The sequence below is a fragment of the Pseudocitrobacter sp. 2023LY-00077 genome, from assembly GCF_055796175.1.
Window position 1 is genome coordinate 57672 of record NZ_JBSPEI010000006.1, and the last position, 115343, is coordinate 173014.

The following is a 115343-nucleotide window of genomic DNA, read 5'->3' on the forward strand; positions in this document are numbered from 1 at the left end:
GCAGTGGCGGGAACGCGCCGAGCAAATCAGCGAGCTCTACGTTCGCAGCACTGGCGGCGATCGCGTGCGCCTGAGCAACCTCGTGACCATCACGCCAACCGTCGGCGCGCCATTCCTGCAACAGTACAACCAGTTTCCATCGGTGTCGGTGAGCGGATCGGCAGCGGCGGGCGTCAGCAGCAGCACCGCCATGACCGCGATGGCGCAGATTCTGGAAGAATCGCTGCCGGAAGGTTACAGCTACGCCTGGAGCGGAATCTCCTATCAGGAGCAGCAGACGGGAAATCAGGCCATCTGGATTGTGCTGGCGGCGGTGGTGATGGCGTGGCTGTTCCTCGTCGCGCAGTACGAAAGCTGGACGCTGCCAGCAAGCGTGATGCTCTCGGTTCTGGTCGCTATCGGTGGTGCGCTCACCTGGTTGTGGATTGCCGGGTACGCCAACGACGTTTATGTGCAGATTGGTCTGGTATTGTTAATCGCCCTGGCGGCGAAAAACGCCATTCTGATCGTCGAGTTTGCCCGTACGCGGCGGGAAGAGGGGATGTCGATTGTGGATGCCGCGCGCGAAGGCGCGTCACGCCGCTTCCGTGCCGTGATGATGACGGCTGTCTCGTTCATTATTGGCGTCACGCCGATGGTGCTGGCGACGGGGGCCGGAGCGCAAAGCCGCCGCATCATTGGTACCACCGTATTCAGCGGCATGCTGGTGGCGACGGTAGTGGGAATTGTGTTTATCCCTGCGCTGTATGTGCTGTTCCAGCGTTTGCGCGAGTGGGCGCACGGGAAGGCGGAGTAGCGTATGAGGCCCGGTCAGCCATGACCGGGCCGTGCGGTTTATTTCCCCACGCGCGCCTGTAGCGCTGCCGGATAACGCTCACCCACGATGCGCACGGTTTCCAGCGCCTGGGTGATTTTTTGCAAATCGGCGGGTGCGAGGACCACTTCTGCTGCCCCCAGGTTTTCCTCCAGACGATGCAGTTTGGTGGTGCCGGGAATCGGCACGATCCACGGTTTTTGCGCCAGCAGCCAGGCGAGGGCGATTTGTGCAGGCGTCACGTTTTGCGCTTTGGACAACTCACCGATAAGCCGCACCAGCTGCTCGTTAGCTTCACGCGCCTCGGCGGCAAAACGCGGCACCTTGCTGCGGAAATCGTCATCGCCGAAGGTGGTATTGGCGGTGATTGCGCCGGTCAAAAAGCCTTTGCCCAACGGGCTAAACGGCACAAAACCAATCCCCAGTTCTTCAAGTAGCGGTAGAATCGCCTGTTCCGGCTCGCGCCACCACATGGAATATTCACTTTGCAGCGCGGCGACAGGCTGCACCGCATGCGCGCGGCGAATCGTCTCGACACCCGCTTCGGACAGACCAAAGTGTTTTACTTTGCCTTCGGCAATCAAATCTTTCACAACGCCAGCGACGTCTTCAATCGGCACTTCCGGGTCAACACGGTGCTGATAGAGCAGGTCGATAACATCGGTTTTCAGCCGTTTGAGCGAACCTTCAACGGCAACGCGGATGTGTTCCGGGCGGCTGTTGAGGATCTGCTGTTTGTTATCGTCGCCAAAGGTGAAGCCGAATTTGGTGGCGATGACCACCTGGTCGCGAAACGGGGCCAACGCTTCGCCCACCACTTCTTCATTAATATACGGGCCGTAAACTTCTGCGGTATCGAAGAAGGTAACGCCGCGTGAGACGGCGGCGCGAATCAGCTCAATCGCCTGTTTACGATCGGTCGCCGGGCCATAGCCGAAGCTGAGCCCCATGCAGCCGAGACCAAGGGCGGAGACTTCCAGCCCTGACTTGCCAAGTATGCGTTTGTTCATGATTGCGCTCCTGAGAGGGAATTTGCTGTGGGAAGAAGCATAGCGCAACGGGATTCATGTGATTAGACAGGGTGAATCGCTAGAGTTTATGAATCTGGATCATAAATCGCGCAATCAGGCATATCGCGCGCGATTGACCCATGACAAGGCAGCGCTGTTCGTCTGCTCCGTATAATCAGGCCTGTTTGCTCACTGATGGTATGAAAAAATGGCTTATCAACTTAACCTTAACTGGCCGGAGTTTCTTGAGAAATACTGGCAGAAAAAACCTGTTGTACTGAAGAAAGCGTTCGCTGACTTTGTTGATCCGATCACGCCGGATGAACTGGCTGGCCTGGCGATGGAACCCGAAGTCGACAGCCGACTGGTAAGCCATGCCAACGGAAAATGGCAGGCAAGCAATGGCCCGTTTGAACATTTCGATGGCTTAGGCGAGACGGGCTGGTCGCTGCTGGCACAGGCGGTGAACCACTGGCACGCGCCATCGGCGGAGCTGGTGCGTCCGTTCCGCGTCCTGCCGGACTGGCGTCTGGACGATTTAATGATCTCCTTCTCTGTACCGGGCGGCGGCGTGGGCCCGCATATCGATCAGTATGATGTGTTTATTATTCAGGGCATGGGCAGCCGTCGCTGGCGCGTGGGCGATAAATTGCCGATGCGTCAGTTCTGCCCGCATCCGGCGCTGCTGCACGTCGATCCGTTTGAGCCGATCATCGATGAAGATCTGGAGCCGGGCGATATTCTCTATATTCCACCGGGATTCCCTCACGACGGTTTCACCCACGAAACGGCGCTGAACTATTCCGTTGGCTTCCGTGGGCCAAACGGGCGCGATCTGATCAGCAGTTTCGCTGATTACGCGCTGGAAAACGATCTCGGCAGCGAACACTACAGCGATCCGGATCTCACCGTACGTGAACACGCTGGCCGCATTGAAGAGTATGAACTTGAGCGCCTGCGCGGAATGATGATCGAGATGATCAGCAAGCCGGACGATTTTAAGCAGTGGTTTGGTAGCTTTGTGACTACGCCGCGTCATGAGCTGGATATCGCCCCGGCAGAACCGCCTTACGAGCCGCAGGAAGTGGTAGACGCGCTGATGGACGGAGAAACGCTGGTGCGTTTGAACGGGCTGCGTGTGCTGAGCGTGAGCGGCAGCGTGTTCGTTAACAGCGAACCGCTGGACGTCAGCGACGCGGCGGCGGCAGATGCGCTCTCCCGCTACACGACGCTTGGCAAGGCTGAGCTGGGCGAGGCGTTAACCAACCCGGTGTTTGCTGAAGAGCTGACGGCGTTGATTAATCAGGGATATTGGTTCTTCGACGAGTAGCGCGCCTTTTCCCCCTCACCCTAACCCTCTCCCTCAAGGGAGAGGGGACTGAATGTGCACAGTTGTTAAGTTCTGCGCCGGTTTTCTCCCTCTCCCTGTGGGAGAGGGGCGGGGTGAGGGCATCAGCGCGTACATTCCCCCCATTTTGCATTTCCCTAACATACGCGGTATAACAACACCTTCATCTGGATGTTTAGATGTCCATACGTTTAGAAGGTTATAATGCAAACAACACAACAACAAGGTGGGCAACTCAAGCGCACCATGAAAACGCGCCACCTGATTATGCTGTCGCTGGGTGGGGTTATTGGCACAGGGCTGTTTTTCAACACGGGTTATATCATTTCGACCACTGGCGCAGCGGGAACATTGCTGGCCTATCTGATTGGCGCGCTGGTCGTCTGGCTGGTGATGCAATGCCTCGGCGAGCTCTCCGTGGCGATGCCGGAAACCGGGGCATTTCATGTTTACGCATCCCGCTATCTCGGCCCGGCAACTGGTTACACCGTCGCCTGGCTTTACTGGCTTACCTGGACGGTCGCGCTGGGTTCCAGCTTCACCGCCGCCGGGTTCTGTATGCAATACTGGTTCCCGCAGGTACCCATCTGGGCCTGGTGTCTGGTGTTCTGCGTGCTGATTTACGGCCTGAACGTTATCTCTACGCGCTTCTTTGCTGAAGGTGAATTCTGGTTCTCGCTGGTCAAAGTCATCACCATCATTGCCTTTATTATCCTGGGCGGCGCGGCTATCTTCGGTTTTATTCCAATGCAGGATGGCTCACCCGCGCCGGGGCTGCATAATCTCACCGCAGAAGGCTGGTTCCCGCACGGCGGATTACCCATCCTGATGACCATGGTGGCGGTAAACTTTGCCTTCTCCGGCACCGAGCTTATCGGCATCGCCGCCGGGGAAACGGAAAATCCGCACAAAGTGATCCCGGTTGCCATTCGCACCACCATTGCCCGCTTAATCATCTTCTTTATCGGTACCGTTTTTGTGCTGGCGGCGCTGATCCCAATGCACCAGGCGGGGGTTGAGAAAAGCCCGTTTGTGCTGGTCTTCGAAAAGGTGGGCATTCCGTATGCGGCAGATATCTTTAATTTTGTCATTCTGACGGCGATCCTTTCAGCAGCGAACTCGGGGCTTTATGCGTCCGGGCGCATGTTGTGGTCGCTTTCCAATGAACGCACGTTGCCGCACTGTTTTTCCCGCGTCAGCAAAAATGGCGTGCCGCTGGTGGCGCTGTCGGTCAGTATGCTGGGTGGGGTGCTGGCGCTCTTTTCCAGCATCATCGCGCCGGATACGGTATTTGTCGCCCTGTCGGCGATTTCTGGTTTTGCCGTGGTGGCGGTGTGGCTCAGCATTTGTGCCTCGCACTTTGTCTTCCGTCGCCGCCATCTGCAACAGGGCCGGGCGCTGAGCGAACTGCAGTACCGCGCGCCGTGGTATCCGCTGGTGCCGGTGCTGGGTTTTATACTTTGCCTGGTTGCCTGCGTGGGCCTGGCATTTGACCCGAGCCAGCGCATCGCGCTCTATTGCGGGTTGCCGTTTGTCGCGCTGTGTTATGGCGCTTATTATCTGACGCGTTCCCGTCAGCCTGTTCAGGAGATCCAACATGTCGCAGAGTAATCCATTAACCGCCATTCTCGACGCAGAGCCGTTTGTATTGCTGGACGGCGCGATGGCCACCGAACTGGAAGGGCGCGGCTGTAATCTGGCGGATAGCCTGTGGTCAGCGAAAGTGTTGATGGAAAACCCAACGCTGATTCGCGATGTGCATCTCGACTATTTCCGCGCCGGGGCGCGGGTGGCGATCACTGCCAGCTATCAGGCGACCCCCGCAGGCTTTGCCGCGCGTGGGCTGGATGAAGCGCAGTCTCGGGCGTTGATTGCCCGCAGCGTGGCGCTGGCCCAGGAGGCACGCGAGTTATATCAGACGGAAAATTCGCAGGCGGGAACGTTGTTGGTGGCCGGCTCGGTTGGGCCGTATGGCGCGTATCTGGCGGATGGTTCGGAATATCGCGGTGATTATCAGCGCAGCGCGGAAGAATTTCAGGCATTCCATCGCCCTCGCGTAGACGCGTTGCTGGAGGCGGGGGCCGATTTGCTGGCCTGCGAAACGCTGCCGTCATTTGCGGAGATTTCGGCGCTGGCGGAACTGCTCACGGCATACCCGACGGCGCGCGCCTGGTTTTCGTTCACCCTGCGCGATGCGCAGCACCTCAGCGACGGCACACCGCTGCGTGATGTCATCGCCACGCTGGCCCGTTACCCGCAGGTGATTGCGGTAGGCATTAACTGTATCGCGCTGGAAAACACTAACGACGCGCTACGCCATCTGCATAGCCTGACGCCGCTGCCACTGGTGGTGTATCCGAACTCCGGCGAGCATTATGACGCGGTGAGTAAAACCTGGCACCACCACGGCGAGGCGTGCGATACCTTAGCGCACCATTTGCCGCAGTGGCAGGCGGCGGGGGCGCGGTTAATTGGCGGCTGCTGCCGCACGACGCCTGCGGATATCGCCGCATTGAAACGCCTTCGTTAGCCCTTGTCGGATGGCGTCGCCGCCATCCGATATTTTCCTTCCCCATATCTTATCTATCTAATCCCACTTTTTTTCTAAAAACGAAAAGGCATTAACAAGACGTTTTAATTCCTTTAACAAAATTCCGCGCCCGGAAATACTGCACCCATAACAAGACACAGAGGGAGCAGACAATGGCTATTTCATCGCGTATTTCACTCTTCGCCGCCGCAGCACTGATCGCATTTCAGGCGCAGGCCGTGGACGTTACCATCGCATACCAGACTTCCGCCGAACCGGCGAAAGTCGCACAGGCGGATGACACCTTCAGCAAACTGAGCGGCGCAAAACCTGACTGGCGCAAGTTCGACAGCGGCGCGAGCATCGTTCGCGCGCTGGCCTCTGGCGATGTTCAGATTGGCAACCTGGGTTCCAGCCCGCTCGCGGTGGCCGCCAGTCAGCAGGTGCCAATTGAAGTGTTCCTGCTCGCCTCGCAGCTCGGTAATTCCGAAGCGCTGGTGGTGAAGAAAAACATCACCAAACCAGAAGATTTAATCGGTAAACGTATTGCCGTGCCGTTTATCTCCACCACTCACTACAGCCTGCTGGCTGCGCTGAAACACTGGGGCATTAAGCCAGGCCAGGTACAAATTCTTAATCTTCAGCCACCGGCGATTATTGCCGCCTGGCAGCGTGGCGATATCGATGGCGCATACGTCTGGGCACCGGCGGTGAATGAGCTGGAAAAAGACGGCACGGTGCTGACCGATTCCGAAAAAGTAGGCCAGTGGGGTTCGCCAACGCTGGATGTATGGGTCGTGCGTAAAGACTTCGCCGAGAAGCATCCTGACGTGGTGCGTGCCTTCGCGAAAAGCGCGATTGATGCCCAGCGCGGCTATATCGACAACCCGGAAGCCTAGCTGAAACAGCCGGATAACATCAGCAAACTGGCGCGCTTAAGCGGAGTGCCGGAAAGCGATGTCCCGGGGCTGGTGAAGGGTAATACCTATCTGACTGCCGACCAGCAGGTGAAGGAGCTGAACGGCCCGGTTAATAAGGCGATTATCGACACCGCCGAGTTCCTTAAAGCGCAGGGTAAAGTGCCGGCGGCGGCGACGGATTACAGCCAGTACGTGACCGATCGCTTTGTGAAATAAGGAGTCTGTGATGCTGCAACTTTCTCATCTTTATGCCGATTACGGCGGCAAACCGGCGCTGGAGGATATCAACCTCACGCTGGACAGCGGTGAACTGCTGGTGGTGCTTGGCCCGTCAGGCTGCGGCAAAACCACGCTGCTGAACCTGATTGCCGGATTTGTACCGTATCAGCAGGGCAGCATCACGCTGGGTGGAAAACGTGTAGAAGGGCCGGGTGCAGAGCGCGGTGTGGTTTTCCAGAACGAAGGGCTGCTGCCGTGGCGCAACGTGCAGGATAACATCGCGCTGGGTCTTCAACTGAACGGAATGGCGAAGACGGAACGGCTGGAAATCGCCCGAGAAATGCTGAAGAAAGTCGGGCTGGAAGGGGCGGAAAAACGCTTTATCTGGCAGCTTTCCGGCGGACAGCGCCAGCGTGTGGGTATCGCCAGGGCGCTGGCCGCGAATCCGCAGCTGTTGTTGCTGGATGAACCGTTCGGGGCGCTGGATGCCTTTACCCGTGAACAAATGCAAACCCTGCTGCTGAAGCTGTGGAATGACACCGGCAAGCAGGTAATGCTGATTACGCACGATATAGAAGAAGCGGTATTTTTGGCGACCGAGCTGGTGCTGCTTTCGCCGGGGCCGGGAAGGGTGATGGAGCGTCTGCCGCTGGAGTTTGCTCGGCGTTATGTCGCCGGGGAGTCCTGCCGCAGCATTAAATCGGACCCGCAGTTTATCGCCATGCGCGAGTACGTTCTGAGTCGCGTATTTGAACAACGGGAGGCCTTCTCATGAGCGTCGTTGCTAATGATAAACCACGCCTGAAAACGGTGAAGTGGCGCTGGCCGCTTTCCCGCCAGATAACCCTAAGCCTGGCGACGCTGCTGGTGCTGTTAACGGTGTGGTGGGGCGTGGCTGCCCTGCAACTTATCAGCCCGCTGTTTCTGCCGCCGCCGGGGCAGGTGCTGCAAAAACTGATAACCATTGCCGGGCCGCAGGGCTTTATGGATGCCACGCTGTGGCAGCACCTTTCGGCGAGCCTGGCCCGTATTCTGGTCGCGTTGCTGGCCGCCGTATTGATTGGCGTTCCTGTGGGGATCGCGATGGGCCTGAACGCCACGGTGCGCGGCATTCTGGATCCGATCATTGAGCTTTACCGCCCGGTGCCGCCGCTGGCCTATCTGCCGTTGATGGTTATCTGGTTCGGTATCGGGGAAACCTCGAAGATCTTGCTGATCTACCTGGCGATTTTCGCGCCCGTTGCGATGTCGGCGCTGGCAGGCGTGAAGAGCGCGCAGCAGGTACGCATTCGGGCTGCGCAGTCGCTGGGTGCCAGCCGCCGTCAGGTGCTGTGGTATGTGATTCTGCCTGGCGCGCTGCCGGAAATCCTCACCGGGTTGCGTATTGGCCTGGGCGTAGGCTGGTCGACGCTGGTCGCGGCTGAACTGATTGCCGCCACGCGCGGGTTAGGTTTTATGGTGCAATCTGCTGGCGAGTTTTTAGCGACCGACGTCGTGCTGGCAGGCATTGCGGTGATTGCGATTATCGCGTTTGTTTTAGAGCTGGGGCTGCGCGCGTTGCAGCGTCGTCTGACGCCCTGGCATGGAGAAGTGCAATGAGTGAACGTCTGACCGTCACCCCGCTGGGGCCTTACATTGGTGCTGAAATTAGCGGCGTTGACTTAACGCGCCCGCTGAACGATAACCAGTTTGAGCAACTTTATCATGCGATGCTGCGCCATCAGGTCATTTTCCTGCGCAATCAGGTGATTACCCCTGAGCTACAGCGTGACCTGGCATTGCGATTTGGCGATCTGCATATTCACCCGGTCTATCCTCATGCGCCAGGCGTAGAGGAAATTATCGTTCTGGATACGCATGACAACAATCCGCCGGATAATGATAACTGGCATACCGATGTGACATTTATCGAAACGCCGCCTGCGGGCGCGATCCTGGCGTCAAAAGAGCTACCCTCCACCGGTGGCGATACGCTGTGGACCAGCGGCATTGCGGCGTGGGAGGCGCTTTCTGAGCCGTTCCGTAAACTGTTAAGCGGCTTGCAGGCGGAGCACGATTTCAAGAAATCATTCCAGGAATACAAATACCGCAAAACCGAAGAAGAGCATCAGCGCTGGCTGGAAGCAGTGGCCAAACACCCGCCGCTGCTGCATCCGGTGGTGCGCACGCATCCGGTAACCGGTAAGCAGGCGTTGTTCGTCAATGAAGGTTTTACGACGCGAATTGTCGATGTCTCTGAGAAAGAGAGCGAGGCGCTGCTGAACTTCTTGTTTGCGCACGTCACGAAACCGGAGTTTCAGGTACGCTGGCGCTGGCAGCCGAACGATGTGGCGATTTGGGATAACCGCGTCACGCAGCACTATGCCAATGCCGATTATTTGCCGCAGCGCCGGATTATGCACCGGGCGACGATTCTGGGGGATAAGCCATTTTACCGTGCTTGATGGGGGATATGTGCGGGCTGATGCCCTCACCCCGGCCCTCTCCCACAGGGAGAGGGAGAAAACCGGTCCCCTCTCCCTGGAGGGAGAGGGTTAGGGTGAGGGTGAAAGCACCCACTAGCGCAGAATTTTCTTCTCAGCCAAATCCAGCGCAAAGTAGCTAAAGATAAGATCCGCGCCCGCGCGCTTAATCGCACCCAGACTTTCCAGCACCACTTTCTCTTCATCAATCGCACCCGCCTGGGCGGCGAATTTGATCATCGCGTACTCACCGCTCACCTGATACGCGCCAATTGGCAGCTCAGTGCGTTCGCGGATATCGCGCAGAATATCCAGATATGGGCCTGCCGGTTTCACCATCAGGCAATCCGCACCCTGTGCTTCATCCAGCAGCGACTCGCGAATCGCTTCGCGGCGGTTCATCGGGTTCATCTGATAGGTTTTACGGTCGCCTTTCAGTGCCGTGCCCGCAGCTTCGCGGAACGGGCCGTAGAATGAGGATGCAAACTTGGTGGAGTAGGACATGATCGCGGTATCGGTAAACCCGGCAGCGTCCAGCGCCTGACGAATTGCCTGTACCTGACCATCCATTGCCGCAGAAGGCGCGATGAAGTCGGCACCCGCCGCCGCAGCGACAACGGCTTGTTTACCCAGATTCAGCAGGGTTGCATCGTTATCCACGCCGTGATCGCACAGCACGCCGCAGTGGCCGTGAGAGGTATATTCACAGAAGCAGGTGTCGGACATGACAATCATATCCGGCACCGCGTCTTTACAGATACGCGACATGCGCGCCACGAGGCCGTCTTCCTTCCAGGCATCGCTGCCGGTCGCGTCGGTGTGGTGTGAAATGCCGAAGGTCATTACCGAGCGGATACCCGCATTCGCAATACGCTCGATTTCGCGGGCGAGATGTTTCTCCGGAATGCGCATCACGCCAGGCATGGCGTCGATGGCCTTGTAGTCGTTGATCTCTTCTTCAACAAAGATCGGCAACACCAGGTCGTTTAAGCTCAGTGTTGTCTCTTCAAACATAGCCCGCAGCGCAGGTGAGCGGCGCAGACGGCGTGGGCGAGTGATTAAATCGGTCATGATTTGCCTGATGTTTGTGGAACATGCATCCATTGTAACCGAATCACCATCGTGATGTTTTACTAAAGTTGTGCTTATAAAGGAGGAGAGCGGCGCAGGGGCGATGAAGAAAGTTTCAGGGAATTCTTAAATTATTGCCAATGATGAATTGAATGACGTTTTAATTGTTTTTATATATAACTATGTTTTTAATTATCGCCTCAACCATAGATGCTGATTTTATTTTTAAGGGTGGTTTGTTTTTTGTATTTATTCTATAAATTTGATAAATGGTTTTTTCAAATTTCGAAGATGAATATTTTATTTTGTTTAGTGGTTTTTTTATGTTTTTATTAGAAAATTGAATTGTTGTTACTTGTTGATATTATTGGATTTATTGTTGTTTTTGGCGAGCGGTTATCACTCAATTAAGTTGTCCGAATACAGACATTAAGTAAAGATTAATTGAACCTTTTATCCTGTGCATCGCATAATTACACCCGCAACAATACTCATATTGCATTGTTAATTGATGGACCAACGAATATACGTCCCTGAGGAGGGATGACAAATGCACTCCTGGAAAAAGAAACTTGTAGTATCACAATTAGCATTGGCTTGCACTTTGGCAATCGCCTCTCAGGCAAATGCTACCGCATATGACACTTTTGGGTTCCATGATGATGCGCTGACTCCGTACAGCGAATTCAATGACTGGACCTCTTTAGATCACGACTATGTTTCCTACAGCGGTTATGTTTATAACAATGCTGCAGAAGGTAATTACGACACCACCTTCAACGGTGATACTGTAAATGGCGTAATCTCTACTTATTATCTGAATCGCGATTACACCGATGCTGCTAATACTCTGAGCCTTTCTAACACAACCGTTCACGGTATGATCACTTCTTACCGTCCGGGCCACTTTGATAATCTCGTCGATGGATTGCCTAGTGCCAACAGCACCTTCTACACCTGGGGTGAAGCAGTTGCACATGATTGGGTTGATGGCGATACCTTCACTCTGAATGTCGCTAATACGACCATCGATGATGATTACGAAGGTCTGTATTATACCGATACTTGGGTTGATGCAGATGGCAAAGCCTACGATAACTTCCCATACGAAGGTAAATACGATACTGCTGGCTTTGGTACCGCAGTTACTCTGAATGTGGAAAGTGATATCAACATCACTGCTAACTCCCACGTTGCGGGTATTACCATGATTCAGGGTGATACTACTCACTCTGATGTAACTTATGATGGCTCTCACCAGTGGGATAACAACATCAAAGTTACTGATTCAACTGTAACTTCTGGTTCATTGACCGACCTCGAAGATGAAGGTCACTTTGGTGATTCCGGTGAGCCGAGCGATTACGGTAGTACTGCTGATGTAGGTATTAATAATGATGCTGCATTAGTCTTCTCTGACAACGCTGGTTCTGACTACCGTATGGTCAACAATGTTGAGTTTGATAACTCCACATTGATGGGCGATGTGTACTTTGACAGCACCTTCAATAACAACTTCGATAAGAATGGCCACCTGGTTGATAACTCTACAACCGTGTATACCAACGCAGGTTGGGCAGATGACGATCAGAACGTTGATCACCTGACGCTGACTCTGGATCACAGCAAATGGGTCGGTGCTGCATGGATCGATTACGAACAAGTTGTTCCTGCTAATTTCTATGATGTTGCAGCAAACAGCCTGACACCGAGCCATTCTTCAACTGATTATTGGGGACGTGTTAACTCAGCTGATACATTCCAAAGCGGCATCTTTGATGTTGTGCTGAATAACGGTTCTGAGTGGGATACGACTAAAAAATCTCGCATTGACAGCCTGACTGTTAATAGCGGTTCTCAGGTGAATGTATCTAGTTCAGAACTAACTTCCGATACCATTGCGCTGAACAACGGTTCTTCCATGAATATCGGTGAAGGTGGTTATGTTGATACCGATCATCTGACCATTAACACATACAGTACCGTTAATCTGGATGCTTCTACCGGTTGGTCTACTGATGCAGCTCTGAACGCTAACACTATCACCGTGACTAATGGTGGTGTACTGGATGTGAATGTTGATCAGTATGATGCTAATCCATTCCATACCAATACGTTGGAATTGACCAGTGGTGATCGTGCTGACAACAACGGCAACGTATACTCTGGTGTATTCGATATCCATAGCAGCGACTATGTGCTGAATGCTGACCTGGTCAACGATCGTACTAACGATACCAGCAAAGCAAACTATGGTTACGGTACTATCGCTATGAACTCTGACGGTCACCTGACTGTTAATGGTAATGGCGATATCAACAACGCTGACGAGATGGATAACAGTGCTGTTGACAACGTAGCTGCTGCAACCGGTAACTACAAAGTTCGTATCGACAACGCTACGGGTAAAGGTTCTATCGCAGACTACAAAGGCAACGAGCTGGTTTATGTCAACGACAAAAACAGCACCGCGACCTTCTCTGCTGCCAACAAAGCTGACCTGGGTGCATACACCTATCAGGCACAGCAAGTGGGCAACACTGTTGTTCTGCAACAGACTGAGCTGACCGATTACGCAAACATGGCGCTGAGCATCCCGTCTGCAAACACCAACATCTGGAACATGCAGCAGGATACCCTGAACAATCGCCTGAACACCTCTCGTCACGGCTTTGAAGACAATGGCGGCGCATGGGTGAGCTACTTCGGTGGCAACTTCAACGGCGACAACGGCACCATCAACTATGACCAGGACGTCAACGGCATCATGGTCGGTGTTGATAGCAAAATCGACGGTAACAACGCTAAATGGATCGTCGGTGCTGCGGCTGCCTTCGCGAAAGGCGACATGAATGACCGTACTGGTCAGGTGGATCAAGACAGCCAGTCTGCCTACGTCTACTCTTCTGCTCGCTTCGCGAACAACATCTTTGTTGATGGCAACTTAAGCTACAGCCGCTTCAACAACGACCTGAGCGCAACCATGAGCAATGGCGACTATGTTGATGGCGACACTACTGCCGATGCATGGGGCTTTGGCTTGAAACTGGGCTACGACTGGAAAATCAACGACGCTGGCTACGTAACTCCGTACGGCGCAATTTCTGGTCTGTTCCAGTCTGGCGATAGCTACAGCCTGAGCAACAGCATGGATGTCGGTGGTCAGGACTACGACAGCCTGCGTTATGAACTGGGCGTTGATGCTGGTTACACCTTCAACTACGGTGACCAGGCTCTGACTCCTTACTTCAAACTGGCTTATGTGTATGACGATTCCAACAACCACAACGACGTCAACGGCGACAGCATTGACAACGGTGTTGAAGGTTCCGCAGTACGCGTAGGCGTGGGCAGCCAGTTCAGCTTCACCAAAAACTTCAGCGCTTACACCGGTGTTAACTACCTCGGCGGCGGCGATGTTGATCAGGATTGGGGCGCAAACGCGGGTGTTAAATACACCTGGTAATGGCTCTTCGGTAAATGGGGAAGGTGACTTCCCTGTTTAACTGAACGTTACTCATGCCCGTCATTACTATGGCGGGCATTTTTACATGGATGGTAGAAAATGCCTGCATTGAGTAAACCACTGAGCGAATTTGTTACTCTTGATAAGCACTTATCTCCTCGCAGTATCCATTTTGATTTACCGGCTGGCGCTATTATCCTGCCGGAAGATAAAAAGACGGAAAACCATACTCTCGTTTTAACGCAAGGCTCGGTCTCTATCCGACGAAACCCCGGCAATATTATGTTCGGAATGTCGCAAAGCCCGGCTATTTTTGGCCTGGTCGGGGCCATCATGAAAATTCAACAGGATTACACGCTCACCACCGAAAGCGATTGTCGCGGGTACTACTTGCCTGTGCAGGACACGCTGCATTGCCTGACGCGCTATCAATTGTGGCGTGAAGCACTCTACTGGGTGACATGGCAGCATCGCATGCTGGAAGTGCGTGATGCGCAGCTTATTGGCTCCAGCAATTATCAACAAATCCGCAGCACGCTGCTGGTGATGGCAAAGTGGAACGATAATCTGCGTGCCAGAGTGGGCGTGATGAAGTTTATCCAGCACAGAACGAATATTTCGCGCTCGGTCATTGCCGAAGTCCTCTCGGCTCTGCGTCAGGGAAATTATATCCAGATGGAAAAGGGCAAACTCGTCAGCATCACGCGTTTGCCCTACGACTATTAAGAGCCTGGAACAGCCAGCGGCTGATTGCCGCTCAGTTCCGTAACCAGATTATTGATACCGTCGCTCATATTGACGAATCGGGTAAGTGGAGAACGGGTGACTACAACAAATGCGCCCACGTTTTCCTGCGGAATCATTGCCATATAGGTAATGAAACCACCGCCGCCGCCCGTTTTCTGAATAATCCCTGGGCGACCATTTTTCGGCGACATATAGACCCATCCCAGACCCAGCGCATCTGCTTTGCCTGGCACATCCATACCCACTACTCGGGTGAGCTGATTGCGCTGATAAATCAGCGTCTGCATCCGATCCGCCTGATTACTACGATGATAGAAATCAGAAGAGAGATACTGCTGCATCCAGCGCATCATATCGCCAGGCGTGGAATAAACCCCGCCGCTACCGACGGCAGCCAGCGTATTGTTACACGGACTGGCGCCTTTCTCGGCCACCATCAAACGACGGCACTGATCTGGCGACGGCGTAAAGGTGGTGTCTTTCATGCCCAACGGGCGACTGATTTGCTCTTCAAACAGCTGTGAATAAGGTTTCCCGGCAGCATTGCCCAGCGCATCGGCCAGCAGATCGAAAGCCAGGTTAGAGTAGCTGGCTTGGGTACCGGGCGCGGTTTTCAGCGTCGCGTTATTGAGATAAGACCAGCGTTGTGACTGGGTCGGCCAGACAAACACCGGGCGATGCGCCGCGCCGCCCGGCTGCTCGCGCGGCAGCGCGCTGGTGTGCGTGGCGAGGTTCACCAGGCGAATCGGTGAGCCCTGATAAGTTGGCACATGCGCGCCCGGCGGAGCATATTTGCTTAACGGATCGTCAAGCTTCACCACGCCCTGGTCGAGCAATTTCACCAGCATCTCGCTGGTCATCAGCTTGGTCAGCGACGCAATACGAATCACTGAATCTAACTGTGGATGCACGTTGTTGCCCGGCCGGGTTTCGCCAAAGCTGCGGAATACGCGCTGGTTGCCATCGATAACCACCAGTGCCATCCCCGTAGCGCCGCTGCCGTAGAAGATATGGTTAGCGTAGCGGTCGACAATATCGGAAGCAAAAACGGGATCGGCGATCGGCTGAGCCGCCTGGACCGATGTCAATGACGCCACGCAGAGCGCGGCAGAAAAAAGCAGACTACGTTTCAACGAAGGCATCCATAAATGAAATGGGGGAACAGTGCGTATTTATACTACTTACACCGTGAATCGGCACCTGAGAAAGCGCCATTAAACGCTATCATAGCGGGAAAAACGTAACGGTGAGTAACCGTGGATATGAAACTTTGTATTGAAGACACACTTTTGTGATCCGTCGCGTATGATAGATAAGATGAATATTCCATTTGTGTCGCTGAATACGGTTAAAACGTGAGTCAAACCTTCCTGGAGACCGCGTTACAACTGAAATATCGTTAAGGCGATTTTGCACCTTTTACCGGCGAACTAAGCGCCTGTTTATCGGTCTCATTGTGCGGTTATCTTTCGTTTTTACGTGGTATCCCTTTGGTTGCAGCGCATGCTGCGACAGGACTTGTGTTGTACACAGCAAACGCCAGAACCATAAGAAGTTAGCAGGAGAGCACTATGTTTAAGTCTTTTTTCCCTAAGCCGGGGCCCTTTTTTCTCTCGGCATTTATTTGGGCGTTGATTGCCGTCATTTTCTGGCAAGCGGGTGGAGGAAGCTGGCTGCTGAATCTGGTTCATGCATCGAAGGATGTCCCGATTAGCGCAGCCCGCTTCTGGTCGCTGAACTATCTGGTTTTCTACGCGTTCTACGCCGTTTGCGTCGGGCTTTTCGCGCTCTACTGGTTTGTGCGCAGCCCACATCGCTGGCAATACTGGTCGGTACTGGGTACCGCGCTGATTATTTTCGTCACCTGGTTTTTGGTGGAAGTGGGCGTGGCGGTCAACGCCTGGTATGCCCCATTCTGGGACCTCATCCAGCAGGCGCTTACCTCGCCCAATAAAGTCTCTATCAACCAGCTCTATCACGAAGTCGGTATTTTCCTTGGCATCGCCCTGATTGCGGTCACCGTCGGCGTGCTTAATAACTTCTTTGTCAGCCACTACGTCTTCCGCTGGCGTACAGCGATGAACGAACACTATATGGCGCACTGGGATCACCTGCGTCATATTGAAGGGGCTGCGCAGCGTGTGCAGGAAGACACCATGCGTTTTGCCTCCACGCTTGAAGACATGGGCACCAGCTTTATCAACGCCATCATGACGCTAATTGCCTTCCTGCCGGTGCTGGTTACGCTCTCGGCCCACGTGCCGACGCTACCCATTCTGGGCAGCATTCCCTATGGTCTGGTGATTGCCGCGATCATCTGGTCGCTGATGGGCACCGGGCTGCTGGCGATTGTCGGTATCAAACTGCCAGGTCTGGAATTTAAAAACCAGCGTGTGGAAGCGGCGTACCGTAAAGAGCTGGTCTACGGCGAAGATGACGAAGCCCGCGCCACGCCGCCAACCGTGCGCGAACTGTTCAGCGCCGTGCGTCGCAACTACTTCCGTCTCTATTTCCACTATATGTATTTCAACATTGCCCGTATCCTGTATCTTCAGGTCGATAACGTTTTCGGTTTATTCCTGTTGTTCCCCTCGATTGCGGCTGGTGCAATCACGCTGGGCCTGATGCAGCAGATCCTCAACGTATTCGGTCAGGTGCGCGGTTCGTTCCAGTATCTGATTAGCTCCTGGACGACGCTGGTGGAATTGATGTCCATCTACAAACGTCTGCGCAGCTTCGAGCACCAGTTGGATGACAAAGATCTCCAGGAAGTGACCCACACATTCAGTTAATTTCTACAAGGAAGCACGATGACGCCAGTATCACGTTATGTCTCACTCCCGTTAACGTTGCTGGCGGGGCTGGTATTAAGCGCCTGTACCAGTCAACAGACGCCAACGTTGAAGAAAGGGGAGAAGCCCGTTGACGTGGCGTCGGTGGTGCGGCAAAAAATACCGGCCAGCGTAAAGGACCGGGAAGCCTGGGCGCAGGCGCTGGCAAAAACCTTTGAAAGCCAAAAGCTGGCACCGACAAAAGAGAATATCTGTTCGGTGCTGGCGGTGGCGCAGCAGGAATCCAACTATCAGGCGGACCCGGCGGTGCCAGGGTTGAGTAAAATCGCCTGGCAGGAAATTGACCGCCGTGCCGAGCGTATGCACATACCGACGTTCCTCGTGCATACCGCTCTGAAAATTACCTCGCCTAACGGCAAAAGCTACAGCGAGCGGCTGGATAACGTGAAAACGGAAAAACAGCTGAGCGCGATTTTTGATGACTTTATTAACATCGTACCAATGGGGCAGACGCTGTTTGGCTCGCTGAACCCGGTACATACCGGCGGCCCGATGCAAGTGAGCATTGCCTTTGCCGAGGCGCACACGCGTGGTTACCCGTGGAAAATGGACGGCACCGTACGTCAGGAAGTCTTCAGCCTGCGCGGTGGGCTGTGGTTTGGCACGTACCATCTGCTGAACTATCCGGCCAATTACACGGCCCCAATTTACCGATTCGCAGACTTTAACGCAGGCTGGTATGCCAGCCGTAACGCGGCATTCCAGTATGCGGTCAGTAAAGCGACCGGCGTTAAGCTGGCGCTGGACGGCGATTTAATCCGCTATGATAGCGATGACGCGGGGAAGACCGAGCTGGCGGTGCGCAAACTGGCAGGCAAACTTTCGCTGAGTGATGACGAAATCCATCGCCAGTTGAAGAAGGGTGACAGCCTGGCATTTGAAGAAACCGAGCTCTACAAGGGCGTGTATAAAATAGCGCAGCAGAAAACCGGCAAAACGCTGGTGAAAGAGATGTTACCTGGGATTCAGTTAGAGAGCCCGAAGATCACGCGCAATCTCACCACGGCGTGGTTTGCGAAGCGCGTCGACGATCGTCGGGCGAAGTGTATGGCGAACTAAGATTAGCGCTGGCGACGCCAGCGCATCACGAGCGCCACGAAGCCTAGAATCGCACAGCCGCCCAGGAACGGCACCAGACCAAACAGGGTTCCGACGGCCAGCCCCATTTCTACACGCGGGCGGCCCGTATCCTGCATTTGCATCAAATGCTCGTAAACCCCAGGCGCATGCACCAGCAGGTTTAGCAACTGTGCACCAGCCCAAAAGCAGAGCAGAACGAACACCGCATAGGCGACGTTGCCCGGCGCAGAAGATGCGCTTTTTTTCCCATTCAGGATGAGCTTCGACAAGGCGAAATCTGTCATAAAGACCTCCCGGACTTCATTACATGACCGTGACACTGGCATGAGTGTGACAGCCTTCCTCGCAGGGCAGTATAAGAATTATGGTAATTTCGGTTAAGGATTAGTCCTGGATTACCGGGAGTCGTGCGGCGATCACAAATCTCGAATGTAAACATTTTGCTAACATTAAATAATTGCTGTTCACACCACAGACCCATGACCGGGGATATGCGAAGATGATTTTTTTATCTCCGGAGCCGTTATGAAGCTGCCTACAAAAATTCGCCGTGACTGGCACTACTATGCGTTCGCTATTGGTCTGATTTTTATTCTTAACGGCGTAGTTGGCTTGCTGGGTTTTGAAGCTAAAGGCTGGCAAACCTACGCGGTTGGGATGGTGACGTGGGTGATTAGCTTCTGGCTGGCGGGGTTAATTATTCGCCGCCGCCCGGAGGGCGACGGCGTGGAAGAGGGGGCGAACTAACCCTTTCTTACATTGTCGTTTTGAGGGCGCTATCGGCCTGATGGCGCTCCAGTGCCAGTTCGATTAAACGTGTGATCAGCGAGGTGTAATCCAGCCCGCTCGCCTGCCACAGTTTTGGATACATGCTGATGTTGGTGAAACCCGGTAGCGTATTGATTTCGTTGATCACAACTTCATTCTCCGCCGTCAGGAACACATCGACACGCGCCATCCCGCTGCAACCCAGCGTCTGATACGCCTGCACCGCCACATCGCGGATTTTGTCGTTGATCTCTGCCGGAATCGCCGCCGGAACGACCACTTTCGCGCCATTATCATCAATGTATTTGGTATCGTAGGCGTAAAATTCGCTGTTCAGTACAATTTCGCCACAGGTGCTGGCCTGCGGTTCATCATTGCCCAGCACTGCGCATTCGATCTCGCGGCCTTTAATACCCTGCTCAACCACCACTTTATGGTCAAACTCAAATGCCAGCGCCACGGCCTGTTGATATTGCGCTTCGCTGTTAACCTTGCTGACGCCAACGGAGGAACCCTGATTGGCGGGTTTTACAAACAGCGGCAGGCCCAGCTTCGCTTCCACTTCCGCAAACGAGATACGGTTACGGTTGCTGCGCGTCAGGGTAATAAATGGCGCGATGGCCAGCCCGGCGTCGCGCAACAGGCGCTTGGTGACGTCTTTGTCCATGCAGGCGGCAGAACTCAGCACATCTGAACCCACAAACGGCAGATTCGCCACGCGCAGCATACCCTGAAGGGAGCCATCTTCGCCGAGCGTGCCGTGAACAATCGGGAAAATGACGTCAATGGCGCCCAGCGGTTGGCCGCTTTCTGCGTTGATCAACTGCTGCGAGGTTTTCCCTGGAATTTGCGCCAGCGTCACATCAGAGTGGCGAAGGGCGATTTTTGCCGGGTCCTGCGCATTCAGCAAATAGTTTTGCGCATCATTAATGTGCCACTGACCCTGCTTATCAATGCCCAGCAGTACTACGTCAAAGCGTGTTTTATCAATGGCTTCAACGATATTCTTAGCCGACTGCAGCGACACTTCGTGCTCTGCTGATTTCCCGCCGAAAACAATCCCAACCCGCAACTTCGCCATCTTTAATTCCATCCGTTCCAAACGCAAAACACATAACATACCACGTGATTTCCGGGCTATCTGCCATAATCTTTAACTTTATTGCAGGCAGGAGAGCCGATGAAAATCACGCGCTGGCTGGTATTTGCGGGACTTATCGCTATTGGCTATGGTGGCTATCAGATGCTGCCATCCTGGTACAATCCATTTACGCCATTAATGCTTAACGATCCGCCCGGTCTGGTGACGCGCTGGAAGCTCAAAGCGATAACGGATGCGCAGTGTCAGACGCTGCTGGCCGAGGCAAATCAGCAACATCTTATCAGTACGCAGAGCGTGGCGCCGAGCGGCGGCGCATGTCCGCTCACGGATGTGGTACAGGTGCGTGATTTTGGCACGGTGAAACTCAGCAATCGCTTTCTCGCCAGTTGCCGCCTGGCGCTGAGCAGCGCGTTGTATGTGGAACAGCAGGTGAAGCCACTTTCCCGCCAAATGCTGAACAGTGAAGTGACGCGCATTGACCATCTGGGGAGTTTTGCCTGCCGCAATATTTATCATCGCGCCGACGGCCCGCTGAGCGAACATGCCACGGCAAATGCGCTGGATATCAGCGGCTTTCGTCTGGAGAATGGTAAACAGGTTAGCGTGCTGAAAGACTGGACGCAGCCGCAGACTCAACCGTTCCTGCAAACGCTGCTGGCGATTAGCTGCCAGTATTACGGTAATGGGCTTGGGCCCAGCTACAACGCGGCGCACGCCAATCATTTTCATCTCGGTATGCGCGGCTACGGGCTTTGTCGCTAAGCATAACTCTCTTTTTGCTGGAAATTAAAACGTGAGATCGTTCACAGAAAATAGCAAATCAATGATAAAACCCTAAACTCACCGCGAACGCATCTCTGACAATACCGACTGCCATACAACTTGCTACCCTGTGCACTTGTCCGCATAAGTGAACGAAAACGCGTAGTTATGGAATCCTGGAAGGTAAATCTCATCTCTGTCTGGTTCGGCTGCTTCTTTACCGGCCTCGCCATCAGTCAAATTCTGCCCTTTTTGCCGCTCTACGTGGCGCAGCTGGGCGTCACGTCTCATGAATCACTCTCGATGTGGTCAGGGCTAACGTTCAGTATCACTTTTCTGGTTTCGGCGATTGTCTCGCCCATGTGGGGCAGCCTGGCGGATCGCAAAGGGCGCAAATTGATGCTCCTGCGCGCGTCGTTAGGGATGGCGATTGCCATTTTGCTGCAAGCCTTTGCCACCAACGTCTGGCAGCTGTTTATTCTGCGCGGTGTGATGGGGCTGACGTCGGGGTATATCCCGAACGCGATGGCGCTGGTGGCCTCGCAGGTGCCGCGCGAGCGCAGCGGCTGGGCGTTGAGTACGCTCTCTACCGCGCAGATCAGCGGCGTCATCGGCGGGCCTCTGCTCGGCGGTTTCCTCGCGGATCACATGGGTCTGCGGATGGTCTTTTACATCACCGCGTTTTTGCTGATGATTAGCTTCCTCGTCACCCTGTTTTTAATCAAAGAGGGCGTGCGTCCGCAAATCAGCAAATCAGAGCGGCTGAGCGGGAAGGCGGTATTTGCTTCGCTGCCGTATCCGGGGCTGGTGATCAGCCTGTTTGTCACCACCATGGTGATCCAACTGTGTAACGGATCGATTGGCCCGATTCTGGCGTTGTTTATTAAATCGATGACGCCGGACAGTAACAACATCGCTTTCCTGAGCGGGATGATCGCCGCCGTACCGGGCGTCTCGGCGCTGATCTCCGCGCCACGGCTTGGCAAGCTGGGCGACCGTATCGGTACGGCGCGTATTCTATTGGCGACGCTGTGCTTTGCGGTGGTGCTGTTCTTCGCCATGTCGTTTGTTACCACACCGTTCCAGCTTGGCGTGCTGCGCTTCCTGCTCGGCTTTGCCGATGGCGCGATGCTTCCGGCAGTCCAGACGCTGCTGCTGAAGTACATCAGCGAACGCGTGACCGGGCGAATTTTCGGCTACAACCAGTCGTTTATGTATTTGGGCAATGTTGCCGGGCCGCTGATCGGGGCGTCTGTTTCTGCCATGGCGGGCTTCCGCTGGGTGTTTGTGGCGACAGCGATTATTGTGCTGATTAATATCTGGCAACTGGTGGTGATGCTGCGACGCAGTAAAACCAACCCTCACCCCGGCCCTCTCCCTGAGGGAGAGGGTGAAAAACAGCGTCATATGTAAGCCCAGGCACGGCCAGTTCCTTCTCCCTTGAGGGAGAGGGTTAGGGTTAGGGGGAAAAATGCGACTCCCTCACCCTCATTTCACATAAATGTTCCCTCGATCACAAAACGATCATTTTCCCCACAAGCGATCTTCTCAAAACAACTGTTACGCGTATACAGTTACGCGTAACAGTTCATGTGCAAGAGGTTTTTTTATGGGTAATTTGTTTGATTTATCGGGTAAACGCGCGCTGGTAACCGGTTCAGCGCAGGGGATTGGCTTGCTGCTGGCTCGCGGCCTGGCCGAACACGGCGCGGAGGTGGTGATTAATGACATCACCCAGCAACGCGCCACGCAGGCGGCGGATGCCCTGACGGCTGAGGGATTCCGCGCAGTGGGTTACGGTTTTGATGTCACTCATGCGCAGGAGGTCGCCAAAGCTATCGACAACATCGAACAGGAGGTGGGCGCAATTGATATTCTGATTAATAACGCCGGTATTCAGCGACGTTATCCCTTCACTGAATTCCCGGAAGCCGAATGGGATAAAGTGATCGACGTTAACCAAAAATCCGTGTTTTTGGTTTCCCAGCAGGTGGCGAAATATATGATGCAGCGCCGACAGGGGAAAATAATTAATATCTGCTCGATGCAAAGCGAACTAGGCCGCAAAACAATTACGCCTTACGCTGCCTCAAAAGGTGCGGTCAAAATGTTAACCCGTGGAATGTGTGTCGAGCTGGCGGAATACAATATTCAGGTTAACGGTATTGCGCCGGGATATTTTGCTACCGACATGACCGCCACGCTGGTTAACGACGAAGCCTTTTCCGCCTGGCTCTACCAGCGTACGCCCGCTGCCCGCTGGGGAAAACCAGAGGAACTGATTGGCGCGGCAGTTTATCTCGCGGCGCCTGCCTCTAATTTTGTAAATGGTCATATTCTGTTTGTCGATGGCGGAATGTTAGCCGCCGTGTAACAACATAAAATAACGATAGATGATGCTCATCGTCTGAGGATTGAGTATGAAAACACTTAGCAAACTGCCAGTACGCCGCTGGTGGTATTTAATGCCGATTATTTTTATTACCTACAGCCTGGCGTATCTCGATCGCGCGAATTATGGTTTTGCCGCCGCCGCCGGAATTGAAAATGATTTAGGGATCACCAAAGGGACCGCATCGTTAATTGGCGCGCTGTTCTTCCTCGGTTATTTCTTTTTCCAGGTGCCGGGCGCAATGTATGCGGTAAAACGCAGCGTGCGGAAAATGATTTTTTTCAGCCTGATATTATGGGGCTTCTGCGCGGCAGCTACCGGCTTCGTCAGTAATATTCCTACATTGATGGCGATTCGCTTTACCCTGGGTATTGTCGAAGCGGCCGTTATGCCCGCCATGCTTATCTACATCAGCAACTGGTTTACCAAAAGCGAGCGTTCACGCGCCAATACTTTCCTGATTCTCGGCAACCCGGTGACGGTGCTGTGGATGTCGATTGTCTCTGGCTATCTGATTCAGGCCTGGGGCTGGCGTGAAATGTTTATTATCGAAGGCATTCCCGCCGTGTTATGGGCTTTCTGCTGGTGGGTGCTGGTGCGCGATAAACCGTCAGAGGCCACCTGGCTCAGTGAGGAAGAAAAACAGACGCTTCAGCAGGCAATGGACAGCGAACAAACCACCATCAAGCCCGTGCGTAACTACGGTGAAGCGATGCGTTCCCGCAATGTGATTATGCTGTGTGCCGTGCACGCGCTGTGGAGTATCGGCGTCTACGGCTTCATGATGTGGATGCCGTCGATTCTGAAAAATGCGGCGCAAATGGACATTGTCTCCGTTGGCTGGCTGGCCGCAGTGCCTTATCTGGCGGCAATTTGCCTGATGCTGGTGGTTTCATGGCTCTCCGATAAACTGCAAAACCGTAAGCTGTTTATCTGGCCTTTGCTGCTGATTGCGGGCGTCGCGTTCTTCGGGTCGTGGATGTTGGGCACGCAGGCGTTCTGGCTCTCCTATGCGTTGCTGGTAATTGCCGCAGCCTGTATGTACGCACCTTACGGGCCGTTCTTCGCGTTGATACCGGAACTGCTGCCACGCAACGTCTCGGGCGTGTCGATGGGGTTAATCAACAGCTTTGGCGCGTTGGGTGCTTTTATCGGCGCGTGGCTGGTGGGTTATCTCAACGGCATCACCGGCGGGCCTGGCGCGTCTTACACCTTTATGGCGACCGCGCTGTTTGCGTCAGTGGTACTGATGTACTGCGTGCGCGCGCCTGGCGAAACGACACGCGGCGCGCTGCAAACGAACAAGGCCGCCAGCTAAACGGGCTGGATGCAGATCCTGCCCGGCTGTGATAAGGTTCTCTGCGAGCAAAACAGACATTTTGTCGCAGAGAACCTCATGAAAAACAATCGGATGACATTGCAGGATATCGCTAACCTCGCGGGGCTAAATAAGATGACGGTCAGCCGTTATCTGCGCGACCCTAATCAGGTGTCTGCGCGTAGCCGTGAATTGATTTCGAAAATCATGGAAGAGAACAACTACATTCCCAATCGCGCGCCGGAAATTTTGCTCAATGCGCGCAGTAAAACGATCGGCGTTTTGATCCCTTCGTTCCGTAATCAGATCTTCGCCGATGTGCTGGCGGGGATCGAGTCCGTGACCTCTGCGCATCAATACCAAACGCTGATCGCCAACTACGAATACGACCCTTGTCGTGAAGAGCGGGAAGTGCTGAATCTGCTTTCGTATAACATCGATGGCCTGATCCTCACGGGCCGCCAGCATACGGACAGAATGGTGCAGTACCTGCGCGCCAGCGGTATTCCGGTGGCGGAGTTAATGGACGTTTCCGGGCAACCGCTCGATATTCAGGTCGGCTTTGATAATGAAAAAGCCGCCTGGGAGATGACCACCGCGTTTCTCGACAGCGGCAAGCGACAGATCGCCTTCTTTGGCTCAATGGATGACCCGCGCGATCTCAGTCGATATCGCGGCACGCAAAATGCGCTGGCGGCGCACGGCCTGGAGCCCTACCACCTGGCGCCGAAAACCATCTCTTCGGTTTCACTGGGGCGTCAAATGTTTCAGCAAATGCGCCAGCAGCGCCCGGATATTGACGCGGTATTCTGCACCAATGATGACCTGGCGGTCGGCGTGCTGCTGGAGTGCCAGGCGCAGAATATCAGCGTGCCGGGCGAGCTGGCGATCGCCGGTTTCCATGGGCTGGAAATAGGGCGCGCGCGCCTGCAAAAAGTCGCCAGTGTGGTTACGCCGCGCTTCGAGATTGGCCAGGTGGCCAGCGAATTGCTACTCAAACGACTGGCGGGCAAAGATGTGCCGGAAAGCGTGAATGTGGGCTATCAGATTTATTACGGCGATACGCTGTGATAACCTCCGCCGCCGGTAAAACCGCTATTCCGCCCACGCATTCTGGCGCTTCAGTTCCTCATTGACCTTGCCGTTAATCTCCTTCAATAATCCCGAAATATCGCTATTACAGTCGGCGTAAATTTTGTTAAATCCATCTGCCGTTATCTGGCGCACCGGGATCCAGTTCGGAATTTGCGGCATATAGCGTCCATCCTTCGCATAGGTTTCCGCGAATACTGCCCATTTCGGATCGGGATGATAATCCGCGATCGCCAGCTTCTTATTCACCGGCAGTCTGACGACCGGCATGGAGCTACTTTGCACCGCCATGCCAATTTCCTGCCCCTCGGGTGAGATCATAAATTCGAGAAACTTCATTGCTGCCGCTTTGTGCTGGCTGGTTTTCATCAGGAATGCGGTGGTACCTTCCGCCATTGATGTCGTACCACCCGGCCCGGCTGGCGGGGGCACTACTGTGTAAGCCGCTTTGCCCGGATCTTTATCAAACAGGGCGATGTGATACGGGCCAGAGGAGTACATTCCGCTCTGACCGGAACGATAGGACGTATTGGCGTCGGCGGTGGTCTGATTGATTGCGCCCGGTTGCGATAGGCCTTCACAAACCATGCTGCGCATAAATGTCATCGCCGTGACGGCCTCTTTACTGTCGAGCGCGGCTTTAAATTTACCGGGCTGAGTCGCCACCAGATAATTGCCGCCCGCCTGCCAGAGGTAAGAAGAGGAGAACGAACTGGCGTAGCCGCGCGTGGTGGCGAGCGGCATCACAAAGCCGTAGGTGTCGTTTTTCCCGTTGCCATCGGGGTCGTTGAAAGTAAACGCGTGCGCGACTTTTTTCAGCTCATCCCAGGTGGTCGGGGCTTTCATACCGAGTTTATCCAACCAGTCCTGGCGGATAAACAGGGCATAGGTATGTGCTGAGGTGGGGACGCCGTAAAATTTACCATCAGGCAGCTGCGTTGATTTCCAGGCTGCCTCGTAAACATCTGCGCCGTGTTTCAGTTTTTTCGGGTCGATTTCATCGACTATTCCCAGTTGCACCATTTGCCCAACAATAATGGCATCGTTAAATACGACGTCCGGTAATGCATTTCCGGTTGCCGCGCGCGCCAATCGTTGGTCGAAATCAGTTACTGCATTGAAATATTTAATTGAAATGCCGGTCTGTTGTTCGAAACTATCCGCCAGTTTTTGATAAATGACTTTCGAATCATTGCTGGCACGAATCCACACGTTAAGTTCTTCCGCGACGGCAGTGTGTGAAAGTGAAAATAACATAGCCAGGCTCAGTGCTTTGGTACGGTATCGCATAATAAGACTCCTGTTCTGCATTAAAGTAAAACATCGTTTTATATAGTGCGGCGCGATACCGTATAGCGGCAAGTGGGCGTGAAAGGCGGGAAAGTGTGACGCGCATAGGATTATTTCCAGAAAGTGTGATCCTGAATGTTTATTTCGTTTTGATGACAGCCTAAGCGGTACGATTTATTTTATTGTTGATAAAGATATCTTTCATTTTCCATCACGGCTCACGTTTTTCTCCTCATGTCCCTGGAAATCGCAAGCATGATAAAAATGTAAAAATAGTGTCATCTCACTGTCATCTCACTTTTATACAGTCGCTTCGATTTTATTTATTTAGCGTTTTCATGGAGATGAGAATAATGAAATACAGCGCACTCTTTGCCGCTTTATTACCTTTGCTGGGAACCCCTGTTATTCACGCAGAAACCACGACTGCACCCGCGCTTGATAGTCGTGCGGCGCAGGGTGATATCACCGCACCCGGTGGCGCACGTCGCCTGAGTGGCGACCAGTCTGCGGCGCTGCGCGCGTCGATTATTGATAAACCGGCGAAAAACATTATTTTGCTGATTGGCGATGGCATGGGGGATTCCGAAATTACCGCTGCGCGCAACTACGCGCTGGGCGCGGGCGGCTTCTTTAAAGGCATTGATGCGCTGCCGCTGACCGGCCAGTACACCCACTACGCGCTGGATAAGAAAACCGGTAAACCGGACTACGTCACTGATTCCGCCGCCTCTGCCACCGCATGGAGCACCGGCGTGAAAACCTATAACGGCGCGCTGGGCGTGGACATCCATGAGCAGCCACATCAAACGCTGCTTGAGCTGGCAAAATCGGCGGGCCTTGCAACCGGCAACGTCTCTACCGCGGAATTGCAGGACGCGACTCCAGCAGCACAGATTTCTCACGTGACGTCGCGTAAATGCTACGGCCCGAGCGTGACCACGGAAAAATGCCCGACTAACGCGCTGGAAAAAGGCGGCAAAGGCTCCATTACCGAGCAGTTGCTGAACGCGCGTGCTGACGTCACTTTAGGCGGTGGCGCGAAAACCTTTGCTGAGACCGCTACCGCTGGCGAATGGCAGGGCAAAACTCTGCGCGAGCAGGCACAGGCGCGTGGTTATCAGCTGATAAGCGATGCCAGCGGGCTGGCGAGCATAACCGTGGCGAATCAGGACAAACCGCTGCTGGGGCTGTTCTCTGACGGCAACATGCCGGTGCGCTGGGAAGGGCCAAAAGCATCCTATCACGGCAACATTGATAAACCGGTCGTAACCTGTACGCCGAACCCGAAACGTGACGACAGCGTGCCGACGCTGGCGCAGATGACTGACAAGGCCATTACGCTGCTGAGTAGCAACGAAAAAGGTTTCTTCCTCCAGGTGGAAGGCGCGTCGATCGACAAACAGGATCACGCGGCGAATCCGTGCGGGCAAATTGGTGAAACGGTCGATCTGGATGAGGCCGTACAAAAAGCGCTGGCGTTCGCACAGAAAGACGGTAACACACTGGTGATTGTCACCGCTGACCACGCCCACGCCAGTCAGATTGTTGCGCCGGATACCAAAGCGCCAGGCCTGACCCAGGCGTTAAACACCAAAGACGGCGCGGTCATGGTGATGAGCTACGGTAACTCGGAAGAGGAATCTATGGAACATACCGGCACTCAGGTACGCATTGCCGCGTACGGCCCACATGCGGCGAACGTCGTTGGCCTGACCGACCAGACCGATCTTTACTACACCATGAAGTCCGCGCTTGGCCTGTAATATTTCCAGTATTCCCGACGGCTAAATAGCGCCGTCGGCTTGTTTTATTTCCGCCAGCGTTCAGAATTGTAAGGATTGTCTTATATAAGGATGGTGCAATGAAACTCGCAATACTGGGTGCTTTTGTTTTTGGTCTCTGTTTTGTTTCTACCGCAGGCGCGGCAGATCAAACATTAACGCCGCAGCAGCAGCGCATGCGCGACTGTAATGCGCAGGCAACGGCGAAAACGATCAAAGGTGATGAGCGCAAAACCTACATGAGCGCGTGCCTGAAAGGGCAGGATGCAGCGAAAGAGAAAGGCGTGACGCCTCAGCAGCAGAAAATGCGTGAATGTAATGCGAAAGCGACCGAGCAGTCATTAAAAGGCGACGACCGTAAGAAATTTATGAGCGCCTGTCTGAAAAAATCCGCTTAACGCAAACTATTTTATGGCAAGAAAAACGCCCGGCAGATTTTAGCCGGGCGTTTTTATTCAGAGGATCAGGCTTTACTCATTTTCTCTGATTTTTCCATGCAGGCTGCCATGGCTTCGATGACGGCAGAGCGGAATCCTTTTTCTTCCAGTACGCGAACGGCTTCAATAGTCGTGCCGCCCGGTGAGCAAACCATATCTTTCAGTTCGCCCGGATGTTTACCCGTCTCCAGCACCATTTTCGCTGAACCCATCACCGCCTGTGCGGCAAATTTATAGGCCTGCGCGCGCGGCATCCCGCCCACAACGGCCGCATCGGCCATCGCTTCGATAAACATGAACACATACGCCGGTGCGGAACCGCTGACGCCGACGACCGGGTGAATCATCTGCTCGGCGATAATTTCGGCTTCACCAAAGCAGCGGAAAATATTCAGCACATCGGCGGTATCTTCCGGTGTGACCAGCGCGTTTGGCGTAACGGAGGTCATTCCTGCGTTCACCAGCGACGGCGTATTTGGCATCGCACGGACGATTTTACGATCGTGGCCCAGCGCGCGCGCCAGCTGATCGAGCGTGATGCCTGCGGCAATAGAGACCACCAAAGAATCTTTATTAAAGCTGGAAGCGACTTCGCTCAGCACTTTAATCATGATGCCTGGCTTCACGGCACCGAAGACGATGTCCGCCACCTGGGCGACTTCCTGCGCGCTTTCGGCTGCGTTAATACCGAACTGATCGTGCAGGGCGGCCACTTTATCCGGCGATGGGGTATAGACCCAAATCTGGCCCGGCAGCACCTGACCGCTGGCAATCAGGCCGCCAAGAATTGCTTTACCCATATTCCCGCAGCCGATGAAGCCAATCTTCTTGTCCATGATGTCTCCCATTGTGTGTTTTTTTATTAGTGTACCTTTATAGGCGATTTGTCGCGACGAGTAACCTGAACATTTCGCGACAGCACGCGCCGGGCATGTCATCATTACGTACCGTTTTGCCAAATTCAGGAGAGGTAATGACAATTTGGGTTGATGCGGACGCCTGTCCGAACGTCATCAAAGAGGTACTGTTTCGCGCGGCGGATCGTACACAAACGCAGGTGACGCTGGTGGCAAACCAGTATCTGCGCGTGCCCCCATCACGTTTTATTCGGGCGATGGTGGTGCCAAAAGGTTTTGACGTTGCCGATAACGAAATAGTGCGCTTGTGTGAACCTGGCGATCTGGTGATCACTGCCGATATTCCGCTGGCGGCGGAAGTGTTGGAAAAGGGCGCGGCGGCGTTAAACCCGCGCGGCGAGCGTTACAGTCACGCGACGATTCGCGAGCGTTTAACCATGCGTGATTTTATGGACACCATGCGCGCAAGCGGCGTGCAAACCGGCGGCCCGAGCACGTTGAGCCAGCGCGACAGACAACAGTTTGCGGCGGAACTGGATAAATGGCTGCTGGCGGCAAAACATCCTTAATGTGAATTTCGTCACAAAAATGTGTTACCGTTTGCACCGTCTGCTCGCTTGTCAACGAAGCCTGCTTTCGTGTACATTTATCTAAACAATATGTGACACTTTTTCTTTACGCTTTTACACGTACTGTTTTCAGGCATATTTGTGCTTGTCTTACAGAGTCTGGATAGTTCTGTAACTCTATATTTACACTTACTTGTGTACTAGTTTGGTGATATCATTCTTAATTCAGATATGTGTCCCGCATCTTCATCGTTCCAGGGAGAACGCCAGGTCATGACTCAGCCTATTTTTTTGATTGGCGCGCGTGGTTGTGGAAAAACAACTATAGGTCAACGGCTTACCCATGCCTGTGATTTTCACTTTGTGGATACCGATCAAGTATTGCAACAGCGTGCCGGCATGACAGTCGCCGATATTGTGGTGCGAGAAGGCTGGGCCGGTTTTCGTGCCCGCGAGACGCAAACGCTGCAGTCCGTCACCCAACCGGGAACGGTCGTGGCGACGGGAGGGGGCATCATTCTGGCTGAAGTGAATCGCGACTTTATGCGTCAGAATGGCGTGGTGATTTACCTCAATGCGCCGGTTTCCGTCCTGGCGGGCCGCCTTGAAGCCTTCCCGGAAGCATCGCAGCGCCCAACGTTAACGGGGAAACCGATCACTGAAGAAGTGGCTGATATCCTGGCGCAGCGCGATGCTCTCTATCGTCAGACGGCGCACCATATTGTTGATGCATCGGCCTGCCCGGACGATGTTGTCGCTCAAATACTGACCGAACTGCGTCTTGCCCGCGCGTCCTGATCCCGCTATTGCCTATACTTAACGCTCTGACTAGCAAAAAAAGGAAGAGCGGATGCCAACGAACCCCCCGTATCCACGCGAAGCGCGTATTGAAGTTGTTGAGAAAGGACAGCCCGGCCAGACGGTCACCTGGTATCAATTACGCGCAGACCACCCCACACCCGATACGCTGATTAGCGAGCACACCACGAAGCAGGACGCGCTTGACGCCAAACAGCGCTATGAAGACCCTTCCAAAAGCTAACTCCTCGCAATAAGGCCCTATAATTAAAGTGGTTATATCGGGCCTTAATCACACTTTTTACTTATCGCAACTGTTATTAAAAGGTTAAAGTTAAGTTATATCAGGAGCGTGCCGGAATCATCCGGAACCTTTACATTCCGCCTGGTAAATGAGCTGCTACGCTTCTGAACGGTATTTTTTCATCCATCCAGGTGGCTAAGTGGTAAAAAGAGCCGTGTGCAGGCAGTGGTTGTAAAGAAGGTACATAACATGAATACGACGTTGGCGATTCTGACGGTAGGGGTTGTACCCGTCAAAGAAGTGTTGCCACTACTCACTGAGCACATCAGGGAAGATCAGATTACCCATAAGAGTTTGTTAGGGAATCTGAGTCGTGAGGAGGTTATGAAGGAGTATGGGGCGCAACCGGGAGAGGAGACAATCCTGGCGTTGCTTAACGATAATCAACTGGCTGAAGTCTCCCGTTCTAAAATTGAACGCGACCTTCAAGCCATCATTGAAGTGCTGGATAATCAACAGTATGACGTCATTCTGTTGATGAATACCTTTAAACTGCAACATCTGGTGGCGCGTAATGCGATGCTGATCGAGCCCCAGCGGATTATTCCGCCATTAGTGGCGTCTATTGTTGAAGGCCATCAGGTTGGCGTGATCGTGCCCATTGAGGAGATCCTTCGCGCGCAACAGGAGAAGTGGCAGGTTCTGCCCTCTGAACCCTATTACGAACTGGCAAACCCGATTCACGGCACCGATCTTGAACTGGTGACCGCCGGGGGAAAACTCATCGAGCAGGGCGCGGATGTACTGGTGCTGGACTGTTTAGGCTTCCATCAGCATCACCGTGATTTGTTACAAAAAGCGCTGGATGTCCCTGTTTTACTGTCAAATGTGCTGGTCGCCAGGCTGGCGGCAGAATTATTAGTTTAACAATATAAATTCGCGTGACAGGCTTCTGTTCGCACCCCTATATTGAGTGATTAAACACAAGACAATAAGGGCCTGTTTATGCTTCAAAGCAATGAATACTTCGACGGAAAAGTGAAATCGATTGGATTTACCAGCAGCAGCACCGGGCGCGCGAGCGTCGGCGTGATGGCGGAAGGCGAGTACACCTTCGGCACCGCGCAGCCGGAAGAGATGACGGTAGTCAGTGGTGCGCTGAATGTGTTGCTACCGGGTGCAACCGAGTGGCAAGTGTATACCGCTGGTGAAGTGTTCAACGTGCCCGGCAACAGCGAGTTCCATCTGGAAGTGGCGGAACCGACGTCTTATCTTTGTCGTTATCTGTAAGTGTGTCTCCTTCCTGCTGTGGCAGGAAGGAGATGTAAAGCATTAACGCTGCGCTTCCCCGCCAAGCCCTTCCACCAGGCTCTTAATCAGAGCAGCCAGTTCCCCGGTCATCAGGATAAAGTCAGCGTCAAAACGCGCGGCGTAGTCTTCTCTGTCGATATCTTCGTTCTGGTCTCGCAGTTCATCGCTGAACTTCAGACGCTTAATTGAACCGTCGTCGCACATCACAAACTGAATGCGCTGCTGCCAGTCGAGCGCCAGTTTGGTCACCAGCTTACCGGCTTCGATATGCACCGCAATTTCATCACAAACCAGATCCTGTTTCTTCGCGCGGATCACGCCGCCATCTTCGAGGATCGCTTTCAGTTCTGCTTCGTCGAGGATCTGGAAGCTTTGCGCAGCCGAACCGGAACGCACCCATTCGGTCAGCGTCAGTTCGATTGGGTTTTCCATCGTCAGCGGGACAACCGGCAGTGAACCCAGGCTTTTACGCAGCAGGGCGAGGGTGTCTTCCGCTTTTTTAGCGCTGGCGCAGTCAACCATAATCAGATCATTCACGGTGTCGATCCACATCATCGTCTGGCTGAAGCGGCTGAAGGCGCGCGGCAGCAGAGAGTGCAGCACTTCGTCTTTCAGCGAATCTTTCTCGGTTTTTTTCAGCTTACGACCCTGATCGGCTTCCAGCTTGTGGATCTTCGCTTCCAGCGCCTGCTTCACCACCGGAGACGGCAGGATCTTCTCTTCTTTACGGGCGCAAATAATAATCTGACCGTTGGCCGTGTGGGTCAACGCGTCGCTTTGCGACGAGCCCATCGGCGGAACCCAACCGGTTTTCGCCATATCCTGGCTTCCGCACGGGGTGAAAGTCCATTCAGCGAGCTGTTTTTCCATCTCTTCGGCGCGCAAAGAAATGTCGCGGCTGAGACGATAAACCATTAAATTTTTGAACCACAGCATGATATTTCCCACGGCTTTATCGTTAAATTCAGCGGGCATGATAACGAATTGTCTCTATGCTTGCATTGTTAATCGGGGAATTTCAGAAGGAGCGTTCTGTGCGTATTGGGATTGATCTGGGCGGTACAAAAACGGAAGTCATCGCGCTAAGCGACAAGGGAGAGCAGCTGTTCAGGCATCGCTTACCGACGCCGCGCGACTATCGTGAAACGATTGAAAACATTGCTCATTTGGTGGCAATGGCCGAAGAGGCGACCGGGCAAACGGGAACGGTTGGAATAGGTATTCCTGGCTCGATTTCGCCCTACACCGGGGTGGTGAAAAACGCTAACTCCACGTGGCTGAACGGGCAGCCGTTTGATAATGATCTCAGCGAGCGTCTTAGCCGGGAAGTGCGTCTGGCGAACGATGCCAACTGCCTTGCGGTGTCCGAAGCCATTGACGGCGCGGCGGCGGGGGCACAAACGGTGTTTGCGGTAATTATTGGCACCGGTTGCGGGGCAGGCGTGGCGATTAACGGGCGTTCGCACATTGGCGGTAACGGCACGGCGGGCGAGTGGGGACATAATTCGCTGCCGTGGATGGACGATGACGAGCTGCGCTATCGTGCGGAAGTGCCGTGCTACTGCGGGAAACAGGGCTGTATTGAGACCTTTATTTCCGGCACCGGCTTTGCGACGGATTATCATCGGCTTAGTGGTAAACCGCTGAAAGGGCGCGAGATTATGCAACTGGTGGAACAGGGTGATGCGCTGGCGGAACAGGCGTTCAGCCGTTATGAGCAGCGTCTGGCGAAATCGCTGGCGAACGTGGTGAATATTCTCGATCCGGACGTGATTGTGCTGGGGGGCGGGATGAGTAACGTTGATCGCCTGTATAAAACAGTGCCGGAGTTAGTGAAACCGTGGGTGTTTGGCCGCGAGTGCGAAACGCCGATTCGCAAAGCGGTGCACGGTGATTCCAGCGGCGTGCGCGGCGCGGCGTGGTTGTGGCCGTTGTAGGGGACGCGTTCGGGGGAATTGTGCGGCTATTTCCCCCTCACCCTGGCCCTCTCCCTCAAGGGAGAGGGGACCGATTGTGCGCGATGTGGTGTTCTCCCTCTCCCTGTGGGAGAGGGCCGGGGTGAGGGCATCAGCGCGCACATTTCCCCACATTTCCATTTCACTCCACCGCAAACACCTTATCCAGCCTGCTATACCCGAGCCCGTTAATTTTCTTCACTTTTATCTGCACCGGAATGCGCTCTTTCATCGCCTCAACGTGGCTAATCACGCCGATGATTTTGCCGCTGGCGTTGAGCGCATCCAGTGCGTCCAGCGCCGTGTCGAGGGTTTCGCTGTCCAGCGTGCCAAAGCCTTCGTCAAGGAACAGCGAATCGATGCGCGTTTTGTGGCTTACCAGGTCAGAAAGTGCCAGCGCCAGCGCCAGGCTGACGAGGAAACTTTCGCCGCCGGATAGGGTTCGCGTGTCGCGTACCGCGTCCGCCTGCCAGGTATCGACCACTTCCAGTTCCAGCGCTTCGCTGGCTTTACGTTGCAGCAGATAGCGCCCGTGCAGGCGGCTAAGCTGGTCATTCGCCAGCCACACCAGGTTATCCAGCGTCAGCCCCTGGGCAAATTTGCGGAATTTATCGCCCTCTTTGGAGCCAATCAACGCATTCAGGTGCGCCCAGTCTTCTACCTGCGCGCTGGTTTTTTCAATCTCCAGCAGCAGGTTTTGTTGTTGGCGGCGATTCTCTTCATCCTGTTTCAACTGCTGGCGAAGTTCTCCCTGACGCGCGCTGTTTTCCCGCAACTGCTGGGCCATCAGCGCCAGTTGGGTTTGCACCTGTTCAAGTGAGACATCATCGCTAAGCGTTGCCGGGCGTTGGGCCTGATGACGTTGCAGCGCATCTTGTGCCTGAGTATCCAGCGTGCGGCACTGCTGAAGCTTGCTCTCCAGCGACTGTTTAAGTTGCTCCAGGCGCTCGCGCTCAGGCTGTTCCAGCAATGCGGCCTGAAACGCCGCGCGGTCACTGAATTGTGATTCCGCCAACGCCTGGTCGAACTCGCGCTCGGCCTGATCCAGACGCTCTTTTTCCAGCGCTTCCTGCTGCGACAAGGTTTGCCACTGGCTGGCGAGCGAGATGCAATCGTTGTGGATCTGCTGCCATCCTTCCAGCGAAACAGGCGTTGTCTCTTCGATTTCACATGCAGGCAGCGTGTCCAGCAACGGCTGAAGCTGGGCGAGTTTATGCTGCGTTTCACCGTGCTGTGTCTGCTGGCTTTGCCAGAGCCGGTTTTCCTCTTCGCGCGCCGCCAGCCAGGCGTTCTCTTCCCCGGCAAGCGGTGCGGTGAGCGAAAGCGTCGCCAGTTGAGCCTGCAACGCCTCGCGGCGCTGGGTGAGTTCGTTCTGTGCCTGCGCAATCTGCTGCTGGAGGTCGGTTACCTGCTGTTGCAAATTCAGCCGCTGACTGTGCTGATAAAGCTGCTGTTCGTACTCTTCCTGTGCGGCAAGCCACTCACTAATCGCTTCCTCGGCGCGTAGCGTCACGCCTAACGCGGCCGTCACCTCCTGCCATTGAGAGGTAAGCGCTTGCTCCTGCTGAGAAAGAGACTCCAGCTCACTTTCTTCAACCTGCTGTTGCTTTTGCAGGGCATCCTGCTGGCCGCGCAGGGTTGCACCTTCTTCCGCCAGCCGTTTGACGTCGCGCTCCAGTACATCGCGACGCGCCTGATTTACGCCTGGCGTCAGCGCCTGGTATTCCGCAATCGCCGGATGCTCGGTCGCACCGCACAGCGGGCAGGCGCAACCGGGTTGCAGCCTGGCGCGTTCGGCTTGCAGACTGACAATGGTTGCTTCCATGTCGCACAGCGCGCGGACGTCGTTCAGTTGCTGGTTTTGCTCTTTGTAGCGCTGGCGGCGATCGGTCAGCTCAGCGGTCAGTTTTTCCAGCTGCTGGCGGCGGTTGCTCTGTGCTTCTATCAACTGCTGACGCCGTTTTTGCAGCGGCAGGAACCGTGCATGCAGCGTAGTGAGCTGTTGGCGCAACGGGCGCGCGGCGCTGTGCGCGTTAATGGCGTTGGTGGCTTCGGCCAGATTCAGCGTCAGCGTGGAGGCCGGTAACTGGGCTAGCTGTTTTTCCAGCGTACTCAGGCGCTGCTGGTTGTTCTGCAACTGGGTGCTTTCACGCGCCTGTAACGCAAACGCAGCGCGCCAGCCGGTGAGTTCGCTGCCCCAGTGTTTGAAACGATCGTGCTCCTCAAGCCACTGGTTAAGCTGAGTTTGCGTCTGCTGCAACCCGCGCATCTGTTCGATAGCCGTGGCGCGGATGCGGTTACGGCGGGTGGTTGCTTCATGTAAGCGAGCATTTACTTGCAGCGTTTGCTGCTGGGTTCTGGCAAGCGTGATTGCCTGCTCCTGGAGGTGCGCCCAGCGCGGGCGCAGCAGCTCCGCCGGTTGGGCGCGGCGTAACGTTTCCAGCTGGGGCTGCGCTGCTGCCAGGGCCTGATCTGCGGCGGTGAGCGCTTCCCGGGCGGTATGCGTTTCGCGCGTCAGTTCCCTCTGGCGCAGCAACCACTGTTGCTGATGTTGGGCGACCGTCTGCTGCTCCAGTGCGACTTTTTCTTCGAGAGTAAGCGCCTGCAAACTTCCCAGCAGTGACTGTTGCTGTTCTTCACTTAGCAGCACCATTCCGGAGGATTGCGCCTGAAGCTTTTCCAGCTCGGTCCGCGCCTGCTTATGTTTTTCAAATACTTGTGCAGAAATTCGCCCATAAATTTCCGTGCCGGTGAGTTCTTCCAGCAGCTCGGCGCGTTCTTTGGGGCGCGCATTAAGGAACGCGGCGAACTGCCCCTGCGAAAGCAACATCGAACGGGTAAAGCGACCGTAATCCAGCCCGCTCAGCGACGCGATAAGTTCGAGCTTATCTTTGACTTTATCGGCCAGAATTTTACCGTCATCGCGACGCGCCAGCTCAACGCGCGGCGCCTGTAGGTTGCCGTCAGGCTGATTGCGCGCGCGGTTCTGGCTCCAGAATGCACGATAGGCCACGCCCTGTACTTCAAACTCAACTTCCGCCAGACACTCGGCGGTGTCGCGGGTCATCAGATCGTTTTGCGATTGCGATACCGTGTTGAGGCGCGGCGTTTCGTGATACAGCGCGAGACAGATGGCGTCCAGCAGGGTGGTTTTCCCCGCGCCTGTCGGCCCGGTGATGGCAAACAGGCCGTTGCTGGCAAACGGTTCGGCGGTGAAATCGATTTTCCACTCGCCTTTCAGCGAGTTAAGGTTCTTCAGGCGCAGGCTGAGGATTTTCATGGCTGCGGCTCCTCATCAAGCGAGTGAACGGTGAGATCAAATAACGCCTTCAGGCGCGCCTGCTGGGGTTCTTCCAACGTTTCCAGCGCCAGCCGACGCTGGAAAACCTCTTCAACTTCCAGTTCGCTCAGGGTTTCACGCAGGCTGTTGTCCAGAATGTGCTGACGCTGTTCGCGGCTGCGCCGGACCAGCAGCACATCAACGGGTAAATCATCGGTGATGACCTGAATTTTACGCTGAATATCATGCAGATACTCATCGCTGGTGATTTCGATATCCAGCCAGACCGGGGGCTCTGACGGGGCATCGCGATACTGCGCCAACTGGCTGCTGATGCTGTCAAAGTCGCCCTTAATAACCGCCAGTGGTTGCGTGGCCGGGACATCGAGTGGCGTGACGTCCTGGAGCTTACCGTCGACAAAGGTCACCTGGTTAACGCTCTTACTTTTCCCCGTTTCATCGAAGCTGAGCGGGATAGGCGAGCCGCTGTAGCGAATATGCTCGCTGCCGCCAATTTTCTGCGCGCGATGAATATGCCCGAGGGCGATGTAATCGGCGGGCGGGAAGTTTTGCGCCGGAAAGGCATCCAGTGTGCCAATATAGATGTCACGCACGGCATCACTTTTGCTGGCACCGACGGTGGTCAGGTGGCCGCTGGCGATAACCGGCAGCGGGCGATCGCCGCGCAGCGTACAGGCCTGCTGGTATTGTTTCTGATAGTAGTCAGTAATGGTTTCCAGTAAATGCTGCTGTTTTTCCGCACCGGAAAGCCCGGCCTGGCTGACGACGATATCGCGCGGGCGCAGAAACGGCACCGGGCAGAAAACAGCACCAGGCGTGCCGTCGCGGCGATTCAGAATAAAAGGTTCATGCCCGGCGCTGGCAATCACCGTAGTATTCAGGAACGACAGAATATCGCGCGATTCATTCAGCGTGGCGACGGAGTCATGATTGCCGGCAAGCACCACCAGATGACAGCCGGTTTGTTGCAGATTCACCACAAAGCGGTTGTAGAGTTCGCGCGCATAGCTTGGCGGCGAGCCGGTATCAAAGATATCGCCTGCCACAATAATGGCGTCTACCTGTTCGCGTTGCGCGGTCTCCAGTAGCCAGTTCAGAAACGCATCGTGTTCTGCGGCACGGCTTTTACTGTAAAAATTCTGGCCTAAGTGCCAGTCTGAAGTATGAAGAATTCGCATCGTCGTCCCTGTGGGGAAAAAAGCATAGCCGGGATTATACATTCCCCGGCAACAGGATCGACGGGTGTATTCCGCGAGTGTCATATTTCGTAAAGTGCCATCATTTTACGGTCATGTTTTTCATAAAACTGTCATAAATCTGACGCATAATGACGCCGAATGTATACTGATGGCTAAAAAAACAGGGCATAAAATGGCGAGACGCATTCTGGTCGTTGAAGATGAAGCACCCATCCGCGAAATGGTCTGTTTCGTGCTGGAACAAAATGGTTTCCAGCCGATTGAGGCGGAAGATTATGACAGTGCGGTGAATCAGCTCAATGAACCCTGGCCCGATCTTATTCTGCTCGACTGGATGCTACCGGGCGGCTCAGGGCTACAGTTTATCAAACATCTCAAGCGTGAAGCGCTGACCCGTGATATTCCGGTCATGATGCTGACGGCGCGCGGTGAAGAAGAGGATCGCGTACGCGGTCTGGAAACCGGCGCGGATGACTACATTACCAAACCGTTTTCCCCTAAAGAGCTGGTGGCGCGCATCAAAGCGGTCATGCGCCGTATCTCTCCGATGGCGGTGGAAGAGGTGATTGAGATGCAGGGCCTAAGCCTTGATCCCACCTCGCATCGCGTGATGACCGGGGAAAACCCGCTCGATATGGGCCCGACCGAATTTAAGTTGCTGCACTTCTTTATGACGCATCCTGAACGCGTCTATAGCCGTGAGCAACTGTTGAACCATGTCTGGGGCACTAACGTTTATGTGGAAGATCGCACGGTGGATGTGCATATTCGCCGCCTGCGTAAAGCGCTGGAACACAGCGGCCACGATCGTATGGTGCAAACCGTTCGCGGCACGGGCTACCGTTTTTCGGCTCGTTTCTGAATGTTGACAGGAGTGTGACGCGTGCTGGAACGGCTGTCATGGAAAAGACTCGCCTTTGAGCTTTTCTTGTGTTGTCTCCCGGCCCTGATATTAGGGCTGCTCATCGGCCATCTTCCCTGGTTTCTGCTGGCGGCAGTGACCGGGTTGTTGATTTGGCATTTCTGGAATCTTTTACGTCTTTCCTGGTGGTTATGGGTTGATCGCAGCATGACGCCGCCGCCGGGGCGCGGTAGCTGGGAACCCCTGCTGTACGGTCTGAACCAGATGCAGTTGCGTAATAAAAAACGCCGCCGCGAACTGGGGAATCTGATTAAACGCTTTCGTAGCGGCGCAGAATCGCTGCCCGATGCGGTGGTATTGACCACCGAAGAGGGCGCAATCTTCTGGTGTAACGGCCTGGCGCAGCAGCTGCTTGGCCTGCGCTGGCCGGACGACAGCGGGCAAAATATTCTTAACTTGTTGCGTTATCCAGAATTTACGCAGCATCTTAAACAACGCGAGTTTCTTAAACCGCTGCATCTGGTGCTCAATAATGGGCGTCATCTGGAAATCCGTATCATGCCCTATACCGACCGGCAGTTGCTGATGGTGGCGCGCGACGTCACGCAAATGCACCAGTTGGAAGGCGCGCGGCGCAACTTCTTTGCCAACGTCAGTCATGAGCTGCGTACGCCATTGACGGTGTTGCAGGGCTATCTGGAAATGCTTCAGGAGCAGGTACTGGAAGGGGCAACGCGCGAAAAAGCGCTGCATACCATGCGTGAACAGACGCAGCGTATGGAAGGGCTGGTGAAACAGCTGCTGACGCTATCGAAAATTGAAGCTGCGCCGACCCTGGCCCTCAATGAAAAGGTGGATGTGCCGATGATGCTGCGGGTGGTCGAGCGGGAAGCGCAGACCCTCAGTCAGCGTCAGCATGAACTTCATTTTGAGATTGATGACACGCTGAAAGTGCTGGGTAATGAAGAGCAACTGCGCAGTGCGGTGTCGAATCTGGTGTACAACGCGGTGAATCATACGCCTGCTGGCACGAAAATCACCGTGCGCTGGCAGCATGCGCCACACGGTGCGCTGTTTAGCGTGGAGGACAACGGGCCTGGCATCGCGGCGGAACATCTTCCGCGTTTAACCGAGCGTTTTTATCGGGTGGATAAGGCGCGCTCCCGCCAGACCGGCGGCAGCGGATTGGGGCTGGCGATTGTAAAACATGCGTTGAATCATCACGATAGCCGTCTGGATATTGAAAGCCAGCCAGGGAAAGGAACATGCTTCAGCTTCCTGCTACCGGAACGTTTAATTGCCAAATAAAGCGTCTGAACAGGCGCTTGTCACGATGAGTTTCCACAGACCAGCCCCGGCTGGTCTGTTTACTTTGCAGTCAATTTGCCATCGAGTAATTAATGAACAACTGACGCTTTTTTGTTCGCACGATCAGCCATGTGTTTTTCCTATATCTGGTTATTCGTTCCAGGTTTGTCTTTACTATCGGTATAATCGTCTGGTTTTGCGATCCCATATTGCTTTAAAACGTTATAAGCGTTTAAATTGCGCCTAATGCAGTAGGAATCAGACTGTATTTACGTAGCAAATCAAAAAACTATTCTTCCTCACGCTACGAAGGGAGCATATCCCGCTGAGTTTGTTGCTTGTTTCCTCTGAAAGATTCCGTTGGAGCGAGCGCAAAGTTTTTTATTTGTACAACACCACATCCACAGGCAGTAGTTACATATGACCCATCAGTTAAAAACACGCGATATCATCGCTCTGGGCTTTATGACCTTTGCGTTGTTTGTCGGCGCTGGCAACATCATTTTCCCTCCAATGGTCGGTTTGCAGGCGGGTCCGCACGTCTGGATCGCCGCGCTCGGCTTTTTGATTACCGCAGTCGGTCTGCCGGTGTTGACCGTTGTCGCGCTGGCAAAAGTTGGCGGTGGCGTCGATAGCCTGAGCACGCCAATTGGTAAAGTTGCAGGCGTCCTGCTGGCAACAGTTTGTTATCTCGCCGTAGGCCCGCTGTTTGCGACGCCGCGTACCGCGACCGTTTCCTTTGAAATCGGTATTGCCCCGCTGACTGGCGATGGCGCGATGCCGCTGTTTATCTACAGCCTGGTCTATTTTGCGCTGGTGATTCTGGTTTCCCTGTATCCGGGCAAACTGCTGGATACCGTTGGCAACTTCCTGGCACCGATGAAAATTCTGGCGCTGCTGGTACTTTCCGTAGCGGCGGTTATCTGGCCTGCAGGCCCGATCAGCGAAGCGCTCGACGCTTATAAAACCGCACCGTTCTCTAATGGTTTCGTGAATGGTTATCTGACCATGGATACCCTGGGCGCGATGGTGTTTGGTATTGTTATCGTTAACGCGGCACGCTCTCGCGGCGTCACCGAAGCGCGCCTGCTGACTCGCTATACCATCTGGGCGGGCCTGATGGCCGGTGTTGGCCTGACGCTGCTGTACCTGGCGCTGTTCCGTCTGGGTTCCGATAGCGCGCTGCTGGTCGATAAGAGCGCGAACGGCGCGGCGATTCTGCACGCTTATGTGCAGCATACCTTCGGCGGGGCGGGCAGCTTCCTGCTGGCGGCGCTTATCTTTATCGCCTGTCTGGTTACCGCTGTTGGCCTGACCTGTGCTTGTGCGGAGTTCTTCGCGCAGTATCTGCCGCTGTCTTACCGCTCGCTGGTGTTTATTCTGGGTATCTTCTCGATGGCGGTCTCCAACCTGGGGCTGAGCCACCTGATTCAGATCTCCATTCCGGTGCTGACGCTTATCTATCCGCCATGTATCGCACTGGTTGTATTAAGCTTTACCCGCGGTTGGTGGCATAATTCGACCCGCGTAATTGCACCAGCGATGTTTATCAGCCTGATGTTTGGTATCCTTGACGGCATCAAAGCATCGGCCTTCGCTGATGTGTTGCCTGGCTGGACGGCGCGTCTGCCGATGGCGGAGCAAGGCCTGGCCTGGCTGCTGCCGACGGTGATAATGGCGGTTCTGGCGATTATCTGGGACCGTGCCGCAGGCCGACAGGTAACGTCTAACGCGCATTAATTTTCGCGCGATAACAATATGTTCAACCACGGGACTTCGCGTCCCGTGGTTTTTTGTTTTTTGGTAAGAAATGGCATTGGATACAATGGAAAACAACAAGCTGAAGCGCGGGCTAAGTACCCGACACATTCGCTTCATGGCGCTAGGGTCGGCAATTGGTACCGGGCTGTTTTATGGTTCCGCCGACGCAATCAAGATGGCCGGGCCGAGCGTACTGCTGGCCTATATTATCGGCGGCGCGGCGGCGTATATCATCATGCGCGCGCTGGGCGAAATGTCGGTGCACAACCCGGCAGCCAGTTCTTTCTCGCGCTATGCACAGGAAAACCTCGGCCCGCTGGCAGGCTACATCACCGGCTGGACTTACTGCTTTGAAATCCTGATTGTCGCGATCGCCGACGTGACCGCGTTCGGCATCTATATGGGCGTCTGGTTCCCCGATGTGCCGCACTGGATTTGGGTGTTGAGCGTGGTGATGATTATTTGCGCCATCAACCTGATGAGCGTGAAGGTCTTTGGTGAGCTGGAGTTCTGGTTCTCCTTCTTCAAAGTCGCCACCATCATCATCATGATCGCCGCCGGTTTCGGCATTATCATCTGGGGGATTGGCAACGGCGGGCAACCGACCGGCATACATAACCTCTGGAGCAACGGCGGTTTCTTCAGTAACGGCTGGCTCGGCATGGTGATGTCGCTGCAAATGGTGATGTTCGCCTATGGCGGTATCGAAATTATCGGTATTACCGCAGGTGAAGCGAAAGACCCGGAGAAATCCATTCCGCGCGCCATCAACTCGGTACCGATGCGTATTCTGGTGTTCTACGTGGGCACGCTGTTTGTGATTATGTCCATCTACCCGTGGAACCAGGTCGGCACCGACGGTAGCCCGTTCGTGCTGACTTTCCAGCATATGGGCATCACCTTCGCTGCCAGCATCCTGAACTTTGTGGTGCTGACGGCCTCACTTTCAGCGATTAACAGCGATGTGTTCGGCGTGGGGCGTATGCTGCACGGCATGGCCGAGCAGGGCAGCGCGCCGAAAGTGTTTGCTAAAACCTCGCGTCGTGGTATTCCGTGGGTCACCGTGATGGTGATGACCATCGCGCTGCTGTTTGCGGTGTATCTGAACTACATCATGCCGGAAAACGTCTTCCTGGTGATCGCCTCGCTGGCGACCTTCGCCACCGTGTGGGTGTGGATTATGATCCTGCTGTCGCAGGTTGCTTTCCGTCGTCGTCTGTCGCCGGAAGAGGTGAAAGCGCTGAAATTCAAAGTGCCTGGCGGTGTCACTACCACCATCATTGGCCTGATTTTCCTCGTCTTTATTATCGCGCTGATCGGCTATCATCCGGATACACGTATTTCCCTGTATGTGGGTTTTGCGTGGATTGCCCTGTTGCTGGTGGGTTGGGCGATTAAATCGCGCCGTAGCCGTCGTTAACATGCGCAATAGGTTGGCCTGATAAGCGAAGCGCCATCAGGCAAAAAATAGTTAAATCGAAGCCCGATAACTAGACGTTATCGGGCTTTTTTATATTTACTTGGTGAATAAATTACTTTGATCATTGTCAATGGTTCTTATTAGAAGAAGTGTAATGTAATGATTGTTATCATTTAATATAGCGAATAGTCTATCATTGATAATGATAAACAAAAACATGTGTTGTCATTTGGTGATTTTTTTTGAGATTAAATGGAGTTAATCATGAGTAGCTATGGTTTGATGAGTTTGAAAAATATCAAGGCAGATATAGATAGGCTTGTATTCGATATAGCATTTCACTACTTAAATGATATAAAGATACGCTCTGAATTTATGGTGTCAGAAAATATGGTTTCTGATAATTATATAGATGGCTATGTGTCGGGGAGAATAAGTTTCGCGCAGGCGATGGACGGACTAAATAAACAATACCATCGTTTACTCGAGAATCAAAGTCAACTACAAATGGGAAGTATTAAACTTTACGCAATTGCTGAACGTGAAAAAGACAGGCACTCTACACTCACCATTACTCTGAAAAGGGTCGGCTTTGTTAGTGGTGCTATGCAGGTTATTGGTGGCGCAGGTATTTGCAAAGTAAGTCTTGGCGCAGCGTGTAAAGCTTATGGGTTTCCTTTGATGATTCAGGGTACAGAGAATATTTGGGAGAACGGCTACTACTTGGTTTACCATACTGATCCAGAGAAAGTCCCAGTTCGTGAGGCTTACCGCTATGCAGCCAGGCTCCTTGGTGGAGATGACAAAGACGGAGACATCGCATTTTCTGCAGGAGATATTGTTTTATCCGCAGGTTCCTTATCGTCATTTGTCCTGAAAGAAGATTCATGGAGACTATTTCATTTTATTCAAGAGGATTATATTCGTAACTGGAGTAAATTAGGCGCTGCAGGATGGCTTAATGAAATAGTGGGTAACGCTGCAAGTGTGTTCTCCATTAAAAAGTCTATTGGCGAAAATGAAACGAACTGGGAAGAGTTAGATAGGGAATAACATGTACAATAAAGATGATGTGCTCCTTATTGAAAAATTGATTGCGTTAGGTCTGGACATGCTTACAATTCAGCGGTTAATCAATGTTGCAAATGTGAGGGGGATTAGTATCCAAAAAGCATACAGACTAACTGAAGCTAATGTTTTTAATGTCGATTTGATTTTGATAGCCATTGTTGTTTTTTTTGTTGCTTCTGTTGGTCTGGATAACACCAAAGACTTGCTTGCCTTAGCTTTTATTTTTGGGATGGTGTTTATTGTTATTGAAATAATCTGTCGTTTTCATAAGGGGTTCTGGAGAATGTTAAAGTGCTATATTAGGTTGCGTGGAATATAGTGTGATGACAGCAATTTTATGATTTGCCTAACTCGTATTTTTGCAATTGTTAGCTGACTCCGCCCCCAGCCTCCGCCCCCTAAAAAGTACGAAAAGAGGAGTAGAGCCCAAATAGCTTGTGGCAAGGTGGGCTCACTGTTAACTGAGGGGAATTAAATGATGTTGAACGCCTGGCATCTGCCTGTCGCACCCTTTATTAAGTCGCACGACGATCGTTTGTCGATTACCTTGTGGCTGCGCGGAAACGACCTGCCGCAGCGCATCACGATGCGTGCGGAAATTGACAATGAAGAGTGCGTCCTGCCGATGAAACGCCTGAGCAAATCACCGGTACCTGGCGTGACGGCCTGGCGTGGTGAGATACCGCTCGACAGCGGGCAGCCGCGCCGCCGCTATGCTTTTAAGCTCTTGTGGCAAGACCGCCAGCTTTGGTTTGCGCCAAAAGGATTTAGCCGTATTCCGCCCGCGAAGCTTGAGTTGTTTGCGGTCGATCTGCCCGACAGCGGCCCGCAGTGGGTGGCCGATCAGATTTTCTACCAAATCTTTCCTGACCGTTTTGCCCGTAGCGAAACGCGCACGCCGGAACAGGACAATGTTTATTACCACCACGCCGCCGGGCATGACATCATTCTGCGCGATTGGGATGCGCCGCTAACGGCGGATGCCGGTGGTTCGACGTTCTACGGCGGCGACCTGGACGGTATCAGCGAAAAGCTGCCGTATCTGAAAAAACTGGGCGTGACCGGGTTGTACCTGAACCCGGTTTTCACCGCGCCAAGCGTGCATAAATATGACACCCAGGATTATCGCGAAGTGGACCCGCAGTTTGGTGGTAACGCGGCCTTGCTGCGCCTGCGCGAAAATACCCAACGTGAAGGTATGCGCCTGATCCTTGACGGCGTGTTTAACCACAGCGGCGATACGCATGCCTGGTTTGATCGGCAGAATACCGCAAGCAGCGGGGCGTGCCATAATGCGTCGTCGCCGTGGCGCGACTGGTACAGCTTCTCGCCGGAAGGCCGCGCGCTGGACTGGCTGGGCTATCCAAGCCTGCCGAAGCTTGATTATCAGTCCGAATCGCTGGTCAACGAAATCTATCGCGGCGAAGAGAGCATCGTACGCCACTGGCTGAAAGCGCCGTGGAACATGGACGGCTGGCGGCTGGATGTGGTGCATATGCTGGGTGAGGGAGGCGGTGCGCGCAATAACCTGAAGCACGTCGCCGGAATAACCCAGGCGGCGAAAGAGACGCGCCCGGACTCTTACGTTTTCGGCGAGCATTTTGGCGATGCGCGCCAGTGGCTACAGGCCGATACGGAAGACGCGGCGATGAACTATCGCGGCTTTACGCTGCCGGTGTGGGCATTTCTGGCCAATACCGATCTCTCTTACGATCCGCAAAAAATCGATGCGCAAACCTGCATGGTGTGGATGGAAGATTATCGCGCGGGGCTGTCGCATCAGCAGCAGTTACGGATGTTTAATCAGCTTGATAGCCACGATACCGCACGCTTCAAAACGCTGTTGGGCAAGGATGTCGCCCGATTAGGGCTGGGCGTGGTGTGGTTGTTCAGTTGGCCAGGTGTGCCGTGCATCTATTATGGCGATGAAGTCGGCGTGGACGGCGCGAACGACCCGATGTGTCGTAAACCGTTCCCGTGGGATAAAAGCCAGCAGGACGGCGAGCTGCTCGGGCTTTATCAGCGGATGGCGAAGCTGCGTAAAAAGAGTGAAGCGTTGCGACGCGGCGGTTGCCAGGTGCTGTACGCCGAAGATAACGTTGTGGTGTTTGCGCGTGTTCTGAAGAGGGAGCGGGTGCTGATCGCCATTAACCGTGGCGAGGCCTGCGAAGTGGTGCTGGAAGATACGCCGCTGCTGAGCTTTGACTCGCTCACGCAGCGGGAAGGCAGCGGCGAAAATCAGGATGGCGTACTGACGCTTCCTGCGCTGTCGGCCACGGTGTGGTCCGGCGAGTAAATCAGGGGTAAAGCGGGGCGGTCAGATTATGGTTAATCACCGCCTCGCGCCACCAAAGCTGTGCCAGCCCATCATGGCCGTTACGCCAGGCGATATAGGCCACATCTTTTTGCCGACACGATACGACCGATTTTTCCACCAGATCGCCAGAGGCTATCCAGGGGTGAGCGATATGACGCGGCAGGAAACCGCAGCCTATTCCGGCGCGCAGCAGCGTGACTTTAGAGTGAAAATCATCGGTGCGAATCTGTTCCTGTTCATCAATGAGATTGGAACTGATTGGGCGGCACTGTCGGGCGCTATCGCTAATCACCACCGCACGGAAGCGAACTATTGTTTCCGCACTGATGGGCTCCACTTCTTTCGCCAGCGGGTGCGACGGCGCGATGACGAAGACGTTATCCAGCATGCCGAGCATCTGCCATGACCAGGCCGCAGACGTGGGGGGATCGTTAATTGCACCCAGAATAATATCCGCGCCGTTATGCGTTAATTCTTCCCAGGAACCCGCCAGCGTATGATGACTGAAATTCAGGCGAGTTTGCTTATTTTTCGTGTAAAAGTCTTCGATGAGCGGTAACAGTGAGGCGAACGGGAAAGAGTCATCCAGCGCGATTAACAACTCTTTTTCCCAGCCGGAATTCACCTGCACCGCCTGTTTTTCCAGATCGTGCGCGGCGCTGAGCAACACGCGGCCCTTCTCCAGCATCATTCTGCCGGTATCGGTAAACTTTGCGCGATGCCCTGAACGGTCGAGAAGCGTAATTTCGAGTTCGCTTTCCAGTTTCAGCACCATATAGCTGAGTGCGGCAGGGGTTTTATAAAGCGACTCCGCCGCGGCAGCAAAACTTCCGTGTCGGTCAATCGCGTCAAGGATTTGTAAAACGTCCAGATTAATACGCATAACGTTAATTATTTCCCGAATAAAATCTTACCTGTTTTAACAAAAACCATGGCAACTATGCTAGTAATGAAATTTCTGAAATCAATAGTTTGCGTGCTAATTTATGATAACCCGTTCATTTCATAACATAATATTTACCGTCATCGAACCATAAATTTTCTTTAACAACTCGTTAAAAATTCCCCGCTATACTCACTCTGCATTCTGATTCAGTATCCACCTGTCATTTAGTCCTAAAATTTCCACTTAACTTATTGCTTAAGAAGGTGTTTTTTATGTCTATTCGGGAACTGATCGATCCATCTAACTCCACCCTCATTTTTATCGACCATCAACCGCAAATGTCTTTCGGCGTGGCGAATATTGATCGTCAGACGTTGAAAAATAACACCGTCGCGTTGGCGAAAGCCGGGAAAATTTTTAACGTTCCAACCATTTATACCTCCGTTGAAACCAAAAGCTTCAGTGGCTATATCTGGCCGGAACTGCTGGCGGTTCACCCGGAAATTAAACCGATTGAACGCACTTCCATGAACTCCTGGGAAGATGAAGCTTTCGTGAAGGCGGTAAAAGCCACCGGACGTAAAAAGCTGATTATTTCTGCCCTGTGGACTGAGGTTTGTCTGACCTTCCCGGCATTAATGGCGCTGGAAGAAGGTTTTGAAGTTTATGTGGTTACCGATACGTCTGGCGGTACCTCTGTGGATGCGCACGAACGTTCCATCGATCGTATGGTTCAGGCGGGCGCAGTTCCGGTAACCTGGCAGCAGGTGCTGCTGGAGTACCAGCGTGACTGGTCACGTAAAGAAACTTACGACGCAGTGATGGATCTGGTTCGTGAGCACAGCGGCGCCTATGGTATGGGCGTGGATTATGCTTACACCCTGGTTCACGGCGCGCCGGAACGCAAAGCGTAATGACGACGACGGGGGGCGAAACGCTTCCCGTCAGAATGCGACAGCAAGGAAAACCGTCATGACGCAAAAACATGTAACGCTGGTGATTACGCATGCGCTGCGTCCGGAAGATGCGGACCAGTATGAAGCCTGGCTCGGCAAAATCATGCCCGTTGCCGCAGAGTATCCCGGCCATCTTGGCGCTAACGTTATTCGCCCGGCGGACGGGCAGGGTGCCTGGAATATCATCATTCGCTTCGATACCCTGGAGCACCTCTACGCCTGGACGCAGTCCGAAACGCGCAAACAGCTGGTGGATGAAATCACTCCGTTGTTAGCCGAAGGCGATCACACGGAAGTTCGTACCGAAGCGGCGTTCTGGTTTACGCCACCGTCGCCGCACGTGCGTCAGCCAAAACAGTGGAAACAATTTCTCATCACGCTGCTGGTGATCTTTCCCAGCACCAACCTGGTGCCGTGGGTAACCGGCGCGCTGTTCCCCGCCCTGCAGGGCTCCTTGCTGCTTCATTTCATTAACGATGCCTGTGTGGTTGCGCTGGTTGTCTGGCTCTGGATGCCCATCGTGACCCGACTATTCGCCGGATGGCTTAAAAAAGCCTGATCCGGTTTGAGGAGAGTGACATGTCACAAAAAGCCACACTGATCCTGAACCAGGGACGTATTCACACGCTCGACCGTCAGCATCCGCTGGCGGAAGCGGTGGCGATTGCCAACGGTAAAATTCTGGCAACAGGCAGCAACGATCAAATTATGTCGTACGCGGGCGAAGGCACGCAGATTGTCGATCTGAAAGGGCATACGGTGATCCCAGGGCTGAATGACTCGCACCTGCACCTGATTCGTGGCGGCCTGAACTACAACCTTGAGCTGCGCTGGGAAGGTGTACCGTCGCTGGCCGACGCGCTGAGAATGCTGAAAGATCAGGCCGATCGTACGCCGTCGCCGCAGTGGGTGCGCGTGGTGGGGGGCTGGAGCGAATTCCAGTTTGCCGAACGCCGCATGCCAACCATTGAAGAGCTGAATGAAGCCGCGCCGGATACCCCGGTGTTTGTGCTGCATCTGTACGATCGCGCGCTGCTCAACCGCGCGGCGCTGAAAGCCGTGGGTTATACCAAAGAGACGCCAAACCCGGCGGGCGGCGAAATCGTGCGTGATAATAACGGCAACCCAACCGGGATGCTGATCGCCAAACCCAACGCGATGATCCTCTACTCGACGCTGGCGAAAGGGCCAAAACTGCCGCTGGAGATGCAGGTGAACTCGACTCGCCAGTTTATGCGCGAGCTGAACCGCCTTGGGCTGACCAGCGCCATTGATGCCGGCGGCGGCTTCCAGAATTACCCGGAAGATTACGAAATCATCGAAGAGCTGCACGCTAAAGAGCAGATGACGATTCGTATCGCCTATAACCTGTTCACGCAGCGGCCAAAACAGGAACTGGAAGATTTCGAGCGCTGGACGGATATGCTCAAACCGGGCCAGGGCACCGATTTCTATCGCGCAAACGGCGCAGGCGAGATGCTGGTATTCTCGGCGGCTGATTTCGAAGACTTCCTCCAGCCGCGCCCGGATCTGCCGGAAGGGATGGAAGATGAGCTGGAGCGTGTGGTGCGCCATCTGGTGGAACATCGCTGGCCGTTCCGTCTGCACGCCACCTATGACGAATCGATCAGCCGCATGCTGGATGTGTTCGAAAAAGTGAACCGCGACATTCCGTTTAACGGCCTGCACTGGTTCTTTGACCACGCAGAAACCATCACTGAACGTAATATCGAACGTGTTAAAGCGCTGGGCGGCGGGATTGCGGTACAGCACCGCATGGCATTCCAGGGCGAATACTTCATCGAGCGTTACGGCAAAGAAGCGGTGAAACATACCCCGCCGGTCGCCAAAATGCTGGCCGCCGATGTGCCTGTTGGCCTGGGGACGGATGCCACCCGCGTGGCGAGCTACAACCCGTGGACCGCGCTTTACTGGCTGGTTTCTGGCCGCACGGTTGGCGGCATGGCGATGTATGACGATGAAAACCGTCTGCCGCGCGATGTGGCGCTGGAGCTGTGGACCGCAGGCAGCGCGTGGTTCTCCAGCGAGCAGGGTAAAAAAGGCCGCATCGAGAAAGATCAGCTTGCCGACCTGGTGGTGTTGTCGAAAGACTACTTCAGCGTGCCGGAAGAAGAGATCAAAGGCATTGAATCGGTGATGACTATCGTGGATGGCAAAGTGGTGTATGCCGCCGGTCACTTCACTCCGCTGGCGCCGCCTGCGATTCCGGTCGTTCCAGACTGGTCACCGGTGGTGAAAGTGCCGGGCCATTACCGTTCTGCGCCGCCGGTTGCCGGGAAAATGGGCGCCGTAGTGCAGATGCATCAGTGCTGCGGTAGCTGCGGCGTACACGGCCATCAGCATGATATCGCGCGTAAATCGTCGATTCCTGTCTCCGATGAACAGGCATTCTGGGGCGTGCTGGGCTGTTCCTGCTTCGCATTCTGATGCTATCGTTAACCGGATGGGGCCTCCCATCCGGTTTTTTGTTGTTCTCTTCTGAAAATCCCTCCTCGTTGCAAAGATTAATGGCGTAAATGCAACCATTTGTGTCAATCTGCGTTTATCCGTGCTGGCTAAAGGTGGAAACATGGACGAGCTTGTAATCCTTGGCTGTATCGTGCTGTTCTTTGCGCTGGTGGTGGTGCCCATCCTGGCGATTGTTGCTATCAACCGTACTTCCGCAATGCGTTATGAAGTTTCGTTGCTTCGTCGTCGGCTGGAGGAACTGGAGCAACGCGGTGTTAACGTTGCGCCGGAGCCAAAATCTGTCTCGGTGGTTGAACCGGTGATTCCCATCGCCCCCTCTCAACCTGAGCCAGCCAATCCCTGGCAGCCCACAGAAAAAGACGCGCCGGTATCACCGCCCGAGCGCGAGACACCATCGGCATTTGGCGGCGTATTCACTTCATTATTACGCTGGTTTATGCAGGGTAACCCACTGGCTAAACTGGGTATTCTGCTGCTGTTTCTTGGGCTCTCTTTCCTGTTGCGCTATACGGTCGAGCACGCGCTATTTCCGCTGGAGCTGCGTCTTGTGGCGACGGCGCTTTGTGCGGTGGTGCTGTTGGCTATCGGCTGGCGATTGCGGCATAAACAGCGTGTCTATGCGTTGATCCTGCAAGGTGGCGCGACGGGCGTGCTGTATCTCACCGTTTTCGGCGCATTTCGCCTGTGGCAAATGTTGCCGATGACGCTGGCCTTTGCGCTGCTGGTGCTGATTTGTGCGGCAAGCGTTGGCCTGGCGGTGCTGCAAAATGCCCTGAGCCTGGCGATGCTGGCGAGCCTTGGCGGCTACCTTGCGCCAGTGCTTCTCTCTACGGGAAGCGGCAACTACATTGCGCTGTTCTCTTTCTACCTGCTTCTGTCCATTGGCATTCTGGCGATTAGCGCGCGGCAACACTGGCGCGAACTGAATCTGTTAGGGCTGCTTTTCACCTTTGGCGTGGGCGGATTGTGGGGCATGAATGATTATCGCCCTGAATACTGGCTTAACTGCCAGCTGTTCCTGATCGCCAATATCCTGATTTTCGGCGTCCTGAGCGTACTGTTCTCCTGGCGAGCGCAGGAAAAAGGTAAACGTGTGGTTGACGGCGTGTTGCTCTTCGCGCCGCCGCTGATTGGTTTTGGTATGCAGTACGTCATGACCCAACACATGACTTATGGCCCGGCGATCAGCGCGCTGGCGTATGGCGCGTTTTATCTGGCGCTGGCGTGGCTGGTGCTGCGTCGATTCCCATCGGCGGAACGTACCCTGGTGCTGGCCGCGCTGGCGCTGGGCGGCGCATTCACCACGCTTGCTATTCCGCTGGCGCTTTCCGCACGCTGGACGGCGATGGCCTGGGCGCTGGAAGGTGTGGGTGTGCTGTGGTTAGGCATACAGCAACAGCAGCGGCGCATGAGTTTTAGCGGCACCGCGCTATTACTGCTGGCGTTGGGCAGCGGCGTCTGGGCCCTGGCGGATGAAACCACACCGCTCTCCATCATGATGATTTTCGCCGTGCTCAGCCTTAGCTGGCTCACCGCCGCCTGGTTGTGGCGCGCAGAAATAAGACGTCTGAGCCTGGCGCTGTTAATCGGCGGCGTTGCATTCTGGGTGATTGCCCTCGCGGGTGCGGCACAACTCGTCACTACCCAGGACGCGACGACAGGATTTGTCCTGCTCGCGTTGATATCCCTCTCGGCCTGGGCCTGGCGTTTTATGCGCCAGCGTCTGGCATGGGGGGAACTCGGTTTCGCACAGTGGCTGCTCTGGCCCGCCATGCTGTTGATGCTGTGCGAGCAAATTCATCAGCAGCAAATTTTCGCCGCAGGCTGGCACAATCTGGCGTGGGTGATTGCGCTGCCGTCTGCGCTCACGTTGCTTTATCGTGATGACAGTACGGTGCCATCACGCCTTTCGCAGGGGCTGCATCTCGCGTTGTTATGGATGCTGATGCTCGCATTTGGGACCGAACTGCTGTGGTATGTGCAGTCGCTGCCGTGGGGCATGAGCGCCTGGCAAAGCGGCCTGCTGATGGCGGCGGGGGGGATTACCATTCTGCTGATACACGCCGCGCTTCGCCGGGCCTGGTGGCCGTTCTGCCGCTGGCCGGAAATGTATGGCGGCGTGGCGATTGCCCCCGTGGCGGCCCTGCTGCTTGGTTTTCTGGTATTGAGCAACGTGCAAAGCGGCGTGGTCTATCGTCAGCTTTATCTACCGTTGATTAATCCTTTGGAAGAGGGGGCGGCGTTTGCGCTGCTTGGGCTTTATGTGGCGGAACGCGCTGTTCGGCGTCATCTGCCGTCGGCGTGGCGCGCATCCGGCGCGTTGCTGCTTGCCGGGCTGGCTTTCTGGTGGCTGAACGGCATGTTGATGCGCGCGCTGGCGTGGTATGGCGACGTTGCCTGGGATTTCAGCGCGCTCTGGCAATCGCGGCTTATTCAGACGACCTTTGCGCTGTTCTGGATGCTGATAGCGCTCATTATTATGATTCGCGCAACGCGCAACGTCTCACGCAAAATGTGGCTGTGCGGTGCCGCGCTATTAGGCGTGGTAATCATCAAACTGATGCTGGTCGATAGCGCAGGCGGCGGTGGTCTGGCGCGCGCGGTGGCGTTTATTGGTGTGGCGATACTGGTATTGATTGTTGGTTATTTCTCGCCGTTGCCACCCAAAGCAGGAGAGCAAAAATGAAACGGATAAAAGCGATGGTGTGCAGCCTGCTTCTGGCGGGCAGTTCCTCCGCCTTTGCGGCGGAATCCCCGCGTGACTACGCCACGGGAATGACGCTGGAAACGTCTTCGTCATCACCCTGGTATCGCGTGGCGTTACCGCGTGAGGTCTATCAGCACAGCGCCTGGCCAGACTTGCGGGACGTTCGGGTATTTAATCAACAGGGCGAGCGCGTTCCCTTTACGTTAATGACGAAGCCAACGCCGCCTGCCGTCGCGGATTCGGTCGCCCTGCGCCTGTTTCCTTTAGCGGCCTCGCCGATCGCCACGACGGATGCCGGTGCGCCGCAGACGATCCGCCTGAAGGCAGCCAATGGCGTGGAAATTAACCTTCAGGGCGATGAGGCAAAATCGGTGGGTCAGAGCTATTTACTGACCTTACCGGACAGCCGGGAAGCGTCGCTACACCTGACGCAGCTGCGGCTGGACTGGGCGGCATCGAGCACAAGCTGGCAGGGTAAAGCTTCGGTTTACGCCAGCCGGGATCTCAGCCACTGGCAGCGCGTTCAGGAAAATGCGCCGCTGATGGATCTTTCCCGTGACGGCGAACGGTTGAAGATGAACACTGTGGCCGCCGAATTGACGCTGTCGCCCAAAGGCAGACGTTACTTGCTACTGGTTCTTGACCCACAAACGCCCATGCCGGAGTTAAAAGGCGTAATGGCCGTGGCGCAACCGCAAGAGCCGCTTACTGAGCGTATTCAGCTCCCGGCGGCGGTCGCCAAAGCCACATCAACCGAGGCCGTCTGGCAATGGGATCAACCGCAACCGTTAAGCGCGCTTTCCATCACGCTGATGGAAGAAGGGGTATTGCCGGTCGATATCGCCTGGCGAAGCGATGAGAAAAGCGAATGGCGGCCACTGGCAAAAAGCGTGTTGTATAACGTCAACGATCAAGCGCAGGAGGCGTTTCCGCTCTCTGCGAATGTTGTCGAGGCCATTCGTATTACCACGGTGGATGCCCATCTGCCGCAAACGCTGCCGAGGGTAAGCGGCGAGCGTGAGGTTAAAGTGCTGGTCTTTAATGCACAGGGCAAGGGCCCCTATATGCTGGCCTGGGGAAATAAGGCGGCTGAAAACGTCGCGTTGAGTCTGAAGCAGTTGATTCCTGAATCGCTCCCGGCGAGCAAAAACATCGAGACGCTGCCCTGGGCGCAGCCGCTGGAGGCCGTCAAACTGGGCGGTGACGCGCGATTGCAGGCAGTGAGTGCGGGTGAACAGCAGAAACTGTGGGTAGCCCTCGCGGTGTGGGCTGTGCTTATCGTTGGCGTGGGGGCGTTGCTGATGGTGGCGTGGCGAATCTGGCGAGAAGCCCGGCGCTAAAAACAAAAAAGGCTCGCCTGCGCGAGCCTTTTCTTATTCGTCCGCCAATTACAGGCTGGAGACGTTTTCGGTCAGGTATTTTGCAACGCCGTCCGGGGACGCCGCCATACCTTCTTTACCTTTTTCCCACTGCGCCGGGCACACTTCGCCGTGCTCTTCGTGGAATTGCAGTGCGTCAACCATACGCAGCATTTCGTCGATGTTACGACCCAGCGGCAGGTCGTTAACGACCTGGTGGCGAACAACGCCGTTAGCGTCGATCAGGAAAGAACCACGCAGCGCCACGCCCGCGTCCGGGTGTTCGATGCCGTAGGCTTTCTGGATTTCGCGTTTAATGTCAGCAACCATCGCGTATTTCACCGCACCGATGCCGCCTTTATCGACCGGGGTGTTACGCCATGCGTTGTGAACGAATTCGGAGTCAAAGGAAACACCGACCACTTCTACACCGCGTTTCTGGAACTCTTCATAGCGTTTATCGAACGCGATCAGTTCAGACGGGCAGACAAAGGTGAAGTCCATTGGCCAGAAGAACAGCACGCTGGCTTTGCCGTTGGTGTGCTGTTTGAAGTTAAAGTTTTCAACGATTTCGCCGTTACCGAGCACTGCCGCAGCGGTAAAGTCAGGAGCCTGACGAGTAACCAGAACCATGGGTTCTCCTTTGAGTATAGAAAGTAAGTAGTACGCAACGCGGGCCAGTATAGAGAGTGAACCGCAATGACTCAAAGAGGCTACAGCAATCGATATTTAAAGTTCTGCCTATTAATAGACAAATGTTTGACAGGTCAGGGTTAAAGCTCGCGTGCTTTGGCTTGCGCCATCATCTGCGGATAAAACTGCCAGAACTGTTTTTCCAGTTGCGCATAATGCTGGTCTAAATCGTGCCAGGAGTCGCGCAGGGCGTCCAGTTTCGGACGTCGGCTGGCCATGCCGTTAAGCACGCGCTGAATAAATTCCATTTCGCGATAGCGCTCCAGCCAACGTTCTGACCAAAGGTAATCGTTCAGATTCACGAAGCGCGGCGGCGAATCCGGCAGAATCAGCGACACCTGCTCATGGGCGTACTCGACGAACTCCGGCAGCGCCATCTGTGGCGAAAGCTGCGACCAGTGTCGCGAAAGAAAATGGTCCCACATCACATCGAGCGTAATAGGCGCGACGCGCCGCGTTTGCGGGCGGAACCATTCCAGGGCTTCTTTCACCTCAGGCAGGTTATCGGTCATCACGTCGATGCGCCGATGCATGTAAATCCCGTCGACCACCTCGGCCGGGTAGCTGTTATCCGGATTGCCGCGCACAAAATCGGCCAGCAGATTGCCGGACAACGAGCTGTCGGCGAGGTACGCGAGATGCAGGTGAGCTAAAAAATTCATCGATTATTATCTATCCAGAGGGGGATAGGGTTGCAGGGAGAACGCCCCGGCACTAGACTACCCGCCTCATTATTAAGTCCAGAGTCTTAGAGTCATGCGCCTTGCCGATTTTTCCTTTGAATTACCTGAATCCCTGATTGCCCACTATCCACAGCCTGAGCGCAGCGGTTGCCGCTTGCTGTCGCTGGACGGGCCGACAGGCGCGCTGACGCACGGTACTTTCACCGATCTGCTCGATAAGCTCAACCCTGGCGATCTTCTGGTCTTTAATAATACCCGCGTCATTCCTGCGCGTCTGTTCGGTCGCAAGGCCAGCGGCGGCAAGATTGAAGTGCTGGTTGAGCGTATGCTCGATGATAATCGTATTCTGGCACATATTCGCGCCTCTAAAGCGCCGAAGCCGGGTGCGGAACTACTGCTGGGCGATGACGAAAGCATCAATGCGACTATGGTTGCACGTCATGACGCGCTGTTTGAAGTGCAGTTTAACGATGAGCGCCCGGTGTTAGACATTCTTAACAGCATCGGCCACATGCCGCTGCCGCCGTACATCGATCGCCCGGATGAAGACGCCGACCGCGAACTTTATCAAACCGTTTACAGCAGCCGCCCTGGCGCTGTCGCGGCGCCAACGGCCGGCCTGCACTTCGACGACCCACTGCTGGCGAAGCTGCGTGAGAAAGGCATTGATATGGCCTTTGTGACCCTGCACGTGGGCGCAGGGACTTTCCAGCCGGTGCGCGTTGAGAGCATTGAAGAGCACACCATGCACTCCGAATATGCGGAAGTGCCGCAGGACGTGGTTGATGCGGTGCTGGCGGCGAAAGCGCGTGGTAACCGCGTGATTGCGGTCGGCACTACCTCTGTGCGTTCGCTGGAAAGCGCAGCGCAGGCGGCGAAAAACGACCTGATTGAACCGTTCTTCGGCGATACGCAAATCTTTATCTATCCGGGCTATCAGTACAAAGTGATTGATGCGCTGGTGACCAACTTCCACCTGCCGGAATCGACGTTGATTATGCTGGTTTCCGCGTTTGCGGGCTATAAAAACACCCTGCACGCTTATCACGAAGCGGTAAAAGCGGAATATCGCTTTTTTAGTTACGGTGATGCGATGTTTATCACGTACAATCCGCAGGCCATTAACGAACGTCCCTGATTGGGGCGTGTTTTTCCCCCTCTCCCTCAGGGAGAGGGCCGGGGTGAGGGTGAACCTCACCTCGCAACATTAACCATCAGACTGTCTCTCTGATGCAGGAGAATAGCGTGAAATTTGAACTGGACACCACCGACGGACGCGCACGCCGTGGCCGCCTGGTCTTCGATCGTGGCGTAGTGGAAACGCCTGCTTTTATGCCCGTCGGTACCTACGGCACCGTAAAAGGCATGACGCCGGAAGAAGTTGAAGCCACCGGCGCACAGATTATCCTCGGCAACACCTTCCACCTGTGGCTGCGCCCGGGTCAGGAAATCATGAAACTGCACGGCGACCTGCATGACTTCATGCAGTGGAAAGGCCCCATCCTCACTGACTCCGGCGGCTTCCAGGTCTTCAGCCTTGGCGATATTCGTAAGATAACCGAACAGGGCGTACACTTCCGTAACCCGATCAACGGCGATCCTATCTTCCTCGATCCAGAAAAATCGATGGAGATTCAGTACGATCTCGGTTCTGACATCGTGATGATCTTCGACGAATGCACGCCGTATCCGGCGGACTGGGACTATGCTAAACGTTCCATGGAGATGTCTCTGCGCTGGGCCAAACGTAGCCGTGAGCGTTTTGACGGCCTCGGCAATAAAAATGCGCTTTTTGGCATCATTCAGGGCAGTGTTTACGAAGATTTACGAGATATCTCCGTTAAAGGTCTGGTAGATATCGGTTTTGATGGCTACGCTGTCGGCGGCCTGGCAGTAGGCGAACCGAAAGCAGACATGCACCGCATCCTGGAGCACGTCTGCCCGCAAATCCCTGCTGACAAACCGCGTTACCTGATGGGCGTTGGTAAACCAGAGGATCTGGTTGAAGGCGTACGTCGCGGTATCGATATGTTTGACTGCGTTATGCCAACGCGTAACGCGCGCAATGGCCACCTTTTCGTGACCGATGGCGTGGTGAAAATCCGTAATGCGAAGCATAAGAGCGATACCAGCCCACTCGACGCTGAGTGTGATTGCTATACGTGTCGCAATTATTCACGTGCGTACTTGCATCATTTAGACCGTTGCAACGAAATACTGGGCGCACGTCTCAACACGATTCATAACCTTCGCTACTATCAGCGTTTAATGGCTGGTTTACGCAAGGCTATCGAAGAGGGTAAATTAGAGAGCTTCGTGTCTGATTTTTACCAACGTCAGGGGCGAGATGTTCCAGCTTTGAACGTTGATTAATATTAATAATGAGGGAATTTTAATGAGCTTTTTTATTTCTGATGCGGTAGCAGCACCGGGTGGCGCAGCACAGGGCAGCCCGATGTCTCTGATTCTGATGCTGGTGGTGTTCGGTCTGATTTTCTACTTCATGATCCTGCGCCCACAGCAGAAACGTACCAAAGAGCATAAAAACCTGATGAACTCCATCGCCAAAGGTGATGAAGTGCTGACTAACGGTGGTCTGGTTGGTCGCGTAACCAAAGTAGCGGAATCTGGCTACATTGCTATCGCGCTGAACGACACCACTGAAGTGGTTATCAAACGTGACTTCGTAGCTGCCGTTCTGCCGAAAGGCACCATGAAGGCGCTGTAATTTACTGTTTTCCCAAAGGGAACTGCCGTGTTAAACCGTTATCCTTTGTGGAAGTACATCATGCTGGTCGTCGTGATTATCGTCGGCCTGCTTTACGCACTTCCCAACCTGTATGGTGAGGATCCGGCTGTTCAGATCACTGGTGCGCGCGGAGTCGCCGCCAGTGAGCAAACGCTGATCCAGGTCCAGAATACTTTACAACAAGAAAAAATCACCGCTAAGTCTGTGGCACTGGAAGAGGGCGCTATTCTTGCGCGCTTCGACTCCACCGACGTCCAGCTGCGTGCTCGTGAAGCGCTGCTGAGCGTGCTGGGTGATAAATACGTCGTGGCGCTGAACCTTGCTCCTGCGACCCCGCGTTGGTTGGCGGCCATTAAAGCCGAACCGATGAAGCTGGGTCTTGACCTGCGTGGTGGTGTTCACTTCCTGATGGAAGTGGATATGGACACGGCGCTCGGCAAGCTTCAGGAACAAAATATCGACAGTCTGCGCAGCGATCTGCGCGAGAAAAACATTCCGTATTCCAATATTCGTAAGTCAGATAACTATGGTCTGACGATTCTGTTCCGCGACAGCGCGGCACGCGATCAGGCGAATACCTGGCTGAGCACTCGTCATCGTGACCTGGTTATTACTAATCAGGGCAGCAACCAGCTGCGTGCAGTCATGAGCGATGCGCGTCTGAGCGAAGCGCGCGAATATGCGGTACAGCAGAACATCAACATCCTGCGTAACCGTGTAAACCAACTGGGTGTGGCTGAGCCTGTGGTACAGCGTCAGGGTGCGGATCGCATCGTCGTTGAACTGCCGGGTATTCAGGACACCGCGCGTGCGAAAGAAATTCTGGGCGCTACCGCGACGCTGGAATTCCGTCTGGTGAATACCAACGTTGACCAGTCCGCTGCCGCATCTGGCCGTGTGCCGGGCGACTCTGAAGTGAAACAGACCCGCGAAGGTCAGCCGGTTGTGCTGTACAAACGCGTGATTCTGACCGGTGACCATATCACCGATTCCACTTCCAGCCAGGACGAATACAACCAGCCGCAGGTTAACATCTCGCTGGATAGCGCAGGTGGTAACACCATGTCTAACTTCACTAAGGACAACATCGGTAAACCGATGGCGACCCTGTTCGTGGAGTACAAAGACAGCGGTAAGAAAGATGCGAACGGTCGTTCTGTACTGGTGAAACAGGAAGAGGTGATTAACATCGCCAACATCCAGTCTCGCCTGGGGAACAGCTTCCGTATCACCGGCATCAACAACCCGAACGAAGCGCGTCAGCTCTCTCTGCTGCTGCGTGCCGGTGCGCTGATTGCGCCGATTCAGATTGTTGAAGAACGTACTATCGGCCCAACTTTGGGTATGCAGAACATCAAACAGGGCCTGGAAGCATGTCTGGCGGGTCTGGCTGTTTCTATCCTGTTCATGATTTTCTTCTACAAGAAATTTGGTCTGATCGCGACCAGCGCGCTGATTGCTAACCTGGTACTGATCGTCGGTATCATGTCACTGCTGCCAGGCGCCACACTGAGTATGCCGGGTATTGCGGGTATCGTGCTAACCCTTGCGGTGGCGGTCGACGCCAACGTACTGATCAACGAACGTATCAAAGAAGAGTTGAGCAACGGGCGTTCGGTGCAGCAGGCAATCAACGAAGGTTATGCGGGCGCATTCAGTTCCATCTTTGATGCGAACATCACCACGCTGATTAAAGTTCTGATCCTGTATGCAGTCGGCACCGGGGCAATCAAAGGCTTTGCTATCACCACCGGTATCGGTGTGGCAACGTCGATGTTTACCGCAATTGTCGGTACGCGTGCCATCGTAAACCTGTTGTATGGCGGCAAACGCATCAACAAGCTGTCAATCTGAGGAGTGCGTTGTGGCACAGGAATATACTGTTGAACAATTGAACCACGGCCGTAAAGTCTATGACTTTATGCGCTGGGATTACTGGGCTTTCGGCATCTCTGGCCTGCTGTTGGTGGCTGCCATCGTCATTATGGGCGTACGCGGCTTCAACTGGGGGCTCGATTTCACCGGTGGTACGGTAATCGAAATTACGCTGGAAAAACCGGCTGAAATTGATGTGATGCGTGAAGCGCTGCAGAAGGCGGGCTTTGAAGAGCCGCAGCTGCAGAACTTTGGTAGCAGCCACGACATCATGGTCCGCATGCCGCCAACTGAAGGCGAAAATGGCGGTCAGGTGCTGGGGAGCCAGGTTCTGAAGGTGATTAACGAATCCACCAATCAGAACGCGGCAGTGAAACGCATCGAGTTCGTTGGGCCGAGCGTGGGTGCAGACCTTGCGCAAACCGGTGCAATGGCGCTGATCGTGGCGCTGATCTCTATCCTCGTTTACGTCGGTTTCCGCTTCGAGTGGCGACTGGCGGCGGGTGTGGTTATCTCACTGGCGCACGACGTTATCATTACGCTGGGGATACTCTCGTTATTCCATATCGAGATTGACCTGACTATCGTGGCATCGTTAATGTCGGTTATAGGTTACTCGTTGAACGATAGCATCGTGGTATCTGACCGTATTCGTGAAAACTTCCGCAAAATTCGTCGCGGGACGCCTTACGAAATCTTTAACGTGTCACTGACCCAGACGCTGCACCGTACATTGATCACCTCCGGTACGACGTTAGTGGTTATTCTGATGCTGTACCTCTTCGGTGGTCCGGTACTGGAAGGCTTCTCACTGACCATGCTGATTGGTGTTTCTATCGGTACCGCTTCTTCTATCTATGTTGCGTCTGCACTGGCGCTGAAACTGGGTATGAAGCGCGAGCACATGCTGCAGCAGAAAGTCGAGAAAGAAGGGGCGGATCAACCGTCAATTCTGCCGTAAGACGACTTTCCCGTCAGAATCGGAATCCCGGTCGCAAGGCCGGGATTTTTTTATTACAGCCTCGCCAATATTGGTTACTCTCCGTGGATGGCCTTTGACATGGAGTAACGCCAGTGACCATCACACTCGATTCACTTTCTCTGCAAACTGTACCGCAGCCAGCCGTCTGGCATCATCTGCCTTCCGTTACCTTAAACGACGACACTCTGCGCGAGCGCAAAGCCAAAGTGCTGGCCGGGATGGCCTCTCGAGGGCTGGACGCGCTGGTGATTTATGCTGACAAAGAGCACGGCGGCAATTTTGAGTATCTCACCGGATTTATCCCGCGCTTCGAAGAGGCACTGCTGGTATTGCACAGTGAGGGGGATGCCGTGCTGGTGCTCGGTAACGAAAATCTGAAACTGGCGGCGCATGCGCGGCTGGAAAACCGGGTGGTGCACGCCCCATGGTTCTCCCTGCCTAACCAGCCGATGGACAATCAACAATCACTGCCGGATGTCCTGAACAGTGCGGGTATCGTTGCCGGAAAAAACTATGGCCTGGTGGGCTGGAAACTGTTTACCGGTGCGCAAGATGACGCCTGGAAGATGTTTGATCTTCCGTCTTTTATCGTTGAGGCTATTCGTCAGGCGGCAGGACCGGAAGCCACGCTGTGCAATGCCACCGGGATTTTTATCTCGCCAGAGCACGGTGCGCGAACGGTCAATAACGCCAATGAACTGGCGCACTACGAGTATGGCGCGAATCTGGCGTCAACGGCGATTCTCGATGCCCTGAATGCCATCGAGCCGGGGAAAACTGAAAAGCAGATCGGCGCATTGCTTGCGGCCCAGGGGCAGCCGAATAACGTCGTGATGATTGCCGCAACCGGCGATCGCTTCGCCAATGCCAATCTTTACCCTGGCGATAAACATATACAGCGCGGTGACAAATTCTCGCTCACCACCAGTTACAAAGGCGGCCTGAGCAGCCGTGCGGCGTATGTGGTGGCGGATGAAAGCGAACTGGCACCGGAGGTGGCGGATTATCTCGACGTGGTAGCGAAACCCTACTATCGCGCCGTCGTGACCTGGCTCACCCACATTCGCCCAGGTATGTTGGGCAGTGAAATGTATGCGCTGATTGAACGGGTATTGCCGAAGGCGGAGTATCACTGGCACCTCAATCCGGGCCATCTGGTGGCGGATGAAGAATGGCTGTGCTCGCCGATTGGCCCGGACTCCAGCGCACCGCTGCGCAGCGGTATGCTGCTGCAAATCGACATCATTCCTTCCCGCGCAGGTTACGCCGGAGCCAGCATTGAAGACACGGTAGCGCTGGCTGATAAGCCGCTGCGAGATGAGCTTGCGCAGGCGTACCCTGAACTGTGGAACCGGGTGTTAATGCGTCGCCATTACATCAAAGAGCATTTAGGCATCAGCCTGCCGGACGAGGTGTTGCCGTTGTCGAATACGGTGGGGTATCTGCGCCCCTGGTTGCTCGACCCAACGCGAGCGTTGGTGTGTACTGAGTGATAAACTATCTGCAATCCTTAATTTAAGAACTGAGCAATTATGGCCATCATCCCTAAAAACTACGCGCGGCTGGAAAGCGGCTATCGCGAAAAAGCACTGAAACTGTTTCCGTGGGTCTGCGGGCGTTGCTCGCGCGAGTTTGTTTACTCGAACCTGCGTGAGTTAACGGTTCACCATATGGATCACAACCACACCAATAACCCGGAAGATGGCAGCAACTGGGAGCTATTGTGCCTGTTCTGTCACGATCACGAGCACTCGAAATATACCGAAGCGGATCAATACGGTTCGAGGGTGATTGCCGGGGAAGACGCGCAGAAAGACGTGGGCGAGGCGAAGTACAATCCCTTTGCCGATTTGAAAGCGATGATGGATAAGAAGAAGTAACAAAAAAGCACCGACGTTGAGAACGTGCGGTGCTTCAGTTTGCTGACAATGTGCGCGTTGTTCTTGCCGGATGCGGCGTAAACGCCTTATCCGGCCTACAAAATATTGCAAATTCAATATATTGCAGTAACGTTGTAGGCCTGATAAGCGCAGCGCATCAGGCAATGTTGCGTTTGTTACCAGTCTCAAGCACCGACGTTGAGAACGTTCGGTGCTTTTTTCTGATCAGAAGTTGTAACCCGCCACCAGATACCAGCCGAAGCCGTTGGATTTAATCGGCTCAGCCTGCCATACCGGCTCGTCGCCATCTTTCCACTGACCACCGTTATGGAAGTAACGCGCGACCACAGAGTAGTGCCAGTGATCGTAGTTCAGCGCCAGAATGTGGCTGGACGCGATAGAGTTGCTGGTGCGGTACTGATCGTCGCCCAGGTCTGAACCCCAGTCGAAGTTGGTGAAGCCGATGTAGCTCAGCTTACCGCCCCACAGGTCAGTAATCGGTACGAAGTATTTGATTTTGAAACGATAGCCATCCCACTCGTTTTCGTTGGATGCGCCATAGTTCTGCCACTGATATTTGGCATACACGTTCAGAGACAGCCCCATCGGCAGGCCGGTATCAATATCGGTACCCAGACCCATATACCAGGTGCTCTGACGGCCTTCGCTGTTGCGGCCCATATCGTAGATATAGTTGTTCGCGAAGTACCACTCTTTGAACGGACCAAAGCTCAGGTCAGTATTGGTCAGCTTGTCGATAGAGAAACGCGGCTCGATTTCCATAAACAGCGGGGAACCGTGGTTCCAGATCCCGCGGGAGTTGCTGTCGCCGCCGAAGAAACGCGGCGCATCGACGTAACCGTAGAAATCAAACCAGTCTTTCTTGGCGAACGCTTCATATTCCAGATAGGTGTCGTTACGCAGCGTCGGCCCGAAACGGGTGTGGTAGCTGCCTACCACGTTGACGCTCTGATGCCACCAGTCGGAAAGATATTGCGGTTTGTCATTTTCTGCTGCACCGGCAGTGAAAGACGCGGAGAGTGCTACTAAAGCACCGGCTGCTAATAATGTTTTTTTCATATGTTTGCCACTGATAAAAAATCCCTAACGGGAATGAAAGTAAGCGTCGAAGCTTTACAAAATGTTTCGTATTTCTGCGTGCCTATTATAAGAATCATTGCTCACAAAAATCAGTTACGGGTCACACATTTTTCATATACGTAATCGATTGCGTTCACGTTTGCGTAGATTGAACGGCGGCGATTGTACCTGCCATATCAATGATTGCCAATCTTCAGCAAAAAGAGATGAATGGATGGGGGAGAATGTGGGGGGAATTTGCGCCAGAGATGTCTGGCGCGAAGTCGCGTTTACTGTGCGGTGGCTGGCTGAATATCGTGAACGCGGACAAAACCGAGTTGATCCGGCGTGATGCCGTTCAGCTGTAGCGGAATATCGACATCGCTGGGCGCGAGAATACTGGCTGGCGCGTTAATGAGCTGATTCTGCACGTTAACTTCCTGGAAGTTGTCGGTTGTGCCCTGAATCTGACCGTATTCTACGGTGCCGCTAAACGCCGGTAGCGCATCGTTAGACTCGCCCTGAATACGCAGCGTCACCGCCGTACCCTGTGCGTTTGGCGCGATGTTGCGCAAAGACAGGCGCAGCGTGCCTATCTGGCTCTTCAGCAGCGCAGGCGTATTGGAACCGGGGATGATGTAGGCGCCGCTGGCAGATTTCGCATTCAGCGCGTTCTGCTGGCTGATCTTCACCGTTTCTTTGTTCAGTTTGGTCATTTCCTGATTGAGCGTACTGATACTTTCGTGCATCTGACGAACCTCGGCTTGCTGTGCGCAGGCGGTCAGGCTAAAGAGGCTTCCCAGTACGGCAATTCTTAGGTAACGTCTTGTCATTATGTCTGTTTCCTTATGGTCGGGATCACGTAATGGTAGATCGCAAAAGGGATTCTGGCATCGATCCATTGTCTCAAAAACGCTCTTCCTTTGTTGTCGAGCCATATCAGGGTAAAATAGGTTTCAGTTACCACCTCATAGTCAGGACGATGTATGCACTGCCCATTCTGTCTCGCCGTAGATACCAAAGTGATCGACTCTCGTCTGGTTGGCGAGGGCTCCTCCGTCCGCCGCCGTCGGCAATGCCTGGTTTGCAACGAACGTTTCACCACGTTTGAAGTGGCTGAACTGGTGATGCCGCGCGTCGTAAAAAGCAATGATGTGCGCGAACCGTTCAACGAAGACAAGCTGCGTAGCGGCATGCTGAAAGCGCTGGAAAAGCGTCCCGTCAGTGCGGATGACGTCGAAATGGCGATTAATCACATTAAATCGCACCTGCGTGCCACCGGGGAACGTGAAGTGCCGAGCAAACTGCTGGGTAACCTGGTGATGGAACAGCTGAAAAAGCTCGATAAAGTGGCCTATATCCGCTTTGCGTCGGTTTATCGCAGCTTCGAAGATATTAAAGAATTCGGCGAAGAGATCGCTCGTCTACAGGACTAAGCTATGCACGACGAAATGTACATGGCGCGCGCGCTGAAACTTGCCGCGCGTGGTCGCTTCACCACTCATCCTAACCCGCGTGTCGGCTGCGTCATTGTCAATCAGGGCGAAATCGTCGGCGAAGGTTTTCACTACCGGGCCGGAGAGCCGCACGCGGAAGTTCATGCGTTGCGTATGGCTGGTGAAAAAGCCAAAGGCGCGACGGCGTACGTGACGCTTGAACCCTGTAGTCATCATGGTCGCACGCCGCCTTGCTGCGACGCGCTGATTGCCGCAGGTGTTTCCCGCGTGGTGGCCGCCATGCAGGACCCCAATCCCCAGGTGGCCGGACGCGGGCTTTATCGCCTGCAACAGGCGGGTATTGAGGTCAGCCACGGCCTGATGATGAGCGAAGCGGAAGCGCTGAACAAAGGTTTCCTGAAACGCATGCGTACAGGCTTCCCGTATGTTCAGCTGAAACTTGGCGCGTCGCTGGACGGGCGTACGGCGATGGCGAGCGGCGAAAGCCAGTGGATTACCTCCCCGCAGGCGCGTCGCGATGTGCAGCGTCTGCGCGCAGAGAGCCACGCAATTCTCACCAGCAGCGCCACGGTGCTGGCCGATGACCCGGCGTTAACCGTGCGCTGGAACGAACTGAGCGCGGAGACTCAGGCGCTTTATGCCGAGGAAAACCTGCGCCAGCCGGTGCGTATTGTGGTCGATAGCCAGAACCGCGTCACGCCGGAGCACCGCATCGTTCAGCAGCCAGGCGAAACCTGGTTTGCCCGCACCCAAAGCGATGAGCGCAGCTGGCCAGAGAGTGTAAAATCGATTATTACGCCGGAACATAATGGGCATGTTGATCTGGTTTTACTGATGATGCAGCTTGGCAAACAGCAGATTAACAGCATCTGGGTGGAGGCCGGGCCGACGCTTGCTGGCGCGCTGATTCAGGCGGGTGTCGTTGATGAGCTTATTGTCTACGTAGCGCCTAAACTATTAGGCAGCGATGCGCGCGGATTATGTGTTCTGCCGGGGCTTGAGAAACTGGCCGACGCCCCCCATTTCAAATTCAACGAGATACGCCATGTAGGCCCGGATATTTGCCTGCATTTGACGAACGCGTAATGCCTCCTGAAAAGGGAAGCAGCGCACAGAATATTATGATAAAATCCGCCCCCCTGCGGGGCAAATGAACCCAAAGGAAGAGTATGAACATTATTGAAGCTAACGTTGCTACCCCGGACGCTCGCGTCGCCATCACCATTGCGCGTTTCAACAACTTTATCAACGACAGCCTGCTGGAAGGTGCGATTGACGCCCTGAAACGCATCGGTCAGGTCAAAGATGAAAACATTACCGTTGTTTGGGTGCCTGGCGCTTATGAACTGCCACTGGCGGCTGGCGCGCTGGCGAAAACCGGTAAATATGACGCGGTGATTGCGCTGGGTACGGTTATCCGTGGCGGTACTGCGCACTTCGAATATGTCGCTGGCGGGGCAAGCAATGGCCTGGCGCACGTCGCTCAGGACAGCGAAATCCCGGTAGCCTTTGGTGTTCTCACCACTGAAAGTATTGAACAAGCCATCGAACGCGCTGGCACCAAAGCCGGTAACAAAGGTGCTGAAGCTGCACTGACCGCGCTTGAAATGATCAACGTATTGAAAGCCATTAAGGCCTGATTTTTTTGTAAGGGGAATTCCGTGAAACCTGCTGCTCGTCGCCGCGCCCGTGAGTGTGCCGTTCAGGCGCTTTACTCCTGGCAGTTGTCCCAGAACGACATCGCCGATGTTGAATACCAGTTCCTGGCGGAACAGGACGTCAAAGATGTAGACGTAATGTACTTCCGTGAACTGCTGTCCGGGGTGGCGACTAACAGCGCGTACCTCGATGGATTGATGAAACCTTACCTGTCTCGTCTGCTCGAAGAGCTGGGTCAGGTGGAAAAAGCGGTGCTGCGTATCGCGCTGTTCGAGCTGTCCAAACGTGATGATGTGCCGTATAAAGTGGCCATCAACGAAGCTATCGAACTGGCAAAAACCTTTGGCGCTGAAGACAGCCACAAGTTTGTCAACGGCGTGCTGGATAAAGCAGCTCCTGCAATCCGCCCCAAGAAAAAGTAATCTGCAGGCCGGTGCGAGTGCGGTTTTTGCCGCATTCCCCGGCCTTGTTTTATTCTTCTGCAGAGGCATAACGTATGGCATGCGGCGAATTTTCCCTGATTGCCCGTTATTTTGACCGCGTAAAAAGCGCCCGCTTTGATGTTGAAACCGGAATCGGCGACGACTGCGCGTTGCTCAATATTCCCGAAAAACAGACCCTGGCAATCAGCACCGACACTTTAGTGTCCGGCATTCATTTTCTTCCTGATATCGACCCCGCCGATCTGGCGTATAAAGCGCTGGCAGTGAACGTCAGCGATCTCGCGGCGATGGGCGCAGACCCGGCATGGCTGACGCTTGCCCTGACGCTGCCGTCGGTGGATGAAAGCTGGCTTAAAGCGTTCAGCGATAGTCTGTTTGAACAACTCGATTACTACGATATGCAGTTGATTGGCGGCGACACGACGAAAGGTCCGCTTTCCATGACGCTGGGTATTCACGGCTATGTCCCCGTCGGCAGGGCGCTGAAGCGCTCGGGCGCAAAACCGGGTGACTGGATTTACGTCACCGGTACGCCGGGGGATAGCGCTGCCGGGCTGGCGATTCTACAGAACCGCCTGACGGTGAGCGATGAAACGGATAACGCGTATCTGGTTAAACGCCACCTACGCCCAACGCCGCGCATTCTGCAAGGGCAGGCGCTGCGCGACCTTGCCAGTTCGGCGATCGATCTTTCCGACGGTCTGGTTTCCGACCTCGGCCATATTCTGAAAGCCAGCGAATGCGGCGCGCGAATCGACCTGGATGCACTCCCTTATTCTGAGGCGATGCAGCGTCATGTTGACGGCGAACAGGCGATGCGCTGGGCGCTTTCCGGCGGAGAAGATTACGAACTGTGCTTCACCGTACCGGAACTTAACCGTGGCGCGCTGGACGTGGCGTTAGGCCATCTTGGCGTGCCGTTTACCTGCATCGGCCAGATGAGCGCTGACGTAGACGGAATGCATTTTCAACGCGGCGGCGACGTCGTGACGTTCGACTATAAGGGATTCGATCACTTTGGCTAGCAAAGACGTGGCGAAAAGCCGTCTCAATTTACGCAACCCCTGGCACCTGCTGGCGGTCGGTTTCGGTAGCGGCTTAAGCCCGATTGTGCCGGGGACAATGGGCTCGCTGGCTGCGATTCCCTTCTGGTATCTGATGACCTTCCTGCCGTGGCAGCTCTATTCGCTGGTGGTGATGCTCAGTATTTGTATCGGCGTGTATTTGTGTCACCAGACGGCAAAAGACATGGGTGTCCACGACCACGGCAGCATCGTGTGGGATGAGTTCGTCGGCATGTGGATTACGTTGATGGCGCTGCCGACGATGGACTGGCAATGGGTTGCCGCCGGGTTTGTGATTTTCCGTATTCTCGATATGTGGAAACCGTGGCCGATTCGCTGGTTCGACCGCAATGTTCACGGCGGCATGGGGATTATGGTCGATGACATTGTCGCCGGGGTGATTTCGGCGGGGATACTGTATTTTATCGGGCATCATTGGCCGATTGGAATAATGTAGCGTGCTGTTTGCCGGATGGCGCTTCGCTTATCCGGCCTACAACCATCACCGTAGGCCGGATAAGCGAAGCGCCATCCGGCACGACTCCTTACTTAAACCCTACCACCGGATGCGGCTGATACGGCGTTTCCAGCTCCGCAATCTGTTCCGGCTCCAGCGTTAAATCCACCGCGTTCAACAACTCATCTAACTGTTCTTCCCGCGATGTGCCGATAATCGGTGCCGCCACCCCCGGTTTGCTCAACAGCCACGCCAGCGCCGTCTGCGCGCGGGTTGCCCCAAGGTCTTCCGCCACGTGCGCCAGCCGGTCGGCAATTTGCGCATCGTTCGCCTCGGTGGTGCTGTAGAGCGTGTTACCAAACTCATCGGACACCAGACGCGCGGTGGTTTCTCCCCACGGACGTGTTAAGCGTCCACGCGCCAGCGGGCTCCAGGGGATCACCGCGACGCCTTCGCGGCTGCACAGTGGCAGCATTTCATTTTCTTCTTCACGATAAATCAGATTGTAGTGATCCTGCATGGTGACAAACGGCGCCCAGCCGTGCTGTTTTTGCAGCGCCAGCGCATGGGCAAACTGGCGTGCGTGCATCGACGATGCGCCGATATAACGCGCTTTCCCGGCTTTCACCACATCGTTTAACGCTTCCAGCGTCTCTTCAATGGGCGTGCCGTAATCCCAGCGGTGAATTTGCAGCAGGTCGACGTACTCCATCCCCAGGCGTTTCAGGCTGTCATCGATAGAGCGCAGAATTTGCGCGCGGGAAAGTCCTTCCGCCAGGTCGCCGACCTGATGATAAACCTTGGTGGCAACCACGACGTCTTCACGACGGGCAAAATCTCGCAGGGCGCGGCCTGTTATCTCTTCGCTGCTGCCGTCGGAATAGCTGTTTGCGGTATCGAAGAAATTAATGCCGCCTTCAAGGGCGCGTTGAATAATAGGGCGGCTGCTCTCTTCGGGTAAGGTCCAGGCGTGTTTGCCCCGATCCGGTTCGCCAAAGGTCATGCAGCCCAGGCAAAGACAGGAAACCCGAAGGTCGGTGTGTCCTAAGAGGTTGTATTGCATGGTTCCGCTCCTGCTTTTAAGGTTTACCTTTAAGCATAGCAGGAGCGGAGAGGGGGGTTATGCCAGCCAGCTCGCGATTTTCGCTTCGATACCTGCCGCGTCAAGGCCGAGGTCGGCACGGATCTCTTCCTGGGTACCCTGCGGGATGAAGAAGTCCGGCAAGCCAAGGTTCAGCACTGGCACCGGTTTACGGTGAGCCATCAGCACTTCATTCACGCCGCTGCCTGCGCCGCCCATAATGGCGTTCTCTTCAAGGGTGACCAGCACGTCGTGCTGCGCTGCCATTTCAAGAATCAGGCTTTCATCAAGCGGTTTCACAAAACGCATATCCACCAGTGTGGCGTTGAGTTTCTCTGCGACCGCTGCGGCTTCAGGTAACAGCGTACCGAAGTTCAGAATGGCGATTTTCTCCCCCTGATGTTTCACCACGCCTTTGCCCAGCGGCAGTTTCTCCAGCGGCTGAAGTTCAGCGCCTGTGCCGCAGCCGCGCGGATAACGCACAGCGCTCGGGCCGTCGTTGTAGTGATAGCCGGTATACAGCATCTGGCGACATTCGTTTTCATCGCTCGGCGTCATGATGACCATTTCCGGGATGCAGCGCAGGAACGAGAGGTCAAACGCGCCCTGGTGCGTCTGGCCGTCAGCGCCGACAATCCCCGCGCGGTCGATGGCGAACATCACCGGCAGTTTCTGGATAGCCACATCGTGGATAACCTGGTCGTAGGCGCGTTGCAGGAAGGTGGAGTAAATCGCCACAATCGGTTTGTTCCCGCCAATTGCCAGGCCCGCGGCGAAGGTCACCGCGTGCTGTTCGGCGATTGCCACGTCAAAGTACTGGTCAGGGAATTTTTTCGAAAATTCGACCATGCCGGAACCTTCACGCATTGCAGGCGTAACCGCCATTAATTTGCGATCTTTAGCCGCCGTTTCGCATAACCAGTCGCCGAAAATTTTGGAATAAGAGGGCAGGCCGCCGCTGCTTTTCGGTAATTTTCCGCTGGTATGGTCAAATTTCGGCACCGCATGGAACGTGATGGGATCTTTTTCGGCGGGCTCGTAGCCGCGCCCTTTTTTGGTCATGATGTGCAGGAACTGCGGGCCTTTCAGGTCGCGCATGTTTTTCAGCGTGTTCACCAGACCGAGCACGTCATGACCGTCGACCGGGCCAATATAGTTAAAGCCCAGTTCTTCAAACAGTGTGCCCGGCACCACCATGCCTTTGATATGTTCTTCGGTGCGCTTGAGCAGTTCTTTAATCGGCGGCACGCCGGAGAACACTTTTTTTCCGCCTTCGCGCAGAGAAGAGTAGAGCTTGCCGGAAAGCAGTTGTGCCAGATGGTTATTCAGCGCGCCGACGTTCTCGGAAATCGACATCTCGTTGTCGTTCAGCACGACCAGCATGTCTGGTTTGATATCGCCCGCGTGGTTCATCGCTTCAAACGCCATGCCAGCGGTAATTGCGCCATCACCAATCACGCAAACCGTGCGACGCTGCTTCTCTTCACGCGCGGCGGCAACGGCGATGCCAATCCCGGCAGAAATAGAGGTAGAGGAGTGGCCGACGCTTAATACGTCATACTCACTCTCGCCGCGCCACGGGAACGGATGCAGGCCGCCTTTCTGGCGGATGGTGCCAATCTTGTCGCGGCGTCCGGTCAGGATTTTATGCGGATAGGCCTGATGACCCACGTCCCAAATCAGCTGATCGAATGGCGTATTGTAGACATAATGCAGCGCCACGGTGAGCTCCACCGTGCCAAGCCCGGAGGCGAAGTGTCCGCTGGAACGGCTCACGCTGTCGAGCAGATAACGACGCAGTTCATCGCACAGCTTCGGCAGGCTCTCTTTTGGCAGCAGGCGCAACTCCTGAGTGGAATCGACCAACGCCAGGGTCGGGTATTTGGCAATATCAAAACTCATCAGAGACTCATTTATTGTTTATTTGTCGCGCAGGATGATGTAGTTCGCCAGCGCTTCCAGTGCAGTAGTATCCAGTGACTGTGCGGCCAGTTCAGTTAACGACTGACGGGCCTCTTCAATCAGGTCACGGGCTTTAGTGCGGGCTTGCTCAAGGCCCAGCAGTGCGGGATAGGTGCTTTTGCCTAATTGCTGATCGGCACCCTGGCGCTTTCCGAGGGTCGCAGTATCGCCCACCACATCCAGAATGTCATCCTGAACCTGGAATGCGAGGCCGATACATTCAGCGTACTTATCCAGCAGTGGCAGGGCGCTGCGGCCTTTCTCGCCCGCGCTCAATGCGCCTAAGCGCACAGCGGCGCGAATCAACGCACCGGTTTTATGACGGTGAATACGCTCAAGCGCTGCCAGATCAACATGCTTACCCTCTGCATCGAGATCCAGCGCCTGACCGCCGCACATTCCGGCGACGCCGCTGGCCTGTGCCAGCTCAGAAACCATCGCCAGACGATCGCGGTCCGACACGTTGGTCATCGGCGCATCACTCAGTATAGAAAACGCCAGCGTTTGCAGGGCATCGCCGGCCAGAATTGCATTCGCTTCGCCAAATTTAATGTGGCAGGTCGGTTGGCCGCGACGCAGATCGTCATCGTCCATCGCCGGAAGATCGTCATGCATCAGCGAATAGGCATGAATGCACTCGACGGCGGCTGCGGGGGCGTCCAGCGTGAGCTGATCGACGCCAAACATTTTCCCGGTAGCGTACACCAGGAACGGGCGCAGGCGTTTACCGCCTAATAATGCGCCATACTGCATCGCTTCAACCAGCGGAGTGTTCTGAAAGGGCTGAGGCTCAATAAAACGCCGCAACGCGCTGTTGGCGTGTTCGACGCAGGCATTTAACTGCTGCGAAAAATCCATTTATTCATTGTCCGGCGTAAAAGGAGTCAGAGAGGCGTTATCGTTATCTGCCAGCAGGATCTGCACGCGTTGTTCCGCCTGTTGCAGTTTGGCCTGCCCCTGACGCGCCAGCTGTACGCCGCGCTCGAATTCGTTCAGTGCCTCTTCCAGCGGAAGATCGCCGCTTTCGAGACGATTAACGATCTGTTCCAGTTCGGTGAGTGCAGTTTCGAAACTGGCCGGGGCTTCATTTTTCTTTGGCATAGTGAATGATCAGCTCTTTTTATATCGCGATGGCGACTATGGTAGCCCAGTCGCGTCCTGAATCAAATAACACACAATGGTATATGGGAAAGCGCGCAGCTTAACCTCGAAGATGGTATACTCCGCGACCTGGATGCAGGTACCCCGGTGCGCTGCAGTACAAATTTTACCTACAGCCCGCATCGGGCTTGCCAACGAACCATTGCCGCCATGAAGTTTATCATTAAATTGTTCCCGGAAATCACCATCAAAAGCCAATCTGTGCGGTTGCGCTTTATTAAAATTTTAACCGGGAACATTCGTAACGTTCTAAAGCATTATGACGAGACGCTTGCCGTTGTTCGTCACTGGGATCACATCGAAGTCCGCGCGAAAGATGAAAATCAACGCCTGGATATCCGTGACGCTCTGACCCGTATTCCGGGCATCCACCATATTCTTGAAGTTGAAGATGTGCCGTTCACCTCGCTGCATGACATCTTTGAAAAAGCGCTGGTGCAGTACCGCGATCAAATTGAAGGTAAAACCTTCTGCGTGCGCGTGAAACGTCGTGGTAAACACGAATTCACCTCGATTGAGATCGAACGCTACGTCGGCGGCGGCCTGAATCAGCACGTTGAATCGGCGAAAGTGAAGCTGACCAACCCGGACGTCACCGTTAACCTGGAAATAGAAAACGATCGCCTGCTGCTGGTCAAAGGCCGCTATGAAGGTATTGGCGGTTTCCCGATCGGTACCCAGGAAGATGTGCTGTCGCTGATTTCCGGCGGTTTCGACTCCGGCGTTTCCAGCTACATGCTGATGCGTCGCGGCTGTCGCGTCCATTACTGCTTCTTTAACCTCGGCGGCGCTGCGCATGAAATCGGCGTTCGTCAGGTGGCGCATTACCTGTGGAACCGCTTCGGCAGCTCCCACCGTGTGCGTTTTGTCGCAATCAACTTCGAACCCGTTGTTGGCGAAATCCTCGAGAAAATCGACGATGGCCAGATGGGCGTAGTACTGAAACGCATGATGGTCCGTGCGGCGTCGAAAGTGGCTGAACGCTACGGCGTACAGGCGCTGGTCACTGGTGAAGCGCTGGGCCAGGTTTCCAGCCAGACGCTGACCAACCTGCGTTTGATTGATAACGTCTCCGATACGTTGATTCTGCGCCCGCTGATCTCCCACGATAAAGAGCACATCATCAATCTGGCGCGTGAAATCGGTACCGAAGACTTTGCGCGTACCATGCCGGAATATTGCGGCGTGATCTCGAAAAGCCCGACTATCAAAGCGGTGAAGGCGAAAATCGAAGCGGAAGAAGAGCACTTCGATTTCAGCATTCTCGATGACGTGGTGGCGAATGCCAACAACCTCGACATCCGTGAAATTGCGCAGCAGACCGAGCAGGCAGTGGTGGAAGTCGAAACCGTCAGCGGTTTTGGCGACAACGATGTGATTCTGGATATTCGTTCCGTTGATGAGCAGGATGACAAACCGCTGAAAGTGGAAGGCGTGGAAATTGCTTCTCTGCCGTTCTACAAGCTGAGCACCCAGTTCGGCAACCTCGACCAGAGCAAAAACTACCTGCTGTGGTGCGAGCGCGGCGTAATGAGCCGCCTGCAGGCACTTTACCTGCGCGAGCAGGGCTTTGCCAATGTGAAGGTTTATCGCCCGTAAGTGCATGGTTATTGCTGAAGAAAAAACCTCGCGATGCGAGGTTGAGATTGATAACAAACGCAACATTGCCTGATGCGCTATGCTTATCAGGCCTACAAGTTTTCTGCAACATATTGAATTTGCGGTGTTTTGTAGGCCGGATAAGGCGTTTACGCCGCATCCGGCAAGAACAGCGCGCACTTTGTCAGCAATCTGAAACCTCGCGATGCGAGGTTTTTTTATGGCTGCGGTTTGGGTGTGTCGGATGGCGGCTGCGCCTTATCCGACCTACAAGATACCCAGGCTACCCGGTAGGCCCGATAAGCGCAGCGCCATCGGGCATTTCAAACGCGTTACTCGTAGTAGTTATAAATCCCCGCCGCCATCACCAGCTGTGAGGCGACTTCATGGGCTTTTTCACGCCCAACCAGCAGGTCGATAATCTTCAGGCCAAAATCAATCGAGGTGCCAGGCCCCTGGCTGGTGAGCAGGTTTACACGCGGATCCCACGCGACGCGTCTGTCCATCCACTGATCTTCCGGGATCTGATCTTTTAGCGTCGGGAAGCCGGTCATATTGCCGACAGGGAAGAGATCGTGCGGTACTAGTACGGTCGCGGGCGCGGCGCAAATGGCCGCGACAATCCGCCCGGAGAGGTGGAACTGACGCACCGTTTCAACCAGCAGCGGGCTATCGCGGAAGCACTCTGCGCCTTTGATGCCACCCGGCAGGATGATGATGTCGTAATCGCCATCGGCAACTTCCACCAGCGGGGCATCGGCCAGCAGCTTCACGCCGCGCGAGCAGACGATAGTCAGGTTGCCATCGCTGGCGACGCTTGCCGTGGTGACGTTAATGCCGCCGCGAACCAGCAGGTCGATCGTGGTGACGGCTTCCGTCTCTTCACTACCAGGTGCGAGGCAAATCAGTGCCGACGCGCTCATATTCACTCTCCTTACGTTTAATCTGTTCATACAGGCGGGTGTTTTCCGGCAAGCTAAGGCCGTGGGAGCGGGCGCGTCGGAGCAGGTAACCGGTGATATAGTCGATTTCCGTGTGTCGCAGCGCCCGAACATCCTGAAGCATGGAGGAGATATTTTCTCCTGTGCGTTCAATCACCTGGGTGACGTAAAATAGCAGATTTTCCGTCGAAGTATGAATGCCTTCCCTCGCCATGGTATGCGCGACTTCCGCGCAGATAAGCTCAACCTGCGGTAAATGCTGGCTCAGTTCTCCGTTCGGGCAGTTCATCAGCGCGGTCAATGGGTTAATCACGCAGTTTACCGCCAGCTTGCGCCACATCGCCGAGTGGATGTTATCGTGCCAGGCGACATCGGGCAGAACTTCCTGCAGGGTAACCGCCAGATGGCTGTAATCGCGGTCGTAGTGTTTGGCCGGGCCAATGTGCGTGGTGCCGTTGGCGACGTGAATGATGATGTTGCCATCCCGGCGGGCGGCCTGCGTGGTTGCGCCCAGCAGCAGCGGCTGCGTAACGTCGTTCAACTCTTCTACTGTGCCCATGCCGTTATGGATAAGCAAAATAGGGGACGTTGCCGGCAGTTTCTTTGCCAGCGTTTTTACCGCGTCGGAGACCTGCCAGGCTTTTAGCGTCACCAGCAAAAGGTCACTGTGCGCCAGAAAGTCGGGGTCGTTGGCGGTAACGGACTGATTAAATACCGTGCCATCCAGCTCAAGCAGATTTACGCTACAGTAAGGCTGGGGGACGCGTAGCCAGCCCTGAACATCAAATCCTTTTTTAAATAACGCCGTGAGCCATAGCTGGCCCAGCGCGCCACATCCTAGTACTGTAATTTTCACACTGCCTCCTGAACGGCGTTGACACCCAAATTATAGCCTGAGGCGCTAAGCTTTCGGGGATAACAAGTTGAGTTATGCCGCGTTGCAGGTATTATGCAACGCAAAAGTCACTGAGGGAGAGGAAAAGATGCCATCTTTCGATATTGTCTCTGAAGTTGATCTTCAGGAAGCACGCAACGGCGTGGATAACGCGGCGCGTGAAGTTGAATCACGTTTCGATTTTCGCGGCGTAGAAGCGAAAATCGAACTGAACGATGCGAATAAAACCATCAAAGTGCTGAGTGAGTCTGATTTCCAGGTCAACCAGCTGCTGGATATTCTGCGCGCCAAACTGCTCAAGCGCGGCATTGAAGGGACGTCTCTTGATGTGCCGGAAGAGTTTGTGCACAGCGGAAAAACCTGGTTTGTGGAAGCGAAGCTGAAGCAGGGGATTGAGAGCGCGATTCAGAAGAAAATCGTTAAGCTCATCAAAGACAGCAAGCTGAAAGTGCAGACGCAAATTCAGGGCGAAGAGATTCGCGTGACCGGGAAATCCCGTGATGATTTACAGGCGGTGATGGCACTGGTGCGCGGCGGCGATTTAGGCCAGCCGTTCCAGTTTAAAAACTTCCGCGATTAATCTGTATTGCCGGATGGCGGCTTCGCCTTATCCGCCTACGGGGATGTTATGCTGTTACCGTAGGCCCGATAAGCGTAGCGCCATCGGGCATTTCAGGCTCAGGCGATGATAGCCTGCTCCACCTCAAACCGGTTGGTCACTTTGCTGTCGATTTTAACGTAAGCCGAGCGCTCATCACCCACCAGCAGCACCTCTTTAATCCCTTCTTTCGCCAACAGCCGCGCCTTCAGGACATCATCAACCTCGACGCCGTCGGGAATTTCAATGCGTAAACTGCTGACATAAGCCGGTTCGCTCATGGTGATGGCGACCAGCATCCAGATTGTCGCCAGCAGTGCACCCGCCAGGAACACGGTTTGCGAATCGAAGAAGCCGTCAATCCAGCCGCCCAGCGAACCGCCAATCGCCACGCCGAGGAACTGGCTGGTGGAGTAAATACCCATCGCCGTGCCTTTGTAGCCCGCCGGCGACTCTTTACTGATCAGTGACGGTAACAGCGCTTCCATCAGGTTAAAGGCGAGGAAGAAAATCTGCACGCCTGCCACCAGCGCCCAGAAGTCGTTGCCGGAACCCCACAGCACAATTTCTGCAATCAGCAGCAGGGCGATACACAGCAGAAACACGCGCTTCATTTTGCGCTTCACTTCGGCATAAATAATAAACGGCACCACGGCGATAAACGAGACCAGCATGGTGACCAGATAGATTTTCCAGTGCTCGGGGGCCGGGAAACCTACCGCTTCCAGCTGGCCCGGCAGGGCGACAAAGGTAGACATCAGCAGAATGTGCAAACACATTATGCCGAAGTTCAGGCGCAGCAGTTTGGGCTCCATTAGCACTTTGCTAAAGCAGCCTTTTACCATGCCCGATTCGCGGTTCAGCGTGTGATTATGACTGTTTGGTACGACCCACAGCGTCAGTAGAATGGCCAGCGACGCGAGGATGGCGATCATCCAGAACAGCGCGTGCAGGCCCAGCTTGTGGGTGATAATCGGCCCTAATACCATGGCGATCGCAAAGGTGACGCCAAAACTCACGCCGATAAACGCCATCGCCTTGGTACGGTTCTGTTCGCGTGTGAGGTCGGAGAGCAGCGCCATTACTGCGGCGGCGATCGCCCCGGAACCTTGTAAGGCGCGGCCAAGAATAATGCCCCAGATGGAGTCTGAGAGCGCGGCAATCACGCTACCGGCGACAAAAATCATCAGCCCGCCAATAATCAGCGGTTTGCGGCCAATGCGGTCGGAGAGTAAACCAAAGGGGATCTGGAAAACGGCCTGCGCCAGTCCGTAAATACCAATCGCCAGGCCAATTAGCGCTTCGCTTGCGCCTTGCAGAGCCATACCGTATGTGGTCAGAACCGGCAGGACCATAAACATGCCGAGCATGCGCAACGAAAATACGGTCCCTAAACCCCAGGTGGCGCGCAATTCACCCGGCGTCATTTTGTAATCGTTCATTCCCACCTCATTATTAATCGCCCCATAGTGTAGTGCGGAGCGCAGGCAGGGTAAACAGAGTGTTAATGAGCAAATATTACATTCGTGAATTATTTGTGCTGTATAGAAAAAGGCCCCTGCGCGGGGCCCTGGTCTGAAGGTCAAATTGCCTGGCGAATCTCGTCGATCACCTCCAGCGATCGTAGCGCATCGGCGGCATCGATAATCGGCGTAGCCTCGCCGCGAATGACGGCAATAAAGTGATTCAGTTGCAGGATAAACGGGTCGATGGCGTCTATGTGCAACGTTTCACTGATAAGCGGCTCGTGCCAGCCGCTTTTCTCGCCGTAGCGCCACCAGCGCATCTGCGGTATCGCCAGCGCGCCCTGCGTGCCGGAAATCAGGTAGCAGTTTTCCGGCGTATGCGCGTAAATCGGGTTCTCCGCCGAGTTCATCTCCCAGCTCCATGGGCTGACGCTGCAATCGCTTAACACCGCGCTGCCCAGCGTGCCGCGTGCAAAACGCAAATTCACCACCGCGCTGTCCTCGTTGGCAAAGCCTCGCGTTTCGCTGGAGGCCATCGCCTGTACCTCTTCAATTTCGCCCAGCAGATAGCGCATCAGATCGATATCGTGCACCAGGTTGACCAGCAGCGGCCCCGCGCCGGGCTCGCGTCGCCAGCTCACGTCAAAATAGTCGTCCGGTTTTTGCAGTAGCCAGTGGGCGGAAACCGCGACAATTTTGCCGAGTTTGCCGCTGTCGATGAGTGTTTTCGCCGCCGCCGTCAGGGCGTTATGGCGGCGATGATGGCCAACTAATACCGGTACGTTGTGCGCAAGCGCGGCGTCCACCAGCTCACGCGCGCGCTCAGGAGATTCCGCCACCGGTTTTTCCACCAGCACCGGAATGCCGCGTGTTACGCAGGCCAGCGCGCAGGGCACATGCAGGGTGTTTGGCGTGGCGTTAATCACCCCGTCTGGCCTGATTTCATCGAGCATTTCCTCGACGTCAGCAAACCACGCAACGCCGAGTTCAGTGGCCAGTTCCCGCGCCTGTTCAGAGGGATCGGCAAGCGCCACCAGCGTGGCGTCTGACGCATGCTGAATAACCTCGATATGTTTGCGCCCGATGGCGCCCGCGCCGATCACGGCGAGTCTTGTCGGATTCATGATGGGCTCCTGAGCGAAGAGGTAACGGGAGGAACATGGCCGGGTTGGCCCGAGGCAAACCAGCCTTTTGCCGCGACGCCCAGCACGGTGAGCAGCGCCGGAATGCCCAGCAGCAGGAAGACGGTTTCAAATTTGAGGTCCATCGCCAGCATTTCAGCCCCGGCAAAGGCGCTGAGGATCGCTCCGATACGCCCGACGCCGTGCATCCAGCTTGAACCGGTGGCGCGCGCCTGGGTGGGATAAAAGCGCGCAGAGAGCGCGTTCATGCCGGTATTCGCGCCGTTCAGACAGGCGCCGCTAATCAGCGCCAGCAGGCACAGTAGCGTGAAGCTGGCGGCCGCAAAACCAATCGCCATCGTCACCAGCCCACCAACCGCAAAAATCGCTCCCAGCGCCCGATGCGGGTTGATGCGGTCCATCAGCCACCCGGCGAACAGTGAGCCCACTGTGCCGCCCGCCTGATAGATGGCGGTCATAATTGCCGCCTGGCTAACGGTGAGACCAATCTCTTTCACCAGCGTAGGCAGCCAGCTACCGAGGATGTAAACCAGAAACAGCCCCATAAAGTAGATGAGCCAGAGCATCAGCGTGCCGAAACGGTATTGCGGCGAGAGTACGATGCGCATCGCGTTGCCGCTGACGGGCTGTGTCGGCAAAACAAAACTGACGTTATCGGCTATCTGGCCCGGATAGAGCCGCTGGAGGATCGCGCAAATCTGCCCGGCGGGGGCTTGCTTGATCACCAGAAAACGCACGGACTCCGGCAGCTTCCACAGCAGAATGGGCACAAACAGCAGCGGCAAAATGCCGCCCAGCGCCATCAGTGAATGCCAGCCGTACATTGGGATTAGCCATGACGCGGTAAAGCCGCCAATCGCCGCCCCGAAGGTGAAACCGCAGAAAATTACCGTAATGATGAACGAGCGCTTACGTTCAGGCGCATATTCCGAGACCAGCGTACTGATATTGGGCATCGCGGCACCGAGGCCCAACCCGGTCATAAAGCGGAAGAAAATCATCTGTTCGATGTTCTGCGAAAAGGCGGTGGCGACGGTCCAGAAACCGAAGAAGAACACGCTGTTAATGATTATCTTCTTGCGCCCCAGCCAGTCGGCGAGCGGGCCGGAGAACATCGCCCCCAGCGCCAGGCCAATCAGCGCGGTGCTGATCACAAAGCCCAGTTCATGGTTGCTGACGCCCCATTCCTGTTTCAGCACCGGGGCGATAAATCCCATGATGGCGATATCAAAACCGTCCAGCGCAATTACGGCAAACCCTAAAAAAATCACCAGCTTCTGATAGCGGCTGAGCGGCTGGGTGTTAATTAACTCTCTGACGTCCAGGCGTTGAGTCTGAGCCATAACGATTCCTCGGGTGAGTGATTCACAGGAAGGACTGCGCGGCGTTAAACAGCAGCTGTGCGCGTTGTTGGGCGGGAAGGGCACCTTGTGCGCCCGCCAGCGGAACTTCGAGAGAAACGGGGATTGTGGCAGGCAACGCCGCCAGCAAACCGCGTAAATCGAGGCCGCCTTCGCCCGGCACTTTTCGTGCGCTACGCGCCTGGTAAATCAGCTCATCGGTGGTGTCAGGGATTTGTGCAGGGGCATCGCACAGCTGCATATAGTTCAACTGGGCAGCCGGAATGTCAGCCAGCGTGGTCAACGATTCCCCCGCCCGCCAGAAGTGAATCGCATCGACCAGAATGCCGACGTTGTTCTGCCCGCTGGCGGTAATCAACGTCTGCGCGTCACGTACGGTTTTCACCGCCGTCCAGGGCATCGGTTCGAGGTTCATGGTCAGGCCGTAGGTTTTCCCGGCCTGCGCCAGGCTCGCCAGATTCTCCGCGCAGCGGGCAACGTTGTCGTCATTTCCGGCGACCAGCACCTGCCGGGCTTCCAGACGCGCGGAGGTTTCCAGGAAGGGACGAAGCGCGTCAAGATTGAAATCTGGCGTTAAACGTACAATCTCCACGTCCGACACGCGAACCCCCGTTTCCCGCAGCGCAGCAAGGGTTTCGCGCACGGCAGCAGTATCGCCAAGCATATCGTAGTCAGGGTCTGTCGGCGTGGCGGGGAGCAGGCGCAGGCCAACGTGCGTAAAGCCCGTTTCGGCGGCGATGCGCACCTGTTCCGGTGGCGGAATGTCGAGCATCGTCAGTGCAGCAAGAGACAAGGAACGCGTGTTCATAGGGACTCCAGTACAGTTGCAGGTAAGGTTTTTGTTATGTTTTGGCCTTCCGTGGCAAAGCGATGTATTACGCTGTTTTTGTTATGTTTGCGGCAAGGTTTTTGCCCACCAGATACCCGAAAGTCATGGCCGGACCAAGCGTAATGCCGCCGCTGGGGTAGAACCCCTGCATGACGCTCGACATATCGTTCCCCACGGCGTACAGGCCAGGGATGGGTTGATGTTGGTCGTTCAACACCTGCGCATGTTCATCGGTCAGCAGGCCGCTGAACGAGCCCAGCGAACCGGGCAGAATGCGCACGGCGTAATACGGCCCCTGTTTTATCGCGCCCAGCGTCGGGCTGGGTTGATGCGTGGCATCACCCTGCGCGCAGTTGTAGGCGGATGCGCCGCGTTGAAACTCTTCATCCACACCGCGTTCGGCAAAACCGTTGAAGCGCGCGACGGTTTCAACCAGCGTGGATGCATCGATCCCACAGTTTTGCGCCAGCATTTCCAGCGTCTCGCCGGATTGCAAATAGCCGTTGCGCAGCCACGCCTTAACGTGAAACGGCGTGGGCCGCGCGTGGCCTAATCCGTAACGGCTCAGCGTGCGCTGGTCTGCCAGCAGCCATGCTTGCGGTTTTTCACCCTCTGGCGTCGCGGCAATTAACGCGGCGATAAAATCGTGGTAGGAATCGGCTTCGTTGGTGAAGCGTTTCCCGCTGGGTAACACGGCGATAAACCCCGGCTTGGCACGTTCGACCAGATGCGGGAACGCGAGCTGCAACCCGCTTGCCAGCGTGACGCGTGATACCGGCGCCCAGGCCATGGGATGCTTGAGATTGTGCTCAAAATGACCGCCAGCCGCTTCGCCAAGCCGGATGCCATCGCCCTGATTCCCCGGCGGCGCGGCGGAAAAGTGGCCGTAGCCCTGACGCGCGTGCGGCACTTCCTGCGCCAGCCGTGCTTTATCGTGCGGAAAGCCGCCGCAGGCCAGCACTACCGCGCCAGCGCTGACGGTTATCGCGCCTTCATCGCTATCGAGCACCGCGCCGATAATCTGCCCGTTCTGCTTCAGCAATCGGGCTACCGGGGCGTTCAACTGAAACTGAACGTCCGCATCCAGCGCCGAGCGCAGCAGGCGCGCGACCAGTGCATTGCCATTCACCAGATGCTGCCCACGTCCGTAGCGCAGACGCTGCCAGTTGTGGCGCAGCAGGCGACGGGTGGCGTAGAACGCCGATCGTGGTGAACGGGTGGCATTGAAAAAATGCGCCATATCCGCACCGCCCGCGATCCCCATGCCTGCCAGACTGATCGTCTCCAGCGGGGCGCGTAAACGGTGTAGCCAGTCACCCAGACCGCGTCCATCGTAAGGCTGTGCGGTGACCGAGCGCCCGCCGGTGGCAAAGCCGGGGGAGTTGTGAAAATCCGGCATTTTGCTGCCGGAGAGAAACTGCACCGCGGTATGCGAGCGAAAGAAATCGACCATCTCCGGGCCGTAGCGCAGAAACGTCTGCAGGCGCGCATCGGCAGGGCGGCCATCCATCTCCGCATTCAGGTAGGTAAGCGGGGCGGATTCCTCTTCGTTGATGCCCTCTTCACGCGCCAGCGGATTGCGTGGGATCCACAGCCAGCCGCCGGACCAGGCGCTGGTTCCGCCAATCACCGGCTCTTTTTCCGCGACCAGCACGCGTGCGCCGTGCAGCGCGGCGGTAACGGCAGCGGATAACCCCGCCGCGCCAGAACCGACCACCAGAACATCTACCTTTACCTGCCTGCTCATTTCGGGCTCCTTATTGCAGCGGGGAGAAATCGGTCGGGCGCATCAGCACTGATTCCAGACGCTCAACCGCCGCCAGCTCGCGATTTTTACGCGAGAAGGTCAGCCAGCGTTCGTCCTGGGCCATGCGGCCACGGCGAACCAGACGGTCATCCAGGCTTTCATACGCCCAGATATGCACCACCTGATTCACCACGCCAATTTCCGTAAAGAAGAAGCCAATCAGTTTGCCGAGATGCTCGGTTTGCACCGCATACGCATCGCTCTTATACAGCGCCAGCCAGTCGGCCATTTTCAGCGGATTGATGGTGTAGGTGCGTTTTTCGTAGATCATGTCGTTCTCCTGGTTAAAGGGATTGTTGTTGAACCATATGTTTCGCGGCGAGATAGCCGAAGGTGAGCGCCGGGCCGAGCGTAATGCCGGGGCCGGGATAGGTGCCCGCCATCATGGAATCCATGTCATTACCGACCGCATACAGGCCGGGAATGGCCTCGTTTTGCTGATTCATCACCTGCGCGTCGGCGGTGGTGACCAGCCCGCGCGAGGTGCCTAAATCGCCGGTGTAAAGGGTGATGGCGTAGAACGGACCCTGACTCAGCGGCGCGTTGCAGGCGTTCGGTTGATGCGCCGGGTCGCCCATCGCCCGGTTGTAGCTGTTCCCGCCTTTGCGGAATTCGCTGTCGGTGCCGTTAGCGGCATCGCGGTTATAGCGTGCGACGGTCTCTTCCAGCGTGAGCGGGTCGAGGTTGAGCTGCTGCGCGAGCGCGGCGAGGGTATCGGCTTTATGCAAATATCCTGCTTTGATCAGCGCATCGTTATTAACCGGGGCCGGACGCGCGAGGCCGAGACCGTAATTTTTCATCGCCAGGGCATCACCAATCAGATAGCAGGGCGCGTTTTCCGGCTGCTGCTGCATCGCGCTGGCGAAGTGGTGGTAAGAGTTCGATTCGTTCACAAAGCGTACGCCACGCTGATTGACGGCAATCACGCCCGGTTTAGCCCGGTCGGTGACCAGATGCGGGAAGCGCTCTTCCGTGCCGTCCGGGTGACGTAAAACCGATACCGGTGCCCAGAAAAAGTTTGAGGGGAGATTGGCACCTTCTTGCGCGCTGACGCGGCCCGCCAGCTGAAATGCCGCGCCGTCGTTGGTGGCGGGCGACATGGTGAAATGTTGCTGCGTTGCCGGACGGAACTGCGCGGCAATCTGTCCGGCAGCAAAACCGCCTGCTGCCAGCACCACGCCGCAGCGCGCGCGCAGCTGTTCTTCTTTGCCTTCGCGTTGAATGGTGACGCCCGTAACGCGGCCCTGCTCTTCGATTAACGCGGTCACGTTGACGTTCAGCGCCAGGTCCAGCCCTTTGCGCAGTGCCAGCGTCGCCATCCGCGCAATCAGCGCGTTGCCCATCGCCAGACGCGTGCCGCGCGGGTGACGCAGACGATCGCGACCGTAGCGCAGCAGCAGGCGCGAACAGTGACGGAACGACGTCCACGAACGGCGCATATCCAGGAAGTGCTGAATATCGACGCGGTTGACCATCATGCCGCCAAACAGCAGCATACCCGGCGGCGGAGATCGCAGGGTGCTGAAGTGTTCACCCAGCTCACGACCGTCAAATTCCACCACTTCCAGCGCGCGACCCGCATCGACCGCCCCGGCTTCATCCGGGTAATAATCAGGTGAAAGCGGGCGCAGGCTGTATTTCACTGCGCCTTCCTGCTCAAGGAATGCCAGCGCTTCGCGTCCGGATTCCACAAACGCATCCACCAGCGCCGGGCGGTAATTCGCATCGCCAATGATGGTGCGCAGATAGGTTTTGATGGCGTCCGGTGAACCACTTTTACCCGCCTGGCGAGCCTGGTCGGTGTCGTTGATCCACACCGCACCGCCGGAAATCGCCGATGTGCCGCCAAAGTGCGGCGCTTTCTCCAGCATCAGCACCGACAAGCCTTTGCAGCAGGCCGTGACCGCTGTAGCAAAGCCCGCCGCGCCGCTGCCGATAACGATCACATCCCAGTTTTTCATGCGGCTACCTCGTGCTCACCAGGGATTGCGCCAATAAACTGGCCCATCAGTTTCATCTGCGCCAGAGCCATTTCAGGGCCGGTTTGCGCCGTGCAGCCGCGCGTTTGCGCAAAGGCCAGCAGTGGGGTGATCACCGGTGCGGTAACCACATCGGCGACGTGAGTGCTGTTTTGTAAGGTATCGAGCAGGGCCTGTGGCAACGGCAGCGGATCAAATCCCTGCATCCCCGCCGGAGATCCGTTGACCAGCAGGTCGAGGCCTGCAAGCGAAGAGGGCAGTTCACTGAGATGGACTTCCGGGAAGTGCGTCGCCAGACGGTTTTCCAGCCGCTGACGCGTGGCGTCATCCCGGTCGTACAGCGCCAGGTGGCTGATGCCCGCTTCACACAATCCCCAGGCAATCGCGCTGCCGACGCCACCGCAGCCAGACAGTAATGCGCGTTTCCCCGCCGCGGCAAAACCGTGCGCTTCGGCGGCCAGCTGGAAACCGACCCCGTCGAGCATGTCGCCTTCCAGACGCCCGTCGGCCAGCTTTCTGACCACGTTCACCGCATTGAGATGGCGCGCGCGCGGCGTCAGGTTGTCCAGCAAGCCGGCAACACGCTGTTTATGCGGGACGGTAACCAGCACGCCGCTCATGTTCTGCCAGCCGCGCAGGGCATTCAGGTAATCGGCAACCGCTTCCGGGGCGATATCGACCGGGATCATGACTTTGTCCATCTGCGTATCGGCAAAGTAGCGGTTGAAGTTTTCCGGCGATTTCACCTGTGTGATGGGATGCCCGAGTACAGCCACGATTTGCGTAAATCCACTGACCATTTTTTATCTCACTTGTTAATCAAATGTTGATTGAGTATTTCAGCGGATCCGGTGACCAACAACGCAGAATTCGGACAGGTGGGTTGTTAATCGCACTAACAGTGCGATAATCGCAGTAAATGGGCTTGTTTGTTGCGAAAGTGTGAACGACTATGCAAAATCAGATTCATTCCCGCGATTTGATCGTCGGCCTGCAAAAAGGGCTGGCGATTATTCAGCTTTTCTCCAAAGAACATCCGCGCCTGACGGTACCGCAGGCGGCGAAAATGAGTGGCCTGACGCAGAGTGCGGCGCGGCGATTTTTCCTGACGCTGGTGCATGAACGCTATCTCTGCACCGATGGTCGCTACTACTGGCTGACGCCCAAAGCGTTGCGGCTGGGGCAGGCGTACGTCGATTCCGCCCAGTTCCCGCGTATGGTGCGCCCCATCGTTGAGTACATCGCCAGCCGAACGGAAGAGCATGCGTCGGTGGGGGTGATTGATGAAAATGAACTGGTGTATATCGCGCGCAGTAAGCACACGCCGTTTAACTCGACATCGGTGCGCCTCGGCGAGCGCGTGCCGGTGTACTGCACGGCGGGCGGGCGTTTATGGCTGGCGTCGCTGCCGGAAGCGGAGTGCGAAGCGGTGCTGCGGCAAATCAAGCGTGAGCGCCGCACGCCGTACACCGCCGTTGAGATTGATGAACTGATGGCGCGTATTGCGCTGGTGCGTCAGCAGGGCTACGCCACCATCGAGCAGGAATTTGAAATCGGCATGCTGGTGGTCGCCGTACCGCTGGCTGACAGAGAAGGGCTCTACTGGGGCGCGTTGAGTTTGACCAGTCATCAGTCGCGTACGTCGCTGGATGCGCTGTGCCGGGATCATCTTGATTTGCTGTATAGCGCACGAGAAATGCTGGTGAGCTAATTTTTATCAGGCCAGTAAATAAATGCATTTTTTGATGAAAATACACTTTTACGATCGGTAGAGGTGTTATTTTTCTATTGTTTATTACCCTAGATTTTGATTGTTTAAATATCTACTGGGTGAATATAAAACCATTTAAATATAATTTAAATATATTTCGTGTCGTTAAAAAATAAATTCAAGGATGAATGGATGTTGATAAATAAATGGAATTGGCTGTTTTTAGTGTTATCAGTTTCCGCGGTATGCCAGGCTGCCGATGATGCTGAGGGATATTATCACTCGCTTGCTGATGGAGAAAGCAAGGCGCTGTCCGGCTTGCAGGCGCTGGCGAAAGCGAAAGATCCCGACGCGCTAATGAAGCTGGGTTTTGTCTATGAATACGGTGTTTCAGTTTCTGCCAGTGTCGAAAAAGCCCTCCACTTCTACGAGCAAGCCTGCGATCTGGATAGCCGCTACGGCTGCTACAGCGCGCTATTTTTACCAGTATGGCCAGGGCGTTGCGCAGAATACCACCCGCGCTCAGGCGCTTGCCGACAAAGCGAATAAAGAAGATATCCACGTTGATGCGACAACGCTTAATGAGCTGGTCGATGAAATCTATTCGGCAAAAGCTGCGGCAATAAAAGATCCCGGCCAGCGTTTTGCCTTTCTCCAGATGGTGATGAGTTACGCCAATACGGGGAATGAACTTCTTATGAATCGTCTGGGCTTCTCAAAATCAGATGTATTGAATCTTGCTGAATTTTGGGCGAAAGATAACGATCCCGATATTACATTTCTGGTTGGCCAGCTTTATGATGCCGGGTTCGTTAAGGTGGCCAATAAAGACGCGTTTAGAATGGAGTGGTATCGCAAGGCGGCGGAACTGGGCCAGTCTGACGCCCAGAATATCCTCGGGCTTTTATATGCAACGGGAGAGAAGGGCGTTAAACCGGATATTCAGCAAGCGCTCAAATGGTATGAACGGGCTGCGAAGCAGGGTAACAAAGATGCATTAATCAATCTCGGCGCGATTTATTATCTTGGCGAGCAGGTTGATATTGATTATGCCAAAGCATTCCAGCTTTTTGATACGGCGAAAGAGCAGGGGAGCGCCATTGCGTGGCGTTATCTGGCCTGGATGTACACCAACGGGCAATATGTGCAGACCGACTGCAAAATGGCCGCCGACTATTTTGATCAAGGGCAGAGCAGGGTGGGGCGGGTTGACGGCTTTTTAGCCACCTGTGAAAAAGACAAGCTGGCTCGCGAAAAGGGGAGGGACGAACTGCCTGTGCTGACGCTGAAACAGGTGGGCTCGTTTATCGGCGGTAAAAACGATAGCTACGCCTGCCAGCTCAATCTGCAAGTTGATACCAACCATATTGGCGAAGTTGCCAATATGCGCGTGGGGTTAAACGTCAAAAATCGAGAAGGCGCGGTACTGACAGATATCGCGTCGTTTGCTCCGTTTGGCATGAATACGCTTAATCGCAACCTGGAAGGATATGAACATAATTCGCTCAGTCAATCCACATTGCTGCATATTGAGGATAACGCGTTTTGTGGTGAGCTGACCTTTGAAATGACCCATGCGACGGCAAAAATTAATGGCAAAGATGTGGATTTATTAAAGGCGGGGAGTTTGATGCTGGTTCAGTAAATCTATCGGATGGTTTCGCCACCATCCGATATACAGCTACGCCGCAATAATATGTTGAATGGCCAAAAACATCGGCAAAGCGCCGAAGGCATTCGGTGTGGATGAAAGCGGAACAAAACCGAGGCGTGCGTAGAAGTTAATCGCTGCCGGGTCAGCGTCGAGATAGACCCCTTTGATTGGCAGCGCCTGGTGGATGATTTTGACATGCTCAAAAAAGTCGCACAGCAAATCCTGACCATAGCCCTGTTTTTGGTATTTACGCGCCACGCCAAGCATGACCAGCCTTACGACGCCTATTTCTGACGGTTGCGAGCCTTGCAATACGCCCGACACGCGTTGTTTTTCCAGCGAGTAGGCGGTAAAGGTGCAGATGCCGATAAGTTCGCCGCTGTTACTGTCGATAAGTGCTTTTGCAGCACAGTCACTGTTACGCACGCTCTTCTTAAGTGACGTGCGAACAAATTTATCGATAACGGGGTTACCGCAATCGAAGTGTTTTTGCCCCGGGTAGGTAATGTCAGACTGATAATTACAGGAGAGCATCGGGGTGAGGGCCCGCTCCTCAGGCAGATTGACCATCGCTCTTTTTCCTTCTCATTAACGCCTTGAGTGCGAGCGTCGGCTGAGCAGGTTCCGCGATGAGCTGATTCATCAGTTCCCAGCTTTGATTCGAAAGCTCGCGACGACGCTGGTTATCCAGCACGCTTTCGGCGCGTTCCATGGCGGCGCTCAGGATAAAGGCGCTTAAATCTAACCCAACGGCTTCGGCAGCTTCGCGAAGTCTGTTCTTGGCGTCGGAGCTGGTTTTCAGTTCAACCCGCGCGTTTTTCAGCGCTTTCTCGACGTCGGGCAGAGTGGCGGTTTTACCAGGCATGATTGACCTCTTAATGTGGCTGAATGAAATCCTGGTGATGGATTTCATACATAGTACGGCTGTTAGCCGTATGAAATAATCTATACCCAAAGCGTTATCGCGTCAAGCGATACGGTTAATAGCCGTATATTGAATTGCAGACAATAAAAAACCCGCCGCAGCGGGTTTTTTCACATCCTTCAAACCTTACCAGACGTACGTCAGCAGGCTTTGGGAATTCGGCACCATAAAGTCGATGGACATCATTACAGAGAGTGCGGTAATGGCGATGATGGAGAAGCCGAAGAGCTTACGCGCCCAGACTTTATCATCTTCCACTTTATAACCGCGCAGCGCCATGCCGAGCCACCACACGCTGACGGCCGCCGCAACGATCAGGTATTTATACCCTGCATAGCCGCCAAGCGTCAGCATCAGGGTAGCGATAGCAAACGCCACGATGTACAGCGTGATGTGGTTTTTCGCCACTGAAATGCCTTTCACCACCGGCAGAACCGGAATGTTCGCCGCCTGATAATCCTTGAAGCGGAAAATCGCGATGGCGTAGGAGTGAGGCATCTGCCAGAGGCTGAAAATCGCCAGCAGGATCAGCGCGCCGCTGTCAAACGTACCGGACACCGCGCAGTAGCCAATCACCGGCGGCGCAGCGCCGGAGAGAGAGCCAATCAGCGTGCCGTAGACGGAGTGGCGTTTCATGTACAGGCTGTAAACGCCGACATAAACCACAAACCCCATCACGCCCAGCCAGCAGGCCAGCGGGTTAGCGCCGAACCACAGCAGCATGAAGCCAGCAATACCCAGCAAGGTGGCGTAGACCAGCGACGTTTTAGGCGCCATCAGTCCTTTGACCAGCACTCGGTTTTTCGTACGTTCCATCTTACGGTCGATGTCACGATCGATGTAGTTGTTGAATACACAACCCGAGGCGACCACCAGAGACACGCCAATCAGCGTCGCGACAAACAGCGGGTAATCGATGCTGCCCTTGGAGGCCAGCAGGAAACCGCCGATCACGGAGATCAGGTTGCCAAAAATGATGCCTGGTTTCGTTACTTGCAGGTATTGCTTAAACATCATACTCGCCGCTCTTAGTGAACCATCATGTTGTAGTTCAGGTTCCACATAATCCAGATGGAGCCTACAACCACGATGGCAATGATGATCACGGTGAAGACAAACGCAGTCAGGTTCCAGCCTTCGTCAGACTTCGAGTTCATGTGCAGGAAGTACACCAGGTGTACCAGAATCTGCACCACCGCCGTTACCAGAATGGTTCCCAGAATCACCGCCGGCGACGCTGAACCCGTCATCACCATCCAGAACGGAATAACCGTCAGGATGATGGACAGGATAAAGCCCGTCATATAGGACTTCACGCTGCCGTGGGATGCGCCGTTGTGATCGGTAGAATGACTCATTACATCGCCCCCATCAGATAAACTACAGAGAACACACAGATCCACACTACGTCCAGGAAGTGCCAGAACAGACTCAGGCACATGATACGGGTGCGGTTAGTGCTGGTCAGCCCGCGACGGGAAACCTGAATCATCAGCACGGCCATCCAGATAAGACCAGAGGTGACGTGCAGACCGTGGGTACCTACCAGCGCGAAGAACGCGGACAGGAAGCCACTGCGATCCGGGCCCATACCTTCAGCAATCAGGTGATGGAATTCATAGATTTCCATCCCGATGAACCCTGCCCCGAAAAGGAAGGTCAGAGCGAGCCAGGAAACGACCTGGCTCTTGTTGTTTTTGTACATGGCGATAGCCGCCATGCCATAGGTAATGGAGCTGAATAACAGCAGGAAGGTTTCCACCAGAACGAACGGCAGTTCGAAGATGTCCTTACCGGTCGGGCCGCCTGCTGTGCCGTGCATCAGCACGGCATAGGTCGCGAACAGACAGGCGAACAAAATACAGTCGCTCATCAGGTAGATCCAGAAACCGAATACCTTATTCGGGCCTGCATCGTGGTGCCCATGTTCGTGCGCGTGGGCGTTATGCGCCAGAGTATCAGTTGCCATTTTTCAGCCCTGCCTTAGAAATCTCATCGAAATGCTGGTTTTCCAGTTTTTCGACTTCAGCGACCGGCACGTAGTAGTCCACGTCCTCGTCGAAGCTTTTCACAATCCAGCTGATAACAATGCCCGCGAAGCCGACGATTGCCATCCACCAGATATGCCAGATCATGGCGAAACCGAAGATAGTCGCGAAGGCGGCAATCACGATGCCCGCACCGCTGTTTTTCGGCATATGAATTTCTTCATATTTCGCTGGCTGTTTGTACGCTTCGCCTTTCTCTTTCATTTCCCAGAATGCATCACGTTCATGGATCTGCGGCACAATGGCAAAGTTATAGAACGGAGGCGGGGAAGAGGTTGCCCACTCCAGAGTACGGCCACCCCATGGGTCACCGGTCAGGTCACGGTTCTGGTCGCGGTCGCGAATAGACACGTAGAACTGAATCAGCTGGCACAGGATACCCAGAGCAATCAGTGCCGCACCACAGGCTGCAACAACCAGCATGGTGTGGAACTGCGGGTCAATCTGCTGGCTGAGGCGACGGGTCATGCCCATGAAGCCCAGCACGTACAGCGGCATGAACGCCACGAAGAAGCCGATGATCCACAACCAGAATGCGCGTTTACCCCAGGTTTCGTTCAGCGTGAAACCAAAGGCTTTCGGCCACCAGTAGGTCAGACCTGCGAAGCATCCGAAGACCACACCACCGATAATTACGTTATGGAAGTGCGCAATCAGGAACAGGCTGTTGTGCAGCACGAAGTCTGCGCCCGGTACCGCCAGCAGTACGCCGGTCATACCACCTACAGAGAAGGTCACGATAAAGCCGATAGTCCACAGCATGGCTGAGTGGAATACGATACGGCCCTGGTACATGGTGAACAGCCAGTTGAAGATCTTCACCCCGGTCGGGATGGCGATAATCATCGTGGTAATACCGAAGAAGGCGTTTACGTTGGCGCCCGCACCCATGGTAAAGAAGTGGTGCAGCCAAACGATGAACGACAGGATGGTAATACACACGGTCGCCCACACCAGTGAGGTGTAGCCAAACAGGCGTTTACGCGAGAAGGTCGCCGCGATTTCGGAGAAGACACCGAACACCGGCAGAACCAGGATGTACACTTCCGGGTGGCCCCAGGCCCAAATCAGGTTGATGTACATCATCATGTTGCCGCCCATATCATTGGTGAAGAAATGGGTGCCCAGATAGCGATCCAGGGTCAGCAACGCGACGGTAACCGTCAGAATTGGGAAGGAAGCAATAATCAGGATGTTGGCGCACAGTGATGCCCAGGTAAATACCGGCATCTTGAACATGGTCATGCCCGGTGCACGCATCTTGATGATAGTGACGAAGAAGTTGATACCCGTAAGCGTTGTACCGACACCGGAGAGCTGCAACGCCCATATCCAGTAATCGACCCCGACGCCCGGGCTGTATTCAATTCCCGACAACGGCGGATAGGCCAGCCAACCGGTCTGTGCGAACTCACCGACGCCCAGAGAAAGGTTAACCAGAATCACACCGACAACCGTGAACCAGAAGCTCAGGTTGTTCAGGAACGGATACGCAACGTCACGCGCACCAATCTGCAGCGGAACCACGAGGTTCATCAGACCGATAACGAATGGCATCGCCACGAAGAAGATCATGATAACACCGTGAGCGGTGAAGATCTGATCGTAGTGGTGCGGCGGCAGGAAGCCCGCCTCGCCCGCGGAAGCCAGCGCCTGCTGGCTACGCATCATGACGGCGTCGGCAAAGCCACGCAGCAGCATGACGATAGCGACGATGACATACATAATGCCAAGGCGTTTGTGGTCGACCGAGGTCAGCCACTCTTTCCAAAGGTAGCTCCACTTACCGAAATAAGTGATCGCTGCCAGTATCGCCAGTCCCCCGACGATAATTGCAGCTATCGTTACCATGACAATTGGTTCATGGAACGGCACTGCATCCAGTGTCAATTTTCCGAACATCGTTTTCTTCCTCGGCCCCTTAGTGAGCGGCTTCCGCGTGGCTCATGTCCATGCCTTCCATCCCTTCATGCGCTGCGTGCTCGCCTTCAGGTTGGGACATGTTCATGTTTGTGTCGTGAGACATAAATTTGCCCGTAATAGCCTTAAACAAATCCGGTTTCACGCTGGAGAAGTACTCCACCTTGTTGTATTCACTCGGTGCAGCCACTTTCTCAAATGCCGCCATGTCATCCATGGTGTTCCCAGACTGTTTCGCTTTCGCGACCCACTGGTCGAACGCGGCACGATCCGGCGTCGCAATGGCTTTGAACTTCATACCAGAGAAGCCCGGGCCACTGTAGCTGGCGGAAATACCGTCATAGATACCCGGCTCGTTCGCGATCAGGTGCAGGTTAGTCTGCATACCGGCCATCGCGTAGATCTGGCTACCCAGACGCGGGATGAAGAAGGAGTTCATCACGGAGTTCGAGGTCACTTTGAACTGCACCGGAACGTTCGCCGGGAAAGCGATTTCGTTAACGGTAGCAATGCCTTGTTCCGGATAGATGAAGAACCATTTCCAGTCCAGAGAAACCACTTCAATAGTGATAGGCTTCTCGTCATGGGCTAACGGTTTGCTTGGTTCAAGAGCGTGCGTGGTTTTCCACGTCAGTACGGCGAGGAAAATGATGATCAGAATAGGAACCGTCCAGACCACAGCTTCCACTTTATTGGAGTGTGACCAGTTCGGGCTATACTTCGCATCTTTATTACTCGCACGGTACTTCCAGGCGAAACCAACTGCCATCAAGATGGCGGGAATAACGACAATCAACATCAGGCCGAAAGCCGTCAGTATGAGCGAACGTTGCTCCAGTCCTATCTGTCCTTTGGGGTCAAGAAGTGCAGAATCACAACCACTGAGTAAAACCGTGCCTGCGATTAATGACAACCATCCCAAACTTTTATTGTATTTCCTGAGTCTCATGTAACGACCTCAATTCCACGGGGTTTGGTGGCGCTTAAAGCGTGTGGGTATTTTACGGGAAAGTTACATTACTGTAAATGCGAATGGCACTCTGTCAGTTATCTGTTACTAGGTTCTGCCGTCGATGTCACACATGTTGCCAATTGTGTCTATTTTTCAGGCAGATTGCTCATTTGACGGGTGTTATAACGAAGGGGGGATAAAAAGCACATATGAAATGTCAATTGGTATAACCATTGTCAATAATATACAAATAATTAACAATTAATCATCAAATCCGCGACAAATCAGTAAAGAGAAAATAATAGACCGGTTGCTGAATCGGTTAATGAAATAAAGCACTTTTTATTGGTTCCAGTAATTTCCAGAATTCTAAAAAGCACGAAACAACAAATTATCCAGTTGGTTCATGGGAGTCCAAAATAATTACATATCGTGATTACAAAGGACTCGCATGATTTACATCTGATGCGTTTTACGTAGCGCCAGATAATCGAGCACGCAACCGACTAAAATCCCGGCAATGGCAATCAATGCCCCGGCTTCCAGAACGCTGGTCGAGAAGGGGAGTGACGCCAGATCCAGCGCATCAATTACCAGCATGACCAGCCACGCGCCTAACAACAGTGCGCCAATGAGCAACAGACGCAGGGCAAAGCGATAACCCCCACTGAAGGTGCTGCGCGGCATAAACTGTTCGGTTTGCTGGGTATATTCCAGCGTCCGGCGGCAGACAAGCAGCAATAAAATTCCCGGAACGGCGGCGATAACCGAGAACAGATAGAACGTCGGCCAGCCGTGTGCTTCAACGAACCAACCGGCGATAGGCCCCACGTAGACGCGGCCCACGGCAGAAAGCGCCGATAACAGGGCGAACTGGGTGGCTGAGAACGACTTGTTACACAGCGTCATCAGCAGCGCGACAAACGCCGCGGTTCCCATCCCGCCGCACAGGTTTTCGAAGAATACCGCCGCGCCCATCGAGAAGAGATGTTTATCGGTGACCGACAGCAGCCAGTAACCCGCGTTCGATACGCCTTGCAGGATGCCGAAAATCAGCAATGCCCGGAACAGCGTTAAACGCTGCATTAACACGCCGCCGTACAACGCGCCGACAATGGTGGCGAACAGGCCAAGGGTTTTGTTTACCATTCCGACTTCACCGGCATCAAAACCGACGCCGCGAATCAAAAAGGTGGTGGTCAGGCTCATGGCGAAGGCATCGCCCAGCTTGTACATCACGATCAGCAACAGAATCAGCCACGCATTGTTGCGACCAAAGAAATCCTTTAACGGCGCAACAACGGCCTGTTCCAGGCTGCGCGGGACGGGAATGACGTCGCTGGGCTCTGGCGCGAGCAGGGTGGCGATAATACATGGTACCAGCAGTGCTGCCATCAGCCAGTACATGCCTTGCCAGCCCAGCCATTTATCGGCCAGCCACAGCGCCAGACCGCCGGAAACCAGCATCCCCAGGCGATAGCCGAGCACGCTGATTGCCGCGCCTGCCCCGCGTTCTTCCGCAGGCAACACGTCGGTTTTCCAGGCGTCGAAGACAATATCCTGCGAAGCGGAACAGAAGGCGATCACCACCGCCAGCGCCGCCATCCAGCGCAGCTGTGAGGCGGGCTCAAGGAAGCCCATCGCGGCAATAGCGATTAACAGCAAACATTGCGTGGTCAGCAGCCAGCCGCGACGGCGGCCCAGGAACGGCGGCGTGTAGCGATCCATCACTGGCGACCAGAGAAACTTAAAGACGTAAGCCTGGCCGACGAGGGAGAAGAAGCCGATCGTTTTCAGATCGATGTTTTCGACGGTCATCCACGCTTGCAGCGTCCCGGAGGTGAGCGCAAGGGGTAAACCGGAGGCAAAACCAAGAATCAGCAGAATGGCCGATTTAGGTTGTTGGAAAATACGTAAATAATGGCTGGACATGTTCTTATAGCACTGACCCGACGTGGCGTCGGGTCAGTTTAGTGGGATTAACGCGCGTTTTGCTTGATAAAGCCGTGGACGCTGGTGTCCTGAGACATATCGGCAATGGTATCGGTCAGAACGCTGTTTACAGCGTTAGCGATATTTTTGTTCGATGCCTGGAACGCCCCTTCTACGGAGTAGCTGGCGCGATAGTTTTTAGTCATCTTGTTGCCGTTCTTCGCGGTAGCGATGATGGCGATATCGGCTTTGGTAGCGATGTTGTAACGCACGTTGCCCTGAGAGACATCCGCGTACAGGTTGCTGACGATGATCTGCAGGTCGACCGCGCCGTTAGGCCCAATCATATAACCGCGCGCGGTCATCTGCTTTTCCAGCACTTCTTGTAACAGGAAGCGCAGGTCGCGAGAGGCAGTCAGGGTAACCTGCTGGTTGTCGCGGGTGACTTTGGCCAGTGCCTGATCCTGACGCTGGTCAGCGCCGTTGATGCTGACGGTTACGCCCATCAGGCTGGGATCCTGCTGCGGCAGAGTCATTTTAGGAGACACATCAATGGTGGTCGGCGGCGTGGCGCATCCTGCCAACATAAACAGTGCTACTAAGGGAAAGAGGATTTTTTTTAACATGTTCAGGCTCTCAAACGCATTGTTTACTGAAAATTCCCGCCATCATAACATCGCCAACGGCAAGGGGAAGTAGGCAATGCATGTAAATTCATCGTGTTGTGCGTTTTATAACCTTGCGCCGCAACAATGACCTCGGCGTGAGGCGTAAAAGGCGTGAGAAGGCAGTTAACGCCATTGGTTTGCCGGTTCACATCAGACAAACGCTAATTTTTTGTTGTCTTTGTGTAATGGAAACGGTAAAAGCGGCTAACATTTAAAGGGATAGACGGCATCTCAACGTTGTCGGAGGAGTAACTTCATGATGATACGTGAACATATAGAAGAAAAATTAAGGGCAGCGTTTGAACCTGTGTTCCTCGAAGTGACGGATGAGAGCTATCGTCACAACGTACCGGCGGGTTCTGAAAGCCACTTCAAAGTGGTGCTGGTCAGCGATCGTTTCACCGGTGAACGTTTTCTCAATCGCCATCGCATGATCTATGGCACGTTAACGGAGGAACTGGCTTCCACGGTGCACGCTCTGGCGTTGCACACCTACACGCGTAAAGAGTGGGAGGGGTTACAGGATACAGTCGTCGCATCACCACCTTGTCGTGGCGCGGGCAGTCTCGCGTAGAAAAGGCATTTGCAACTAACGGAACTTTTCCAGTATGTTGCGTACAGATTTATGAGAAAACGGCCTGCGGGCCGTTTTGTTTTGTCTGAAAAATGGACCTGTTTGACCTTTTTCAGACAAAAAATCGCCGGGAATTGTGAAAAAAGCCGCATCCAGGCATAACAACCGTTCTCGACTCATATCAGTGATGCCGCTATAATGCGCGTCTTATTTTTCGGAATGTCTTCGGGATGATTCTGGCGACACGGAATGTGAATCTGATTTAAAGAGAACATCCCGGTATTGCGAGGCAAAACTCAGAGTTGACCGAGCACTGTGATTTTTTTGAGGTAACAAGATGCAAGTTTCAGTTGAAACCACTCAGGGCCTTGGCCGCCGCGTAACGATTACTATCCCTGCTGACAGCATCGAAACTGCTGTAAAAAGCGAGCTGGTCAACGTAGCGAAAAAAGTACGCATTGACGGCTTCCGTAAGGGCAAAGTACCAATGAATGTTGTTGCTCAGCGTTATGGCGCATCTGTTCGCCAGGACGTGCTGGGCGACCTGATGAGCCGCAACTTCGTTGATGCGATCATCAAAGAAAAAATCAACCCGGCTGGTGCACCGAACTACGTTCCGGGCGAATACAAACTGGGCGAAGACTTCACCTACGCGGTTGAATTCGAAGTGTATCCGGAAGTTGAGCTGAAAGGCCTGGACGCAATCGAAGTTGAAAAACCGGTTGTTGAAGTGACCGAAGCCGACGTTGACGGCATGCTGGACACCCTGCGTAAACAGCAGGCGAACTGGAAAGACAAAGACGGCGCAGTTGACGCTGAAGACCGTGTTACCGTTGACTTCACCGGTTCTGTAGACGGCGAAGAATTCGAAGGCGGCAAAGCGACTGATTTCGTACTGGCAATGGGTCAGGGTCGTATGATCCCGGGCTTCGAAGACGGTATCAAAGGTCACAAAGCGGGTGAAGAATTCACCATCGACGTTACCTTCCCGGAAGAATACCACGCTGAAAACCTGAAAGGGAAAGCAGCGAAATTCGTTATCAACCTGAAAAAAGTTGAAGAACGTGAACTGCCGGAACTGACTGCTGAATTCATCAAACGTTTCGGCGTTGAAGATGGTTCCGTTGAAGGTCTGCGTGCAGAAGTGCGTAAAAACATGGAACGTGAGCTGAAAGGCGCAGTACGTAACCGTGTTAAAACTCAGGCGATCGAAGGTCTGGTAAAAGCGAACGAAATCGACGTTCCGGCTGCCCTGATTGACAGCGAAATCGACGTTCTGCGTCGCCAGGCTGCTCAGCGTTTCGGTGGCAACCAGCAACAAGCGATGGAACTGCCGCGTGAACTGTTCGAAGAACAGGCTAAACGTCGCGTAGTGGTTGGTCTGCTGCTGGGCGAAGTGATTCGCACCCACGAACTGAAAGCTGACGAAGCTCGCGTTGCGACTCTGATCGAAGAAATGGCTTCTGCCTACGAAGATCCGAAAGAAGTGATCGAGTTCTACAGCAAAAACAAAGAACTGATGGAAAACATGCGCAGCGTCGCTCTGGAAGAACAGGCTGTTGAAGCGGTTCTGGAAAAAGCGAAAGTGTCTGAAAAAGCAACTTCCTTCAACGAACTGATGAACCAGCAGGCGTAATTTCGCTTCCTGCGTTTAAAGTTTGAGCAAAAACCCGTTGCCTTCTGGCAGCGGGTTTTTTTTATCGCACTGATAGACAGCGTAAGCGTGATAAAACACAGTTTCGGTGTTAGCGTAACGGCAAAATATTGTTATGCTTGAAATAGGGTGGATTCGTCCCCATAAAAGGGGAAGTATTAGCTGCGATGGCTGGTAAACCGTCCACAAGGTACTATGAGTACAGCAGAGCAGGCAGTACAGCAGGTTTCATTTTTTTATCCAGGAGACGGAAATGTCATACAGTGGCGAACGAGATAACTTTGCACCCCATATGGCCCTGGTGCCGATGGTCATCGAACAGACCTCACGCGGTGAACGTTCTTTTGATATCTACTCCCGTCTTCTTAAGGAGCGCGTTATCTTTCTGACCGGCCAGGTGGAAGACCACATGGCGAACCTGATCGTAGCGCAGATGCTGTTTCTGGAAGCGGAAAACCCGGAAAAAGATATTTACCTGTACATTAACTCCCCAGGCGGCGTCATCACCGCCGGGATGTCGATTTATGACACCATGCAGTTCATCAAGCCGGACGTGAGCACCATTTGTATGGGCCAGGCGGCGTCCATGGGCGCATTCCTGCTGACCGCAGGGGCGAAAGGCAAGCGTTTCTGCCTGCCGAACTCGCGCGTCATGATTCACCAGCCGCTGGGCGGCTATCAGGGTCAGGCGACGGATATCGAAATCCACGCTCGTGAAATCCTGAAAGTGAAAGGGCGCATGAATGAACTTATGGCTCACCACACGGGTCAATCTCTTGAGCAGATCGAACGCGACACCGAACGCGATCGCTTCTTGTCTGCTTCAGAGGCGGTAGAGTACGGTTTGGTCGACTCCATCCTGACCCATCGTAATTGATGCCCAGAGCGTGAGTGTGCCGCTATACTATGTATGGGCGGCACAACGCTTGCGAAGCGGCTTGCGCTTGAGAATGGCATTTGCGTCGTCATATGCGGCACAAAGAACTTAAAAAGAGGTTTTGACTCATGACAGATAAACGCAAAGATGGTTCGGGCAAACTGTTGTATTGCTCTTTTTGCGGCAAAAGCCAGCACGAAGTGCGTAAGCTGATCGCCGGGCCGTCAGTGTATATCTGCGACGAATGTGTTGATCTGTGTAATGACATCATTCGCGAAGAGATTAAAGAAGTGGCGCCGCATCGTGAACGTAGTGCATTGCCGACGCCACATGAAATTCGCCATCACCTGGATGACTACGTCATCGGTCAGGAACAGGCGAAAAAGGTCCTGGCTGTAGCGGTGTATAACCACTACAAACGTCTGCGCAACGGTGATACCAGCAACGGCGTTGAACTGGGCAAAAGTAACATTCTGCTGATTGGCCCGACCGGTTCCGGTAAAACGCTGCTGGCTGAAACGCTGGCACGCCTGCTGGACGTACCGTTCACCATGGCTGACGCCACCACCCTGACCGAAGCCGGTTATGTGGGTGAAGACGTCGAAAACATCATTCAGAAACTGCTGCAGAAATGCGATTACGATGTACAGAAAGCCCAGCGCGGCATTGTCTACATTGATGAAATCGATAAGATTTCTCGTAAATCTGATAACCCGTCTATCACCCGTGATGTCTCGGGCGAAGGCGTACAGCAGGCGTTGCTGAAACTGATTGAAGGCACCGTCGCTGCCGTTCCACCTCAGGGTGGGCGTAAACATCCGCAGCAGGAATTCTTGCAGGTTGATACCTCCAAGATTCTGTTTATCTGCGGCGGCGCATTTGCGGGCCTCGATAAAGTTATCGCTAATCGTGTAGAAACAGGTTCCGGTATCGGCTTCGGCGCGACCGTGAAATCGAAAACCGATAAAGCCAGCGAAGGCGAACTGCTGACGCAGGTTGAGCCGGAAGATTTGATCAAATTTGGTCTGATCCCGGAATTTATTGGTCGTCTGCCGGTGGTTGCAACGCTCAATGAGCTGAGCGAAGAGGCGCTGATTCAGATCCTGAAAGAGCCGAAAAATGCCCTGACCAAACAGTATCAGGCGTTGTTCAATCTGGAAGGCGTGGATCTCGAATTCCGCGATGAAGCGCTGGACGCCATTGCTAAGAAAGCGATGATCCGTAAAACCGGCGCGCGTGGTCTGCGCTCTATCGTCGAAGCCGCACTGCTCGATACCATGTACGATCTGCCTTCCATGGAAGACGTCGAAAAAGTGGTTATCGATGAGTCGGTGATTGGCGGCCAGAGCAAGCCGCTGCTGATTTACGGTAAGCCGGAAGCGCAGCAAGCCTCTGGTGAATAATTCGCCAATTCATACAATCAGTTAATCAAAAAGGGGGGATTTTATCTCCCCTTTTATTTTTCCGTAATCATGGCGTTGAATGTGTGGAATACATCCCCATATACTGACATACATGTTAATGATGGCATGACGCACACTTGTGTCATCTGATTACCTGGCGGACATTAAACTAAGAGAGAGCTCTATGAATCCTGAGCGTTCTGAACGCATTGAAATCCCCGTATTGCCGTTGCGCGATGTGGTGGTTTATCCGCACATGGTCATACCCTTGTTTGTAGGGCGGGAAAAATCTATCCGTTGCCTTGAAGCCGCCATGGATCATGATAAAAAAATCATGTTGGTTGCGCAGAAAGAAGCATCGACGGATGAGCCGGGTGTAAACGATCTTTTCACCGTCGGGACCGTGGCCTCTATTTTGCAAATGCTGAAGCTGCCGGATGGCACTGTCAAAGTGCTGGTTGAAGGCTTGCAGCGTGCGCGTATCACCACGTTGTCGGATAACGGGGAACACTTTTCGGCAAAAGCGGAATATCTGGAATCACCGGATATCGAAGAACGCGAGCAGGAAGTGCTGGTTCGTACCGCGATTAGCCAGTTTGAAGGCTACATCAAGCTAAACAAAAAAATCCCACCAGAAGTGCTGACGTCGCTGAACAGCATCGACGACCCTGCACGTCTGGCTGACACCATCGCTGCGCACATGCCGCTGAAACTGGCGGACAAACAGTCTGTGCTCGAAATGTCTGACATCAACGAACGCCTTGAATATCTGATGGCGATGATGGAGTCGGAAATCGATCTGTTGCAGGTTGAGAAACGCATTCGCAACCGCGTCAAAAAGCAGATGGAAAAATCTCAGCGTGAGTACTATCTGAACGAGCAAATGAAAGCGATTCAGAAAGAGCTCGGCGAGATGGACGACGCGCCGGACGAAAACGAAGCGCTGAAGCGTAAGATCGACGCGGCGAAAATGCCGAAAGAGGCGAAAGAGAAAACCGAAGCCGAATTGCAGAAGCTGAAAATGATGTCACCGATGTCAGCAGAAGCGACCGTGGTTCGCGGGTATATCGACTGGATGGTGCAGGTGCCGTGGAATGCGCGCAGCAAGGTCAAAAAAGACCTTCGCCAGGCGCAGGAAATCCTCGATACCGACCATTACGGCCTTGAGCGTGTGAAAGACCGTATCCTTGAGTATCTTGCGGTTCAAAGCCGTGTGAACAAAATTAAAGGCCCGATTCTGTGCCTGGTTGGGCCGCCGGGGGTGGGTAAAACCTCGCTGGGTCAATCTATCGCCAAAGCGACTGGACGTAAGTACATTCGTATGGCGCTGGGCGGCGTGCGTGATGAAGCGGAAATTCGCGGTCACCGTCGTACCTACATCGGCTCTATGCCGGGTAAATTGATTCAGAAAATGGCGAAAGTGGGCGTTAAAAACCCGCTGTTCCTGCTCGATGAAATCGACAAAATGTCGTCCGATATGCGCGGCGATCCGGCTTCTGCGTTGTTAGAAGTGCTGGATCCAGAGCAGAACGTGGCGTTCAGCGATCACTATCTGGAAGTGGATTACGATCTCAGCGACGTAATGTTCGTTGCGACCTCGAACTCCATGAACATTCCGGCACCGCTGCTGGACCGTATGGAAGTGATTCGTCTCTCCGGTTATACCGAAGACGAGAAACTGAACATTGCCAAACAGCACCTGCTGCCGAAGCAAATCGAACGTAACGCCCTGAAAAAAGGCGAACTGACGGTGGATGACAGCGCGATTGTCGGCATCATTCGTTACTACACCCGTGAAGCGGGCGTGCGTAGCCTTGAGCGTGAAATTTCGAAACTGTGCCGTAAGGCGGTTAAACAGCTACTGCTGGATAAATCCCTGAAGCACATCGAAATTAACGGCGACAATCTGCACGATTACCTCGGCGTTCAACGCTTCGACTACGGCCGTGCGGATGACGAAAACCGCGTCGGTCAGGTGACTGGCCTGGCATGGACGGAAGTGGGCGGCGATCTGCTGACCATCGAAACCGCCTGTGTACCGGGTAAAGGCAAACTGACCTATACCGGTTCGCTGGGCGAAGTCATGCAGGAATCCATTCAGGCCGCGCTGACCGTGGTACGCGCGCGTGCAGAAAAACTGGGTATCAACCCAGATTTCTACGAAAAACGCGATATCCACGTTCACGTGCCGGAAGGGGCAACGCCGAAAGATGGCCCAAGCGCCGGTATCGCCATGTGCACCGCGCTGGTTTCTTGTCTGACCGGTAACCCGGTTCGCGCCGATGTGGCAATGACAGGGGAAATTACCCTGCGTGGCCTGGTGCTGCCGATTGGCGGTCTGAAGGAAAAACTGCTGGCGGCACACCGTGGCGGTATTAAGACTGTTCTGATTCCTGATGAGAATAAGCGCGACCTGGAAGAGATTCCGGACAACGTTCTGGCCGATCTTGATATTCACCCGGTGAAACGTATCGAGGAAGTTCTGGCCCTTGCGCTGCAAAATGAGCCCACTGGGATGCAGGTTGTAACCGCAAAATAGTGACCTCGCGCAAATAGCGTCAATAAAAACAGGGCTGGCAGGTGAAAACACACTTGCCAGCCTTTTTTTGTCTCGCTAATTTAGGACCCTGACAGGGCTGTTATCGACAACTATTGTTGTAAGGGCATGACAGTCCTGATATAACTGCTGCGCGTTGCACCGTGAAGGATTCAGGTGCGATATAAATAATAAAGAGAGGAAGAGAACAGTGAATAAATCTCAACTGATTGACAAAATTGCTGCTGGCGCGGATATCTCCAAAGCTGCAGCCGGACGTGCGTTAGACGCTTTAATTGCTTCTGTTACTGAATCTCTGCAATCCGGGGATGATGTTGCGCTGGTAGGTTTTGGTACTTTTGCCGTTAAAGAGCGTGCTGCCCGTACTGGCCGCAACCCGCAAACTGGTAAAGAGATCACCATCGCTGCTGCGAAAGTACCGGCGTTCCGTGCAGGTAAAGCACTGAAAGACGCGGTAAACTGATCGTTTTCCCGTTTGGGAATGTGACACAGTACAAGGGCGCATCGAACGATGTGCCTTTTTTTATGTCCAAAATGCCACTTTCTGCGAGTTTCTACGCGTTTCGGGCTGACAACGGCCCCGTTTTCTTGTCAAAATACGGCCTCACGCGCAGCGGTCGAGACGTGCTATGCTGCACGAGGTATTTGCTCTGAATTTGCCGGGTTGTCAGCAACCTGCGGCAGGACGGGTATAAAAGTCACCTACAGCGGAGTGTTGTTACACCATGATGGACAATTTACGCACGGCAGCCAATAGCGTCGTGCTCAAGGTAATTTTCGGTATCATTATTGTGTCGTTCATTTTGACCGGCGTAAGTGGCTATCTGATCGGCGGCGGCAACAACTATGCCGCGAAGGTGAATGGCCAGGAAATCAGCCGCGGTCAGTTTGAAAACGCTGTTGCCAGCGAACGTAACCGTATGCAGCAGCAGATGGGCGATCAATTCTCCGAACTGGCGGCGAACGAAAATTACATCAAAACGATGCGTCAGCAGGTGCTGAGCCGCCTGGTGGACGAAGCGCTGCTCGATCAATACGCCAAAGAGCTGGGCCTCGGCATCAGCGATGAGCAGGTGCGCAAAGCGATTTGGGCGACCCCGGCCTTCCAGAACGAAGGTAAATTCGATAACACCCGCTACAACGCGCTGGTGAATCAAATGGGCATGACCGCCGATCAATACGCACAGGCACTGCGTAACCAGCTGACCACTAACCAGCTGATTAGCGCCGTTGCGGGTACCGATTTTATGCTGCCGGGTGAAACCGACCAGCTGGCCGCGCTGGTTTCCCAGCAGCGTCTGGTGCGTGAAGCCACCATCGACGTCAACGCGCTGGCCGCGAAGCAGCAGGTAAGCGATCAGGAAGTTGCCAGCTACTACGAACAGAACAAAGGTCAGTTTGTTGCGCCGGAGCAGTTCCGCGTTACCTACATCAAGCTGGATGCGGCGAGCATGCCGTCTTCCGCGTCTGAAGAGGACGTCCAGGCCTACTACGACCAGCACAAGGATGAGTTCACTCAGCCTGAGCGTAAACGTTACAGCATCATCCAGACCAAAACCGAAGCCGATGCGAAAGCCATCCTTGATGAGCTGAACAACGGCGGCGATTTTGCCGCGATTGCGAAAGAGAAATCCACCGATGTTATCTCTAAACGTAACGGCGGCGACATGGGCTGGATGGACGATTCTGCGACCGTACCGGAACTGAAAGACGCGGGTCTGAAAGAGAAAGGCCAGCTGTCTGGCGTCATCAAATCTTCCGTGGGCTTCCTGATTGCGCGCCTGGACGATATCCAGCCGGAACAGGTGAAACCGCTGGCAGATGTTCACGCGCAAATCGCTGACAAAGTGAAGCAGGAAAAAGCGCTGGATGCTTATTATGCGCTGCAACAGAAAGTGAGCGATGCCGCAAGCAGCGACAATGACTCTCTGGCGAGTGCAGAGCAGGTCGCGGGTGTGAAAGCGGCGGTGACCGGCTGGTTTGGTCACGATAACGTTCCGGCTGAACTGAACTTCAAACCGGTTACTGACGCTATCTTCAATGGTGGCCTGGTGGGCGAAAACGGCGCGCCGGGTAACAACTCCGACATCATCACCGTCGATGGCGATCGTGCTTTTGTTCTGCGTGTGGCTGAGCACAAAGCAGAAAGCGTGAAACCGCTGGATGAAGTGAAAGCGCAGGTGACCGATATCGTTAAGCACAACAAAGCAGAGCAGCAGGCGAAACTCGATGCTGAAAAACTGCTGGCTGCGCTGAAAGACGGTAAAGGTGACGAGGCGATGAAAGTTGCAGGTCTGCGCTTTGGCGAAACCAAAACCCTGAGCCGTACGGGTCAGGATCCGCTGAGCCAGGCAACCTTCGAACTGCCGTTACCGCAGCCTGACAAACCAAGCTTCGGTATGGGCAACGACATGCAGGGCAACGTGGTTCTGCTGGCGCTGGACGAAGTGAAAGCGGGTGAAATGCCGGAAGCGCAGAAGAAAGCGATGGTTCAGGGTATCACCCAGAACAACGCGCAAATCGCGTTCGAAGCGTTGATGAGCAATCTGCGTAAAGCGGCGAAGATTAAGATGGGCGACATCGTCGATCAGCAACAATAATCGGAACCCTCCTCGCATTAATTTGTAATGCGATGCACACCTCAAAGGCCGCTTTCGCGGCCTTTTCCACATTTGAAATCTGCCTTTTGAATTGTTTTTCGCACCTCGCTATGGTGGCTTCGCTATCAATCAACAAGGAGAAATCAGTATGAAACGTGGAATCAAAATGCTGGCGATTGCCGCTGTCGTGTCTTGCATGGGGATGAGTTTAAGCGCACAGGCAGCTTCCGCTGCCGGGGCAAAACCGACAGTGACGCAAAGCGCGAAGGCCAGTTCCGAACAAACGAAAGCGGAGCCTGCCGCGAAAACCGATGATGAAGGTGGCAGTAAAGTCAGCATCAACTCGGCCTCGGCAGAAGAACTGGCGCAGGCAATGAACGGGGTGGGGCTGAAGAAAGCGCAGGCGATTGTCAGCTATCGCGAGGAGTACGGCCCGTTCAAAACGGTGGATGACCTGAAGCAGGTGCCGGGAATGGGCAACTCGCTGGTGGAACGTAATTTGAGCCATCTCACGCTTTAATTGCTTCTTGCGGCTTGCGCTGGCGTCAAAGTTTGCCAGACTAAAGAGGTCATACCAGTGGTGTGACCTCTGACTCTTCTAATAACATGTAAGGCTATGGCGCTATGCAGACAAAAATTAAAGTTCGCGGGTATCACCTGGACGTGTATCAGCACGTCAATAACGCCCGGTATCTGGAGTTTCTGGAAGAAGCCCGCTGGGATGGGCTGGAAAACAGCGCCAGTTTCCAGTGGATGACCGCGCACCATATCGCCTTTGTGGTGGTGAACATCAATATTAACTACCGCCGCCCGGCGGTGCTGAGCGATGTACTCACGGTAACCAGTAAAGTGGAGCAGTTAAACGGGAAAAGCGGTGTATTAAGCCAGGTGGTCACGCTGGACCCTGAAGGGCAGGTAGTGGCGGATGCATTGATTACGTTTGTCTGCATTGACCTGAAAACGCAGAAGGCGTTGCCTCTGGAAGGGGAATTACGCGAACACCTGGAGCAGATGGTCGCGTAAGTGCATATTGCCCGGTGGTGCTGCGCTTACCGGGCCTACAAAGATTCCATCAATACCTGGCTCTGGTCTGTAGGCCGGGCAAGCGCAGCGCCCCCAGCAACCCACCGCGTTTACTTCAACCCGGTTTTCTGCTTCATCGTTGCCGCCACGCCGACTTTATCCGCCAGGTAGTGGTTCAGCCCGTTAGCCCGCAGATGACAGGAGGCACAATGCCCGCAGCCATCGCCTTTAATGCCGTTATAGCAGGTCAGCGTTTCATTGCGCACCAGGTCGAGCTTGCCCCAGTAGTCTGCCAGCGCCCAGGTTTCGGCTTTATCAAGCCACATCAGCGGCGTTTCGAAACGAATATCTTTTGCCATGCCAAGACTAACCGCGTGATTCAACGCTTTCACGAATTCGTCGCGGCAATCCGGGTAGCCGGAAAAATCGGTTTCACAAACGCCCGTGATGATTGCTTCTGCCTTTACCTGATAGGCGTAAATCGCCGTCAGAGTCAGGAACAGAATGTTACGCCCAGGCACAAAGGTATTCGGAATACCGTCGGCGTCCGGTTCATAGTCTGGCACCGGAATGCTGTCGCGGGTCAGGCTGCTGACCGCCAGTTCATTAAGCAGGGTGACATCGAGAACTTTATGAGCACGCGCGCCCAGTTTTAATGCCAGTTCACGGGCGACGTCGATCTCTGCGTGATGACGCTGACCATAATCAAAAGTGACGCAGTGGACCTCATCATATTGATGGAGCGCCTGCACCAGGCATGTAGTGGAATCTTGTCCGCCGCTAAAGACGACAACCGCGCGTTTCATAGCATTTCCTGTTGATGACGATAAAGACGCTATGGTAACGCGCGGGCAGCGTGGCGACCAGCTTCTTCACCGCGTTGATGGCGGTAGCCAGGCCTGAGTGAAATCAAACCAGCCGCGTGCGTTAAGGTGAATGCCGTTTACACCCGGTGGCGCGCTGATTTGGTATTGATAGTTAAACAGCGGCGTGAGCATGCCTTCTTCCATTAACAGGGTGAAGATGGTTTTCAGCGCCGCGATGCGCTGTGTCTCGTCCTCCTGCGCCTGCGCGGCATCCAGCGCGGTAATCAGCGTTGCGTAACGTGACTCGCTCAGTATGGCGGGCCATAACGGATCGCAGCGCAGCCACTGCTCAAGCGTGTATTCCGGCATTTCGCCAATTAACCGATCGCCCATCAGCAGATCGGCCTGGTCCAGATCCGGATAATCGTCCCAGCTTTTCGCATCGTGGAAGCAGAGCGTCAGTTCACAGCCCTGCTGTGCCAGCGCCCGTTTAAGCTCCCCGGCCATGGTGTGCAATTCAACAGGCAGATGATAATGCAACGTCAGACGCGGCGGCAGGGGCGTGTCGTCTTCCGGCGCAGGCGGAATTGCCCAGCCGGGAAGCAGCGCCTGGCTGGGGGTAATCAGGTTTTCATCCACCGGCAATGATTGCAGCAGACCGCTGTGATGAATCAGTGAAATCACCCGCTGCGCCTGCGCTTTTGAAAGCCGTGAACTCTGACGAAACGTCAGGTAGCAGAAGCCGAGACTGATGCTGTTGCTCACCAGCCGCAACTGGCTGAGCTCTTCCGCTTCGCCGACGGCGATTTGCACCGGATGACGGCAACTGGTGCCGAGATCCTGTTCGAACAGCTGTGGGGTGATCCAGAACTCGATCGCCTGCAACAGCGGATGCCCCAGATGATAACGATGGTGGCTTTCCAGACGAACCAGCTCAGGCTCAAAGATCTTTAGCTGGAACGGGCCGCTGCCGAGCGTGGGATCGTCCGGATGCGCCAGCACGCTGCAATAGCTTGCCAGCCGATGCGGCAGCCAGTAATCCGGGCGAGCAAGCGTAAAGCTCAGGCACTGGGCGTGGGGCTGGGCGATTTGTTCCACGCTGGCAAACAGTCTGCGTAAACCGGGTAGCGTCAGCAGCATTTCCAGCCGTTGCCTGAGTTGTCGCGTTTCGATGGGGTCGCCATTGTGCCAGTGCAGGGTGGAGCGAATATAGAACTGCCAGCGCAGCCCATCTGCCGATACCTCCCAGTGATGCGCAAGATCACCTTCCGGGCGGGCGGTATCGCGGCCAAAGCGGGTCAGTCCGGAATGGATTTGCCCGGCTAAATGCTGTTCGGCGCGACCCACTAAAAACCCAGGATGCAATGGCTCCAGCGGACGATAGTAAGGGATACGCAGCGTCGGCGTATTGTTCTGCCACTGACCGCCCAAAAAAGGGTGCAGCAGCGCGCGCAGTTCCACCGGCGCCAGCTGTGCCAGCTCCAGCGCATTGTGTTGCTGACCGCTGTTTAATGCCAGCTCCATCATCTCATTACGCAGTGCGTCCGGCGTCGTGTGGAAGGTTAGCGTACCGCGCTTCCCGCGCCCGGACTGCGCCTGCCAACTGAGCCAGCCCGCCTCGTTTGCCTGACGCAGCAGGGTGCGGACGTGTCGCTCACTACAAAAACAGCGCGCCGCGAGATCGGCAATGGTGACCTGCTGCGGTGCGCCGGAAGAGGGCAGCCACAGGCGCTGAAACTGGTTTAATCGGTTAAGCAGTCGCATAAAAACCCGGAACAATAAATATGAACAATTCAGTATTACTTCCGTATATCTCAGGCAATACTGGTACGCAAGAGAGCGGGATCACAGGCGGAGATAAAATGGCAAAACTGGCGGCATTTGATATGGATGGCACTCTGCTGATGCCCGATCATCGGCTGGGTAATGAGACGATCGCCACGCTCAAGCGCCTGCGTGAACGCGACATTACGCTGACCTTCGCCACGGGTCGGCACGTGCTTGAAATGCGCCCGCTGATTGATCAACTGGCGCTCGACGCTTTCCTGATTACCGGCAATGGAACCCGCGTTCACTCCCTGCACGGCGATGTCATGCATCGCAGCGATCTCTCTCCGGACGTGGCCGATGAAGTGTTGCATGCCCGCTGGGAAACCCACGCCAGCATGCACGTTTTCAACGATAACGGCTGGTTCACCGGCAAAGCGATCCCCGAAATGTTGCAGGCGCATATGTACAGCGGCTTTCACTATCAGCTGCGCGATCTGCGTCAGATCCCGGCCCACGAGGTGACCAAGATCTGTTTCTGCGGCGATCACGATGATCTTGCGCGTCTGAGCATTCAGCTACAAGAGGCATTGGGCGAACGTGCGCATCTCTGTTTTTCGGCAGTTGATTGTCTGGAAGTGTTGCCTGTTGGCTGCAACAAGGGCGCGGCGCTGACGGTGCTTAGCGCGCATCTTGGCCTGACGATGCAGGAATGTATGGCGTTTGGCGATGCCATGAACGATCGCGAAATGCTGAGCCTGGTCGGGCGTGGCCTGGTGATGGGCAACGCGATGGGGCAGCTGAAAGCGGCATTGCCGCACCTACCGGTTATAGGACACTGCCAGAATCAGGCGGTCTCCCACTATTTGACTCATTGGCTGGACAAACCCAACCTTCCTTATTCCCCCGAATAATGAGACCTTTCCAGCAAGCCGGGCATATTAGCCCGGCTTTTTTTGTTTATCTCGCCAGCAGGCACTCAATTTCCGCCTGCCACGGCGCGAGATCGCCGATATTTTCTTTTACCCATTCCGCATTGTAATAGGTTTCCAGATACCGCTCGCCGCTGTCGCACAGCAGGGTCACGATTGACCCGCTGCGCCCCTCTTTACGCATCCGCGCTGCCAGCTGCAACGCGCCCCACATATTCGTGCCAGTGGACGCGCCAACCTTACGGCCTAACTGGCTTTCCAGCCATTGTGCGGTGGCGACGCTTGCCGCATCCGGCACCCGCAGCATGTCATCGACAACATCAGGAATGAAGGAGGGCTCGACGCGCGGGCGGCCAATCCCTTCAATTTTACTGCCAACGCTGCTGCGCAGGCTGCCGTCGCGGCTTTGCCAGTAGTCCATAAACACCGAGTTTTGCGGATCGACCACCATTAACTGCGTGTTATGCCCCTGGCAGCGAATGTAGCGGCCGATGGTCGCCGACGTACCGCCGGTGCCCGCGCTCATCACAATCCAGTCAGGGATTGGATTAGGTTCATGGCTCATCTGTCGGAAGATACTGTCGGCGATGTTGTTGTTTCCGCGCCAGTCGGTCGCGCGTTCGGCGAAAGTAAACTGGTCCATATAGTGGCCGTTAAGTTCAC

Annotated in this window: 105 protein-coding genes and 1 pseudogene (2 of these 106 cut by a window edge); 65 read left to right on the top strand and 41 right to left on the bottom strand. The window is 54.7% G+C overall.

Going from position 1 to position 115343, the window contains the following annotated elements; genetic code table 11:
• Window positions 1-796 carry the final stretch of an efflux RND transporter permease subunit gene (locus ACWWFX_RS09520; protein ID WP_473223685.1) on the top strand. It extends 2300 nt beyond the left edge of the window, so the window shows 796 of its 3096 coding nt (coding positions 2301-3096); the start codon falls outside the window, past its left edge; the stop codon is at window positions 794-796.
• Between the two features lie 38 nt (window positions 797-834).
• Here the strand turns inward: ACWWFX_RS09520 and ACWWFX_RS09525 are convergent, their stop codons facing one another.
• On the bottom strand, window positions 835-1824 hold the full coding sequence (locus tag ACWWFX_RS09525; protein WP_276222669.1) for an aldo/keto reductase: 990 nt from the start codon (window positions 1822-1824) through the stop codon (window positions 835-837).
• Between the two features lie 208 nt (window positions 1825-2032).
• Between ACWWFX_RS09525 and ACWWFX_RS09530 the strand changes: the two genes are divergently transcribed.
• From ACWWFX_RS09530 to tauD, 7 genes and pseudogenes are all read left to right on the top strand, one after another.
• Window positions 2033-3154, top strand: a complete 1122-nt coding sequence (locus tag ACWWFX_RS09530; RefSeq protein ID WP_149463552.1) for a ribosomal protein uL16 3-hydroxylase — start codon at window positions 2033-2035, stop codon at window positions 3152-3154.
• A gap of 222 nt (window positions 3155-3376) precedes the next feature.
• Window positions 3377-4783: an S-methylmethionine permease gene (mmuP, locus tag ACWWFX_RS09535; RefSeq protein WP_473223686.1), complete on the top strand. Its 1407-nt coding sequence runs from the start codon at window positions 3377-3379 to the stop codon at window positions 4781-4783.
• Window positions 4770-5702, top strand: a complete 933-nt coding sequence (mmuM, locus tag ACWWFX_RS09540; protein ID WP_473223687.1) for a homocysteine S-methyltransferase — start codon at window positions 4770-4772, stop codon at window positions 5700-5702. The genes mmuP and mmuM overlap by 14 nt, the downstream gene beginning before the upstream one ends.
• Before the next feature lie 173 nt (window positions 5703-5875).
• Window positions 5876-6838, top strand: a pseudogene (gene tauA, locus ACWWFX_RS09545) (taurine ABC transporter substrate-binding protein).
• A gap of 10 nt (window positions 6839-6848) precedes the next feature.
• Entirely contained in the window at window positions 6849-7616 is a 768-nt protein-coding gene (gene tauB, locus ACWWFX_RS09550) for a taurine ABC transporter ATP-binding subunit (protein ID WP_276222659.1), read from the top strand.
• Window positions 7613-8440, top strand: coding sequence for a taurine ABC transporter permease TauC (gene tauC / locus ACWWFX_RS09555; protein ID WP_456147248.1), 828 nt, complete (start codon window positions 7613-7615; stop codon window positions 8438-8440). The genes tauB and tauC overlap by 4 nt, the downstream gene beginning before the upstream one ends.
• Window positions 8437-9285, top strand: a complete 849-nt coding sequence (tauD, locus tag ACWWFX_RS09560; RefSeq protein WP_015965656.1) for a taurine dioxygenase — start codon at window positions 8437-8439, stop codon at window positions 9283-9285. The genes tauC and tauD overlap by 4 nt, the downstream gene beginning before the upstream one ends.
• 114 nt (window positions 9286-9399) lie before the next feature.
• Here tauD and hemB read toward each other — a convergent pair whose 3' ends face one another.
• Window positions 9400-10374, bottom strand: a complete 975-nt coding sequence (hemB, locus tag ACWWFX_RS09565) for a porphobilinogen synthase (protein ID WP_473223688.1) — start codon at window positions 10372-10374, stop codon at window positions 9400-9402.
• A gap of 550 nt (window positions 10375-10924) precedes the next feature.
• On the opposite strand from hemB, the gene ACWWFX_RS09570 reads away from it, so the two are divergent.
• Window positions 10925-13840, top strand: coding sequence for an autotransporter outer membrane beta-barrel domain-containing protein (locus ACWWFX_RS09570; protein WP_473223689.1), 2916 nt, complete (start codon window positions 10925-10927; stop codon window positions 13838-13840).
• Window positions 13841-13939: 99 nt separating this feature from the next.
• The gene (locus ACWWFX_RS09575; protein ID WP_456147249.1) at window positions 13940-14566 is read left to right on the top strand and encodes a helix-turn-helix domain-containing protein; all 627 of its coding nucleotides are present in this window, start codon (window positions 13940-13942) and stop codon (window positions 14564-14566) included.
• Here ACWWFX_RS09575 and ampH read toward each other — a convergent pair.
• A complete protein-coding gene (ampH, locus tag ACWWFX_RS09580; RefSeq protein ID WP_276222647.1) occupies window positions 14563-15720 on the bottom strand; it encodes a D-alanyl-D-alanine-carboxypeptidase/endopeptidase AmpH in 1158 nt (385 codons plus the stop codon). The genes ACWWFX_RS09575 and ampH overlap by 4 nt on opposite strands.
• Before the next feature lie 438 nt (window positions 15721-16158).
• On the opposite strand from ampH, the gene sbmA reads away from it, so the two are divergent.
• Together sbmA and ACWWFX_RS09590 are read left to right on the top strand one after the other, a co-directional pair.
• A complete protein-coding gene (gene sbmA / locus ACWWFX_RS09585) occupies window positions 16159-17379 on the top strand; it encodes a peptide antibiotic transporter SbmA (RefSeq protein ID WP_276222645.1) in 1221 nt (406 codons plus the stop codon).
• Between the two features lie 18 nt (window positions 17380-17397).
• On the top strand, window positions 17398-18498 hold the full coding sequence (locus ACWWFX_RS09590) for a DUF1615 domain-containing protein (protein ID WP_473223690.1): 1101 nt from the start codon (window positions 17398-17400) through the stop codon (window positions 18496-18498).
• A 2-nt stretch (window positions 18499-18500) separates the two neighbouring features.
• On the opposite strand, the gene ACWWFX_RS09595 is transcribed toward ACWWFX_RS09590, so the two are convergent.
• On the bottom strand, window positions 18501-18803 hold the full coding sequence (locus tag ACWWFX_RS09595) for a DUF2755 family protein (RefSeq protein ID WP_015965649.1): 303 nt from the start codon (window positions 18801-18803) through the stop codon (window positions 18501-18503).
• A gap of 241 nt (window positions 18804-19044) precedes the next feature.
• Here ACWWFX_RS09595 and ACWWFX_RS09600 point away from each other — a divergent pair, with 241 nt between their 5' ends.
• The gene (locus ACWWFX_RS09600) at window positions 19045-19266 is read left to right on the top strand and encodes a DUF2754 domain-containing protein (protein ID WP_456147252.1); all 222 of its coding nucleotides are present in this window, start codon (window positions 19045-19047) and stop codon (window positions 19264-19266) included.
• Between the two features lie 7 nt (window positions 19267-19273).
• Here ACWWFX_RS09600 and ddlA read toward each other — a convergent pair whose 3' ends face one another.
• The gene (ddlA, locus tag ACWWFX_RS09605) at window positions 19274-20368 is read right to left on the bottom strand and encodes a D-alanine--D-alanine ligase (protein ID WP_276222639.1); all 1095 of its coding nucleotides are present in this window, start codon (window positions 20366-20368) and stop codon (window positions 19274-19276) included.
• A 99-nt stretch (window positions 20369-20467) separates the two neighbouring features.
• Between ddlA and ACWWFX_RS09610 the strand changes: the two genes are divergently transcribed.
• The 5 genes from ACWWFX_RS09610 to idnR all read left to right on the top strand — a co-directional run bounded on the left by ACWWFX_RS09610 (window position 20468) and on the right by idnR (window position 25932).
• Window positions 20468-21151, top strand: a complete 684-nt coding sequence (locus ACWWFX_RS09610; RefSeq protein ID WP_473223691.1) for an extensin-like domain-containing protein — start codon at window positions 20468-20470, stop codon at window positions 21149-21151.
• A gap of 168 nt (window positions 21152-21319) precedes the next feature.
• Window positions 21320-22564, top strand: coding sequence for a multidrug efflux MFS transporter (locus tag ACWWFX_RS09615; RefSeq protein ID WP_276222636.1), 1245 nt, complete (start codon window positions 21320-21322; stop codon window positions 22562-22564).
• A 196-nt stretch (window positions 22565-22760) separates the two neighbouring features.
• Window positions 22761-23525 (top strand): gluconate 5-dehydrogenase, encoded by a 765-nt coding sequence (gene idnO / locus ACWWFX_RS09620; RefSeq protein ID WP_276222633.1) that lies wholly within the window; start codon window positions 22761-22763, stop codon window positions 23523-23525.
• A gap of 46 nt (window positions 23526-23571) precedes the next feature.
• Entirely contained in the window at window positions 23572-24861 is a 1290-nt protein-coding gene (locus ACWWFX_RS09625) for an MFS transporter (RefSeq protein WP_473223692.1), read from the top strand.
• A gap of 78 nt (window positions 24862-24939) precedes the next feature.
• Window positions 24940-25932 carry a DNA-binding transcriptional regulator IdnR gene (gene idnR / locus ACWWFX_RS09630; protein ID WP_149462173.1) on the top strand — a complete coding sequence of 331 codons (993 nt, stop codon included), beginning with the start codon at window positions 24940-24942 and terminating at the stop codon, window positions 25930-25932.
• A gap of 24 nt (window positions 25933-25956) precedes the next feature.
• Here the strand turns inward: idnR and ACWWFX_RS09635 are convergent, their stop codons facing one another.
• Window positions 25957-27264, bottom strand: a complete 1308-nt coding sequence (locus ACWWFX_RS09635; protein WP_473223693.1) for an ABC transporter substrate-binding protein — start codon at window positions 27262-27264, stop codon at window positions 25957-25959.
• A 317-nt stretch (window positions 27265-27581) separates the two neighbouring features.
• Between ACWWFX_RS09635 and phoA the strand changes: the two genes are divergently transcribed.
• Both phoA and ACWWFX_RS09645 read left to right on the top strand, forming a co-directional pair.
• Window positions 27582-29009, top strand: coding sequence for an alkaline phosphatase (gene phoA, locus ACWWFX_RS09640; protein WP_473223694.1), 1428 nt, complete (start codon window positions 27582-27584; stop codon window positions 29007-29009).
• A 98-nt stretch (window positions 29010-29107) separates the two neighbouring features.
• Window positions 29108-29425, top strand: coding sequence for a PsiF family protein (locus ACWWFX_RS09645; RefSeq protein ID WP_015965640.1), 318 nt, complete (start codon window positions 29108-29110; stop codon window positions 29423-29425).
• A gap of 65 nt (window positions 29426-29490) precedes the next feature.
• On the opposite strand, the gene proC is transcribed toward ACWWFX_RS09645, so the two are convergent.
• Window positions 29491-30300, bottom strand: a complete 810-nt coding sequence (gene proC / locus ACWWFX_RS09650) for a pyrroline-5-carboxylate reductase (protein WP_015965639.1) — start codon at window positions 30298-30300, stop codon at window positions 29491-29493.
• A 137-nt stretch (window positions 30301-30437) separates the two neighbouring features.
• On the opposite strand from proC, the gene ACWWFX_RS09655 reads away from it, so the two are divergent.
• From ACWWFX_RS09655 to ppnP, 5 genes are all read left to right on the top strand, one after another.
• Entirely contained in the window at window positions 30438-30890 is a 453-nt protein-coding gene (locus ACWWFX_RS09655; protein ID WP_015965638.1) for a YaiI/YqxD family protein, read from the top strand.
• 273 nt (window positions 30891-31163) lie between these two features.
• The gene (aroL, locus tag ACWWFX_RS09660; protein WP_276222619.1) at window positions 31164-31688 is read left to right on the top strand and encodes a shikimate kinase AroL; all 525 of its coding nucleotides are present in this window, start codon (window positions 31164-31166) and stop codon (window positions 31686-31688) included.
• 52 nt (window positions 31689-31740) lie between these two features.
• Window positions 31741-31932: a YaiA family protein gene (locus tag ACWWFX_RS09665; protein ID WP_015965636.1), complete on the top strand. Its 192-nt coding sequence runs from the start codon at window positions 31741-31743 to the stop codon at window positions 31930-31932.
• 249 nt (window positions 31933-32181) lie between these two features.
• Window positions 32182-32859 (top strand): AroM family protein, encoded by a 678-nt coding sequence (locus ACWWFX_RS09670; RefSeq protein WP_149462168.1) that lies wholly within the window; start codon window positions 32182-32184, stop codon window positions 32857-32859.
• Between the two features lie 78 nt (window positions 32860-32937).
• On the top strand, window positions 32938-33222 hold the full coding sequence (ppnP, locus tag ACWWFX_RS09675) for a pyrimidine/purine nucleoside phosphorylase (protein ID WP_015965634.1): 285 nt from the start codon (window positions 32938-32940) through the stop codon (window positions 33220-33222).
• 42 nt (window positions 33223-33264) lie between these two features.
• Here the strand turns inward: ppnP and rdgC are convergent, their stop codons facing one another.
• Window positions 33265-34179 (bottom strand): recombination-associated protein RdgC, encoded by a 915-nt coding sequence (rdgC, locus tag ACWWFX_RS09680; RefSeq protein ID WP_015965633.1) that lies wholly within the window; start codon window positions 34177-34179, stop codon window positions 33265-33267.
• Window positions 34180-34277: 98 nt separating this feature from the next.
• On the opposite strand from rdgC, the gene mak reads away from it, so the two are divergent.
• Window positions 34278-35180, top strand: coding sequence for a fructokinase (gene mak / locus ACWWFX_RS09685; protein ID WP_473223695.1), 903 nt, complete (start codon window positions 34278-34280; stop codon window positions 35178-35180).
• 160 nt (window positions 35181-35340) lie between these two features.
• Here mak and sbcC read toward each other — a convergent pair whose 3' ends face one another.
• Both sbcC and sbcD read right to left on the bottom strand, forming a co-directional pair.
• Window positions 35341-38478, bottom strand: a complete 3138-nt coding sequence (gene sbcC / locus ACWWFX_RS09690; protein ID WP_473223696.1) for an exonuclease subunit SbcC — start codon at window positions 38476-38478, stop codon at window positions 35341-35343.
• Window positions 38475-39677 (bottom strand): exonuclease subunit SbcD, encoded by a 1203-nt coding sequence (gene sbcD / locus ACWWFX_RS09695; protein ID WP_473223697.1) that lies wholly within the window; start codon window positions 39675-39677, stop codon window positions 38475-38477. Before sbcD ends, sbcC begins: the two co-directional genes overlap by 4 nt.
• Before the next feature lie 193 nt (window positions 39678-39870).
• On the opposite strand from sbcD, the gene phoB reads away from it, so the two are divergent.
• The 7 genes from phoB to malZ all read left to right on the top strand — a co-directional run bounded on the left by phoB (window position 39871) and on the right by malZ (window position 48416).
• The gene (phoB, locus tag ACWWFX_RS09700; protein ID WP_015965629.1) at window positions 39871-40560 is read left to right on the top strand and encodes a phosphate response regulator transcription factor PhoB; all 690 of its coding nucleotides are present in this window, start codon (window positions 39871-39873) and stop codon (window positions 40558-40560) included.
• Window positions 40561-40581: 21 nt separating this feature from the next.
• Window positions 40582-41868, top strand: coding sequence for a phosphate regulon sensor histidine kinase PhoR (gene phoR, locus ACWWFX_RS09705; RefSeq protein ID WP_276222606.1), 1287 nt, complete (start codon window positions 40582-40584; stop codon window positions 41866-41868).
• A 420-nt stretch (window positions 41869-42288) separates the two neighbouring features.
• Window positions 42289-43608, top strand: a complete 1320-nt coding sequence (gene brnQ, locus ACWWFX_RS09710) for a branched-chain amino acid transporter carrier protein BrnQ (RefSeq protein ID WP_473223698.1) — start codon at window positions 42289-42291, stop codon at window positions 43606-43608.
• Between the two features lie 85 nt (window positions 43609-43693).
• Window positions 43694-45049, top strand: coding sequence for a proline-specific permease ProY (gene proY, locus ACWWFX_RS09715; protein WP_473223755.1), 1356 nt, complete (start codon window positions 43694-43696; stop codon window positions 45047-45049).
• Window positions 45050-45313: 264 nt separating this feature from the next.
• Complete coding sequence (locus ACWWFX_RS09720) at window positions 45314-46102, top strand: DUF4225 domain-containing protein (protein ID WP_473223699.1); 789 nt, start codon at window positions 45314-45316, stop codon at window positions 46100-46102.
• 1 nt (window position 46103) lies between these two features.
• Complete coding sequence (locus ACWWFX_RS09725; RefSeq protein ID WP_473223700.1) at window positions 46104-46439, top strand: hypothetical protein; 336 nt, start codon at window positions 46104-46106, stop codon at window positions 46437-46439.
• Window positions 46440-46598: 159 nt separating this feature from the next.
• Complete coding sequence (gene malZ / locus ACWWFX_RS09730) at window positions 46599-48416, top strand: maltodextrin glucosidase (protein ID WP_473223756.1); 1818 nt, start codon at window positions 46599-46601, stop codon at window positions 48414-48416.
• A 1-nt stretch (window position 48417) separates the two neighbouring features.
• Here malZ and ACWWFX_RS09735 read toward each other — a convergent pair whose 3' ends face one another.
• The gene (locus tag ACWWFX_RS09735; protein ID WP_473223701.1) at window positions 48418-49320 is read right to left on the bottom strand and encodes a LysR family transcriptional regulator; all 903 of its coding nucleotides are present in this window, start codon (window positions 49318-49320) and stop codon (window positions 48418-48420) included.
• Between the two features lie 275 nt (window positions 49321-49595).
• Between ACWWFX_RS09735 and ACWWFX_RS09740 the strand changes: the two genes are divergently transcribed.
• The 5 genes from ACWWFX_RS09740 (at window position 49596) to ACWWFX_RS09760 (ending at window position 56816) form a co-directional block, all read left to right on the top strand.
• Window positions 49596-50237, top strand: coding sequence for a hydrolase (locus tag ACWWFX_RS09740; protein WP_015965623.1), 642 nt, complete (start codon window positions 49596-49598; stop codon window positions 50235-50237).
• Window positions 50238-50295: 58 nt separating this feature from the next.
• Complete coding sequence (locus ACWWFX_RS09745; protein ID WP_015965622.1) at window positions 50296-50838, top strand: antibiotic biosynthesis monooxygenase; 543 nt, start codon at window positions 50296-50298, stop codon at window positions 50836-50838.
• A gap of 20 nt (window positions 50839-50858) precedes the next feature.
• Window positions 50859-52727 carry an amidohydrolase gene (locus ACWWFX_RS09750; RefSeq protein ID WP_149462160.1) on the top strand — a complete coding sequence of 623 codons (1869 nt, stop codon included), beginning with the start codon at window positions 50859-50861 and terminating at the stop codon, window positions 52725-52727.
• Between the two features lie 142 nt (window positions 52728-52869).
• Window positions 52870-55455: a DUF2339 domain-containing protein gene (locus tag ACWWFX_RS09755; protein ID WP_473223702.1), complete on the top strand. Its 2586-nt coding sequence runs from the start codon at window positions 52870-52872 to the stop codon at window positions 55453-55455.
• The gene (locus ACWWFX_RS09760; RefSeq protein WP_473223703.1) at window positions 55452-56816 is read left to right on the top strand and encodes a DUF3999 domain-containing protein; all 1365 of its coding nucleotides are present in this window, start codon (window positions 55452-55454) and stop codon (window positions 56814-56816) included. Before ACWWFX_RS09755 ends, ACWWFX_RS09760 begins: the two co-directional genes overlap by 4 nt.
• A 48-nt stretch (window positions 56817-56864) precedes the next feature.
• Here the strand turns inward: ACWWFX_RS09760 and ACWWFX_RS09765 are convergent, their stop codons facing one another.
• Window positions 56865-57467 (bottom strand): peroxiredoxin C, encoded by a 603-nt coding sequence (locus tag ACWWFX_RS09765; RefSeq protein ID WP_473223704.1) that lies wholly within the window; start codon window positions 57465-57467, stop codon window positions 56865-56867.
• 140 nt (window positions 57468-57607) lie between these two features.
• Window positions 57608-58189 carry an ACP phosphodiesterase gene (acpH, locus tag ACWWFX_RS09770; RefSeq protein WP_149462157.1) on the bottom strand — a complete coding sequence of 194 codons (582 nt, stop codon included), beginning with the start codon at window positions 58187-58189 and terminating at the stop codon, window positions 57608-57610.
• 94 nt (window positions 58190-58283) lie between these two features.
• Here acpH and queA point away from each other — a divergent pair, with 94 nt between their 5' ends.
• The 7 genes from queA (at window position 58284) to yajD (ending at window position 65696) form a co-directional block, all read left to right on the top strand.
• Window positions 58284-59348: a tRNA preQ1(34) S-adenosylmethionine ribosyltransferase-isomerase QueA gene (queA, locus tag ACWWFX_RS09775; RefSeq protein ID WP_276224731.1), complete on the top strand. Its 1065-nt coding sequence runs from the start codon at window positions 58284-58286 to the stop codon at window positions 59346-59348.
• Window positions 59349-59455: 107 nt separating this feature from the next.
• Entirely contained in the window at window positions 59456-60583 is a 1128-nt protein-coding gene (gene tgt / locus ACWWFX_RS09780) for a tRNA guanosine(34) transglycosylase Tgt (protein ID WP_276224730.1), read from the top strand.
• Window positions 60584-60605: 22 nt separating this feature from the next.
• A complete protein-coding gene (yajC, locus tag ACWWFX_RS09785; protein ID WP_276224729.1) occupies window positions 60606-60938 on the top strand; it encodes a preprotein translocase subunit YajC in 333 nt (110 codons plus the stop codon).
• Window positions 60939-60965: 27 nt separating this feature from the next.
• Complete coding sequence (gene secD / locus ACWWFX_RS09790) at window positions 60966-62813, top strand: protein translocase subunit SecD (RefSeq protein WP_327621890.1); 1848 nt, start codon at window positions 60966-60968, stop codon at window positions 62811-62813.
• A 10-nt stretch (window positions 62814-62823) separates the two neighbouring features.
• Window positions 62824-63795, top strand: a complete 972-nt coding sequence (gene secF / locus ACWWFX_RS09795; protein ID WP_015965612.1) for a protein translocase subunit SecF — start codon at window positions 62824-62826, stop codon at window positions 63793-63795.
• 113 nt (window positions 63796-63908) lie between these two features.
• Window positions 63909-65309: a M24 family metallopeptidase gene (locus ACWWFX_RS09800; RefSeq protein ID WP_473223705.1), complete on the top strand. Its 1401-nt coding sequence runs from the start codon at window positions 63909-63911 to the stop codon at window positions 65307-65309.
• A 39-nt stretch (window positions 65310-65348) separates the two neighbouring features.
• Window positions 65349-65696, top strand: coding sequence for an HNH nuclease YajD (gene yajD / locus ACWWFX_RS09805; protein ID WP_473223706.1), 348 nt, complete (start codon window positions 65349-65351; stop codon window positions 65694-65696).
• Between the two features lie 225 nt (window positions 65697-65921).
• Here the strand turns inward: yajD and ACWWFX_RS09810 are convergent, their stop codons facing one another.
• Both ACWWFX_RS09810 and ACWWFX_RS09815 read right to left on the bottom strand, forming a co-directional pair.
• Window positions 65922-66776: a nucleoside-specific channel-forming protein Tsx gene (locus ACWWFX_RS09810; RefSeq protein WP_276224724.1), complete on the bottom strand. Its 855-nt coding sequence runs from the start codon at window positions 66774-66776 to the stop codon at window positions 65922-65924.
• Between the two features lie 290 nt (window positions 66777-67066).
• Window positions 67067-67609, bottom strand: a complete 543-nt coding sequence (locus ACWWFX_RS09815) for a SadB/YajI family lipoprotein (protein WP_231825135.1) — start codon at window positions 67607-67609, stop codon at window positions 67067-67069.
• 153 nt (window positions 67610-67762) lie between these two features.
• Here ACWWFX_RS09815 and nrdR point away from each other — a divergent pair, with 153 nt between their 5' ends.
• The 6 genes from nrdR (at window position 67763) to pgpA (ending at window position 71856) form a co-directional block, all read left to right on the top strand.
• Complete coding sequence (nrdR, locus tag ACWWFX_RS09820; RefSeq protein ID WP_108474814.1) at window positions 67763-68212, top strand: transcriptional regulator NrdR; 450 nt, start codon at window positions 67763-67765, stop codon at window positions 68210-68212.
• A 3-nt stretch (window positions 68213-68215) separates the two neighbouring features.
• Entirely contained in the window at window positions 68216-69319 is a 1104-nt protein-coding gene (ribD, locus tag ACWWFX_RS09825; RefSeq protein ID WP_473223707.1) for a bifunctional diaminohydroxyphosphoribosylaminopyrimidine deaminase/5-amino-6-(5-phosphoribosylamino)uracil reductase RibD, read from the top strand.
• An 83-nt stretch (window positions 69320-69402) separates the two neighbouring features.
• On the top strand, window positions 69403-69873 hold the full coding sequence (gene ribH / locus ACWWFX_RS09830) for a 6,7-dimethyl-8-ribityllumazine synthase (RefSeq protein WP_001021161.1): 471 nt from the start codon (window positions 69403-69405) through the stop codon (window positions 69871-69873).
• A 21-nt stretch (window positions 69874-69894) separates the two neighbouring features.
• Window positions 69895-70314 (top strand): transcription antitermination factor NusB, encoded by a 420-nt coding sequence (nusB, locus tag ACWWFX_RS09835; RefSeq protein ID WP_015965605.1) that lies wholly within the window; start codon window positions 69895-69897, stop codon window positions 70312-70314.
• Between the two features lie 74 nt (window positions 70315-70388).
• On the top strand, window positions 70389-71360 hold the full coding sequence (thiL, locus tag ACWWFX_RS09840; protein WP_276224721.1) for a thiamine-phosphate kinase: 972 nt from the start codon (window positions 70389-70391) through the stop codon (window positions 71358-71360).
• The gene (gene pgpA, locus ACWWFX_RS09845; RefSeq protein WP_041686518.1) at window positions 71347-71856 is read left to right on the top strand and encodes a phosphatidylglycerophosphatase A; all 510 of its coding nucleotides are present in this window, start codon (window positions 71347-71349) and stop codon (window positions 71854-71856) included. Before thiL ends, pgpA begins: the two co-directional genes overlap by 14 nt.
• An 88-nt stretch (window positions 71857-71944) precedes the next feature.
• On the opposite strand, the gene ACWWFX_RS09850 is transcribed toward pgpA, so the two are convergent.
• Genes ACWWFX_RS09850 through xseB form a run of 4 tightly spaced genes read right to left on the bottom strand, consistent with a single transcriptional unit; the run spans window position 71945 to window position 76000 of the window.
• On the bottom strand, window positions 71945-72919 hold the full coding sequence (locus tag ACWWFX_RS09850) for an aldo/keto reductase (protein ID WP_473223708.1): 975 nt from the start codon (window positions 72917-72919) through the stop codon (window positions 71945-71947).
• 57 nt (window positions 72920-72976) lie between these two features.
• Window positions 72977-74839 (bottom strand): 1-deoxy-D-xylulose-5-phosphate synthase, encoded by a 1863-nt coding sequence (dxs, locus tag ACWWFX_RS09855; protein WP_473223709.1) that lies wholly within the window; start codon window positions 74837-74839, stop codon window positions 72977-72979.
• An 18-nt stretch (window positions 74840-74857) separates the two neighbouring features.
• The gene (gene ispA, locus ACWWFX_RS09860; RefSeq protein ID WP_276222248.1) at window positions 74858-75757 is read right to left on the bottom strand and encodes a (2E,6E)-farnesyl diphosphate synthase; all 900 of its coding nucleotides are present in this window, start codon (window positions 75755-75757) and stop codon (window positions 74858-74860) included.
• Window positions 75758-76000, bottom strand: a complete 243-nt coding sequence (xseB, locus tag ACWWFX_RS09865; RefSeq protein ID WP_108474822.1) for an exodeoxyribonuclease VII small subunit — start codon at window positions 75998-76000, stop codon at window positions 75758-75760. It abuts the gene before it with no gap.
• Between the two features lie 210 nt (window positions 76001-76210).
• Between xseB and thiI the strand changes: the two genes are divergently transcribed.
• Window positions 76211-77659 (top strand): tRNA uracil 4-sulfurtransferase ThiI, encoded by a 1449-nt coding sequence (gene thiI / locus ACWWFX_RS09870; RefSeq protein WP_015965598.1) that lies wholly within the window; start codon window positions 76211-76213, stop codon window positions 77657-77659.
• A gap of 332 nt (window positions 77660-77991) precedes the next feature.
• Here the strand turns inward: thiI and yajL are convergent, their stop codons facing one another.
• On the bottom strand, window positions 77992-78582 hold the full coding sequence (gene yajL, locus ACWWFX_RS09875) for a protein deglycase YajL (protein WP_276222252.1): 591 nt from the start codon (window positions 78580-78582) through the stop codon (window positions 77992-77994).
• Entirely contained in the window at window positions 78545-79456 is a 912-nt protein-coding gene (panE, locus tag ACWWFX_RS09880) for a 2-dehydropantoate 2-reductase (RefSeq protein WP_473223710.1), read from the bottom strand. Before panE ends, yajL begins: the two co-directional genes overlap by 38 nt.
• Before the next feature lie 127 nt (window positions 79457-79583).
• Here panE and ACWWFX_RS09885 point away from each other — a divergent pair, with 127 nt between their 5' ends.
• Entirely contained in the window at window positions 79584-80075 is a 492-nt protein-coding gene (locus tag ACWWFX_RS09885) for a YajQ family cyclic di-GMP-binding protein (protein WP_015965590.1), read from the top strand.
• Between the two features lie 98 nt (window positions 80076-80173).
• Here the strand turns inward: ACWWFX_RS09885 and ACWWFX_RS09890 are convergent, their stop codons facing one another.
• The 8 genes from ACWWFX_RS09890 to ACWWFX_RS09925 form a co-directional block, all read right to left on the bottom strand.
• Window positions 80174-81535, bottom strand: a complete 1362-nt coding sequence (locus tag ACWWFX_RS09890) for an MFS transporter (protein ID WP_473223711.1) — start codon at window positions 81533-81535, stop codon at window positions 80174-80176.
• A gap of 140 nt (window positions 81536-81675) precedes the next feature.
• Complete coding sequence (locus ACWWFX_RS09895) at window positions 81676-82683, bottom strand: Gfo/Idh/MocA family protein (RefSeq protein ID WP_473223712.1); 1008 nt, start codon at window positions 82681-82683, stop codon at window positions 81676-81678.
• On the bottom strand, window positions 82680-84044 hold the full coding sequence (locus ACWWFX_RS09900; protein WP_473223713.1) for an MFS transporter: 1365 nt from the start codon (window positions 84042-84044) through the stop codon (window positions 82680-82682). Before ACWWFX_RS09900 ends, ACWWFX_RS09895 begins: the two co-directional genes overlap by 4 nt.
• 22 nt (window positions 84045-84066) lie before the next feature.
• Window positions 84067-84870 carry a sugar phosphate isomerase/epimerase family protein gene (locus tag ACWWFX_RS09905; protein ID WP_473223714.1) on the bottom strand — a complete coding sequence of 268 codons (804 nt, stop codon included), beginning with the start codon at window positions 84868-84870 and terminating at the stop codon, window positions 84067-84069.
• Window positions 84871-84937: 67 nt separating this feature from the next.
• A complete protein-coding gene (locus ACWWFX_RS09910) occupies window positions 84938-86638 on the bottom strand; it encodes an FAD-dependent oxidoreductase (protein WP_473223715.1) in 1701 nt (566 codons plus the stop codon).
• Between the two features lie 10 nt (window positions 86639-86648).
• On the bottom strand, window positions 86649-86969 hold the full coding sequence (locus ACWWFX_RS09915; protein ID WP_015965584.1) for an NIPSNAP family protein: 321 nt from the start codon (window positions 86967-86969) through the stop codon (window positions 86649-86651).
• Between the two features lie 13 nt (window positions 86970-86982).
• Window positions 86983-88659, bottom strand: coding sequence for an FAD-dependent oxidoreductase (locus tag ACWWFX_RS09920; RefSeq protein WP_473223716.1), 1677 nt, complete (start codon window positions 88657-88659; stop codon window positions 86983-86985).
• Entirely contained in the window at window positions 88656-89477 is an 822-nt protein-coding gene (locus ACWWFX_RS09925) for a shikimate dehydrogenase family protein (RefSeq protein WP_473223717.1), read from the bottom strand. Before ACWWFX_RS09925 ends, ACWWFX_RS09920 begins: the two co-directional genes overlap by 4 nt.
• A 152-nt stretch (window positions 89478-89629) precedes the next feature.
• Between ACWWFX_RS09925 and ACWWFX_RS09930 the strand changes: the two genes are divergently transcribed.
• On the top strand, window positions 89630-90388 hold the full coding sequence (locus tag ACWWFX_RS09930) for an IclR family transcriptional regulator domain-containing protein (protein ID WP_276222275.1): 759 nt from the start codon (window positions 89630-89632) through the stop codon (window positions 90386-90388).
• A 376-nt stretch (window positions 90389-90764) separates the two neighbouring features.
• Window positions 90765-92033, top strand: coding sequence for a sel1 repeat family protein (locus tag ACWWFX_RS09935; RefSeq protein WP_473223718.1), 1269 nt, complete (start codon window positions 90765-90767; stop codon window positions 92031-92033).
• 36 nt (window positions 92034-92069) lie between these two features.
• Here ACWWFX_RS09935 and ACWWFX_RS09940 read toward each other — a convergent pair whose 3' ends face one another.
• The 9 genes from ACWWFX_RS09940 to ACWWFX_RS09980 all read right to left on the bottom strand — a co-directional run bounded on the left by ACWWFX_RS09940 (window position 92070) and on the right by ACWWFX_RS09980 (window position 100445).
• Entirely contained in the window at window positions 92070-92612 is a 543-nt protein-coding gene (locus tag ACWWFX_RS09940) for a GNAT family N-acetyltransferase (RefSeq protein WP_473223719.1), read from the bottom strand.
• Window positions 92596-92907, bottom strand: a complete 312-nt coding sequence (locus ACWWFX_RS09945; protein WP_276222285.1) for a type II toxin-antitoxin system TacA family antitoxin — start codon at window positions 92905-92907, stop codon at window positions 92596-92598. Before ACWWFX_RS09945 ends, ACWWFX_RS09940 begins: the two co-directional genes overlap by 17 nt.
• A gap of 186 nt (window positions 92908-93093) precedes the next feature.
• The gene (cyoE, locus tag ACWWFX_RS09950; RefSeq protein WP_149462128.1) at window positions 93094-93984 is read right to left on the bottom strand and encodes a heme o synthase; all 891 of its coding nucleotides are present in this window, start codon (window positions 93982-93984) and stop codon (window positions 93094-93096) included.
• An 11-nt stretch (window positions 93985-93995) separates the two neighbouring features.
• Entirely contained in the window at window positions 93996-94325 is a 330-nt protein-coding gene (locus tag ACWWFX_RS09955; protein ID WP_015965577.1) for a cytochrome o ubiquinol oxidase subunit IV, read from the bottom strand.
• Window positions 94325-94936 (bottom strand): cytochrome o ubiquinol oxidase subunit III, encoded by a 612-nt coding sequence (locus ACWWFX_RS09960; RefSeq protein WP_015965576.1) that lies wholly within the window; start codon window positions 94934-94936, stop codon window positions 94325-94327. Before ACWWFX_RS09960 ends, ACWWFX_RS09955 begins: the two co-directional genes overlap by 1 nt.
• Complete coding sequence (gene cyoB, locus ACWWFX_RS09965; protein ID WP_276222290.1) at window positions 94926-96917, bottom strand: cytochrome o ubiquinol oxidase subunit I; 1992 nt, start codon at window positions 96915-96917, stop codon at window positions 94926-94928. Before cyoB ends, ACWWFX_RS09960 begins: the two co-directional genes overlap by 11 nt.
• A 19-nt stretch (window positions 96918-96936) precedes the next feature.
• Entirely contained in the window at window positions 96937-97884 is a 948-nt protein-coding gene (cyoA, locus tag ACWWFX_RS09970) for a cytochrome o ubiquinol oxidase subunit II (protein WP_473223720.1), read from the bottom strand.
• Between the two features lie 459 nt (window positions 97885-98343).
• Window positions 98344-99819, bottom strand: coding sequence for a muropeptide MFS transporter AmpG (gene ampG / locus ACWWFX_RS09975; RefSeq protein ID WP_276222294.1), 1476 nt, complete (start codon window positions 99817-99819; stop codon window positions 98344-98346).
• A gap of 47 nt (window positions 99820-99866) precedes the next feature.
• Window positions 99867-100445 (bottom strand): lipoprotein, encoded by a 579-nt coding sequence (locus tag ACWWFX_RS09980; RefSeq protein ID WP_473223721.1) that lies wholly within the window; start codon window positions 100443-100445, stop codon window positions 99867-99869.
• Window positions 100446-100743: 298 nt separating this feature from the next.
• Here ACWWFX_RS09980 and bolA point away from each other — a divergent pair, with 298 nt between their 5' ends.
• The 9 genes from bolA (at window position 100744) to ACWWFX_RS10025 (ending at window position 111175) form a co-directional block, all read left to right on the top strand.
• Entirely contained in the window at window positions 100744-101061 is a 318-nt protein-coding gene (gene bolA / locus ACWWFX_RS09985) for a transcriptional regulator BolA (protein WP_041686300.1), read from the top strand.
• Window positions 101062-101398: 337 nt separating this feature from the next.
• Window positions 101399-102697 (top strand): trigger factor, encoded by a 1299-nt coding sequence (tig, locus tag ACWWFX_RS09990; RefSeq protein ID WP_015965570.1) that lies wholly within the window; start codon window positions 101399-101401, stop codon window positions 102695-102697.
• A gap of 271 nt (window positions 102698-102968) precedes the next feature.
• A complete protein-coding gene (gene clpP / locus ACWWFX_RS09995; RefSeq protein ID WP_003021624.1) occupies window positions 102969-103592 on the top strand; it encodes an ATP-dependent Clp endopeptidase proteolytic subunit ClpP in 624 nt (207 codons plus the stop codon).
• A 128-nt stretch (window positions 103593-103720) separates the two neighbouring features.
• Window positions 103721-104995: an ATP-dependent protease ATP-binding subunit ClpX gene (gene clpX / locus ACWWFX_RS10000; protein WP_015965568.1), complete on the top strand. Its 1275-nt coding sequence runs from the start codon at window positions 103721-103723 to the stop codon at window positions 104993-104995.
• A 184-nt stretch (window positions 104996-105179) separates the two neighbouring features.
• A complete protein-coding gene (gene lon, locus ACWWFX_RS10005) occupies window positions 105180-107534 on the top strand; it encodes an endopeptidase La (protein WP_276222301.1) in 2355 nt (784 codons plus the stop codon).
• Between the two features lie 208 nt (window positions 107535-107742).
• The gene (gene hupB, locus ACWWFX_RS10010) at window positions 107743-108015 is read left to right on the top strand and encodes a nucleoid-associated protein HU-beta (protein WP_015965566.1); all 273 of its coding nucleotides are present in this window, start codon (window positions 107743-107745) and stop codon (window positions 108013-108015) included.
• 262 nt (window positions 108016-108277) lie between these two features.
• A complete protein-coding gene (gene ppiD / locus ACWWFX_RS10015) occupies window positions 108278-110152 on the top strand; it encodes a peptidylprolyl isomerase (RefSeq protein WP_473223722.1) in 1875 nt (624 codons plus the stop codon).
• Between the two features lie 148 nt (window positions 110153-110300).
• Window positions 110301-110672 carry a helix-hairpin-helix domain-containing protein gene (locus ACWWFX_RS10020; protein ID WP_473223723.1) on the top strand — a complete coding sequence of 124 codons (372 nt, stop codon included), beginning with the start codon at window positions 110301-110303 and terminating at the stop codon, window positions 110670-110672.
• 104 nt (window positions 110673-110776) lie between these two features.
• The gene (locus tag ACWWFX_RS10025; protein WP_015965563.1) at window positions 110777-111175 is read left to right on the top strand and encodes a YbgC/FadM family acyl-CoA thioesterase; all 399 of its coding nucleotides are present in this window, start codon (window positions 110777-110779) and stop codon (window positions 111173-111175) included.
• Window positions 111176-111285: 110 nt separating this feature from the next.
• Here the strand turns inward: ACWWFX_RS10025 and queC are convergent, their stop codons facing one another.
• Both queC and ACWWFX_RS10035 read right to left on the bottom strand, forming a co-directional pair.
• On the bottom strand, window positions 111286-111981 hold the full coding sequence (gene queC / locus ACWWFX_RS10030; protein ID WP_473223724.1) for a 7-cyano-7-deazaguanine synthase QueC: 696 nt from the start codon (window positions 111979-111981) through the stop codon (window positions 111286-111288).
• 66 nt (window positions 111982-112047) lie between these two features.
• Window positions 112048-113745: an SgrR family transcriptional regulator gene (locus tag ACWWFX_RS10035; protein ID WP_276222310.1), complete on the bottom strand. Its 1698-nt coding sequence runs from the start codon at window positions 113743-113745 to the stop codon at window positions 112048-112050.
• Between the two features lie 98 nt (window positions 113746-113843).
• On the opposite strand from ACWWFX_RS10035, the gene cof reads away from it, so the two are divergent.
• Window positions 113844-114662, top strand: a complete 819-nt coding sequence (gene cof, locus ACWWFX_RS10040) for an HMP-PP phosphatase (protein WP_276222312.1) — start codon at window positions 113844-113846, stop codon at window positions 114660-114662.
• A 46-nt stretch (window positions 114663-114708) separates the two neighbouring features.
• On the opposite strand, the gene ACWWFX_RS10045 is transcribed toward cof, so the two are convergent.
• On the bottom strand, window positions 114709-115343 hold the 3' portion of the coding sequence (locus ACWWFX_RS10045; protein WP_276222315.1) for a PLP-dependent cysteine synthase family protein. 415 nt of this gene lie beyond the right edge of the window; only the last 635 of its 1050 coding nucleotides appear in the window; its start codon lies beyond the right edge, outside the window — the gene reads right to left on this strand; the stop codon is at window positions 114709-114711.

Excerpts from the sequence above, each read along its gene's own strand:
- ACWWFX_RS09750 (WP_149462160.1), top strand. The coding sequence starts at position 50,859 with ATGTCACAAAAAGCCACACTGATCCTGAACCAGGGACGTATTCACACG.
- ppiD (WP_473223722.1), top strand. The coding sequence starts at position 108,278 with ATGATGGACAATTTACGCACGGCAGCCAATAGCGTCGTGCTCAAGGTA.
- thiI (WP_015965598.1), top strand. The coding sequence starts at position 76,211 with ATGAAGTTTATCATTAAATTGTTCCCGGAAATCACCATCAAAAGCCAA.
- ACWWFX_RS09530 (WP_149463552.1), top strand. The coding sequence starts at position 2,033 with ATGGCTTATCAACTTAACCTTAACTGGCCGGAGTTTCTTGAGAAATAC.
- ACWWFX_RS10025 (WP_015965563.1), top strand. The coding sequence starts at position 110,777 with ATGCAGACAAAAATTAAAGTTCGCGGGTATCACCTGGACGTGTATCAG.
- yajD (WP_473223706.1), top strand. The coding sequence starts at position 65,349 with ATGGCCATCATCCCTAAAAACTACGCGCGGCTGGAAAGCGGCTATCGC.
- ACWWFX_RS09625 (WP_473223692.1), top strand. The coding sequence starts at position 23,572 with ATGAAAACACTTAGCAAACTGCCAGTACGCCGCTGGTGGTATTTAATG.
- ACWWFX_RS09575 (WP_456147249.1), top strand. The coding sequence starts at position 13,940 with ATGCCTGCATTGAGTAAACCACTGAGCGAATTTGTTACTCTTGATAAG.
- ACWWFX_RS09935 (WP_473223718.1), top strand. The coding sequence starts at position 90,765 with ATGAATACGGTGTTTCAGTTTCTGCCAGTGTCGAAAAAGCCCTCCACT.
- sbcD (WP_473223697.1), bottom strand. The coding sequence starts at position 39,677 with ATGCGAATTCTTCATACTTCAGACTGGCACTTAGGCCAGAATTTTTAC.
- ACWWFX_RS09655 (WP_015965638.1), top strand. The coding sequence starts at position 30,438 with ATGACAATTTGGGTTGATGCGGACGCCTGTCCGAACGTCATCAAAGAG.
- ACWWFX_RS09615 (WP_276222636.1), top strand. The coding sequence starts at position 21,320 with ATGGAATCCTGGAAGGTAAATCTCATCTCTGTCTGGTTCGGCTGCTTC.
- ACWWFX_RS09930 (WP_276222275.1), top strand. The coding sequence starts at position 89,630 with ATGCAAAATCAGATTCATTCCCGCGATTTGATCGTCGGCCTGCAAAAA.
- ACWWFX_RS09590 (WP_473223690.1), top strand. The coding sequence starts at position 17,398 with ATGACGCCAGTATCACGTTATGTCTCACTCCCGTTAACGTTGCTGGCG.
- rdgC (WP_015965633.1), bottom strand. The coding sequence starts at position 34,179 with ATGCTGTGGTTCAAAAATTTAATGGTTTATCGTCTCAGCCGCGACATT.
- tauC (WP_456147248.1), top strand. The coding sequence starts at position 7,613 with ATGAGCGTCGTTGCTAATGATAAACCACGCCTGAAAACGGTGAAGTGG.
- ACWWFX_RS09920 (WP_473223716.1), bottom strand. The coding sequence starts at position 88,659 with ATGAAAAACTGGGATGTGATCGTTATCGGCAGCGGCGCGGCGGGCTTT.
- ACWWFX_RS09960 (WP_015965576.1), bottom strand. The coding sequence starts at position 94,936 with ATGGCAACTGATACTCTGGCGCATAACGCCCACGCGCACGAACATGGG.
- ACWWFX_RS09925 (WP_473223717.1), bottom strand. The coding sequence starts at position 89,477 with ATGGTCAGTGGATTTACGCAAATCGTGGCTGTACTCGGGCATCCCATC.
- ACWWFX_RS09895 (WP_473223712.1), bottom strand. The coding sequence starts at position 82,683 with ATGAATCCGACAAGACTCGCCGTGATCGGCGCGGGCGCCATCGGGCGC.
- idnO (WP_276222633.1), top strand. The coding sequence starts at position 22,761 with ATGGGTAATTTGTTTGATTTATCGGGTAAACGCGCGCTGGTAACCGGT.
- ACWWFX_RS09850 (WP_473223708.1), bottom strand. The coding sequence starts at position 72,919 with ATGCAATACAACCTCTTAGGACACACCGACCTTCGGGTTTCCTGTCTT.
- cyoE (WP_149462128.1), bottom strand. The coding sequence starts at position 93,984 with ATGATGTTTAAGCAATACCTGCAAGTAACGAAACCAGGCATCATTTTT.
- ACWWFX_RS09725 (WP_473223700.1), top strand. The coding sequence starts at position 46,104 with ATGTACAATAAAGATGATGTGCTCCTTATTGAAAAATTGATTGCGTTA.
- idnR (WP_149462173.1), top strand. The coding sequence starts at position 24,940 with ATGAAAAACAATCGGATGACATTGCAGGATATCGCTAACCTCGCGGGG.
- phoA (WP_473223694.1), top strand. The coding sequence starts at position 27,582 with ATGGAGATGAGAATAATGAAATACAGCGCACTCTTTGCCGCTTTATTA.
- ACWWFX_RS09955 (WP_015965577.1), bottom strand. The coding sequence starts at position 94,325 with ATGAGTCATTCTACCGATCACAACGGCGCATCCCACGGCAGCGTGAAG.
- cyoA (WP_473223720.1), bottom strand. The coding sequence starts at position 97,884 with ATGAGACTCAGGAAATACAATAAAAGTTTGGGATGGTTGTCATTAATC.
- ACWWFX_RS09810 (WP_276224724.1), bottom strand. The coding sequence starts at position 66,776 with ATGAAAAAAACATTATTAGCAGCCGGTGCTTTAGTAGCACTCTCCGCG.
- ACWWFX_RS09570 (WP_473223689.1), top strand. The coding sequence starts at position 10,925 with ATGCACTCCTGGAAAAAGAAACTTGTAGTATCACAATTAGCATTGGCT.
- mmuP (WP_473223686.1), top strand. The coding sequence starts at position 3,377 with ATGCAAACAACACAACAACAAGGTGGGCAACTCAAGCGCACCATGAAA.
- ACWWFX_RS09670 (WP_149462168.1), top strand. The coding sequence starts at position 32,182 with ATGAATACGACGTTGGCGATTCTGACGGTAGGGGTTGTACCCGTCAAA.
- cyoB (WP_276222290.1), bottom strand. The coding sequence starts at position 96,917 with ATGTTCGGAAAATTGACACTGGATGCAGTGCCGTTCCATGAACCAATT.
- sbcC (WP_473223696.1), bottom strand. The coding sequence starts at position 38,478 with ATGAAAATCCTCAGCCTGCGCCTGAAGAACCTTAACTCGCTGAAAGGC.
- ACWWFX_RS10035 (WP_276222310.1), bottom strand. The coding sequence starts at position 113,745 with ATGCGACTGCTTAACCGATTAAACCAGTTTCAGCGCCTGTGGCTGCCC.
- sbmA (WP_276222645.1), top strand. The coding sequence starts at position 16,159 with ATGTTTAAGTCTTTTTTCCCTAAGCCGGGGCCCTTTTTTCTCTCGGCA.
- malZ (WP_473223756.1), top strand. The coding sequence starts at position 46,599 with ATGTTGAACGCCTGGCATCTGCCTGTCGCACCCTTTATTAAGTCGCAC.
- proY (WP_473223755.1), top strand. The coding sequence starts at position 43,694 with ATGGAAAACAACAAGCTGAAGCGCGGGCTAAGTACCCGACACATTCGC.
- nrdR (WP_108474814.1), top strand. The coding sequence starts at position 67,763 with ATGCACTGCCCATTCTGTCTCGCCGTAGATACCAAAGTGATCGACTCT.
- yajC (WP_276224729.1), top strand. The coding sequence starts at position 60,606 with ATGAGCTTTTTTATTTCTGATGCGGTAGCAGCACCGGGTGGCGCAGCA.
- ACWWFX_RS09595 (WP_015965649.1), bottom strand. The coding sequence starts at position 18,803 with ATGACAGATTTCGCCTTGTCGAAGCTCATCCTGAATGGGAAAAAAAGC.
- ACWWFX_RS09980 (WP_473223721.1), bottom strand. The coding sequence starts at position 100,445 with ATGTTAAAAAAAATCCTCTTTCCCTTAGTAGCACTGTTTATGTTGGCA.
- ACWWFX_RS09905 (WP_473223714.1), bottom strand. The coding sequence starts at position 84,870 with ATGAACACGCGTTCCTTGTCTCTTGCTGCACTGACGATGCTCGACATT.
- lon (WP_276222301.1), top strand. The coding sequence starts at position 105,180 with ATGAATCCTGAGCGTTCTGAACGCATTGAAATCCCCGTATTGCCGTTG.
- ddlA (WP_276222639.1), bottom strand. The coding sequence starts at position 20,368 with ATGGCGAAGTTGCGGGTTGGGATTGTTTTCGGCGGGAAATCAGCAGAG.
- ACWWFX_RS09910 (WP_473223715.1), bottom strand. The coding sequence starts at position 86,638 with ATGAGCAGGCAGGTAAAGGTAGATGTTCTGGTGGTCGGTTCTGGCGCG.
- ACWWFX_RS10020 (WP_473223723.1), top strand. The coding sequence starts at position 110,301 with ATGAAACGTGGAATCAAAATGCTGGCGATTGCCGCTGTCGTGTCTTGC.
- ACWWFX_RS09635 (WP_473223693.1), bottom strand. The coding sequence starts at position 27,264 with ATGCAGAACAGGAGTCTTATTATGCGATACCGTACCAAAGCACTGAGC.
- ACWWFX_RS09945 (WP_276222285.1), bottom strand. The coding sequence starts at position 92,907 with ATGCCTGGTAAAACCGCCACTCTGCCCGACGTCGAGAAAGCGCTGAAA.
- tig (WP_015965570.1), top strand. The coding sequence starts at position 101,399 with ATGCAAGTTTCAGTTGAAACCACTCAGGGCCTTGGCCGCCGCGTAACG.
- clpX (WP_015965568.1), top strand. The coding sequence starts at position 103,721 with ATGACAGATAAACGCAAAGATGGTTCGGGCAAACTGTTGTATTGCTCT.
- phoB (WP_015965629.1), top strand. The coding sequence starts at position 39,871 with ATGGCGAGACGCATTCTGGTCGTTGAAGATGAAGCACCCATCCGCGAA.
- ACWWFX_RS09755 (WP_473223702.1), top strand. The coding sequence starts at position 52,870 with ATGGACGAGCTTGTAATCCTTGGCTGTATCGTGCTGTTCTTTGCGCTG.
- ACWWFX_RS09900 (WP_473223713.1), bottom strand. The coding sequence starts at position 84,044 with ATGGCTCAGACTCAACGCCTGGACGTCAGAGAGTTAATTAACACCCAG.
- ACWWFX_RS09815 (WP_231825135.1), bottom strand. The coding sequence starts at position 67,609 with ATGACAAGACGTTACCTAAGAATTGCCGTACTGGGAAGCCTCTTTAGC.
- ACWWFX_RS09525 (WP_276222669.1), bottom strand. The coding sequence starts at position 1,824 with ATGAACAAACGCATACTTGGCAAGTCAGGGCTGGAAGTCTCCGCCCTT.
- dxs (WP_473223709.1), bottom strand. The coding sequence starts at position 74,839 with ATGAGTTTTGATATTGCCAAATACCCGACCCTGGCGTTGGTCGATTCC.
- ACWWFX_RS09735 (WP_473223701.1), bottom strand. The coding sequence starts at position 49,320 with ATGCGTATTAATCTGGACGTTTTACAAATCCTTGACGCGATTGACCGA.
- proC (WP_015965639.1), bottom strand. The coding sequence starts at position 30,300 with ATGGACAAGAAGATTGGCTTCATCGGCTGCGGGAATATGGGTAAAGCA.
- ppnP (WP_015965634.1), top strand. The coding sequence starts at position 32,938 with ATGCTTCAAAGCAATGAATACTTCGACGGAAAAGTGAAATCGATTGGA.
- hemB (WP_473223688.1), bottom strand. The coding sequence starts at position 10,374 with ATGACCGATTTAATCACTCGCCCACGCCGTCTGCGCCGCTCACCTGCG.
- ACWWFX_RS09940 (WP_473223719.1), bottom strand. The coding sequence starts at position 92,612 with ATGGTCAATCTGCCTGAGGAGCGGGCCCTCACCCCGATGCTCTCCTGT.
- ispA (WP_276222248.1), bottom strand. The coding sequence starts at position 75,757 with ATGGATTTTTCGCAGCAGTTAAATGCCTGCGTCGAACACGCCAACAGC.
- ribH (WP_001021161.1), top strand. The coding sequence starts at position 69,403 with ATGAACATTATTGAAGCTAACGTTGCTACCCCGGACGCTCGCGTCGCC.
- ACWWFX_RS09745 (WP_015965622.1), top strand. The coding sequence starts at position 50,296 with ATGACGCAAAAACATGTAACGCTGGTGATTACGCATGCGCTGCGTCCG.
- brnQ (WP_473223698.1), top strand. The coding sequence starts at position 42,289 with ATGACCCATCAGTTAAAAACACGCGATATCATCGCTCTGGGCTTTATG.
- ACWWFX_RS09610 (WP_473223691.1), top strand. The coding sequence starts at position 20,468 with ATGAAAATCACGCGCTGGCTGGTATTTGCGGGACTTATCGCTATTGGC.
- tauB (WP_276222659.1), top strand. The coding sequence starts at position 6,849 with ATGCTGCAACTTTCTCATCTTTATGCCGATTACGGCGGCAAACCGGCG.
- ACWWFX_RS09765 (WP_473223704.1), bottom strand. The coding sequence starts at position 57,467 with ATGGTTCTGGTTACTCGTCAGGCTCCTGACTTTACCGCTGCGGCAGTG.
- ACWWFX_RS09885 (WP_015965590.1), top strand. The coding sequence starts at position 79,584 with ATGCCATCTTTCGATATTGTCTCTGAAGTTGATCTTCAGGAAGCACGC.
- queC (WP_473223724.1), bottom strand. The coding sequence starts at position 111,981 with ATGAAACGCGCGGTTGTCGTCTTTAGCGGCGGACAAGATTCCACTACA.
- ACWWFX_RS09760 (WP_473223703.1), top strand. The coding sequence starts at position 55,452 with ATGAAACGGATAAAAGCGATGGTGTGCAGCCTGCTTCTGGCGGGCAGT.
- clpP (WP_003021624.1), top strand. The coding sequence starts at position 102,969 with ATGTCATACAGTGGCGAACGAGATAACTTTGCACCCCATATGGCCCTG.
- ribD (WP_473223707.1), top strand. The coding sequence starts at position 68,216 with ATGCACGACGAAATGTACATGGCGCGCGCGCTGAAACTTGCCGCGCGT.
- ACWWFX_RS09740 (WP_015965623.1), top strand. The coding sequence starts at position 49,596 with ATGTCTATTCGGGAACTGATCGATCCATCTAACTCCACCCTCATTTTT.
- ACWWFX_RS09890 (WP_473223711.1), bottom strand. The coding sequence starts at position 81,535 with ATGAACGATTACAAAATGACGCCGGGTGAATTGCGCGCCACCTGGGGT.
- cof (WP_276222312.1), top strand. The coding sequence starts at position 113,844 with ATGGCAAAACTGGCGGCATTTGATATGGATGGCACTCTGCTGATGCCC.
- queA (WP_276224731.1), top strand. The coding sequence starts at position 58,284 with ATGCGCCTTGCCGATTTTTCCTTTGAATTACCTGAATCCCTGATTGCC.
- ACWWFX_RS09720 (WP_473223699.1), top strand. The coding sequence starts at position 45,314 with ATGAGTAGCTATGGTTTGATGAGTTTGAAAAATATCAAGGCAGATATA.
- ACWWFX_RS09915 (WP_015965584.1), bottom strand. The coding sequence starts at position 86,969 with ATGATCTACGAAAAACGCACCTACACCATCAATCCGCTGAAAATGGCC.
- aroL (WP_276222619.1), top strand. The coding sequence starts at position 31,164 with ATGACTCAGCCTATTTTTTTGATTGGCGCGCGTGGTTGTGGAAAAACA.
- thiL (WP_276224721.1), top strand. The coding sequence starts at position 70,389 with ATGGCATGCGGCGAATTTTCCCTGATTGCCCGTTATTTTGACCGCGTA.
- mmuM (WP_473223687.1), top strand. The coding sequence starts at position 4,770 with ATGTCGCAGAGTAATCCATTAACCGCCATTCTCGACGCAGAGCCGTTT.
- acpH (WP_149462157.1), bottom strand. The coding sequence starts at position 58,189 with ATGAATTTTTTAGCTCACCTGCATCTCGCGTACCTCGCCGACAGCTCG.
- ACWWFX_RS09665 (WP_015965636.1), top strand. The coding sequence starts at position 31,741 with ATGCCAACGAACCCCCCGTATCCACGCGAAGCGCGTATTGAAGTTGTT.
- ACWWFX_RS09600 (WP_456147252.1), top strand. The coding sequence starts at position 19,045 with ATGAAGCTGCCTACAAAAATTCGCCGTGACTGGCACTACTATGCGTTC.
- bolA (WP_041686300.1), top strand. The coding sequence starts at position 100,744 with ATGATGATACGTGAACATATAGAAGAAAAATTAAGGGCAGCGTTTGAA.
- xseB (WP_108474822.1), bottom strand. The coding sequence starts at position 76,000 with ATGCCAAAGAAAAATGAAGCCCCGGCCAGTTTCGAAACTGCACTCACC.
- yajL (WP_276222252.1), bottom strand. The coding sequence starts at position 78,582 with ATGAGCGCGTCGGCACTGATTTGCCTCGCACCTGGTAGTGAAGAGACG.
- ACWWFX_RS09645 (WP_015965640.1), top strand. The coding sequence starts at position 29,108 with ATGAAACTCGCAATACTGGGTGCTTTTGTTTTTGGTCTCTGTTTTGTT.
- ampG (WP_276222294.1), bottom strand. The coding sequence starts at position 99,819 with ATGTCCAGCCATTATTTACGTATTTTCCAACAACCTAAATCGGCCATT.
- tauD (WP_015965656.1), top strand. The coding sequence starts at position 8,437 with ATGAGTGAACGTCTGACCGTCACCCCGCTGGGGCCTTACATTGGTGCT.